This is a genomic window from Roseomonas elaeocarpi, from assembly GCF_042433915.1.
Taxonomy (GTDB): Bacteria; Pseudomonadota; Alphaproteobacteria; order Acetobacterales; family Acetobacteraceae; genus Roseomonas; species Roseomonas elaeocarpi.
The window spans coordinates 169083-284425 of sequence record NZ_JBHLUN010000002.1; the positions used below are offsets into that span (position 1 = coordinate 169083).

General features: G+C 68.9%; 98 protein-coding genes and 3 pseudogenes (2 of these 101 cut by a window edge). 47 read left to right on the forward strand and 54 right to left on the reverse strand.

Annotated features, from left to right (window positions below; all coding sequences use genetic code 11):
• Nucleotides 1-583 carry the 5' end (the start) of an ATP-binding protein gene (locus tag ACFFGY_RS02560; protein ID WP_377042806.1) on the reverse strand. Its footprint begins 2273 nt before the window's first position, so the window shows 583 of its 2856 coding nt (coding positions 1-583); its start codon is at nt 581-583; the stop codon falls past the left edge of the window.
• A 31-nt stretch (nt 584-614) separates the two neighbouring features.
• Entirely contained in the window at nt 615-1871 is a 1257-nt protein-coding gene (locus ACFFGY_RS02565) for an MFS transporter (RefSeq protein ID WP_377042807.1), read from the reverse strand.
• Between the two features lie 286 nt (nt 1872-2157).
• Here ACFFGY_RS02565 and ACFFGY_RS02570 point away from each other — a divergent pair, with 286 nt between their 5' ends.
• From ACFFGY_RS02570 to ACFFGY_RS02585, 4 genes are all read left to right on the forward strand, one after another.
• A complete protein-coding gene (locus ACFFGY_RS02570) occupies nt 2158-3060 on the forward strand; it encodes a GlxA family transcriptional regulator (RefSeq protein WP_377042808.1) in 903 nt (300 codons plus the stop codon).
• Between the two features lie 272 nt (nt 3061-3332).
• Nucleotides 3333-4064, forward strand: a complete 732-nt coding sequence (locus tag ACFFGY_RS02575; protein WP_377042809.1) for a cysteine hydrolase — start codon at nt 3333-3335, stop codon at nt 4062-4064.
• Between the two features lie 8 nt (nt 4065-4072).
• Nucleotides 4073-5077 (forward strand): dicarboxylate transporter/tellurite-resistance protein TehA, encoded by a 1005-nt coding sequence (tehA, locus tag ACFFGY_RS02580; RefSeq protein WP_377042810.1) that lies wholly within the window; start codon nt 4073-4075, stop codon nt 5075-5077.
• 362 nt (nt 5078-5439) lie between these two features.
• Nucleotides 5440-6273 (forward strand): alpha/beta fold hydrolase, encoded by an 834-nt coding sequence (locus ACFFGY_RS02585; RefSeq protein WP_377043199.1) that lies wholly within the window; start codon nt 5440-5442, stop codon nt 6271-6273.
• Between the two features lie 212 nt (nt 6274-6485).
• On the opposite strand, the pseudogene ACFFGY_RS02590 reads toward ACFFGY_RS02585, so the two are convergent.
• The 6 genes and pseudogenes from ACFFGY_RS02590 to ACFFGY_RS02615 all read right to left on the reverse strand — a co-directional run.
• Nucleotides 6486-6734 (reverse strand): annotated as a pseudogene (locus tag ACFFGY_RS02590) (cupin domain-containing protein); the annotation flags it as partial.
• A 12-nt stretch (nt 6735-6746) separates the two neighbouring features.
• Nucleotides 6747-6905 (reverse strand): hypothetical protein, encoded by a 159-nt coding sequence (locus ACFFGY_RS02595; RefSeq protein ID WP_377042811.1) that lies wholly within the window; start codon nt 6903-6905, stop codon nt 6747-6749.
• Nucleotides 6906-7115: 210 nt separating this feature from the next.
• Nucleotides 7116-7853, reverse strand: a complete 738-nt coding sequence (tetH, locus tag ACFFGY_RS02600) for a thiosulfate dehydrogenase (protein WP_377042812.1) — start codon at nt 7851-7853, stop codon at nt 7116-7118.
• A gap of 39 nt (nt 7854-7892) precedes the next feature.
• Nucleotides 7893-9512 (reverse strand): serine hydrolase, encoded by a 1620-nt coding sequence (locus ACFFGY_RS02605; protein WP_377042813.1) that lies wholly within the window; start codon nt 9510-9512, stop codon nt 7893-7895.
• 318 nt (nt 9513-9830) lie between these two features.
• Nucleotides 9831-11033: an MFS transporter gene (locus ACFFGY_RS02610; RefSeq protein WP_377042814.1), complete on the reverse strand. Its 1203-nt coding sequence runs from the start codon at nt 11031-11033 to the stop codon at nt 9831-9833.
• A gap of 61 nt (nt 11034-11094) precedes the next feature.
• Nucleotides 11095-11847: an SDR family oxidoreductase gene (locus ACFFGY_RS02615; RefSeq protein WP_377042815.1), complete on the reverse strand. Its 753-nt coding sequence runs from the start codon at nt 11845-11847 to the stop codon at nt 11095-11097.
• A gap of 370 nt (nt 11848-12217) precedes the next feature.
• On the opposite strand from ACFFGY_RS02615, the gene ACFFGY_RS02620 reads away from it, so the two are divergent.
• From ACFFGY_RS02620 to ACFFGY_RS02630, 3 genes and pseudogenes are all read left to right on the forward strand, one after another.
• Nucleotides 12218-13042, forward strand: a complete 825-nt coding sequence (locus ACFFGY_RS02620) for an alpha/beta fold hydrolase (protein ID WP_377042816.1) — start codon at nt 12218-12220, stop codon at nt 13040-13042.
• A 27-nt stretch (nt 13043-13069) separates the two neighbouring features.
• Nucleotides 13070-13789: a hypothetical protein gene (locus tag ACFFGY_RS02625; RefSeq protein ID WP_377042817.1), complete on the forward strand. Its 720-nt coding sequence runs from the start codon at nt 13070-13072 to the stop codon at nt 13787-13789.
• 64 nt (nt 13790-13853) lie between these two features.
• Nucleotides 13854-14195, forward strand: a pseudogene (locus tag ACFFGY_RS02630) (recombinase family protein); the annotation flags it as partial.
• 105 nt (nt 14196-14300) lie between these two features.
• On the opposite strand, the gene ACFFGY_RS02635 reads toward ACFFGY_RS02630, so the two are convergent.
• Nucleotides 14301-15032, reverse strand: coding sequence for an SDR family oxidoreductase (locus ACFFGY_RS02635; RefSeq protein ID WP_377042818.1), 732 nt, complete (start codon nt 15030-15032; stop codon nt 14301-14303).
• Between the two features lie 44 nt (nt 15033-15076).
• Between ACFFGY_RS02635 and ACFFGY_RS02640 the strand changes: the two genes are divergently transcribed.
• Nucleotides 15077-16024 (forward strand): AraC family transcriptional regulator, encoded by a 948-nt coding sequence (locus ACFFGY_RS02640; protein WP_377042819.1) that lies wholly within the window; start codon nt 15077-15079, stop codon nt 16022-16024.
• Nucleotides 16025-16238: 214 nt separating this feature from the next.
• Here ACFFGY_RS02640 and ACFFGY_RS02645 read toward each other — a convergent pair whose 3' ends face one another.
• On the reverse strand, nt 16239-16670 hold the full coding sequence (locus tag ACFFGY_RS02645) for a hypothetical protein (RefSeq protein ID WP_377042820.1): 432 nt from the start codon (nt 16668-16670) through the stop codon (nt 16239-16241).
• A gap of 475 nt (nt 16671-17145) precedes the next feature.
• On the opposite strand from ACFFGY_RS02645, the gene ACFFGY_RS02650 reads away from it, so the two are divergent.
• Nucleotides 17146-18162 (forward strand): amino acid ABC transporter substrate-binding protein, encoded by a 1017-nt coding sequence (locus tag ACFFGY_RS02650; RefSeq protein WP_377042821.1) that lies wholly within the window; start codon nt 17146-17148, stop codon nt 18160-18162.
• 54 nt (nt 18163-18216) lie between these two features.
• Complete coding sequence (locus ACFFGY_RS02655) at nt 18217-19401, forward strand: trans-sulfuration enzyme family protein (RefSeq protein WP_377042822.1); 1185 nt, start codon at nt 18217-18219, stop codon at nt 19399-19401.
• An 81-nt stretch (nt 19402-19482) separates the two neighbouring features.
• Here ACFFGY_RS02655 and ACFFGY_RS02660 read toward each other — a convergent pair whose 3' ends face one another.
• Both ACFFGY_RS02660 and ACFFGY_RS02665 read right to left on the reverse strand, forming a co-directional pair.
• Complete coding sequence (locus ACFFGY_RS02660) at nt 19483-20454, reverse strand: LysR substrate-binding domain-containing protein (protein ID WP_377042823.1); 972 nt, start codon at nt 20452-20454, stop codon at nt 19483-19485.
• A gap of 458 nt (nt 20455-20912) precedes the next feature.
• Nucleotides 20913-21809, reverse strand: coding sequence for a LysR family transcriptional regulator (locus ACFFGY_RS02665; protein ID WP_377042824.1), 897 nt, complete (start codon nt 21807-21809; stop codon nt 20913-20915).
• A 114-nt stretch (nt 21810-21923) separates the two neighbouring features.
• Here ACFFGY_RS02665 and ACFFGY_RS02670 point away from each other — a divergent pair, with 114 nt between their 5' ends.
• Together ACFFGY_RS02670 and ACFFGY_RS02675 are read left to right on the forward strand one after the other, a co-directional pair.
• On the forward strand, nt 21924-23246 hold the full coding sequence (locus ACFFGY_RS02670; RefSeq protein WP_377042825.1) for an MFS transporter: 1323 nt from the start codon (nt 21924-21926) through the stop codon (nt 23244-23246).
• On the forward strand, nt 23243-24388 hold the full coding sequence (locus ACFFGY_RS02675) for a mandelate racemase/muconate lactonizing enzyme family protein (protein WP_377042826.1): 1146 nt from the start codon (nt 23243-23245) through the stop codon (nt 24386-24388). The genes ACFFGY_RS02670 and ACFFGY_RS02675 overlap by 4 nt, the downstream gene beginning before the upstream one ends.
• Before the next feature lie 319 nt (nt 24389-24707).
• Here the strand turns inward: ACFFGY_RS02675 and ACFFGY_RS02680 are convergent, their stop codons facing one another.
• A complete protein-coding gene (locus tag ACFFGY_RS02680; RefSeq protein WP_377042827.1) occupies nt 24708-24851 on the reverse strand; it encodes a hypothetical protein in 144 nt (47 codons plus the stop codon).
• A gap of 368 nt (nt 24852-25219) precedes the next feature.
• Here ACFFGY_RS02680 and ACFFGY_RS02685 point away from each other — a divergent pair, with 368 nt between their 5' ends.
• The 7 genes from ACFFGY_RS02685 (at nt 25220) to ACFFGY_RS02715 (ending at nt 32253) form a co-directional block, all read left to right on the forward strand.
• Nucleotides 25220-26314 (forward strand): ABC transporter substrate-binding protein, encoded by a 1095-nt coding sequence (locus ACFFGY_RS02685; protein WP_377042828.1) that lies wholly within the window; start codon nt 25220-25222, stop codon nt 26312-26314.
• Nucleotides 26314-27096 carry an ABC transporter ATP-binding protein gene (locus tag ACFFGY_RS02690; RefSeq protein WP_377042829.1) on the forward strand — a complete coding sequence of 261 codons (783 nt, stop codon included), beginning with the start codon at nt 26314-26316 and terminating at the stop codon, nt 27094-27096. The genes ACFFGY_RS02685 and ACFFGY_RS02690 overlap by 1 nt, the downstream gene beginning before the upstream one ends.
• Entirely contained in the window at nt 27093-27881 is a 789-nt protein-coding gene (locus ACFFGY_RS02695) for an ABC transporter permease (RefSeq protein ID WP_377042830.1), read from the forward strand. The genes ACFFGY_RS02690 and ACFFGY_RS02695 overlap by 4 nt, the downstream gene beginning before the upstream one ends.
• Before the next feature lie 29 nt (nt 27882-27910).
• Nucleotides 27911-28903, forward strand: a complete 993-nt coding sequence (locus ACFFGY_RS02700) for an isopenicillin N synthase family dioxygenase (protein ID WP_377042831.1) — start codon at nt 27911-27913, stop codon at nt 28901-28903.
• Between the two features lie 40 nt (nt 28904-28943).
• Nucleotides 28944-29963, forward strand: coding sequence for a LacI family DNA-binding transcriptional regulator (locus ACFFGY_RS02705; RefSeq protein ID WP_377042833.1), 1020 nt, complete (start codon nt 28944-28946; stop codon nt 29961-29963).
• Nucleotides 29963-31003: an adenosine deaminase gene (locus ACFFGY_RS02710; RefSeq protein ID WP_377042834.1), complete on the forward strand. Its 1041-nt coding sequence runs from the start codon at nt 29963-29965 to the stop codon at nt 31001-31003. Before ACFFGY_RS02705 ends, ACFFGY_RS02710 begins: the two co-directional genes overlap by 1 nt.
• A gap of 458 nt (nt 31004-31461) precedes the next feature.
• Nucleotides 31462-32253 carry an AroM family protein gene (locus tag ACFFGY_RS02715; RefSeq protein ID WP_377042836.1) on the forward strand — a complete coding sequence of 264 codons (792 nt, stop codon included), beginning with the start codon at nt 31462-31464 and terminating at the stop codon, nt 32251-32253.
• On the opposite strand, the gene ACFFGY_RS02720 is transcribed toward ACFFGY_RS02715, so the two are convergent.
• Entirely contained in the window at nt 32157-32882 is a 726-nt protein-coding gene (locus tag ACFFGY_RS02720) for an amino acid ABC transporter permease (RefSeq protein ID WP_377042837.1), read from the reverse strand. The two genes, ACFFGY_RS02715 and ACFFGY_RS02720, sit on opposite strands and share 97 nt — an antisense overlap.
• A complete protein-coding gene (locus tag ACFFGY_RS02725) occupies nt 32879-33553 on the reverse strand; it encodes an amino acid ABC transporter permease (RefSeq protein ID WP_377042838.1) in 675 nt (224 codons plus the stop codon). Before ACFFGY_RS02725 ends, ACFFGY_RS02720 begins: the two co-directional genes overlap by 4 nt.
• 115 nt (nt 33554-33668) lie before the next feature.
• Here ACFFGY_RS02725 and ACFFGY_RS02730 point away from each other — a divergent pair, with 115 nt between their 5' ends.
• Nucleotides 33669-34955 (forward strand): NAD(P)/FAD-dependent oxidoreductase, encoded by a 1287-nt coding sequence (locus ACFFGY_RS02730; protein WP_377042839.1) that lies wholly within the window; start codon nt 33669-33671, stop codon nt 34953-34955.
• Here the strand turns inward: ACFFGY_RS02730 and ACFFGY_RS02735 are convergent.
• The gene (locus ACFFGY_RS02735) at nt 34943-36064 is read right to left on the reverse strand and encodes a mandelate racemase/muconate lactonizing enzyme family protein (protein ID WP_377042840.1); all 1122 of its coding nucleotides are present in this window, start codon (nt 36062-36064) and stop codon (nt 34943-34945) included. The genes ACFFGY_RS02730 and ACFFGY_RS02735 overlap by 13 nt on opposite strands.
• Before the next feature lie 176 nt (nt 36065-36240).
• On the opposite strand from ACFFGY_RS02735, the gene ACFFGY_RS02740 reads away from it, so the two are divergent.
• A complete protein-coding gene (locus tag ACFFGY_RS02740) occupies nt 36241-37044 on the forward strand; it encodes a substrate-binding periplasmic protein (protein WP_377042841.1) in 804 nt (267 codons plus the stop codon).
• 13 nt (nt 37045-37057) lie between these two features.
• The gene (locus ACFFGY_RS02745; protein ID WP_377042842.1) at nt 37058-38602 is read left to right on the forward strand and encodes a GMC family oxidoreductase; all 1545 of its coding nucleotides are present in this window, start codon (nt 37058-37060) and stop codon (nt 38600-38602) included.
• A gap of 159 nt (nt 38603-38761) precedes the next feature.
• Here ACFFGY_RS02745 and ACFFGY_RS02750 read toward each other — a convergent pair whose 3' ends face one another.
• The 11 genes from ACFFGY_RS02750 to ACFFGY_RS02800 form a co-directional block, all read right to left on the reverse strand.
• A complete protein-coding gene (locus ACFFGY_RS02750; RefSeq protein WP_377042843.1) occupies nt 38762-39505 on the reverse strand; it encodes a GntR family transcriptional regulator in 744 nt (247 codons plus the stop codon).
• Between the two features lie 660 nt (nt 39506-40165).
• Nucleotides 40166-41515 carry an LLM class flavin-dependent oxidoreductase gene (locus tag ACFFGY_RS02755; RefSeq protein WP_377042844.1) on the reverse strand — a complete coding sequence of 450 codons (1350 nt, stop codon included), beginning with the start codon at nt 41513-41515 and terminating at the stop codon, nt 40166-40168.
• 3 nt (nt 41516-41518) lie between these two features.
• A complete protein-coding gene (locus ACFFGY_RS02760; protein WP_377042845.1) occupies nt 41519-42934 on the reverse strand; it encodes a M20 family metallopeptidase in 1416 nt (471 codons plus the stop codon).
• Nucleotides 42931-44976, reverse strand: coding sequence for a hydantoinase/oxoprolinase family protein (locus ACFFGY_RS02765; RefSeq protein ID WP_377042846.1), 2046 nt, complete (start codon nt 44974-44976; stop codon nt 42931-42933). The genes ACFFGY_RS02760 and ACFFGY_RS02765 overlap by 4 nt, the downstream gene beginning before the upstream one ends.
• Nucleotides 44963-46744: a hydantoinase B/oxoprolinase family protein gene (locus ACFFGY_RS02770; protein WP_377042847.1), complete on the reverse strand. Its 1782-nt coding sequence runs from the start codon at nt 46742-46744 to the stop codon at nt 44963-44965. Before ACFFGY_RS02770 ends, ACFFGY_RS02765 begins: the two co-directional genes overlap by 14 nt.
• A 160-nt stretch (nt 46745-46904) precedes the next feature.
• A complete protein-coding gene (locus tag ACFFGY_RS02775) occupies nt 46905-47669 on the reverse strand; it encodes an IclR family transcriptional regulator (protein WP_377042848.1) in 765 nt (254 codons plus the stop codon).
• A gap of 42 nt (nt 47670-47711) precedes the next feature.
• Nucleotides 47712-48764: an ABC transporter ATP-binding protein gene (locus ACFFGY_RS02780; protein WP_377042849.1), complete on the reverse strand. Its 1053-nt coding sequence runs from the start codon at nt 48762-48764 to the stop codon at nt 47712-47714.
• The gene (locus ACFFGY_RS02785; protein WP_377042850.1) at nt 48761-49900 is read right to left on the reverse strand and encodes an ABC transporter ATP-binding protein; all 1140 of its coding nucleotides are present in this window, start codon (nt 49898-49900) and stop codon (nt 48761-48763) included. The genes ACFFGY_RS02780 and ACFFGY_RS02785 overlap by 4 nt, the downstream gene beginning before the upstream one ends.
• Nucleotides 49900-50856, reverse strand: a complete 957-nt coding sequence (locus ACFFGY_RS02790; RefSeq protein WP_377042851.1) for an ABC transporter permease — start codon at nt 50854-50856, stop codon at nt 49900-49902. Before ACFFGY_RS02790 ends, ACFFGY_RS02785 begins: the two co-directional genes overlap by 1 nt.
• Complete coding sequence (locus tag ACFFGY_RS02795) at nt 50843-51817, reverse strand: ABC transporter permease (protein ID WP_377042852.1); 975 nt, start codon at nt 51815-51817, stop codon at nt 50843-50845. Before ACFFGY_RS02795 ends, ACFFGY_RS02790 begins: the two co-directional genes overlap by 14 nt.
• A gap of 6 nt (nt 51818-51823) precedes the next feature.
• Entirely contained in the window at nt 51824-53509 is a 1686-nt protein-coding gene (locus tag ACFFGY_RS02800; RefSeq protein ID WP_377042853.1) for an ABC transporter substrate-binding protein, read from the reverse strand.
• 292 nt (nt 53510-53801) lie between these two features.
• On the opposite strand from ACFFGY_RS02800, the gene ACFFGY_RS02805 reads away from it, so the two are divergent.
• The 11 genes from ACFFGY_RS02805 (at nt 53802) to cysG (ending at nt 69129) form a co-directional block, all read left to right on the forward strand.
• Complete coding sequence (locus ACFFGY_RS02805) at nt 53802-55538, forward strand: M28 family peptidase (protein WP_377042854.1); 1737 nt, start codon at nt 53802-53804, stop codon at nt 55536-55538.
• Between the two features lie 328 nt (nt 55539-55866).
• Nucleotides 55867-56472 (forward strand): ANTAR domain-containing response regulator, encoded by a 606-nt coding sequence (locus tag ACFFGY_RS02810; RefSeq protein WP_377042856.1) that lies wholly within the window; start codon nt 55867-55869, stop codon nt 56470-56472.
• A gap of 190 nt (nt 56473-56662) precedes the next feature.
• Nucleotides 56663-57739, forward strand: a complete 1077-nt coding sequence (locus tag ACFFGY_RS02815) for an ABC transporter substrate-binding protein (protein ID WP_377042857.1) — start codon at nt 56663-56665, stop codon at nt 57737-57739.
• Between the two features lie 7 nt (nt 57740-57746).
• Nucleotides 57747-59012, forward strand: a complete 1266-nt coding sequence (locus tag ACFFGY_RS02820; protein WP_377042858.1) for a CmpA/NrtA family ABC transporter substrate-binding protein — start codon at nt 57747-57749, stop codon at nt 59010-59012.
• 5 nt (nt 59013-59017) lie between these two features.
• Nucleotides 59018-59878, forward strand: a complete 861-nt coding sequence (gene ntrB, locus ACFFGY_RS02825; RefSeq protein ID WP_377042859.1) for a nitrate ABC transporter permease — start codon at nt 59018-59020, stop codon at nt 59876-59878.
• Nucleotides 59879-59892: 14 nt separating this feature from the next.
• On the forward strand, nt 59893-60687 hold the full coding sequence (locus ACFFGY_RS02830; RefSeq protein WP_377042860.1) for an ABC transporter ATP-binding protein: 795 nt from the start codon (nt 59893-59895) through the stop codon (nt 60685-60687).
• Nucleotides 60684-61865: an NAD(P)/FAD-dependent oxidoreductase gene (locus tag ACFFGY_RS02835; RefSeq protein ID WP_377042861.1), complete on the forward strand. Its 1182-nt coding sequence runs from the start codon at nt 60684-60686 to the stop codon at nt 61863-61865. Before ACFFGY_RS02830 ends, ACFFGY_RS02835 begins: the two co-directional genes overlap by 4 nt.
• Complete coding sequence (locus ACFFGY_RS02840; RefSeq protein WP_377042862.1) at nt 61865-63601, forward strand: NirA family protein; 1737 nt, start codon at nt 61865-61867, stop codon at nt 63599-63601. Before ACFFGY_RS02835 ends, ACFFGY_RS02840 begins: the two co-directional genes overlap by 1 nt.
• Nucleotides 63598-65124 (forward strand): sulfite reductase subunit alpha, encoded by a 1527-nt coding sequence (locus ACFFGY_RS02845; RefSeq protein ID WP_377042863.1) that lies wholly within the window; start codon nt 63598-63600, stop codon nt 65122-65124. The genes ACFFGY_RS02840 and ACFFGY_RS02845 overlap by 4 nt, the downstream gene beginning before the upstream one ends.
• Before the next feature lies 1 nt (nt 65125).
• A complete protein-coding gene (locus ACFFGY_RS02850) occupies nt 65126-67753 on the forward strand; it encodes a molybdopterin oxidoreductase family protein (RefSeq protein ID WP_377042864.1) in 2628 nt (875 codons plus the stop codon).
• A 14-nt stretch (nt 67754-67767) separates the two neighbouring features.
• Nucleotides 67768-69129, forward strand: coding sequence for a siroheme synthase CysG (gene cysG, locus ACFFGY_RS02855; protein WP_377042865.1), 1362 nt, complete (start codon nt 67768-67770; stop codon nt 69127-69129).
• A 473-nt stretch (nt 69130-69602) separates the two neighbouring features.
• Here cysG and ACFFGY_RS02860 read toward each other — a convergent pair whose 3' ends face one another.
• A complete protein-coding gene (locus tag ACFFGY_RS02860; protein WP_377042866.1) occupies nt 69603-69836 on the reverse strand; it encodes a hypothetical protein in 234 nt (77 codons plus the stop codon).
• A 451-nt stretch (nt 69837-70287) separates the two neighbouring features.
• Nucleotides 70288-70965 (reverse strand): GntR family transcriptional regulator, encoded by a 678-nt coding sequence (locus ACFFGY_RS02865; RefSeq protein ID WP_377042867.1) that lies wholly within the window; start codon nt 70963-70965, stop codon nt 70288-70290.
• A gap of 159 nt (nt 70966-71124) precedes the next feature.
• Between ACFFGY_RS02865 and ACFFGY_RS02870 the strand changes: the two genes are divergently transcribed.
• From ACFFGY_RS02870 to ACFFGY_RS02890, 5 genes are all read left to right on the forward strand, one after another.
• Nucleotides 71125-72741: an ABC transporter substrate-binding protein gene (locus tag ACFFGY_RS02870; RefSeq protein ID WP_377042868.1), complete on the forward strand. Its 1617-nt coding sequence runs from the start codon at nt 71125-71127 to the stop codon at nt 72739-72741.
• A gap of 92 nt (nt 72742-72833) precedes the next feature.
• On the forward strand, nt 72834-73754 hold the full coding sequence (locus ACFFGY_RS02875; protein WP_377042869.1) for an alpha/beta hydrolase: 921 nt from the start codon (nt 72834-72836) through the stop codon (nt 73752-73754).
• A 14-nt stretch (nt 73755-73768) separates the two neighbouring features.
• Nucleotides 73769-75373, forward strand: a complete 1605-nt coding sequence (gene ggt, locus ACFFGY_RS02880) for a gamma-glutamyltransferase (RefSeq protein ID WP_377043200.1) — start codon at nt 73769-73771, stop codon at nt 75371-75373.
• Between the two features lie 31 nt (nt 75374-75404).
• Nucleotides 75405-75608, forward strand: coding sequence for a hypothetical protein (locus ACFFGY_RS02885; protein WP_377042870.1), 204 nt, complete (start codon nt 75405-75407; stop codon nt 75606-75608).
• Entirely contained in the window at nt 75596-76138 is a 543-nt protein-coding gene (locus ACFFGY_RS02890) for a GNAT family N-acetyltransferase (RefSeq protein WP_377042871.1), read from the forward strand. Before ACFFGY_RS02885 ends, ACFFGY_RS02890 begins: the two co-directional genes overlap by 13 nt.
• On the opposite strand, the gene ACFFGY_RS02895 is transcribed toward ACFFGY_RS02890, so the two are convergent.
• Nucleotides 76130-76288, reverse strand: coding sequence for a hypothetical protein (locus tag ACFFGY_RS02895; RefSeq protein ID WP_377042872.1), 159 nt, complete (start codon nt 76286-76288; stop codon nt 76130-76132). The two genes, ACFFGY_RS02890 and ACFFGY_RS02895, sit on opposite strands and share 9 nt — an antisense overlap.
• Between ACFFGY_RS02895 and ACFFGY_RS02900 the strand changes: the two genes are divergently transcribed.
• Nucleotides 76287-76811: a GNAT family N-acetyltransferase gene (locus ACFFGY_RS02900; protein ID WP_377042873.1), complete on the forward strand. Its 525-nt coding sequence runs from the start codon at nt 76287-76289 to the stop codon at nt 76809-76811. The two genes, ACFFGY_RS02895 and ACFFGY_RS02900, sit on opposite strands and share 2 nt — an antisense overlap.
• Nucleotides 76812-76978: 167 nt before the next feature.
• Here the strand turns inward: ACFFGY_RS02900 and tam are convergent, their stop codons facing one another.
• The 4 genes from tam to ACFFGY_RS02920 all read right to left on the reverse strand — a co-directional run bounded on the left by tam (nt 76979) and on the right by ACFFGY_RS02920 (nt 79767).
• Nucleotides 76979-77752 (reverse strand): trans-aconitate 2-methyltransferase, encoded by a 774-nt coding sequence (gene tam / locus ACFFGY_RS02905; RefSeq protein WP_377042874.1) that lies wholly within the window; start codon nt 77750-77752, stop codon nt 76979-76981.
• Nucleotides 77753-77930: 178 nt separating this feature from the next.
• The gene (locus tag ACFFGY_RS02910; protein WP_377042875.1) at nt 77931-78218 is read right to left on the reverse strand and encodes a barstar family protein; all 288 of its coding nucleotides are present in this window, start codon (nt 78216-78218) and stop codon (nt 77931-77933) included.
• A 97-nt stretch (nt 78219-78315) separates the two neighbouring features.
• Nucleotides 78316-78729 carry a GNAT family N-acetyltransferase gene (locus tag ACFFGY_RS02915; RefSeq protein WP_377042876.1) on the reverse strand — a complete coding sequence of 138 codons (414 nt, stop codon included), beginning with the start codon at nt 78727-78729 and terminating at the stop codon, nt 78316-78318.
• 144 nt (nt 78730-78873) lie between these two features.
• Nucleotides 78874-79767, reverse strand: a complete 894-nt coding sequence (locus ACFFGY_RS02920) for a LysR family transcriptional regulator (RefSeq protein WP_377042877.1) — start codon at nt 79765-79767, stop codon at nt 78874-78876.
• 132 nt (nt 79768-79899) lie between these two features.
• On the opposite strand from ACFFGY_RS02920, the gene ACFFGY_RS02925 reads away from it, so the two are divergent.
• Nucleotides 79900-80295, forward strand: coding sequence for a (R)-mandelonitrile lyase (locus ACFFGY_RS02925; RefSeq protein WP_377042878.1), 396 nt, complete (start codon nt 79900-79902; stop codon nt 80293-80295).
• A gap of 133 nt (nt 80296-80428) precedes the next feature.
• Here ACFFGY_RS02925 and ACFFGY_RS02930 read toward each other — a convergent pair whose 3' ends face one another.
• From ACFFGY_RS02930 to ACFFGY_RS02945, 4 genes are all read right to left on the reverse strand, one after another.
• On the reverse strand, nt 80429-80902 hold the full coding sequence (locus ACFFGY_RS02930) for a response regulator (protein ID WP_377042879.1): 474 nt from the start codon (nt 80900-80902) through the stop codon (nt 80429-80431).
• 7 nt (nt 80903-80909) lie between these two features.
• A complete protein-coding gene (locus ACFFGY_RS02935; protein ID WP_377042880.1) occupies nt 80910-83255 on the reverse strand; it encodes an ATP-binding protein in 2346 nt (781 codons plus the stop codon).
• Between the two features lie 71 nt (nt 83256-83326).
• Nucleotides 83327-85399 carry a hybrid sensor histidine kinase/response regulator gene (locus ACFFGY_RS02940; protein ID WP_377042881.1) on the reverse strand — a complete coding sequence of 691 codons (2073 nt, stop codon included), beginning with the start codon at nt 85397-85399 and terminating at the stop codon, nt 83327-83329.
• Nucleotides 85392-85586, reverse strand: coding sequence for a ribbon-helix-helix domain-containing protein (locus tag ACFFGY_RS02945; protein WP_377042882.1), 195 nt, complete (start codon nt 85584-85586; stop codon nt 85392-85394). The genes ACFFGY_RS02940 and ACFFGY_RS02945 overlap by 8 nt, the downstream gene beginning before the upstream one ends.
• A 142-nt stretch (nt 85587-85728) precedes the next feature.
• Between ACFFGY_RS02945 and ACFFGY_RS02950 the strand changes: the two genes are divergently transcribed.
• The 4 genes from ACFFGY_RS02950 to ACFFGY_RS02965 all read left to right on the forward strand — a co-directional run bounded on the left by ACFFGY_RS02950 (nt 85729) and on the right by ACFFGY_RS02965 (nt 92057).
• The gene (locus tag ACFFGY_RS02950; RefSeq protein ID WP_377042883.1) at nt 85729-87009 is read left to right on the forward strand and encodes a metallophosphoesterase family protein; all 1281 of its coding nucleotides are present in this window, start codon (nt 85729-85731) and stop codon (nt 87007-87009) included.
• A 9-nt stretch (nt 87010-87018) separates the two neighbouring features.
• On the forward strand, nt 87019-90522 hold the full coding sequence (locus tag ACFFGY_RS02955; RefSeq protein WP_377042884.1) for an AAA family ATPase: 3504 nt from the start codon (nt 87019-87021) through the stop codon (nt 90520-90522).
• A 233-nt stretch (nt 90523-90755) separates the two neighbouring features.
• A complete protein-coding gene (locus ACFFGY_RS02960; RefSeq protein ID WP_377042885.1) occupies nt 90756-91373 on the forward strand; it encodes a cysteine hydrolase in 618 nt (205 codons plus the stop codon).
• Between the two features lie 258 nt (nt 91374-91631).
• The gene (locus tag ACFFGY_RS02965) at nt 91632-92057 is read left to right on the forward strand and encodes a cupin domain-containing protein (RefSeq protein WP_377042886.1); all 426 of its coding nucleotides are present in this window, start codon (nt 91632-91634) and stop codon (nt 92055-92057) included.
• 43 nt (nt 92058-92100) lie between these two features.
• On the opposite strand, the gene ACFFGY_RS02970 is transcribed toward ACFFGY_RS02965, so the two are convergent.
• The 8 genes from ACFFGY_RS02970 to ACFFGY_RS03005 all read right to left on the reverse strand — a co-directional run bounded on the left by ACFFGY_RS02970 (nt 92101) and on the right by ACFFGY_RS03005 (nt 101557).
• Nucleotides 92101-93690, reverse strand: coding sequence for an ABC transporter substrate-binding protein (locus ACFFGY_RS02970; protein ID WP_377042887.1), 1590 nt, complete (start codon nt 93688-93690; stop codon nt 92101-92103).
• A gap of 154 nt (nt 93691-93844) precedes the next feature.
• Nucleotides 93845-94666 (reverse strand): IclR family transcriptional regulator, encoded by an 822-nt coding sequence (locus ACFFGY_RS02975; RefSeq protein WP_377042888.1) that lies wholly within the window; start codon nt 94664-94666, stop codon nt 93845-93847.
• 66 nt (nt 94667-94732) lie between these two features.
• Nucleotides 94733-96433 (reverse strand): M28 family peptidase, encoded by a 1701-nt coding sequence (locus ACFFGY_RS02980; protein ID WP_377042889.1) that lies wholly within the window; start codon nt 96431-96433, stop codon nt 94733-94735.
• A gap of 611 nt (nt 96434-97044) precedes the next feature.
• Nucleotides 97045-97932 carry an aspartate/glutamate racemase family protein gene (locus tag ACFFGY_RS02985; protein WP_377042890.1) on the reverse strand — a complete coding sequence of 296 codons (888 nt, stop codon included), beginning with the start codon at nt 97930-97932 and terminating at the stop codon, nt 97045-97047.
• Nucleotides 97929-98687, reverse strand: a complete 759-nt coding sequence (locus ACFFGY_RS02990; protein ID WP_377042891.1) for an SDR family NAD(P)-dependent oxidoreductase — start codon at nt 98685-98687, stop codon at nt 97929-97931. The genes ACFFGY_RS02985 and ACFFGY_RS02990 overlap by 4 nt, the downstream gene beginning before the upstream one ends.
• 20 nt (nt 98688-98707) lie before the next feature.
• Nucleotides 98708-99751, reverse strand: coding sequence for an ABC transporter substrate-binding protein (locus tag ACFFGY_RS02995; RefSeq protein ID WP_377042892.1), 1044 nt, complete (start codon nt 99749-99751; stop codon nt 98708-98710).
• 67 nt (nt 99752-99818) lie between these two features.
• Complete coding sequence (locus ACFFGY_RS03000; RefSeq protein ID WP_377042893.1) at nt 99819-100655, reverse strand: oxygen-binding di-iron domain-containing protein; 837 nt, start codon at nt 100653-100655, stop codon at nt 99819-99821.
• Nucleotides 100652-101557: an MBL fold metallo-hydrolase gene (locus tag ACFFGY_RS03005; RefSeq protein WP_377042894.1), complete on the reverse strand. Its 906-nt coding sequence runs from the start codon at nt 101555-101557 to the stop codon at nt 100652-100654. The genes ACFFGY_RS03000 and ACFFGY_RS03005 overlap by 4 nt, the downstream gene beginning before the upstream one ends.
• 263 nt (nt 101558-101820) lie before the next feature.
• On the opposite strand from ACFFGY_RS03005, the gene ACFFGY_RS03010 reads away from it, so the two are divergent.
• Entirely contained in the window at nt 101821-103068 is a 1248-nt protein-coding gene (locus ACFFGY_RS03010) for a LysR family transcriptional regulator (protein WP_377042895.1), read from the forward strand.
• 220 nt (nt 103069-103288) lie between these two features.
• Here the strand turns inward: ACFFGY_RS03010 and ACFFGY_RS03015 are convergent, their stop codons facing one another.
• From ACFFGY_RS03015 to ACFFGY_RS03040, 7 genes and pseudogenes are all read right to left on the reverse strand, one after another.
• Nucleotides 103289-104203: a hydroxymethylglutaryl-CoA lyase gene (locus ACFFGY_RS03015; RefSeq protein ID WP_377042897.1), complete on the reverse strand. Its 915-nt coding sequence runs from the start codon at nt 104201-104203 to the stop codon at nt 103289-103291.
• Between the two features lie 166 nt (nt 104204-104369).
• A pseudogene (locus ACFFGY_RS22755) lies at nt 104370-104597 on the reverse strand (2-oxoacid:acceptor oxidoreductase family protein); the annotation flags it as partial.
• A gap of 117 nt (nt 104598-104714) precedes the next feature.
• A complete protein-coding gene (locus tag ACFFGY_RS03020) occupies nt 104715-106823 on the reverse strand; it encodes an indolepyruvate ferredoxin oxidoreductase family protein (RefSeq protein WP_456316142.1) in 2109 nt (702 codons plus the stop codon).
• 450 nt (nt 106824-107273) lie between these two features.
• Nucleotides 107274-108122 (reverse strand): amidohydrolase family protein, encoded by an 849-nt coding sequence (locus ACFFGY_RS03025; protein WP_377042898.1) that lies wholly within the window; start codon nt 108120-108122, stop codon nt 107274-107276.
• Nucleotides 108122-109111: an NAD(P)-dependent oxidoreductase gene (locus ACFFGY_RS03030; protein WP_377042899.1), complete on the reverse strand. Its 990-nt coding sequence runs from the start codon at nt 109109-109111 to the stop codon at nt 108122-108124. Before ACFFGY_RS03030 ends, ACFFGY_RS03025 begins: the two co-directional genes overlap by 1 nt.
• Nucleotides 109112-109123: 12 nt before the next feature.
• Nucleotides 109124-110983, reverse strand: coding sequence for a TRAP transporter large permease (locus tag ACFFGY_RS03035; RefSeq protein WP_377042900.1), 1860 nt, complete (start codon nt 110981-110983; stop codon nt 109124-109126).
• 11 nt (nt 110984-110994) lie between these two features.
• On the reverse strand, nt 110995-112020 hold the full coding sequence (locus tag ACFFGY_RS03040; protein WP_377042901.1) for a TRAP transporter substrate-binding protein: 1026 nt from the start codon (nt 112018-112020) through the stop codon (nt 110995-110997).
• A gap of 117 nt (nt 112021-112137) precedes the next feature.
• Here ACFFGY_RS03040 and ACFFGY_RS03045 point away from each other — a divergent pair, with 117 nt between their 5' ends.
• Nucleotides 112138-112896: a FadR/GntR family transcriptional regulator gene (locus tag ACFFGY_RS03045; protein WP_377042902.1), complete on the forward strand. Its 759-nt coding sequence runs from the start codon at nt 112138-112140 to the stop codon at nt 112894-112896.
• Nucleotides 112897-112915: 19 nt separating this feature from the next.
• On the opposite strand, the gene ACFFGY_RS03050 is transcribed toward ACFFGY_RS03045, so the two are convergent.
• Nucleotides 112916-113995 carry a substrate-binding domain-containing protein gene (locus tag ACFFGY_RS03050; protein ID WP_377042903.1) on the reverse strand — a complete coding sequence of 360 codons (1080 nt, stop codon included), beginning with the start codon at nt 113993-113995 and terminating at the stop codon, nt 112916-112918.
• Between the two features lie 259 nt (nt 113996-114254).
• Between ACFFGY_RS03050 and ACFFGY_RS03055 the strand changes: the two genes are divergently transcribed.
• Nucleotides 114255-115343, forward strand: the 5' portion of a protein-coding gene (locus ACFFGY_RS03055) for an MFS transporter (RefSeq protein WP_377042904.1). The gene runs 231 nt beyond the window's last position; the window shows 1089 of its 1320 coding nt (coding positions 1-1089); its start codon is at nt 114255-114257; the stop codon falls past the right edge of the window.

Sequence of the window (115343 nt, forward strand, 5' to 3'; positions counted from 1 at the left end):
GATCGACGAAGGCGATGGCTCCGGGAAACTCCCGCTCCAGCACCGCCGCGACCGCGAGGGCCACGGTGGTCTTTCCCATGCCGCCCGGGCCGACAATGGAGATGAACCTGCGCAGCAGCAGGTTCTTCGCGAGGTCGGCCACCAGCGCGTCGCGGCCGACCACGCGCGTGCGCTGTCGCGGCGGCGCCCGCAATCCCCGAGATTTCGTGGCCTCAGCCGGGGCCGCCGGCGGTGGCACGACCTGCGGCGCCGCGGCGCCCACGAAGCTGTAGCCTCGCCCAGGAACGTTGACGATGAAGCGGCGTTCCCCCTGCCCGTCGCCCAGCGCTTTGCGCAGCGCCGTGACGTGCACGCGGAGGTTCGCTTCCTCGACGTGCAGGTCGCCCCAAACGCGTCGGAAGATCTCCTCCTTGGACACGACCTCGCCGGCGTGTTCCACGAGGAGGGCCAGGATGTCGAAGGCCCGGCTTCCCAGCTGCAGGGGCTGGCCGGCTTCCAGCGCCTGCCGCCCTTCCAGGTCGATCGTGACGGAGCCAGCTGCCAGCGAACGCTGGGACTGTGGAGGCAGCGTTGCCTCCCTCACCTGGGCTTCCTGCTGCACGGTGACCCGCGCCTCAGTCGGCTGTGCCGTGGGCTGGGACGATCCCGCCTATGGCCTCGGAGGTCAGCGGAACCTGCCCGAAGCGTGGCAGCCTGCCGAGCGCGACCGCTGCGGCCAGCAGCAGCAGGATGACGCCCCAGAGAACCGCCGCATACCCGCCGGTCGCGTCGAAGCTGACGCCGGCCAGTGCGGGACCTATGGCGCCCCCGAGGCTGAACAGCGCGTAGATGATCCCGTACAGGAAGGCGTAGCGGTTCATCCCGAAGTAGCGCGCGGTGAGGTAGGCCATCAGATCCACCTCGGCCCCCAGGGAAAGGCCGATCATCAGCGCTGCCACCGGCGCCATGGCGACGCCTCCCAGCGCGAGCAGCGCGCAGCCGCCGGCCGCGGCCGCGAACATCACTGCCGCCACGTACGGTGCGAAGAACCGGTCCACCACGTAGCCCGCGAGGATCCGCCCCACCAGGACGCCGATCCCGATCACGGAGGTCGTCCGTGCCGCCGCCATGGCATCCAGCCCGGCGTCGCGCAGGAGGGGCGTCATATGGACGATCAGGGCGGACACGGCGACGGCCACGGCGCAGAAGGCGAGGGCCATGACCCAGAACAACCCGCTGCGCAGCGCCTCCACACTGCTGCCCGCCGCCAAGGCCGCGTCCCGCCGTTCCCCTCTGGGCAGGGCCAGAAGCACGAAGGGCCAGGGCACCAGCGCCAGCACCGCCAGCAGGAGGTAACCCGCCCGCCAGCCGTGCCGCGCGTTCACCTCGGCCAGCAGCATCGGGAGCACGACGGCGGCCACGCCGATCCCCGCCAGCGAGATGCCCAGGGCGAGGCCGCGGGACTGCCGGAAGCAGGCATTCACCGCGCGGGTGTAGTTCACCGGCGTGGCGCCGCCTCCCACCAGGGCGGCCAGCGCAAAGATCAGGTGAAACGTCATCAGCGAACCGGAGAAGCGGCTCAGGAGAAAGAGCGATCCGGCGAAGAGCGGGATGGAGACCAGCGTCACGATCCGCACGCCCACCCGGTCCGCCAGGAGACCGAGCAGCGGCGCCATGATCGCCAGAACAAGGGTTGTGTAGAGGTAGGAGGAAGCAATATCCCCCCGTCCCCAGGCGAACTCGGCCTGGAGCGGGCCGATAAAGGTGCCGAGGGTATAGAAGGGCAGCGAGGTCAGCCCGGCTGCGGAGCCCAGGGTTGCCGCCAGCAGCACAGGCCAGCTCGCGCGGAACTCACCGCCGTCCGGCTTAGCCGGGACCTCACCCGACGTCATGGCCGCCCGCCGGCCTTCCCGGCCGTGAAATGCCGGTGGGGGCGCCTGGCGCACGACCTCGTGGAAACATGCCGCTCTCGTAAACGTTAGGCACCTGGCCTACCAGCTGAACCCGGAAATCCGAAAGGCCATATTTGCCTCCTTTTCGGCCATGAAGCCGAACGTCGGAGTGACACGCCCGCACACCCTTTCAGCCGTTCGAAACAGCGCGTTAACTGTGTCGGCGGCGGGTCATGAGGGACGTATGCGCAGGGTTGGGCTGGTGGTCTGTCCGGGATTCCAGATCATGGGCTTCGTTGCCCTTTCCGCCTTCGAGGTCGCCAACAAGGAGGCGGGGGAGATGCTCTACGACCTGCATGTCCTGTCGGAGGAAGGCGGCCCGGTCAGAAGCTCTTTCGGGATGGAGGTCGCCACGCGGCCGCTGGAGGAAAGCGGGTTCGACACGATCCTGATCGCTGTCGGGATGGAGGTGCCCACGACCTCGCCCGTGCTCGCTCGCTACCTGCAGCGCGTGGCGAAGTCGACGCGGCGCCTCGCCTCGATCTGCCTGGCTTCCTTCGTGCTCGGCGATGCCGGGCTCCTCGACGGTCGCCGCGCCACGACGCACTGGCTCTACGCCCGCTCCTTCCAGGAGCGTTACCCGAAGTGCCAGGTCGACATCGACAAGATCTTTATCGCGGACCGGTCGATCTGGACCTCGGCCGGCATGTCCGCCGCCTCGGACCTGGCGGTCGGCATGATCGAGGATGACCACGGCGCCGAGCTGGCCCGGACGGTGGCGCGGGGCATGGTCATGTACCACCGGCGCGCCGGCGGGCAGTCGCAGCACTCCGCCCTGCTGAACCTCGCCACCCGCTCGGACCGTATCCAGGATGCCCTGGCCTACGCGAAGGCGAATCTCGGCAAGCCCCTGGGCGCCGAGGAGCTTGCCCGCGCTGCCCGGCTCAGCCCACGGCAGTTCACCCGCCTGTTCCGCTCCGAAACCGGCACGTCACCGTCCAAGGCTATCGAGGCGCTGCGCCTGGAGGCCGCCAGGCTGCTGCTGGAACAAGGCCGGCTGCCGATCGAGGAGATCGCGCACGAGGCTGGCTTCGGAAACCGTGAGAGGATGCGACGCGCCTTCATGCGCACCTATGGCGAGGCGCCGCAGGCCATCCGGAGCAATGCGGGGCCGCTCGCGGTGATCTAGGGCCGCGGATATCGCCGGCGGCCTGCCCGCGCACAGTTCTGAACGAGCGCCTTCCCGCCTCGCCAGCCTCCCGCGCGCGCGTCGCGAAGGCGCGCCGTGCGCGAAGACTCCGGGCCGGGCACCGCAACCGTGGGCCGCATCCCACCGCGTGCTCACCACGTCCGACGCCGCATCACCCTCACCCGGGGGCAAAAATCCGACAATCCTTCAAGAGAAGGCAGACAGCCGGGACCACGCTGCGCAACATCGTCGCCGCACCGGAGGTTCCTTCCATGCCATCGCAGAACCCGGCCTATGCCGACCCGCCGCACCCCCTTCTGCCGAAGGTGGAAATGTCGCTGGACCTCGGCCGCACCGCCCTGCTCGTCATCGATCCGCAGATCGACTTCCTGAGCCCCCAGGGCGCCGCCTGGAGCGTCTTCGGCGAGAGCGTGACCGAGCACCGCACCGTGGAGAATCTCGGCCGGCTGTTCGAGGCGGCCAAGCGCGCCGCGATCCCCGTGGTGATCTCGCCGCACTACTACTATCCCTTCGACCACCGCTGGAACTTTGCCGCCACCGGCGAGACCCTAATGCACCGGCTGCACATGTTCGACCGCCGCGATCCCCTCTCACTCGAAGGTTTCGACGGTTCGGGTGCGGACTGGATGCCGGAGTTCAAGGCGTACATCCAAGACGGCGAAACGATCGTCTGCTCGCCCCACAAGATCGCCGGTCCGCAAACCAACGACGTGGTGTTCCAGCTTCGGAAGCAGCGGATCGATCAGGTGATCCTCGCTGGCATGGCCGCGAACTTCTGCGTCGAATCCCACCTGCGCGACCTCGTGGAGAAAGGCTTCGAGGTGGCGGTGGTGCGCGACGCCACCGCGGCGGGCAAGATCCCGGAAGGCGATGGCTACCTCGCCGCCCTGACCAACTTCCGCTGGTTCGCCAATGCCCTGTGGTTCACCGACGAGGCGGTGGAGCGGCTGTCGCGGAACCGTCGCTCTCCACTCGCGGCGTGAGAACGGTCATGAGCTCCCTCCCCCTCATCCCCGTTTCGTTCTTCGGCATGGTGCTCGGCCTCGTGGGCCTCGGCGGTGGCTGGCGCCTGGCGCACCGGGTCTGGGGCCTGCCCGCCGTGATCGGTGAGGTGCTGCTGGCACTCGGCGTGCTCGTCTGGGCCGTGCTGATTGTGCTCTACGCGGCGAAGTGGCTGCTGGCCCGCGACGCCGCGCGGGCGGAGATCGCCCATCCCGTACAGTGCTGCTTCGCAGGGCTGACGGGCGTTGCCACGATGCTCGTCGCCGCGGCCCTCCTGCCGCTCTCCCAGGCCCTGGCCACCGTGCTCTACGCGGCGGGTGCCGCCGTCACCCTCCTCTTCGCCCTCTGGCGCTCCGGCCAGCTCTGGCAGGGCGAGCGCGAGGCCGGCGCCACCACAGCGATCCTCTACCTGCCGGCGGTGGCGGGTTCCTTCGTCACCGGCACGGGTGCCGCGGCACTCGGCTTCACGGACTGGGGACAGCTCGCCTTCGGAGCGGGGCTCTTCTCCTGGCTGGCGATCGAGTCCGTGCTGCTCCACCGCCTGTACCACGGTCCCGTCATGCCGGCCGCCCTGCGGCCCACCCTGGGCATCCAGCTGGCGCCGCCGGTGGTAGGAGCGGTGTGCTACCTTTCCGTCACCGCGGGGCCACCTGACCTGGTGGCGCACGCGCTGCTCGGCTACGGGCTGCTGCAGGCGCTGCTGCTCCTGCGGCTGCTGCCTTGGATCCGGCAGCAACCCTTCGCGCCGTCTTACTGGGCCTTCAGCTTCGGCGTCACGGCCCTGGCGAACGCCGCCCTGATCATGGTGGGGCGTGGCGACGATGGGGCCGTTGCCACGCTGGCGCCGGTGCTTTTCCTCGGTGCCAACATCGCCATCGGGCTGCTGATGGCCGGCACGCTGCTGCTGCTGTTCCGCGGTGGGCTGAAGCTCGAGCAGCGGCCGCTGCACCCAGCCAGGCTGCCGGACGGACAGCCCCCTCCCGCCGCACCGTAACGCCGGTGCTTCGCGCCGCCGGACCATCGGCGCAGCGGTCCGCTGCCTGCCATCTGGTAGATGGGGCGGGCAGCGCATTGTTCGCGTCTGCCTGTGACGGGGGCCAATCCGTTCAAGATCACCGCGCGGGAACGGCATATGCCTGCCCTGCCGCTGGACGGCGCCGTCTCAGGAGGACCGACATGAGCGAGAAGGACATCACACCCGCCAGGACTACGCGGCGCGACGCGATCCTGGCCGGGGTTGGTGCCGTCGCGGCCCTGACCTTCCCGGTCACGGTTCCGGCGCAGACTAGCCCGCGAACGGTCCAACCCAGCCACGGCGCCAACCCGGGCGCCACCCACAGCGAAGGACGCATGAGCATGAGCAGCGACACCATCACCACGCAGGACGGCACCCGGATCTTCTACAAGGACTGGGGCACCGGCACGCCGATCGTCTTCCATCACGGCTGGCCGCTGAGCAGTGACGACTGGGACGCGCAGATGCTGTTCTTCCTGCAGCACGGCTTCCGGGTCATCGCCCATGACCGGCGCGGCCACGGCCGTTCCAGCCAGACCGACCGCGGCAACGAGATGGACACCTACGCCGCCGATGTCGCAGCGCTTGCCGCGCATCTCGACCTTAAGGGCGCGATCCATGTCGGCCACTCCACCGGCGGCGGCGAGGTAGCGCGCTACGTGGCGCGGCACGGCGGCAACGGGCGCGTGGCCAAGGCCGTGCTGATCGGCGCCGTGCCGCCCGTCATGGTGAAGTCCGAGAAGAACCCTGGCGGCCTGCCAATCGAGGTGTTCGACGGCTTCCGCAAGGCGCTGGCCGCCAACCGCGCCCAGTTCTACCGCGACGTGCCGGCCGGCCCCTTCTACGGCTTCAACCGCCCGGGCGTCGAAGCCATCCCCGGCGTGGTGGACAACTGGTGGCGGCAGGGCATGATCGGCAGCGCCAAGGCGCACTACGACTGCATCAAAGCTTTTTCCGAAACCGACTTTACCGAGGACCTGAAGCGCATCCAAGTGCCGACCCTCGTGATGCACGGCGAGGACGACCAGATCGTGCCGATCGCGGACTCGGCGCAGCTGTCGGTCAAGCTGCTGAAGCACGGCACGCTGAAGACCTACCCGGGCTTCCCGCACGGCATGGCCACCACCCATGCAGAGGTGATCAACGCCGACCTACTCGCCTTCATCAAAGGCTGAGTTTTCGCGCGAGGGCTGCTCCCGGTCAGGGAAGCGGCCCCTGCCACGGCTCCACGCGGCACGGCCAGTTGGGCCACCCCCGGAACGGGCCGCCCCGTTGCCGGACCATGCGGCGCCGGGGCACCGGCAGGGGTTTAGCCCTGCTGGTGCAAGGCGGCGATTCCGGCGCGGCTCCTCTGAAAGGAGCGCGACGCACCCCGCGCCGAAACGGCTCACGCAACCCGCTGGCTGATGAAGCTTTCCGGTGAACCATCGGCCGGGTCGACGAACACGATGTCCGCCGGGTCGCGCCGCGGCGTGTCGACGGACAGGAAGACAACCGGTCCCTCCAGGATGTCGGGCAGCGCATGCACGGTTCCCCGTCGGAAGAACAGCAGCTGGTTCGGCCAGAATTCGGCCTGGCTGTCCTTGCTTTCCATCCAGAAGGTGCCGCGCCCGGACAACACGTAGAGGTATTCGTCGCAGCCCGCGTGTTAATGCGGCGGCGTGCCGTGATACACGCGGGACACCCGCGCGCTCGCCGCGTCCTCGCGCGTGAGGTACTGGTCGACGAGCAGCGTGTCCGCCGTTTCGGGGAAGCTGCGCATAATCGCCCCGACGTCGAAACGCCCGTGAGATGTGGTGTCGGACACGGATCGTCCCTTCCTGGTCAGCGGATGTCGCACGGAAAGGATTGCGCAGGCGCGCGTTCGGCCATTTGAAGGATTGCTCCGTGAGCAGCTCGCCTCGTCATGCTCCGGCATGCGGTTGGCGCCAGGCCGGTCCTGCGGCAGCGGCGTGACGGCCCCGACGCTGCGCCCCGGGCCGGCTCACCGCGGCGCGTGCAGTGACGCCGCGGCGCGTCAGGCGGCCTTGGCGTAGGTGAATCCGGCGCGCTGCGCCTCCACCAGGTAGGCAACCACGCTGGGCACCAGCACCACCCCGGGGATGAGGTTGTTGGTCAGGTCGGCCGCGACGACATCCGCGCCGGGCCCCTCCGCGCCGGAAGCGGCCTGGATGCCGCGGGCAATGGCGTGGATCGAATCATGGCAAGCCACGAACACGACGCCGCGCCTCTGCAACGACACGATGTTGTTGTTGCCCGGGCCGTAGAAGCCGTCAGTCTTCTGCCGGTCATCCATTGCCGATACGCCGGGCCGCTCCAGGATGAGGTCGTTCCGGCTGAACTGGCCGCGCGTGCCGGCGGCGAGGCCGTACTTGTCCCACATCACCTGGCTGAACAAGGCAAGGTGGGCGGTGCCGTGCGTCGCCGAGATCTCCAGGAAGTCCGGATGACCGTGCGCGAAAACCTGCCCGTTGAGCGACTCCCGCATGAGGTTTGGCCAGGCCGCGCCAATGTCGCTGCACTCCCAGAGCTGCTTCGGTCCACCTCCGTAATTGAGCAGCAGGGCCGAGGCCTCGTGGTCCCACAGATCCGGCTGGTCGATCATGAAGGGAACGGCGGTGAAGCCGCGGCGGCGGGGCGCGGCGGCGAGCTCGCGCGAAAGCTTCTCCAGCGCTGGGCCGTTCTGACCGGCCGCGAAGGCCGGTCCCATCTCCGTTGCGGCAACGAGAGCTCCCGCGCCGCCGAGCCCCAGCAATGCTGAACGTCGGGACAGGTTGACCATTACTGCCTCCACTCAGTAGGCGTAAACATTGGCGGCACGGCCGACGATGCTGTCCATCGCCCTGCCCATCGCCGCGATGGTGGCAGGGTCCTTGATACCGTGGCGTTCGGCCAGGGCGCCGAGGTCGGAATGACCGATCCAGCTGCGCCCCATCGCATCCTCCCAGACCAGGACGCGCATTGGCAGGTCGAGGCCGATCGTCTGGTCTTCCTGCATCAGCCTGGTGCCCACCTTGGGGCTGCCGAAAGTGATCACCGTCGTGGCGCGCAGTGTCTCGCCGACGCCTCGCGCATTGGCCGCGTGGTCGACGGTGGCGAAGACCGGCACGTTGGCAGCGGTGAGCCCGGCCTTGATCCGCGACACCGTTTCCGTGACGCCAAACTTGCTTTCCTGCGCGACCATGTCCCGGTCGGCGGCAAGCGGTCCCAGGTCATCCTTGTAGGCGGCGGCGATGTCGCGGGCGAGCACCGTGAGATCCACGCCTTCCTTGTTGGTCAGCAGGGTCACGCAGACCAGCTCGGCCGATTCCGTGAAGCGGCTGAGATAGGCGCTGAAACCTGGCGCGCTGCCCTTCACCTCCATGAAGCCGGGATGGTGCGTGAATTCCCATCCCGCCATGGCAGGCACCACGGTGCCATTGGTGAGCCTGGCGGGCTTGTAAACCACGTCCCGGTCGGCCGGGTCCCTGATGAGGGTGGAGCCGGCGAGGGCAATGTCCCACTTGCTGATGTCCTCGGCCGAGGACCAGAGATCACCGAAGCCGAACAGGTTTGCCGACGTCTCCGGTGCGACGGCAGCCATGCGCCCGTCCACCGACCGATAGCCCGTCGCCGGCTCGACCGGGTTGATAAAGCGGGCATCGGACTTGAAGCGCGCGTGCTGGTTGTCGTGAACCGGCGTCGGAACCGGCCGGTCAACCGCGGCCTTGTCGGCGATGTCGTTCGCGAACATGGTCGCCGTCAGGCCTTCGGGCTCGATCTGATTTTTCCACACGAAGTCATGGTAGCTCATCCCGCTGACGCGCTCGACGACCATAGCCAGCAGCGTGGAGTCCGTGGCGCTGAGCCGCACCTCCGTCCCGCGCTCGAACAGCAGCGGCTTGCCGGCAACGAGGTCGATCAGTTCGCGGGGTGCGTAGCGACGATTCTGATCGAGCTGGTCACGATAGTCGGGAATGCCGGAGCTGTGCTGCATCAGCTGCAACAGCGTGACCCGGCGCCAGGCAGCCGGCAAATCCTCGATGATGCTGCCGATCTGGTCCTCGAGCCGCAACTTTCCGCGCTCCTTCAGCTGCATCACTGCGACCGCCGTGAAGGCCTGGGTGATCGGCCCGACATTCCACAGGGTGCGGGTGGAGGCGAGCTCGTCGTGGTCGAGGCTGGTCTTGCCGTAGCCGGCCGAACGCGGAATGTAGGGTGCCTGCACGATCGCCATCGTGAGACCTGGCAGCTGATGCGCCGCGATGAAGTCGGCAACCAGTTGGTCGATATATGCGCCACGATCTTGAAGCCTCGCCTCACCGCGGATGATGGGCAGACCGGATTCGGCTTGCGTCTGGGCAAGCACGGTGTTGACCGGCGACAGCGCCGTGGTGGCCATGGCAAGCGCGAGCATGGTGTGAGCGAGTTTCATGATGTAGCCTTTGCTGTTCGTTTCCCGGGCGCTCCCGAAGAAGCTCTCGTGCCCGCAGGTTGGACGGAACGAACGGCGGTGGCTTGGACAACAATGCCACCTCCTCGACTGTGCCACGAATGGAGCCGCAGGACCCGCGCGCGTCGCGACATCGGAGATGGCAGCAGGTGATCGGCGTCCGACCACCTGTGTAAAGGGCTTCCGGCCGCCGGTGGCTGATCACCGACTGGCCGGTCCTCGGAGTAGACCGGCACGCAGGGCCAGCCGGTGATCCAGGCCTTCTGCGTCCGAAATGGCCACGGTCGGCATCCGCGATCGTCAGATACGGTATTTGTTCAACACGAAGGCGAGGATTTCGGAAAGGCCCGCGAGGAGGCCAATGCCCCACATTGCGCCCGCGCCCAGGATACCGGCCCCTATCGCGCTGCCGATGGAGAAGCCGAGATACATGGTCGAGGTGTTGAGCGACAGGGCGACCGAGGCCTGCGACGACGGGCCGGCGGCGATCAGCCTCGCCATCTGCGCGGGAAAGAAGGACCAGACGCTGAAGCCCCATGTAGCCACCGCCACCAGGATCGGAACAAGGGCAAAGCCGGCGGGCAGGAGCGTGCTGGCCGCCATGGCCAGGAAAGCGGCCGCCAGCAGGAGCAGCGAGCCTGCCACCACGCGCGCCGAGCCGAAGCGGTCGTTGAGCGCACCACCCGTCATGACACCGATCGCGGCAAAGACGCCCCACAGGGAAACGGTGGCCCCGACGCCGCCGGCACCGAAGCCCAGCACCGAACTGAGATAGGGCGCGATGTAGGGATAGGCCGTGTAGGCGCCGATCGACCAGAATAGGGTGACGGCCAGCAGGCGCAGGATGGCGGATTGCCGGATGACGCCGATCCGCTCGCCGAAGCCGGAAACGGCCATTCCCGATCCGGCCGTCCGATGGACGCCGCCGATAACTCCGGCAATGGCCAGCAGCCCCATGACCGCGACCGCGAGAAAGGTGGAGCGCCAGCCGAAGGCGTGCCCGATCATGGAGCCGAGCGGCAGGCCGAGCGCGATGGCCACCGTCATGCCGCCGCTGACGATGGCCAGCGCGCGTCCGCGTTTCTCCGGCTCGACCAGGGCACCTGCCAGGGCACTAGCGCCCGGCGCGTAGAGGCCTGCCGCAACCGCCATCAGGATCCGTGCCAGGAGCAGCGTTCCGAAGCCCGGGGAAAACGCCGCGACGAGGTTGCCGGCGGTGAAGACTGCCATGGCGAGCACGAGCGTGTCACGCCGGTTGAGCCGGCCGGTCAGCACGGTGGTCACGGGGGAGCTGAGCGCCAGCACCAGCGTGAAAACGACGACCAGCATGGCGACCGCCGGCAGGCTCATGCCGAGGTCGGCCGCTATCGTGGGCAGCAGTGGCGCGATCATGAAACCTTCCATCCCGATTGCGAAGGTTCCGAGACCGAGGAAGGCAGCAGGCATCAGGGAATTGCTGCCGGGCCGCGGGGCGGCCAAGGTCAGCGCAGGCATGTTCGACATGGTGGGAAACTCGCTTTGCCCATCCCGGCCGCCGGACGGCGGCCGGAACGGTGGCCCTGGTTCAGGCCGGAATGGGATTGGCGATCATGGCGGCGTTGAAGTCGTTGATGAGCCTGTGCTCGCCGCGTCCCGGGTTGTCGCGGATGGCCATGATGGCATCCACCACGATCTCTTCGTCATTGCCCGCCAGCTTCTCTATCGTCTCGGCGATGAAGCTGCTGAGCGGCATGGCGCGCGGATCGTTGGTCTTGCCGACCAGGTCGGTGTTGACCCAGGGCGGGGCGATTTCCTGCACCCGCACCGAGGTGTCGCGCAGCATGAAGCGCTGCGACAGGGTGTAGCTGTGCAGGGCTGCCTTGCTGGCCGAGTAGACCGCTGTGGTCGCCAGCGGCAGGTAGGCAAGCACGGAGGTGTTGTTGATAATCGTGGCGCGGGGCTGACGCTTCAGATGCTCGATCAGGGCCGAGGTCATGCGGATCGGACCGAGCAGGTTGGTGGTCAGGATCTTCTGGCTCACCGAGTCGTCGATCACTCCCGATGCGTCGTCGAAGGGCATGATGCCGGCATTGTTGATGAGCACGTTCAGCCTGGGATAGTCGCGCATCAGCTTGTCCGCCACGAAAGCGATGCTGGTCGGGTCGGCGATGTCGAGTTCCAGCGCGGCCATGCCGGGGTTGGCGGCGGCCACCTCGTCGAGCAACGCGCGGCGCCGGCCGGCAATGATGACCTGGTTGCCAAGCTTGTGGAACGCTTCGGCCAAGCCGCGCCCGATGCCGGAGGTCGCGCCCGTGATGAAGATGGTGTTGCCGGTCATGTGCATGGTGCCTCTCCATGAAGAAGTCAGGTTCAGGCGCTCGGCATTGCAGCGCGAGCGCGCTCACATGGCTTGGAATGCATCAGACCAAGCGGTAGAGCTTGGCGCGCCGTCTCGCAAAATCCCGGTCTCAGCGTGCCTGCGGCGAGAGATGATCGCGATGATGTAAATCGGCGGCCATCGCCCACGGCGCTGATGGAAAGCAGCCCGCGTCCTGGTGATCTCGCGAAACGTGGCGCATTCGCCGGTCGCACCGGTCCCGACGCTGGGGGATACCAGAGAACAAGCAGAGGAACACCGAACGGCAGACATCGGTTCAAGCTCATGCGCCTCCCGTTGCCGAGGATGTCGGTGCGAGAGGAGTCCCCCTATGTCGCTTGAGACCGCGCCGACGCGCTTCGTCGAAACCAACGGCATCCGCTTCGCCTACCGCCGGTATGGCCGGAACGAAGGAACACCGTTGCTTTTCCTGCAGCACTTCACCGGCACCACGGACGACTGGGATCCGGCCGTGGTGAACGCGCTGGCGGAAAGCCGTACCGTGATCGTCTTCGACAATGCCGGCATCGGCCGCTCTTCCGGGCAGACGCCAGACAGTGTCGAGGCGATGGCAGCCCATGCCGTCGCCTTTCTGGGGGCCCTGGGCCTGCCGGTGGTCGATCTCCTGGGCTTCTCCCTCGGCGGTATGGTCGCGCAGGTTCTCGCCTCGGAGTATTCCCGCTTGGTCCGGAGGCTCATCATCGCCGGGGCGGCGCCGCGCGGTGGGGAGGAACACCTCCTAGCCGTGGTTGAGGATGCCTTTTCTCGCAACGCCGCCGATGTCCGTCTGCCCCTCTTCTTCACCCCGTCCGAGGGCAGCCAAGGGGCCGGGCTAGCCTTTATCCGCCGCGCAACGGCCCGGACGCAGGACCGCGATCCCGAAAGCAGCAAGGCAGTCGGCGAAGCCCAGGCCAGGGCCATCATCGGCTGGTGCGCCCGGCAGGACGAGGGCGAGCGCACGCTCCGCGCCATCCGGCAGCCCGCCCTGATCGTGCACGGCAGCGACGATACCATGTTCCCGAGCATCAACGCCTACCGGATGTTCAAGGCGATGAGCGCGGCCCAGCTCATCCTCTACCCGGATTCAGGTCACGGCGCGCTGTTCCAGGTCCCGGACCTGTTCGCGGGACATGCCCGCACTTTTCTCGACCTCTGAGCAGCGAAGCAGAACTGGAAACCCGATATGAACTCTCTCGCGGTGCGAACGATCGATGCTCACGGCGGGCTTGATCGCTACCGGAAATTCTCCTCGCTGACGGCGCGCCTCCACCACACCGGTCTGCTGTGGGCGCTGAAGGGCAAGGCGGAAGTGCTGACGAACGCCGAAGTCCGCCTGAACCTCCGGCAGGAGGAGGTATCGCACGGGCCGTTCCGCCCCACACAGAACCGCTCGCGCTTCACGCCGGAGGAAGTGACGATCGTGACACCGGACGGCACAGCCGTGGAAACCTTGCCGAACCCGCGGGGAAGCTTTGCCGGCTTCGCGATGGAAACGCCGTGGAGCAATGCCCAGCTCGCCTACTTTGCGGGCTACACCATGTGGACCTACCTGACGGCCCCCTTCATCCTGGCTCAGCCAGGCGTAGTCTCGGAAGAAGTCGCGCCCTGGAGCGAGGCCGGTCAGACCTGGCGCCGGCTCCGCGTCACCTTCCCACCCGACATAGCCACCCACAGCCGCGAACAGACTTTCTACATTGATGAGCACGGCCTCGTTCGCCGCCACGACTACGAGGTGGAAATCCAGGGCAACAACGCCGCCGCCCGCTACCTGCTGGAGCCGGTCGAGGTACAGGGTATCACGCTGTACTCGCGGTTCCGGATCTTTCCCAGGAACCTAGACAACACGGTGGCGGATGCGCCCCTCATCGTGGGGGTGGACCTGACGGACTACCACTTCAAGTAGCGAGCAGTCAGGCGCACCCTACGGCTCAGGCACGGCCGGCTGCAGCGGCTGCCACGAGGAGCACGCCGTCGGCGGCAACGGCGCCCGCCCCGTGTTGGTCAACCTGCTGCGCCAGCTCGGCCGCGGCAATACGCTGGTGGTGGTCAAGCTCGGCCGCCTCGCCCGCTCACTCGAGCGCCTGCTGGAGGTGGTGCGTACCCTGAAGGCTCACGGAGCGTTCATGCGAGTGCTGGAGGACTCGATCAGGGCTTCACCAGACATGGATGACCGGCCGGAATGTATCGATTTCGCTTCCCACATCCAGCCTGACATCCATCAGGCCGCCGAAAGCTTCCTGCCCCAACTCGTCGGCAGTCCAAGAGAGCCTCAGGAGGCTACTGGGACAAGGCACGCTCAGGCGACATGACCGGAGTTGGTCGCAAGCGAAACCGCTGCTTCCAGGCAAGCGGATGACCAGAGCAGACGTTCGTCATGTAACCCGATGCTGCTTTTGTCGCTTGCCTGCCGCTCCTCAGTCCTGTGCCGTAGGACGGATCACGATGCTGCCGACATCCACCTCCGGCGGCTGCTCGATCGCGAATGCAATGCCGCGCGCGATAGCATCTGGCGGGATCGCGATGGCGGAGACCCGCTGCCGGGCGGCAGCCTTCGCCGCCTCGTCGGTCATCGAGTCCGCGAAGTCGGTGGCAATCACGCCGGGCGACACCTCGGTCACCCGCAGATGAGCCCCGGCCTCCTGCCGCAAGGCCTCCGTGATGGTCCGGACCGCGTTCTTGGTGGCGGCATAGACCCCCATGGTCGGCACGATCCGTAACCCGGCCGTTGAAACGACATTGACGATGTGGCCACTTCCCTGCCGCTGGAAAACAGGCAGCGCGGCGGCGATGCCATAGAGGACGCCCTTGATGTTGACGTCGATCATCGCGTCCCATTCATCCACCTTCAGCGCGTCGAAGCGCGAGATGGGACCGATGCCCGCATTGTTGACCAGAACATCAAGGCGGCCGTAGCGGTCGCATGCCAGTTTGACCAGGGCGTCCAGATCCGCGCGCCGGGTGACGTCGGTCTGCCGGTAGGCGGCCGTGCCACCCGCACCTTCGATCTCGGCCGCCACGGCCGCGAGGGGAGCGTCGCGACGCCCACCGAGGACAAGTTTGCCTCCCCGCGCGGCGAGCAGTCTCGCGCTGGCGCGGCCGATGCCGCTGCCCGCGCCGGTGATGGCGACGACTTTCTCGAGGCTCATGGCTGCATCCTTCTGCCGACGAGAAGGTGTGGGCACGAAGCCGGATGATCTATACTCAAGTCGCCATGGTTTTGTCGCATTCGTCCAGGAACTCCGACGACCCCTTATCCGACGTGCTCGTCACGCTCGGCGCGCGAAGCGTCCGCCGCACGCGGCTGGAGGCTGCGGGGGACTGGGCGCTCACCTTTCCGGCCCAGGCGCGGCTGAAGTTCGTCGCCCTCCTCCGGGGAAGATGCTGGATCATGGTCCCAGGCCAGCCGCCGCGCGCGCTCTCGGCGGGCGACACCTTCCTGCTCGGCAACACCGCCTACACGGTGGCGAGCCATCCGGATGTTACGCCGGACGACGGCATGCCCCTGTTCGCCGGTCCTGGCCGCGATGTCGTCTGCCTGGGCGGAGCCGAGACCGTCTCGGTCGGCGGTGTCATTGCCTTCGCGAACGGGGAGGCCGACTTCCTGCTGGATGCGCTGCCGTGCTTCATGCACATCGCCAGGCAGGCGCCCTCGGCTACCGCGGTCGTGCGAACTCTGAGCCTGCTGGAAGCCGAGACCGAGCGGCCCGGGCTGGGCAGCACCCTCATTATGGCCCGGCTGGCCGAGATCCTGCTCGTGGAAGCGATCCGCACCTACGTGGCCGATCATGGGAAGGAGAGCCATGGCTGGATCGGGGCCCTGGCGGACCGCCGGACCGGCGAGGCCCTCCGCCTGATGCACGGCAACATCGCCCATCCCTGGACCGTCGAGGAACTGGCGGCACGGGTCGGCATGTCGCGCTCGGCCTTCGCCGCCCTGTTCGCCTGCCGGGTTGGCCGCCCGCCGCTCGACTACCTGACGCATTGGCGCATGACACTGGCACGCCGCCTGCTGGAGCAGGGAAGCGTGGACGTCGCAATCGTCGCCGCCCGCGTGGGCTATACATCGCAGAGCGCATTCGGCCACGCTTACAAGCGCACGATCGGCCATTCACCGCGGCGAAGGGCGCGCAAGGCCTGAGCCGCAAGCGCCTGTTGATCCAGCCTCGCGTCCGGCCGGATGAGGCGTCCCCTTCTGGGATGCTGAATGTGGTCAAAGCATGATCGAGATGGGCGCGAGGCCGACCTTGCCGGATCTGGCGAAACCATGCTTTTCAGGCCGCAAGCCAGTTTCTTTCTGTCCGTTAACAACACGACGGTGGTCAAGCATAGGTTGCACCGGGATGGTCATGACCTCAGGCGTGGCAGTGCTGGTGAGTTGGCAGCAAGGGTTGCACGCGCATTACCAAGCTCCGCATGGCCGTCTCCGGCGTCTTCATCCCCAACACAGCAGCTTCCGCCTCCTCCTTGAACAGGTCGCCCGCGTGCAGCCTCGTCGAAGGCAGGCATCGGCCGTCGATGCCGATCACCTGGGGCGCCGCAGCGGACAGGACGGCCCGGCGTCGGACCAGCCGAAGCAGCGTGTCGTGGCTGACCCGCAGCCTCAGGCGCCTAGCCAGGCTCGCAGCCGGACGCCCGCCCAGCGCCAGCCCGAGATGATGGACCAGACCCTCCATCCGGGTGGTGCGTCGCGCGCGGGGCGCCAGCACCCCGGCGCCGAAGCGCTCAGTGAAAATCTGCCGCCGACACGTCACCGTGTCGCAGCGAAAGCGCCGTGCCAGGAGCAACAGCCGAACCGCCCGTCCGGCGACAGGCAGGTCCCACAGCCGGCGCAGGTAGCGGCTGTGAACCCGGCGGCGGATAGGCCGCAGGCGGGGCAGACACTCTCCTGCGCCGACGCCCGAACGGTGACGGTGGCCTGATCACCATCCATGACACAGCTTTCAACGATCAGCCCGTCCGGGACCAGGGCCGCTGACCGGAAAACCCGCTGCATGCTGCCGCCTCCTTTCGAGGAGAGGCAGCCAGGAGATACCCAGGTTCACCAGAACTGCGTCAGAGCCGATTTTCCACGCCGATAGGGGTCAGATCTCGATGCTGTTTGACAGTCTGGTGACCTCGCTCTGGTCCACCTCCTGCTACGTCCGCCCGTCGACCTCCGCGTATAACATCTGGTTATCAAGTCTGTGCCTCCGCTCAGTTCCCAAACCAAGCTGACTTGCGACACGGTCCGCAGGCCGCACCTGCCGCAGGAACCTATCCATGCTCCGGACCATACTGTCGTGTCTGGCCGCCACGCTGCTCGCCTCAAGCGCCTGGGCTCAGAGCTCTGGCTCGCCGACCCTGGACGCCATCCGTGCGCGTGGGGCGGTGACCTGCGGCGTGTCTGGCACCAATCCAGGCTTTGCCTTCGCCGACAGCCGCGGCGAGCTGCGCGGCAGCGAGGCTGACTTCTGCCGGGCCGTCGCCGCCGCCGCGCTTGGCGATGCCTCCAAGGTGAAGTTTGTCTCGCTGACCTCCACAAATCGCTTCACCGCCCTGCAATCGAGCGAGATCGACCTGCTGGTGCGCACGGCGACCTGGTCCCTCGGGCGCGAGAGCAGCCTCGGCCTGCTCTTCGCAGGCATCACGTTCTACGATGGGACGGCTTTCATGGTGCACAATTCCTCGGGCGTCCACTCGGCCAAGGAACTGGACGGTGCCACCATCTGCATCCTGCCCGGAACCACGACCGAGCTCGCCGTGGCCGACTACTTCCGGCGGACCAACATGCACTTCACGCCCGTGCTGATCGACAACGTGGCTGAGTTGCGGGCAGCTTTCCGGAACGGTCGCTGCGACAGCTACTCGACGGATGCCTCCGCACTGGCTTCGTTCCGCTCAAGCGAGGGTGCCGCGGCAGAGAACTACGTCCTGCTGCCCGAGGTGATCAGCAAGGAACCCCTCGGCCCCCTCGTTCGCAAGGGCGATGACAAGTGGTTCGACATCGTCCGCTGGACCCACTTCGCCATGCTGACGGCGGAGGAATTGGAGTTGACCAGCGCCAATGTCGAAGGCTCCCTCGGCAGCGCCAACCCGGATGTACGCCGTTTGCTGGGCATCGATGGCGATCTCGGGAGGTCCATGGGCCTGGACAGTCGTTGGGCCTTCAACGTCATCCGCCAGGTCGGCAACTTCGCGGAAGTCTGGGATCGCACCATCGCGCCCCTGGGGGTTCCCCGCGGCCAGAACCAGCTTTGGACCAAGGGCGGGCTCCAATACGCCCCCCCTATCCGCTGACGTCCTGGCACCACCTGGCTATTCCTGTTTTCAGCCCCTGACCCGAGGAATCCCATGCACGACCTGACCCGCTGCGTTCAGCACCCGGAAGTGTCTCAGGAAGGCTTCCGCAGCCTTGCCGTGCCGACCTACCGTGCCTCCACCATCACCTACGAGGACGGGGAAAGCTTCGCGGCGCGCAGCCAGCGCGGCTTCGACGGCTATACCTACGGCCTTCACGGCACGCCGACCACGCGCACGCTCGAGGCGCAACTGACCGCCCTGCACAACGGCGTTCGCACCGTGCTGGTGCCCTCGGGTCAGATGGCCGTCACGTTGGTCTTCCTGACCTTCCTGATGCCCGGTGACCGCGTGCTGGTGCCCGACAGCGCTTATGGTCCCGTACGCGGCGTCTGCCGCGACTTTCTGGCGCCTCGCGGCATCGACTACACGATCTACGACCCGCTGATCGGTGCCGGGATCGCCGACCTGATCGACGAACGCACCAAGCTGGTCTGGGTGGAGTCCCCTGGTTCGGGCACCATGGAAGTGCAGGACATTCCGGCCATCGTGCAGGCCGCGAAGGCCAAGGGCGTGCTGGTTGGCTGCGACAACACTTGGTGCACCCCGCTGCTGTTCAAGCCGCTGGACCACGGCTGCGACTTCGCAGCGGAAGCACTCACCAAGTACGTGGGCGGGCACTCCGACCTCCTGCTCGGCTCCATCACGGTCAAGGATATCGACCTGCGGCAGCGTATGAAGGAGGTTCTGCGCAGCCTCGGCATCGGCGTCTCGCCCGACGAGGTGGCGCTGGCGCTGCGTGGCATCGAGACGATGGGGGTGCGCCTGGCGCATGTGGGCCGGGTGTCGGAGGCTTTCGCCCGCCGCTTGCAGGATCACCCGCTGGTGGACCGGGTGCTACACCCCTGCCTGCCCTCCTGTCCGGGGCACGCGTTCTGGGTGCGCGACATCAAAGGCTCGGGCGGCGTGTTCAGCATCGTGCTGAAGCCCGGTGCGGAGATCGGGCTCAACCCGGCTCTGACGGCGATGAAGGTTTTTGCCATCGGCGCCTCTTGGGGCGGCACGCGCAGCCTGATTGCGCCGATGTCGGTCAAGGGCGATCGTACGGTGAACCCCTGGACGCACGAGGGTACTGTTCTGCGCATCAGTGTCGGGCTGGAGCAGGAGGACGATCTCTGGGCCGACCTGGAGGCACTTCTGGCCGCGCTGGCTCAGAGCGGAGCCCGTGCCGCGGCATGAGCGACAGTGCGAGCCGCACGGCGTCGTTCCTCTAGGAGTTGCTGCGCTTATCGACGCACTCGATCAGGTGACAGGCTGTGTCTACCGCGTCCTCCTTGAGGTCGCGGGACGCTGCACCGATGCCTTCTCGCATGCGGAAGAGCGTGAACGCGAGGGGGCAGTCCTGATTGGTCCCTGGTCCCGCGCCGCCATCAGCGCTGCCACGAGGTGCTTCACCAGGATCGACTTCTGCGTGTCCGGTCGGAATAGCAGGTAAGTCTTGAAGTAAACCTCAGGCTCGAAGGGTCGCATCACGAGGCCACGTTCGAGGAATCCCTCCGCCGCCACGGCCTGGGTGAGCCCAACGCCGATCCCCTCCAGCGCCAGGGCACAGACCGTGGCGGCGAAGGGTGTTTCCACAACCACGTTCGGCCGAGCTCCAGCCGCGTCGAGCACCGTGTTGAACCGCGCCCTGGCGCGGTCCTCGGCAGAAAGAGCGATAAACGGGACACCATCCAAGTCGGCTGGCCGGATGACTGCCTTCGCCGCCAGAGGGTGCCCGGGAGGCATCACGCAGCTGGCACGGCCAGTGGAGAAAACCCGGTGCTCCACACCCGTCAGGTTCACCTCGTCGGCGGCGAGACCGATGCTGAAGTTGCCGTTCACCACCAGATCCCGCACCTGGGCTGACAAGGCAATCTGGAAGGTGATGGCGATGTCCGGGTGCTGGCCGCGGAACATCCTGATAGCGCGTGGCACGACAGTGTTGCCGTAGGCTGCCAGGCTGGCGATCCGGATGGTCCCGGAACCGAAGTCGCGAATGCGTGCCGCCGATGTCCTGAGCCGGTCGAGCCCGATGAAGCTGGAGCGGACGTCCGAGAAGAACATCTGCCCTTCCGGCGTGGGAACGAGACGGCCGCGGACGCGATCGAACAGGGAGAAGCCGATGGCCGCCTCCAGGTCGGCGATGGCACGGCTTACGGCAGGCTGGGTGACCTGTAGCAACTCCGCCGCCCTGGACGCCGATCCGCTGATCATGACGGCGTTGAACACCTCGAGTTGGCGATGGTTCACCGCATCGTCTCCCGCACGTTCCGAAGCTCTGCCACTTCCGACACACCGTCCCGCTACTGATCCTATTAACCCAGGCGTTGAAGTCCGTACGCAGCCTTTATGGGAAGGGAAGCGTCCTACAGCTCGGCAATCACCATGGTCCGGCGGACCAGGGAGGATGAAGTATCTTTCACACCTGGAACAACGGCGGCAGCATCGTCGATCCGCAAAGGCACTGTCCGGGGCCAGGGCGCGCGGCATGGCAGGCTGGTACGCGAGCCCGGCCAAGGAGGCGCTGGTGCAGTCCTGGGTCGACGCCACCGAGCCTGCTGAACGCACCAGGATCGCGGCAGAGGTTCAGTCGCCCGCCTCGCTGACGCACCCACGGTTCCCGTGGGGCAGTTCCACATCCACATAGCCTATCGACGTACTGCAGGTCCTGCCTGAGGTCGGGCAGGACGTGATCGGCATCCGAGAGTTCAGGTTTGTACGTAATCTATGGTTTGCATGACCCTGGTGATCGTCCGCGCCACGGCCAGGACCTTCGGATCGTCCACGCCGGTGCGATACACCGTGAAGAGCAGGCCGTTCTCCACCGGCGGCTCGGCCGCCAGGACCTGCATGGTTCCCTCCGCGACGTAGCGCGCCGCCATCGGCAACGGCAACAAACCGGCACCAATGCCGCCAGCGACCAGTTCCGCGATGATGGCGACGCTGGTGCAGACGCTCAGCCGCGTTGGCGCCAGCCCACTGGCACCGAACCAGCGCGTGATCTGCCGGTGCATCGCCGAAGGCGGCGGATTGCTGATCACCGGCAGGGACCAGAGGTCGCGTGGCGCCACCGGCCCCGCCATTCCCCAGGCGGCGGGGACCACCCAGCTCGTCGGCTGGGCGCCGAGCGGCCTCAGGTGCAGCCGCTCGTCACCGATCGGGTTCAGCAGCACGGCCAGATCCAGCGTGTCCCGCAGCAGCGCCTGCTCCAGCGTCGTGCTGGTGGAGACCACCCATTCAGGCTGCAGGGCGGGATGATCCTGCAACAGCCCGGCCAGCAGGGGCGGCAGGCAGGTGACGGCGAACCCTTCCGCGAGGCCGACGCGGACCGGACCGGCCACGTCGCGCGCCGGGTCGGCGCCACCGATGCCACGCAGCTCGGCCATGATGGCTGCGACGCGCGGCAGCAACGCCCGTCCCTCGGCGGTCAGGCGCATGCCGCGCCCGGTGCGCTCCAGCATGTCGTGCCCCAGCGCGCCGCGCAGATCTTTCAGCCGCAGGGATAGGGTGGGCTGCGCTAGGTTCAGGTGTTGCGCGGCCCGCTGCGCCGAGCCGAGCTCGGCTGTCCAGAAGAAGGCCTCCAACTGCGCCAGCGTCACCCGCATCTTCAGGGTTTCCAATATAGCGAGTTTGGAACATCCCATTTGATTGGCGGAGTCAATGCCTGGATAAATAGGCCTTCGGAACGCGGCGAAGCTCGCGAACAGGGGGAACAGCTGTTGAACAACAGGCCTGACATCATCGCCAAAGCAGCGCGGCGCATTCTGCCGATCCTGATGATCTGCTATTTCGCCGCCTTCTTGGACCGCGTGAACATCGGCTTCGCGGCGCTGACCATGAATCAGGACCTGGGCTTCTCTGCCTCGGTCTTCGGCTTTGGGGCCGGTATCTTCTTTCTCGGCTACATCCTGTGCGAACTGCCCAGCAATCTGCTGCTGTTGCGCTTCGGCGCCCGCATCTGGATCGCCCGCATCCTGATCACCTGGGGCATCCTGTCCGCCGCCACGGCCTTTGTCTGGAATCCGGCCAGCTTCTACATCGTGCGCGTGCTGCTGGGCGCGGCGGAAGCCGGGTTCTTTCCTGGCATGATCTTCTACATCACGCTGTGGTTCCCGCAGGAATACCGCGCCCGCATGTTCGCTACCTTCAACATCGCGGTGCCGCTGTCCTCCATGATCGGTGCGCCGGTTTCCGGCCTGGTCATCGAGTACATGAACGGGCTGCAGGGTCTGGCGGGCTGGCAGTGGATGTTCGTCATCGAAGCGGTGCCTGCGGTGATCATGGGCGTCGTCGTATTGCTGGGCCTGCCGGAAAGCCCGCTCACCGCCACCTTCCTGCGGGAGGACGAGCGCCACTGGCTGTCCGGCCGCTTGGAGGCCGAGCGCGCGACACAGGAGAAGCAGGAGCGCTTCACCATCGGCCGCGCCCTGACCGATCCGCGCGTGCTGCTGATGTGCCTGATCGCGGTCGGGTTGGTGATGGGCACCACGGGCATTGCGATCTGGATGCCGCAATTCGTCCGAGCCTTTGGCCTCAGCACCGTGCAGACCGGGTTCGTCACCGCCATCCCTTCCGCCTTCATGGCGCTGGCCATGATCCTGGTGGGCCGCCACGCTGACAGGACGGGCGAGCGCGTCTGGCACGCCGCCGGTCCCTTCCTGGTCAGCGCGGTGGGCTTCGTGCTGGCGGCACTCAGCACCGATCCGCTGATGGGGCTTGTCGGGTTGACCATCGGCGCGGCAGGGATCGGCGGCGCCTCGCCCAACATCTGGATCTTCCCCACCACCCTGCTGACCGGCGCGGCGGCGGCGGCCGGCATCGCCCTGATCAACTCGGCCGGCAGCACCGGCGGCTTCTTCGGCCCCAGCATCATCGGCTGGGTGAGGGATGCCACGGGCGGCTTCAGCGGCGCCCAGCTGGTGCTGGCGGGCGTCATGGCGGTGACCGCCACCGCCATCCTGATCCTGGGCCGCTCGATGCGTGAGATGATGCAACGGCCCGCCGCCCCCCTGTCTGCCACGCCTCGTGAGGTGCGTTCGTGACCATCGCCGCCATCCGGCTCCACCACCTGGTGGCGCCACTGCCCGAGACCATCGGCAATGCCCTGATCTTCTTCGACCGGCGAGAAACCCTGCTGGTCGAGGTGGTGGACTCCTCCGGCCTGTCCGGCTGGGGAGAGACCTGGGCCGCGCCGGCGGCGGCGGCCGCCATCATCGAGGCACATCTGGCGCGCGGCGTGCTGCGCCAGGATCCGGCGCATCTCGGCCGCCTGTGGCGCGGGATGTGCGATGCTGCGGGTTCGGATACCCAGGGTACGGCGATGACGGCAGTGGCCGCGCTGGACATGGCCATGCACGACCTGGCGGCACGGCTGCAGGGCGTGCCACTCTCGACCCTGCTGGGCGGCGCGCTGCGGGACCGCGTTCCCGCCTATGCCAGCGGCCCCTTCTTCAAACCCGATGGCCACCCGTACCGCGACTTCGAGCGGGAGGCCGAGGGCTACCTGCGGGCGGGCTTCCGCGCCATCAAGCTGCGCAGCGGCTTCCGCCCGGCGGACGACGCGGCGATGGCCATCGCCATCCGGCGGCTGATGGGTGCGGAGGGCACGCTGATGCTGGACTTCAATCAGTCCTACACCCCGCGCGCCGCCCTGGCGGCCGCCGAGGCGATGGGACCGGCCGGTCTGCTCTGGATTGAGGAACCCGCTTCGCCGCAGGATCTGGCAGGCTACCACATGCTATCCGGCCAGTTGCGGCCAGCGCTGGCGGGGGGCGAGACCTACGGCAGCGCGGCCGAGTTCAAGCCCTTCCTGGATGCTGCCTGTATGGACGTGCTGCAGCCCGACATCGCCATCTGCGGCGGCCTCAGCGGGGTGGGTCGCGTGGTGGCCCTGGCGGAGCTGTACGACCGGCCGGTGGTGCCACATGTCTGGGGCGGCACGGTGAACTTCCACGCGGCGCTGCACCTCGTCGCAACCCTTCCCGCCCACCGGGCTGGCGGCGCCGTGCCCTTTCCGTTTCTGGAATTCGACGCGGGGCCCAACCCGCTGCTGGACCTCGCGGGACGGCCGGTCGTGAACGGCGACGGTACGGTGTCGGTCCCGACCGGACCCGGGCTCGGCATCGAGATACGGCCGGAAGTCCTGCTGCCCCATACGGTGTCCCGACGCGAGATCACCGCATAGCTCGGGGCAGTTCGGGCACCCAGGCACGAGGCATTGCTGTGTGGGCTCGGCACCGAACTATGGACCGGGTCAGCGCTGCGGTAACCACCACGATCTCGACCGCCTTGCGCCCGTACGGGTCATGCTTCGACCATGTTCGGCATCCCAGAAGCGGACGCGTCGTTCGGTCGGATGCGAGGTTGTGATGACTAGGCCAACCCGCACGGCGTGGTACGGGCTGGGCCGCATCACGCGATGCCCACGCGAATGACGGGTGATGCTGCCATCGATTGCCGGACGGCTCCAGGCACTCGACGGTCCGCCCTTCATCGGAAACGGTTCAGAGCAGGCCGCCCGCCTCGGCCACTCCCGACAGGTTGCGCAGCAGCTTGCCGTCGATACCAGCGGCGCAGCCGTAGTTCAGGAGGACGGGCTCTGCTTCCTTCAGGATTATCGCGAGCTCTCCCCCGGACCAAGCCCGCACCCTGCGCGAGCGGACCAATCCTGCCGGTAGCGGGATGACCGTGTGATAGGTGCGCCGAGGGTTCCGCTTGCCCGGCTTTGGGCAGGACGACGACGGCACAAGCTTCAACCGGAAGTACGAGCCGGGTGGCTGAGCTCGCCGCGTTCAGGGGCCCAGTGGCCGCCCCCCGTTGCGCAAGGCAGCCACCCAGCTTGGTGCCCGATCAGGAGGCGACCTGCTCCTTCCCCTGGCTTTGCCGACGGCCGGCCCTGGCTCACTTGGGGCCCTTCCCCAGGCGGCCACTCGGGAAAACGGTTGGCATGGGGATTGCTGAAAGCGTTTTCAAACATCCCTGACTGCTCCCGCGAGCCATTTCGATCGGAGAACCTATGCATCGTCGGTCATTCGCCCAGCTTGGCCTGTCGCTTGCAGCCCTGCCGCTGGCGATGCCCCGCAGGGCTGCCGCCGCGGACAAGCCGCTGCGGAAGGTCCGCATCGCCGTCAGCACCACGGTGCTGAACGTCGGCTACCCCATGCTGACGCTGCCCCTCACCCTCGGCTACTGGCGGGAGGAGGGCTACGACGTCGAGCTGATGCCGGTCGGCGCCTCGCTGCAGTCCATCCAGCAGATGGTGGGCGGCAATGCCGAGTTCGGCGAGGTCAACGCCAGCGTTATCGTTCAGGCCAACTCGAAGAACGGCCTGCCGGTGCGCATCGCCATGGGCAACGGCGTGATCGACTGGTCGGTGGCGGTGGATGCGAACGGTCCCATCACCTCGGCCAAGGACCTGAAGGGCAAGACGATCGGCGTGTTCAGCCTGGCGACGGGCGGCATTGCCTATTTCAACAGCTTCCTACGCAACAACGGCCTGGATCCGGCCAAGGACGTGGAGCTGGTGCCGCTCGGCCTCGGCGCCCCGCCCATCGAGGCGCTCCGCTCCGGCAAGGTGCAGGGGCTGCTGTACTGGGCCGCCGCCATCGCCTCCTTCGAGAATGCCGGCCTCAAGCTGCGCAAGTTGGTCGGCGAGGACTGGCGGCAGTACCCGGACTACACGCTGGCGGTGATGCAGGCCACGGTGGACAAGGACCCGGAGATGGTGGTCGGCATCGCCCGCGGCATGGCCAAGGCCACGGTCTACGCCCTCGCCAATCCGGATTGCGCCCGCCAGCTGCACTGGGACCGCTACCCGTCCACCAAGCCCACCGGCGCCGATCCGGAAACGCTGGTGCGCTGGGACCTCAACACCCAGCAGGCGCAGCTCGACAGCCTGAAGGACGCCTTCACGCTGAACGGCGGCAAGCTGTGGGGCAACGCGGACCCGGCCGCCTATGACCGGCTCGTGAAGTTCATGCTGGACACCAAGCAGATCGACAAGCCGGTCGCGGCCTCGTCGATGATGGTGAAAATCCCCGACTATTTCGAGAAAGTCGGCCGCTTCGACGTCGCCGCCGTGCAGGCCGCCGCGGCCGCGTGCAAGCCTTGATGGCGGAGGGCGCCTTCCTGCGGATCCGCGGCGTAGCAAAGACCTACGCCGCCAAGGACGGCAGCAGCGTGCAGGCGCTGACTGCCATCGACCTCGACATCCGCGAAGGTGAGTTCGTGACGGTGGTCGGCCCCAGCGGCTGCGGCAAGAGCACGCTGCTCAAAATCCTGGCAGGCCTGCTGCCGCGCTCGGCGGGCGAGGTGACGATCGGGGGACGCCCCCTGGCCGGGCCGAACGCCGCGCTGGGCGTGGTGTTCCAGGCGCCGGTGCTGCTGCCGTGGCTGACGATCTTGGAGAACGTGCTGTTGCCCGCCAAGGTGCAGAAGCTCGACCTCGCCACCGCCCGTGCGCGGGCGCGGGATCTGCTGGCCATGGCGGAGCTGAACGGCTTCGAGAACCGCTACCCTTCCGAACTTTCCGGCGGGATGCAGCAGCGCGCCGGCATCTGCCGCGCGCTCGTGCACGACCCGTCCATCCTGCTCATGGACGAGCCATTCGGGGCGCTGGACGCGATGACGCGGGAAACCATGAACGAGGAGCTGCAGCGCATCTGGCGGGAACGGCGCAAGACGGTGCTGCTGGTGACCCACAGCATTCCGGAAGCCATCTACCTGGCCGACCGCATCGTCGTGATGGCGCCGCGGCCCGGCCATATCGTGGAGGTGGTCGAGGTCGACCTGCCGCGGCCGCGCACGCTGGAAATGCAGAACACGCTGGAGTTCGGCCGCTACGTCAGCCACCTGCGCGCGCATTTCCGCGCCGGCGGGATGCTCGCAGCATGAACCGCCGTTCCGTACTGACAGGGCCGCTGCTGCCCGTGCTGATGGCGGTGCTGGTGTTCGGCGGCTGGGAGGCGGCGGTGTGGCTGCTTGGCATCCCTAAGATCGTGCTGCCGCCGCCTTCCGCCATCGTGCTGGCGCTGTGGGATGCAGTGGGGTCGAGCGAGTTCCACTGGCACTTGCTGATCACCTTGTGGGAGATCGTCGCGGGCTTTGCGCTGGGCGCGATCGGCGGCCTGCTGCTCGGCTTTCTCGTCGCGCTGTCGCCCTTGGCCGAGCGCCTGGTGTATCCTTACATCGTCGCGTTCCAGACGCTGCCCAAGGTCGCCGTCGCGCCGATCATCGTGATCTGGTTCGGCTACGGCCTTTCCTCCAAGATCATCATCACCGCGACGATCGCCTTCTTTCCGCTGCTGGCCAACACCATCATGGGCCTGCGCTCGGCGCCCGCCGACCAGATCGAGATGCTGGTGTCCTGCACCGCCACGCGCTGGCAGGTGTTCCGCATGGTGCGGATGATGGCGGCCCTGCCTTACATCTTCGTGGGGCTGGACGTCGCCATCGTGCTGTCCGTCATCGGCGCCATCGTCGGCGAGTTCGTGGGCGCCAAGGCCGGGCTCGGCTTCCTGCTGATGCAGAAGAACTTCAACTTCGACATGGCCGGCACCTTCGCCATCCTGGTCGTGCTGTCGCTGATCGGCGTCGTGCTGCACGTCATCGTGCAGGCGGTGCAGCGGCGGGTCATCTTCTGGATGAACACCGCCGGCGACCGGCCCATCTCCGTTTGAAAACCCCAACCATGCTGGAGGAGTCCCCGATGTCCCAAGCCGCAATATCCAACGCGCCCCGCGCCGCCACGGCGGACGAGGTTCCCGTTCTCGACCTGACGGCGCTCAACGAGGGCGGTGACCTCGCCCCGCTCGCGGAGCGGCTGCGCCAGGCCTGCCTGACCACAGGCTTCTTCTACGTGAAGAACCACGGCATCCCGCAGGACGTGTTCGACGGCGTGTTCCAGGCCACCAAGCGCTACTTCGACCTGCCGGAGGAGCAGCGGATGGCGCACAAGATGGATGACCGCTTCCGCCGTGGCTTCATGCCCCAGGGCATCAATCAGCACCCCGGCTACGCACCCGACCTGAAGGAAAGCTACGAGATCGGCGTGGACCTGCCGCTCGACCATCCCGCCGTCGCCGCCGGGCTGCCGCTGCACGGGCCCAACCGTTGGCCCGCCGAATGCCCCTGGCTGCGGGAAGCGTCGGAGGCCTATTTCGAGGCGGCAAAGGCGCTGGGTCTGCGCCTGACGCGCGTCTTCGCCGTCAGCCTCGGCATGCCGCCCGACCACTTCCTGCAGTGGTGCACCAACCCGATGGTGCAGATGCGCCTGTTCCATTACCCGCCGCAGCCGCCCGTGGTGGACGAGAACGCCTTCGGCGTGGCGCCGCACACCGACTACGGCATGATCACCCTGCTCTCCCAGGACCCGATCGGCGGGCTTGAGCTGCAGAAGCGCGACGGCGAGTGGGTCAGCGCGCCCTACATCCCCGGCACTCTGGTGGTGAACCTCGGCGACCTGTTCCAGCGCTGGACCAACGACCTGTACCGCTCGAACCTGCACCGGGTGGTGAACCGCACGGGCAAGGAGCGCTTCTCCATCCCGATGTTCTTCAACCTCGATTACACCGCGCCGGTGGCCTGCCTGCCCAGCTGCCAGTCGCCTGAGAACCCGCCCAAGTACGAGCCGATCAACGCGGGCGACTACCTGCTCAGCCGCTTCCGCACGGTGCAGAAGTATCGCGACGCCGCGGCCTGATCGCGTGGCCGGGCCGGCGTCCTCGCCACCGAAGGTCACGGTGCGGGAGGTCGCCTCCGCGGCCGGGGTGTCCATCGCCACCGTGTCGCGCGTGCTGAACCAGCCGGAACTGGTTCAGCCGAACAAGCGCGACGCGGTGCAGCGGGCGGTGGCGGCGCTGGACTACATCCCGAACCGGCAGGCGCGGTCGCTCATCTCGCAGCGCTCGGCCACCATCGGGCTGCTGGTGCCGACCATCGCCAACCCGCTCTTCGCCCCGGTGATCGCGGCGATCGAGCGGGTGCTGGACGCGGCCGGCTACGCGCTGCTGATCCACTGCACCCAGCGCGATCCGGCCCGGCAGATCAAGCAGGTGCGCCATCTTCTCGGGCGTGGGGTCGACGGGCTGATCCTCACCGGCCACGGCGTCGACCCGGACCTTGCTGCCTTGCTGGCCCGTACGGGCACGCCTGTGGTGGTGCAGGATGCGCTGCTGCAGCCCGGCGACGCGCCGGCGGTGGCCTTCGACAATGCCGGCGCGATGGCGCTGGCGGTGCAGCACCTCCATGACCAGGGCCACCGTGCCATCGCCCTGCTGTCCGGCCCGCTGCACAACACCCCGTCCGTCGCGGAGCGCTTCCGCGGCGCGGAGCGGCGGATCCACGCCCTCGGCCTTGCGATGCCGGAGGCCTGGCGCATGCTGACGGCGGATTACGACAACGCCGCCGTGCGGGACGGTGCCGCCCGCCTGCTGGGCTGCCCCGAACGCCCCACCGCGGTCGCCTGCACCGGTGACATCCTCGCCCTCGGCCTGGTGGCCGAGTGCCAGCGCCGCGGCCTGGCCGTGCCGCGCGACCTGTCCATCATCGGCTGCGGCGACACCGACCTCGGCCGCTACGTGGAGCCCGCCCTCACCACCGTGCGCCTGCCCTGGGACCGGATGGGCGAGGCCTCGGTCGAGGGCCTGCTCGCCCTGCTCTCGGGGCGGGCGCCCGCCCCCCTCACCGTCCTGTCGCACGAGCTGGTCGAGCGGCATTCCGTCCATCCGCCCAGCCCCCGTCCCTCCCCGCGAGTACCCTGATGTTCGACGCCCCGATCTCGCCATTCATCGCCGCGCTGCCCAAGGCGGAGCTGCACATGCACCTGGAAGGCTCGCTGGAGCCCGAAACGATCATGCGCCTCGCGGGCCGCAACAACGTCCGCATCCCTTATGCCAGCGCCGAGGCGCTGCGGGCCGCCTACAGCTTCACCGACCTGCAGTCCTTTCTCGACCTGTTCTATCTCGGCCTCACGGTGCTGCAGACCGGTGAGGACTTCTACGAGATGACCCGCGCCTACCTCGACCGCGCGGCGCAGGACCGGGTGCGCCATGCCGAGGTCTTCATCAGCCCGCAGGGGCATCTGCGCCGCGGCATCGCGATGGGCACGGTGATCGACAACATCCTGCGCGCCTTCGACGACGCGAAGTGCGCCCACGGCATGACCGGCGGGCTGATCGTGGGCATCCAGCGGCAGTTCGACGAGGAGGACGCGCTGTCCATGCTCGACGGGCTTCGCCCCTGGCGGGACCGGATCATCGGCCTGGGCACCGGCGGCCCGGAAATGGGCAACCGTCCCGCCAAGTTCCGCCGGGCCTACGCGAAGGCGCGGCACGATCTCGGCTGGCGCACCACCATCCATGCGGGCGAGGAAGGCGGCGCCGACTTCGTCTGCGAAGCGCTGGACGCCTTGCAGGTCGACCGCATCGACCACGGCGTGCGCTGCGAGGCGGATCCGGACCTCATGCGCCGGATGGCCGAGACGGGCATCCCCCTCACGGTCTGCCCCTGCTCCAACATCATGCTGCGCGTGTTCCCGGACATGCAGGCCCACAACATCCGCCGCCTGCACGAGGCCGGGCTCTGCATCACCGTGAACTCGGACGACCCGTCCTACTTCGGCGGCTACGTCAACGAGAACTACGCCGCCATTCAGCAGGCGCTGAACTTCTCCGACGCGGAGCTGTGGCAGCTTGCCCGCAACAGCTTCACCAGCGCCTTCATGGCCGGGGCCGATCGCGACCGGCACCTAGAGGAGCTGGATCGCCATAAGCCCGGTGGCGCGACCTCGCCGGCGGCGTGATCCGCCCCGTCTCAGCCCATCGGCCATGCTCCGCCTTTTCGCGTCGGAGTGCGGCAGGTTTCGCGGCATCTCTGGTTGGTCGGAGACACGGTCCAGGCGGTGCCATCGACGATGGCCTGAGACGTCCGTTGGCCCGTTAAAAGTGGATTGCCCCTACCGGTCCGCAACGGAAGCGTCTGCTCCGCGCGCCGCCTGTTCCGGATGCGTCGGAGCGCGCTTGGGAACGGGGCTGTCCGCGACGGTTCGCGTGTCAGCCTGCCGGCCCTGGCGGGACGCAGACGCTGTTGGTGTTCTCCCCCTCAGTCGCAGGCCGCGCAGGTTCAGGGCGACGCTGCGCTCGGCCAGCCAGACGCAGTCCGGCCGGGGAGCGAAGAGACCGGCATTGACCGGCTTCCCGGAACATCTGATGTATCACTAGGCGTCTCACAGCGGCGCCAGGACCCTTGGGAAAGCAGCCGATGCGCCTTGGCATCATCACAACCGGCCAGGGGCCGCGTGACGAGTACGTCCACTATCATCGTGGCATCGCCTCGGCACTCGGTCTGACGATAGAGATCATCGACGAGCACATCCTCGAGGAACTGGACTGGCCCGCCGTACGGCCCCATCTCGGCGCGGAGCACGAGGCAAGGCTGGGCGCGCATGTGCGCGTGCCGGGCGCGACCGGCAACCGGCTCGGCGATGGCTGGGACCACGTCTACGTCCGCCTCGACTGGGCTATCCCCTTTTTCCAGGCAGCCATCGACAGGTTGGTCGCGCGCGGCGCGACGGCCGTGCTGTTCTGCTGCGCCACGCTGTTCGAGGCAGGCGCCTTCCGATGCCCGGTGCCGCTGATCCTGCCGTCCAGGCTGATGCTCGCCGCCGTCACCGATCGCATCGACGGCTTCGACCGTTCCGTTCGTTTCGGCGTGATGAGCTCCGCCGGGCACGGCCGTCAGGACGTGCAGCTCTGGCGCGACCAGCCCTTCGCCGATCGCCTCGACATCCGCTACGAACCCTTCGAGGGCGACATCCTGCCGGCAGCCCGTGCCCTGGCAGGGTTCCGGCCCGATGTCGTCGTGGTCTGGAGCTTCGGCCTGGGCCTGGCCCGGCGCGACCCCGGCAACCTGACGGCGACGTTGGAGGAGATGCTGGGCTGCCCGGTGATGATGCCTCACCGGCTCGCGGCGCTGACCGCCTTCGGCCTGGTGACGGCAGGCTTTGACGATCGCGCCTTCGTTGAGCGTGGCGCGGCATCGACGTCGAGGTAGCGCTCCACCAAGTGCTGCAGCGCGATCAGCACGCTGTTCAGCGCCAGGTAGATCACACCGGCCGCCAACAGGAACTCCACCGGCCGGTAGGTGTCGGAGATCAGACCCTGCACGGCGCCGCTGAGCTCGGGCACCGACACCAGGCTCGCCAGTGCGGTGCCCTTGAGGTTGAGCGTGAAGTTGGAGAACAGCGCGGGCACGGCGATGCGCAGCGCCTGCGGGAAGATCACCTTGCGGAAGGCCACGGAAGCCGGCAGGCCCAGTGCGGCGGCCGCCTCGTACTGCCCCTTCGGCACGGCTCGCAGACCGGCCCGGAAGAACTCGACGTTGTAGCCGGTGGCCGACAGGACCAGCGCCAACAGCGCCGAGGGCAGCGGGTCCAGGAAGATCCCGAAGAAGGGCAGGCCGTAGTAGCAGAAGAACAGGAGCACCAGCGTCGGCACGGCACGCGTGAACCAGCTGAAGACCGCGACCGGGATGGCGAGCGAGCGCACCCGGCTGTTTCGCAGCAGCGCCAGCGGGATGGCCAGCAGCGGCGACACGGTGCCGACCACGAGCATCAGTAGCACGGTGGTGAGCGCACCCCTGGCCAGCAGCAGCCAGTTGTCGAGGACGATGTCCAGCCTCATCGTGCGCGCAGGCCCCGCTGCAGCCGGGAGTCGAGGACGTGTTCCAGCACCATGAGCAGGCTGGACAAGGCGGCGTAGAGCACCAGCGCGATCAGCATCAGCTCGAAGGGTTTCTGGAAAGCCTCGTTGAAGCGCCGGGACAGGCCCATGATTTCCGGCACCGCCACCGCGGAGGCGACGGAGGTGCGCTTGAGCGAGCTGCAGGCGAAGGTGACGTAGGGCGTAACGGCGACGCGCAGCACCTGCGGCAGGATCACCCGGGCGTAGAGCGGCACGCGGCCGAGGCCGAGCGCCCGCGCCGCCTCGAACTGACCGCCCGGCACGGCATTCAGCGCGCCGCGAAAGATCTCGTACTCGTAGGCCATGCCGATCAGCGCCAGCCCGCACACGGCGGCCCAGAAGGACGGCAACGGCAGGCCCAGCTGCGGCAGTGCCAGGTAGGCGAAGAGCAGCACGATCAGCTCGGGCAGGCCGCGAAACAGCCAGGAGAAGGTGGCCAGTCCCCAGCGAAGCGTTCTCCCCGGCAGGGATCGCCCGATCAGGGCAAGCAGCACCGCACCCGAAGTCGATATCGCCAGGGCCGTGAGGAAGACCTGCAGGGTGGTCAGCAGCGCCACGCCGAAGCGGGGTGCCACGCGCAGGATGAAGTCCCAGTCGAAGGCGTAGGTCATGCCCGTTCCCGTACCGTGAGCCAAGCTAGTGATATATCACGCGGCATTGCAACAGCTGATCCGCGATGCTAGCCCCGGTGGATCAGCGTGGCAGCAGGCAAGGCGGGCTTCATCGATGGCGGAACCCCGCGAGGTGGTGGTGATCGGTGCCGGCCTTGTCGGCCTGGCCTGCGCCATGACGCTGCAGGCGAGCGGCCACACCGTCACCGTGCTCGACCCCGAGGGCCCCGGCGAGGGCGCCACCATGGGGAATCCCGGCGGCCTCAGCGTCAGCTCGATCTTCCCCACGGCCGTGCCGGGCATCCACCGCAAGGTGCCGGGCTGGCTGCTGGACCCGCTTGGCCCCCTTTCCATACGCTGGCGGCACCTGCCGGCCTTGGCGCCCTGGCTGTGGCATTTCCTTCGTGCGGCCACGCCTGCCCAGGTCGAGCGCGCGATGCGGGCGCTGCATGCCCTGACCGCCCCGGCGCTGGAAGCCTACGCGCCCCTCCTGGCGCGCGCGGGGGCAGAGGATCTGGTGCGGCATGACGGCCACCTGATGGTGTACCGCTCCGCGGAAGCGATGCGAGCCGAAGCGGGAGCCTGGCGTCGCCGCGCCGAGCTGGGCATCGCCGTCACCGAACTGTCCGGCGGCGCCGTGCAGGAGATGGAGCCAGCGCTGGACCCTGCCTACGGTTATGCGCGGCTGGTGCCGGGCAACGGCCACTGCACGGACCCCCGCGGTCTCGCCCGCCGCTTCGCCGAGGCGATCGCACGGGACGGCGGAACCCTGCGCCTCCTGCCAGCCACCGGCTTCGTGCTGGCGGATGGCCGGGTGCGCGCGGTGCGGACGCCGGAAGGTGACCTGCCCGCGGATGCCGTGGTGCTGGCCGCCGGTGCCGCCTCCGCCCCGCTGGCCGCGCTCCTGGGTGACCGCGTCCCGCTGGAAGCCGAGCGCGGCTACCACGCCGAGATCCCCGACAGCCCCGTGCAGCTGCGCCGCCCGGTCTTCGCCACGGGCGAGAAGATCTTCGCCGCCGCCATGCGCTCCGGCCTGCGCTTCGCGGGCACGGCGGAATTCGCCCGGCCCGGGACACCGCCGGACTGGCGCCGGGCCGAGGGGTTGCTGCGCCTAGGACGCGGCCTGTTCCCGGCGCTGCGGGAGCCATCGGGCAAGACGACGCGCTGGATGGGAATGCGGCCGAGCACCCCGGATTCGCTGCCGGCGATCGGGCAGGCGAGCGGTGCCGCCAATGCCTTCCACGCCTTCGGCCACGGCCATATCGGCGTCACGGGTGCCGCCATGACCGGACGCATCATCGACGCGCTGGTGGCGGGGCGGACCCCGCCGGTGCCGCTGGAGCCCTACCGCCCCTCGCGCTTCGCGGAACCAGGGTGCGCCGCGTCGTCTCAGGCCGCGTAGGCGGCCAGCTTCGCCTCGTCCACCGTGAAGCCGAGGCCGGGGCCGGTGGGAACCGGCACGCAACCTGCGTGGGCGGACACGACAGCGCGGGTCACGCGCGGCGTGGTGATGTCGTCCGTCAGGGCCTGCGACGCAGGGCCGGGCCCCTGATGGCAGCGGCCCTGGGCAGCGGTGGAACTGGCCGCCAGGTGCTGACTTGCGAACCGCGAGATGCCGAAGGTCAGCCCACCGCCGACCACCAGCGGCAGGCCGGCCGCCGCAGCGATGGCAGCGACGCGCTTGGCCTGCAGCAACCCGCCGGCCTTGGGCACCTTCACGTTCATCACGTCGCAGGCGCGGTGCTGCAGCAGCGCCAGGGCATCGGCCGGGGTGCTGAGACTTTCATCTGCCGCGATCGCGACGCCGCGCCCGCGGCAGAGCGCCATACCTTCCAGGTCAGCCGCGGCCACGGGCTGCTCGACGAACTCCACCGCCAGACCGTCGATCGCGGCAAGGAAGGCCAGGGCGTCGTCCCGACCGTAGCCGCCGTTGCAGTCCACCCGTAGGCTGCTGCCGGCCGGCAGCGCCGCCCGCACCGCCCGGACGCAGGCCACGTCGGCGGCGACATCGCGGCAGGCAACCTTGACCACCACCCCGCGGAAGCCCGCCGCCGTCACCGCGCGGGCGGTCGCCACCATGGCCTCGGGCGCATCGACGCTCATGGTATAGTCCACGGCGACGGCGGCGACGGCGGCGACGCCCGCGCCGCCCAGCAGCGCCGAGACGGGAGCCCCCAGCGACGATGCCGCGATGTCCCACAGCGCCAGATCTATCCCGGCCACGGCGGCGGTGCTGCCCGGCATCGTCAGCAGCGCGTCCACGATCGGCTCGATCTCGCGCGGATCGCGGCCGAGCAGAGCGGGTGCGTAGAGCGTCTCGATGATGCGCGCGTATTCCCGTGGGTCACCCAGCAGCGAGACCGGCACCGCCTCCCCGAAGCCGCTGAGGCCGGCATCCGTGTCAACGCGCACGACGACGTTGGTGAAGCGGTCGAGCGAGCCGCGCGAGATCACGTAGGGCGCGGCCAGCGGGATGCTGACCAGCCAGGCGCGAACGGCCGTGATGCGCAAGAAACAACCCTTCCGCAGTTCGTTGACATATCAGCTGATATATGTTGCGGTCGCTTCGCACAATGAGCCAGTCACAACCGGAAGCGCATCGGGGAACACGAGCGCACCGGGCGGTCCGTTTCCGTAGCTGCCGCGCCGTGGGGCCAGCCCGCACCGGCCGGACCAAGGGGTCTGCCATGTTGTTTCGCCGCCTGACGGCCGCCGTCGCGCTGCTCGGCCTGATGATCGGGACCGCGTACGCCGATGACTACAAGTCCGAACTGATCAAGCCCGGAACGCTGGTGGTGGGCACCACGGGCGCCTCGCCGCCGGCGACCATGTACAACGCCGAGGCCGAGCTCACGGGCTACGACATCGACCTGTCCAGGAAGCTGGCCGCCGATCTCGGCCTCAAAGTGGAATTCGTCACGCTGGAATGGTCGGCCATGCTGGCCGGCGTGCAGGCGGGCCGCTTCGACATGGTGGCCTCCTCCGTGGCGCGCACGCCCGACCGCGTCGCCTCGGCCAGCTTCACCATCTCGCAGCCCTACGTCGTCAACGGCGTTGCCGGCGCGCGCCGGGCGAATGACAGCAGCATCAAGCGCTGGGAAGACGCCTGCGGCAAGCGTGTCGGCATCGTGAAGGGCGCCAACGAGATCCGCACCGCGCGCGAAGCACTGCCGGCCGGCTGCCTGGACAATGTGCGCGAGTATCCGGGTTGGAGCGAGCTGCTGCTGGACCTTCAGAACGGCCGCGTCGACGTGCTGGTCGGCAATTACCTGACGCCGTCCTACATGATCAACAGCGGCAAGCGGCCGCTGGCCATGCTCGACCGCATGATCACCGTGTCCACCTCCGGCCTGGTGATCCGCAAGGAGGACTCGGACCTCACCGCGCGGATTAACGCGCTGATCGCGCAGTACAAGGCGGACGGCTCTCTCAAGGCGCTGACCGAGAAGTATGTCGGTCAGCAGCTGGACTGGTCCCTGGTGCGGGAGTGAGCGGAGTTCCGGCGTGACCGGCTTCGACTACGTCGTGGTCGGCGGCGGAGCGGCGGGGTGTCTCCTTGCCGCCCGGCTGTCGGACGACCCCGCCTGCCGCGTCGCGCTGATCGAGGCGGGACTGGGACACCTGTCCCCGCTGCACACCATCCCCGGCCTAGCCCCCTTCGCCGCGAAGGACGGGCGACACCTTTGGCGCGTCGTAACCGAGTCCGAGAACAATCTGGCAGGGCGACAGGTCACCCTGTTGCAGGGCCGCGTGCTGGGCGGTTCGGCGGCGGTCAACGGCATGGTTTATACCCGCGGCCACGCCGCGGACTACGATGCCTGGGACTGCCCGGGCTGGACGGCCGCGGATGTGCTGCCCTGGTTCCGCCCGCCGGTTGCCACGCGCCCGTCACGGCCACAATCCCCGCTGCCGCAACGCTTCCTGCTCGCTGCGGAGCAGTCGGGTTTTGCGCTCACCGATGACCTGAACGCCGACGTGGTGGACGCCTTCGGCCTGACGCACGTCACGGTCGCCAACGGGATGCGGGCGAACACGCGGCTGGCGCTGCTGCGCCCCGCGATGGCGCAGCCGAACCTCACGGTCATGACGAACACGCCGGTGCGGCGCCTCGCCTTCTCCGGCACGCGCGCTTGCGGCGTCGTGGTGGCGCGCGACGGGCGTGAGCAGGTGATCGCTGCCAGCCGCGAGGTGATCCTGACCGCCGGAGGCCTGCGCTCGCCGCACCTGCTGATGCTATCGGGCATCGGACCCGCGGCGATGCTGCGCGCCGCGGGGGTCACGGTGCTGCTGGATCTGCCGGGCGTCGGGCGCAACCTGCAGAACCATCCCTCCTTCCCGCTGCGCTACGTCACGACCGAACCCGTGTCCCTGGCGCGGCAAGCGCGGCCCTTGGCGGCGGTCGGCGCCGCGCTGTCCTGGTTGACGCGCCGGCAGGGCGTGCTGGCGGAGAACATCTTCAACGCGGCGGGCTTTGTCCGCACCGATCCTTCGCTGGCAGCGCCGGACGCGCAGATCGTCATGAGCCCTGTCCTGTTCCCGGCCGACGCGGCGCGCGGCCTGGCTCTGCTGCCGCGCCGCCACGGGGTGACGCTGGCGGTACAGCAGGGCAGCCCATTCAGCCGGGGGGAAGTCACCCTGGCCTCGGCCGATCCGCTGGCGCCGCCGCGGGTGCGCACCGGGGCATTCAGTGACCCGCGCGACGTCGCAGTGCTGGGCCGGGCCATCCGCATGGCGCGCGACATCATGGCGCAACCCGCCATGGCCGGGCTGCGACCGGAACTTCCGGAGGCGGAGTTCGACACGCCGGCGGCGCTGGAAAGCAGCATCCGTCGTTTGAGCGGCAGCGCCTATCACCAGAGCGGCACCTGCCGCATGGGCACGGATGCGGAGGCGGTGGTCGATCACGCCCTCCGCGTTCACGGCGTAGAAGGGCTGCGGGTGGCCGACGGCTCGATCATTCCGCGCCTGATGAACGCCGCCTTGCAGGCACCCACCATGATGATCGCCGAACGCGCCGCCGCGATGATCACGCGGCGGAACGCGGCCTGATTGGCAGGTGCCCTCTTCCTCGCTGAAGGTGGCGGCCCCCGCAGCAACGAGTGACGTGCCGCCGTCGACGAACTGGCAGGGACCGTTCGCCAGCAGCGACATCGCGCCACCCGGCGCAAAGCCGCTGTTCTCACGGCCCGCCGCTACGATCGCACCCGCTCAGAGAATAATTTGACCTGCCCCTTTCCCAGCGGCGAACTGCTGCACCAGCCCCTGACGCGTGACATCGTTGTGCCGCGTCATGATCGCACGCGCCGCTGCAGGGTCGCGGGCGCGCAGGGTGGCCACGATCTGATGGTGGTCGTCACGCGTTTCGCCGCTGACGTTTCGCATCCGTGCGCCGAGGTAGAAGAAGCGTTCCAGCTCGTCCACGATCCTTTCGAGCTGATGTAGAAGGCGGGTGTTGCCGGAGGCCTGTGCGATCGCCAGGTGGAAATCCCGGTTCGCCTTTATGAAGCGCTTCAGGCTGGGCTGCTCGGCACGGTCGTACACGACGTCTGCCAGGTCGTTGAGCTGATCCAGCTCGGCTTCCGAGATGCGTTCGCAGGCCAGTTCGGCGCCGCCCGCCTCAAGGATGGTGCGCAACTCGAAGAGCTGGTTCATGTCCTTGAAGGTGATCGGCACCACCTGGTAGCCGCGGCGTGGATAAGTGCGCACGAAGCCGTCGGAGCGTAGGGTGGCAAGGGCTTCGCGCACCGGGGTCTTGCTCACCCGGAAGCGGTCGGCCAGCTCGGCTTCGGATAATTCGCGGCCGGGCTCGAGTTCGCAGCTCAGGATCTCGGCACGCAGCAGGGCGTAGACCTTCTCCGTGAGCGAGGAGACCTTGGCGGGTCGGCGCGCCGTCCCACCGGTGCCGCTCCTTGCCCGCTTCTGTGCCGGCGCTTCGGAAATCCTCGCGCTCATGGGCCTGACCTTTCCATCCCTGCACGTGCTGGATCGCGCTTCGTACCATCGGCCATGCGATGAAGGAACGCGTGCACCATTTGCTCAGCGTGCCACAGATATTCCCACCGGTATATCAGGCACTTGTGGTTCGCCAGCCCGGGGCCGGTTGGGCGGTCCCCTGGGCTGGTCGCCCGCGCCGCCCCCTCCGTTGACGCGATGGGCAACTGCTGCTGCCCGAGGGACGCGTGCCGCTGGCCAGCGGACAGGCGCTGGAACGCGCCGTCGCCGGGAATGTGCCGGTGGAGCTGGCGTCAACGGCCCGATGACCAAGGTGGCGCTGGTGCTGGCACGCGCTCCTTCGCCGGTGCGCGGCATCCGGCGCATCGCGACGACGGGTGGCGCCTTCACGCAGGGTCGCAACCGTACATCTCGCGCTTCTGGGATTTCCTCCCGCACAGCGTCGCGCCCAGGTGACATCGCTCTGACCCACCAACGACAACGCTGTCGAGCTTAGCACGCCGCGTCATCCCTGCTGTCAGGCCGGGACACGTCAAAGCCGATACGTGTGGACGCGAAGGTTGACCAGTCACCGAAGCAACCCGTCGACCTCACCTACTCAAGATTACAGCGCCAGCCTCCTTCAGGCACGATGCCGGGCGCTTCTCTCCTGCCGACGCTTCAGCTTCCCTGGTTGCGGAAGAGGCTCGATGGCGGAGGGATCTGAAGGTTCTCGCGCAGCGTCCGGCCCTCGTAGGCGGTGCGGTACAGGCCGCGCCTCTGCAGTTCCGGCACCACCAGCCGTACGAAATCCTCCAATGGGCGGGGATAGAAGGGGAAGAGCAGCGTGAAGCCGTCGCAGGCCCCCGCGCGGAACCATTCCTCCATCAGGTCGGCGATCCGTGCCGCCGATCCCACCACCATGTTGTGGCCAAGCGACGTCGCCATGTGGCGCATCACCTCGCGGATCGACATGTTGCCGCGCCGGGCCATGGCGACGATCCGCGCCTGCCGCGCCCGCGCCGCGTTGCTCGGCGGTAGGTCCGGCAGCGGGCCATCCAGAGGGTACTGGCGGATGTCGAGGCCGCCGCAAAGGCGCTCCAGCAGCGGTAGTGCCACCGCCTCGTCCATGAGTGCCGCCAGCCCGTGGTAGCGGGCCTGCGCCTCATCGTCGGTTTCGCCCGGGATGACCATCAGCCCCGGCAGGATGCGCAGGTGGTCCGGGTCGCGCCCGTGCGCCGCGGCGCGCGCGTGGATGTCACGGCGGAAGGCTTGTGCCTCGGCAAGGTCGCTCTGCGCCGTGAAGACGAGGTCTGCCACGCGCGAGGCGAGTCGCATTCCCGGTTCCGACGATCCCGCCTGGGCGATCACCGGCCGCCCCTGCGGGCAGCGCGGCAGGTTCAGCGGGCCGCGGACGCGGAAGTGCTCGCCCCGATGATGGAGGATGTGCGCCCTGGCGGGGTCGAGGAACACGCCGCTTTGCTTGTCGCGCGGAAAGGCGTCCTCGTCGAAGCTGTCCCAGAGCCCGGCCGTGACGTCGAAGAATTCTTCCGCCCGGCGGTAGCGGTCGGCGTGGTCGGGATGGCGGTCGAAGCCGAAATTCCCGGCCTCGTCCTCGATCTGCGAGGTCACGAGGTTCCAGCCCGCCCGTCCGCCGCTGATGTGGTCCACCGTGCCGAAGCGCCGCGCCAGCGTATAGGGATCACCGTAGGTGGTGGTGGCCGTGGCCACCAGGCCGATGCGCTCCGTCATCGGTGCCAGCGCGGCGATCAGCGTTGCCGGTTCAGGAAACACCTGTCGCCCGTTGCCAGGTCGCCAGGGGGAGCCGCCGTTCAACGCCGCCGTTCCGTTGACGGCCGCGGTATCCTGGAAGAACACGCAGTCCAGCAGCCCGCGCTCGGCCGTCTGCGCCATGGACACGTAGTGGCGGAAGGACATGTCGGTGTCCGGCACGGCTTCCGGGTGGCGCCAGCCGGCGGCGTGGCTGCCGGGCGTGAAGAAGAAGGCGCCCAGCTTCATCATGCGCGACATCGGTCAGGCCGCCGCAGCCTGCCTGGATAGGGGCCAGGGTTGCTCGCCCAGGTCCCAGAACACCCCGGCCGCGATCTCCAGCCCCTCGCGCACCAGCGGGATCAGCGCGTGCTCGTCCGGCGCGTGCTGCTGGCAACCGCTGTAGGAGTGCGGGATGTAGACCGTGGGAAGCCCCAGCGTGACAGCGAAGCTGTCGTTGGGCAGGGACCCTCCGGCATTGGGCACGATCATCGGCGCCCGCCCGGTCGTGCGAAGGATCGAATCCGCCACGAGCCGTGGCCAGGCGCCGTCCGGGTCCATCCGGGTTGCCCGCCATTCCGCCCCGCTCTTCACTGGCTCCACCGCCACGTCGCGGAAGCCGGCGGCGTCGAGGTGCCGGCGGATCGCGGGCAGGAAGCTCTCGACCTCGCGGTCCACGGTGTAGCGGATCTGGCAGCGCGCCACCGCTTCGGGCGGCACCGCGTTGACCGGCGCGTCGGGGTTGCCGGTACGGAAGGCCAGCACCTCGAAGGTGTTCCAACCGAACACCTTCTCGGCCGCCGAAAGTCCGGGCTCGCCCCACCAGTCATTGATCTCCGGGCCGTCGGCGCCGCCGTCCACGCGGCAACCGGCCAACGCACGGCGCACGTTGTCGGGGATACGCTCCGGCACGAGATCGCGCAGCAGGACCTGCCCTTCCGGCCCCACCAGCGTGGCGATGGCGTGGGCGAGGCGGATGCCGGGATTGGCCAGGAGCCCGCCCCAGTTGCCGGAATGATGCCCGCCCTCGCGATAGCGCACGCGCAGGTCGAAGTTCACCGCGCCCCGCGTGCCCAGCGTCAGCGTCGGCACCTCCGGCACCAGCCGCGGCCCGTCCGAGGCGATCAGTACGTCGGCCGCCAGCAGTGCGCGCTGTTCCCGGCAGATCTCCTCGATGCCCGGGGATCCGACCTCCTCGCTGGTTTCCAGCAGCACCGAAACGTTGTAGCCGAGGCGCCCACCGCGCAACCGCCGCACCGCCTCCATCGCCATCAGGTTGGCGGTGTGCTGGCCCTTGTTGTCCACCACGCCGCGTCCGTAGAGCCGGTCGCCCCGCCGCGTCAGCACCCAGGGCGAGAGGCCCTCCGACCATCCGCCATCGAGGCCTAGCACCGTGTCGCCGTGGCCGTAGGTCAGCAGCGTGGGCAGCGCCGGGTCCTCGATGCGGCGGGCGATGAGGAAGGGGCCACCGGCACCGGTCGGGTTGGGAAAGATCTCGCCCGTGAAGCCCTGCCGCTCCAGGTCGGGCAGCATCTCGTCGGCCAGGTAGCTGTGCAGGGCGGGTCCGCTGCCGGGGTCCTGGCTGGCGGTGCGGATGGCCACGCGGCGCGCCATGGTGTCGAGGAAGGGGCCGTCGTCCAGCAGGGCGCGGGCGGCGGCCACGGCGGCGTCGCGGCTCATGGTGTTGCTCCTTCGCAGCGCAGGATCAGGGCGCCGGAACCATCCACCGCGCCCTGCCAGCCCGGCGGCACCAGCGTGGTAGCGTCGAGCTGCGTGACGATCGCGGGACCGCTGAAGCGGTCGCCCGCCCCCAGCGCCTCGCGGTCGTAGAGCGCGGCGTCCTGCGTGCCATTCTCGAAATGCACCGCGTGCCGGCCCACCGGCTCGGCGCCCGTCCCCGGCTTCAGCGGCGCGGTGATGCCGCCCGCCAGCCGCCCCGCGGCCTCGACGCGCAGCGTCACCAGCTCCACCGTGGCGCCCGGCAGGTCGAAGCCGTAGAGGGCACGGTGTTGAGCCGCGAAGTTCCCGGCTGCCCCTTCGCGCGTTCCGGGCCAGTCCACCGCCAGCTCGCCCCCCTGCCCGGCGTAGCGCATCAGCGCCACGCGCCGGGTGTCGCGTCGCGCCCCGGGCACCTCTTCCTCGGCGAACCAGGCATCCGCCTGCGCTTCCAGCATCCGGAAGACCTCTTCCACCGTCGCCGCGTCCTCTCCGCCGCGGAGGCTGCGGCTGAATTCAGCCTTCAGGTCGGCGGCCAGCAGCCCCTGCGCGCAGAGCACGCCGGGGGATGGCGGCACCAGCACGGTGCGGATGCCCAGCAGCATCGCCAGCGAGCATCCGTGCAGCGGCCCAGCGCCGCCGAAGGGAACCAGCGCGAAGTCGCGCGGGTCGTGGCCGCGCTCCACCGACACCACGCGCACCGCACCGACCATGTTGCTGTCGGCGATCGCTAGGATGCCGCGCGCCGCGGCGTGAAGCGACAGGCCCAGCGGCGCGGCCACGGTGTTGCGCACCGCCGCCTCGGCCGCCGCGACGTCGAGCTGCATGCGCCCGCCCAGCAGGCTCGGCGGCAGGTGGCCCAGCACGACGTGCGCGTCAGTCACGGTGGCCTCGGTACCGCCGCGCCCGTAGCAGGCCGGCCCCGGCTGTGCCCCGGCGCTTTCCGGCCCGACGGTCAGCGCGCCGTCCCGCACCCGCGCCAGCGAGCCGCCGCCGGCCCCGATCGTCACCATGTCCACCATCGGCAGCGGCAGCGGCCATTCACCGACCTTGCCGTTCTGGGTCAGCCCGACCGCGCCGCCCTTCATCAGGCAGATGTCGGCGCTGGTACCGCCGATATCGACCGTGATGATGTCTGGAAAGCCCGCCGCCGCCGACACCGCCTGGGCGCCCACCACGCCGGCCGCTGGGCCGGACAGGGCGGTCACCGCCGGCGCCCGGCGGATCGAGGCGGCGCCCGCCACGCCGCCGTTGCTCTTCATCAGCAGTAGGGGCGCGGCGATGCCCTGGTCTTCCAGCCGTTCTTCCAACCGCCGCACGTAGGTGGAGACCGCCGGCATCACCTGGGCATTCAGCACGGTGGCCAGCGAGCGCTCGTATTCCCGCACCACCGGCAACACGTCCGAGGAGGCGGTGACCGCCACGCCGGGCAGCGCGTCGCGCAGGAGGGCGGCCACGCGGCGCTCATGCTCCGGCGCGGTGAAGGCGTGCAGGAGACACACCGCCACGGCCGCGACGCCGCCGGCGCGGCACCGCTCCGCCACGTCGCGGACGCTTTCTTCCTCCAGCGGGTGCAGCACGGTGCCGTCGGGGGCCACGCGCTCGGCCACCTCGAACACCAGCGAGGGCGGCACGGGGCGCTGCGGCTTCACCCAGGCATGAAGGTTGACCGGGCGCGGAATGTCCTGCCGCCCGATCTCCAGCACGTGCCGGAAGCCCCGGGTGGTTACGAGGGCGGTGCGCGCGCCCTTGCCTTCCAGGATCAGGTTGGTGGCGACGGTGGTGCCGTGCAGCACCCGGCCCACGGCCCTGGCCTCGCCGCCCGCGGCCAGCAGCGCGAGGCGAACGCCTTCCAGGAAGGCTTCCGACGGGTCGTGCGGGGTCGAGGGCGTTTTGGCGGTCCAGGCTTGGCCGGTGGCGGCGTCCTGCACCGTGATGTCGGTGAAGGTGCCGCCGATATCCACCGCCACGGACAGCGGACGCGCGGCGGTGTCAGTCGAGGACATTGCTGTAGCTCCCGCGGTGGAAGGCCTGGGCTTCGGGGCGGTCGCCGCGCCGCACGGCGGTGGCGGCCTCGTCCACGGCGCCGTCGCGGATCACCACGCCGTAGTCGCGCAGGGCCGCGCCCTCGCTCACCATGCCACCTAGCACGTCGCGCAGCACGAGCTCCGCCGGCCGGTCGTAGGGGTGGCCACGTCCCCCACCGCCGCCGGTCTCGATGCGCAGGATCTCGCCCCGCACCACGCGGTTGCCGTCGGAAAGCGGGCGCAGCACGCGCTCCGCCGCCGTGCCGGGGTTGACCAGCACGCGCCCGGGACCGCCCGAGCGGCCGCCATCGGCGCCCCAGGGCGGGTTTTCCACACCGTCGATACGGATGGCCAGCACGGCCTGCTCGGCCATCACCTCGTACTCGCGCACGATGCCGCAGCCGCCGCGCCAGCGCCCGGGGCCACCGCTGTCGCGGTTCAGCGCGTATTCCCGCAGGCGGATCGGGTACTCGCTTTCGAGGAACTCGACCGGGTAGTTCTCCTGCGCCACGAAGTAGACCGCGTCGTTGCCGTCGGCGAAGGGCCGCGCGCCGTAGCCGACGCCGATCCCATCGCTCATCAGGAAGGTCTTTCCGTTGATGACGCCGCGCAGCAGCATCACCACGTAGGCCGCGTGCGCCGCCGGCGCCTCGCCGCCCGCCACGCTGATGAGGCCGTTCATCGCGGCCAGCATCCGCATCATGGTCAGGCCGCGCATCCCGAGCGGTGCGGGAAAGCGCGGCTGCAGCAGCGATCCGTCGCGCAGGAGAACCTCGTCCAGGGCGCGCGGCGCGCCTGCGTTCATCACCTGGTTGGGATCGCCGCCCAGGAAGAACAGGCCCAGCGCCATGCCCGGCACGTCGGGATTCATCAGGAAGTTCACCGGCCCCGGCGACTGGTCGTCAGTTTCGGTGGCGTCGAGGATGAAGCGGTCGTCCTCCGTCCGCGTCAGCGCGAAGCGCAGACGGAGCGTGCCCGACCCATGGCCGTCACCGTCGATGCGGTCGGTAAAGCGGTGCGTTCCGACCGCGAAGGTGTCGCGCAGCCTGGCGCGCACCAGTTCCCGCGTGCGGTCTAGCAGCTGCCGGAGCGCGTCGGCCAGGATCAGCGGGCCGAAACGCTCCGCGACCTCGCGCATCCGGGCGACGCCCAGCGTCACGGCGGCCATCATGGCGCGGGTGTCGCCGCGTGCGCTTCCGGGAAAGCGCGAATTGCGGAAGAAGATGTTCAGCGCCGCGGCGTTGACCTCGCCGGCCGCGACGAGCCGCGTCGGAGGCACGATGATGCCTTCCTGGAAGATGTCGGTGGCGTCGGGACTGATCGAGCCCGGCCGCATCCCGCCGATGTCGGCGAAGTGCGCCCAGCCCATGACAAAGGCGACGCGCCGTCCATGGAGGAACACCGGTGCCAGGAAAACCTGATCGTTGGAGTGGCTGACCGCCCCGCGCGATCCGTAGCAGTCGCTATACCAGTACAGGTCGCCGTCCCGCATCTCACCCGGCGGGAAGTCGCGGAACACCGGGCCGGTGATGTCGCCAAAGATCGGGTTGTTGGAACACACCGCCATGACGCCGTCGGCATCGAACAGGGCGGTATAGAAATCCTTCTTCTCGCGGATAAAGGCGGACATGGCGGTGCGCTCGATCAGCGCCTCCATCTCTGCCTGCGCCGCGCGAATGGCACCGCGTACGATTTCCAACGTCACCGGGTCACAGCTGGCAGGAGTGGAAATGGCGGCGTCGCTCATGTCGGGAACTCCGTCGTGGCGTGGGAGGCGGCGCGATGGCCATCTCGGGGGCGCGGGCCGCCTGCAGGCCCGTGCGCCGGGGCGAACAGGAACGGCGCCGTCGCATCAGGCAGCGGGGCGGCAGTCCGGGTTGCGCGGCGAGGCGGCCGAACCGGGCACCTCACGCCGCCACGTCCCGCCAGCCCAGCGTCGCCGAGACCGCGCCGGCGGCGTCGAGCAGCAGGCGAATGTAGAGACGCTCCAGATCCTCGGTCAGGCGCGACTGCGGCCCGGCCACCGAGAGCGAGGCGATCACCGCACCCGCGTGGTTGCGCACCGGCGCCGCCACAGAGAAGGCGCCCGCGTCCTGGTCGCCATGACTGACATTGTAGCCCTGCGCGCGGATGCGCCGGAGCCGCTCACGCAGGCGCTTCGGGTCGATGATGGTTTCGGGCGTGAAGCGCTCCAGCGGGGTTGAGGCGACCGCGGCCTGCACTTCCTCCGGCGCGAAGGCCAGCAGCAGCTTCGGCCCGCCGCCCACGTGCAGCGGGCCCTGGCGGCCGACCTCGGCATACAGGCGGATCGGCTGCGGCGACTGGCGGATCGCGACGCAAACGGATTGCAGTCCGTCGCGCAGGATCAGCGACACGTTCTCGCGCGTCCGCGCCACGAGATCGTCCATCACCGGGGCCGCCACCTGCAGCAGCGGCATCTGGTGTTGCATCCGCTCGCTCAGCAGCAGTGGCTTGTGGCCCAGGGTATAGCCGCGCGTTTGTGGGTCCTGATGGAGGTAGCCGCGCGCTTCCAGCGTCGTCGCCATGCGGAAGGCCAGGGTCTTGGTGTCGCCGCTCCGCCGCGCCAGCTCGCTCAGCCCGATGCCAGGGTTCTCGGCCACCAGCTCCAGCAAGGCCAGCGCGCGGTCCACGGCCGCGATCGTGTAGTCCATGACATTTCCTTCCCGTTCCACCTTGTAACGCGCTGCCCCCTCTCAGGTCGTATGCAGGTGGCAGGCGGCGCGGTGGCCCGGCGCGATTTCAACGAGAGGCGGTTCCTCCGTGGCGCAGCGCGCGAAGGCATGCGGGCAGCGGTTGCGGAGCCGGCAGCCGCCCTGCAGCCCGGCCGCGTCGCCCAGCGCCCCGTGCAGAGGCAGGGCGTCGCGCGGCTGCGCCACCTGCGGCCGCGGCACCGCGCGGATCAGCGCCGTGGTATAGGGATGCGCCGGCGCCGTGATCACCCGCGCCGTCGGCCCATCCTCCACCACCTTGCCGAGATACATCACCAGCGTCCTCTCGCAAACATAGCGCACCAGGGTGAGGTCGTGCGAGATGGCCAGGGTGGTCAGGTTCAGCCGCTCCCGCAGTTCGCGCAGGAGGTTCAGGACGCCGGCGCGCACCGACACGTCCAGCATCGACACCGGCTCATCCGCCACCAGGAAGCGCGGCTGCAACACCAGGGCACGCGCCAGCACCACACGCTGCAGCTGCCCGCCCGAAAGCTGGTGCGGCAGCCGCTGCAGCAGCCGCGCCGGGTCGCCCAGACGGACGGTGCGCAGGCTCTCGGCCACCCGCGCCTCGTGCTCGGCACGGGCGACGCCGGTGTTGAGCAGCGGCTCCGCCAAGCTGCGGCCGATGGTGAAGCGGGGGTTGAGCGCGTCGAAGGGATTCTGGAATACCAGTTGTGCCCGTTGCCGGAAGCGCAGCATGGCCGCCCGGTTCAGCTGGCGGAGATCCTGCCCCTCGAAGGCGAGCTGCCCGCCGGTGGGCTCCGTCAGCTTCAGCAGCAGCCGGCCGATCGTGGTCTTGCCGCTGCCGGATTCCCCCACCAGCCCGACGCTTTCACCGGAACGAAGGGTCAGGTCGACGCCATCCACGGCGCGCAGCACCGGACGCTCCCCCTGCAACGCTTGTCGCAGGCTGCGCCCGGCCGGGTAGTGCTTCTGTAATCCCCATGCCTCTACGATCGGGGCCGCCGCCGCGGGATGGCCGGCGCGTGGCGCGGCCGCGGGAGTCATGGTTCCGGGACTGGCCAGCACGGCGCTCATGCCGCAGCCCCCGCGGCGCCCTGGCCCGCAGTGCCCTGCCAGGTGCCGGGGCGGCGCGCCACGGGGCGCAGCGCCGCGGCCTCGGCGGCGCGGTGGCAGGCGGACCAGTGCGTGTCAGCCCGTCCGCGCGCGGCATCGGGCGCCGCCACGGCATTCCCGGGCGCGGCCGGACCGGTCGCGTCCGGCCCTGTTAGCCCCGCTTCCATCACCTCCGGCACGGCACCCACCACCACTTCGGGCGGGACCGCCGTGGTGCAGACCGGCAGGGCGAAGGGGCAGCGGGGCGCGAAGCGGCAACCCGGCGGCGGATCCGACAGCGGCGGCGGCGCCCCCTCGATCGAGGCCAGTACGGCTTCCTCGCTGTCCAAGTCCGGAAAGGCGTTCATCAGCCCCATGGTGTAGGGATGCGCCGGCGCTTCAAGCACAGCGGCCACCGGCCCGTGCTCCACCACGCGTCCCGCATACATCACCGCAACCTGTCCGCAGAGGTAGGCGACCACGCTGATGTCGTGCGTCACGATGATCGCCGACAGGCCGAGCTCGGTGCTTAGCGTGCGAAACGTGTCCAGCACCTGCCGCTGCACGATCACGTCCAGCGCCGTCACCGGCTCGTCCGCGATCACCAGCCTGGGGTGCAGCGCCAGTGCCAGCGCGATGGCGGCGCGCTGGCGCATGCCGCCGCTGAACTGGTGCGGATAGTCGGCCAAACGACGCGGGTGCAGGCCCACCGCCCGGAATAATTCTTCCGCCCGCGAATCCGCCTCGGCACGACGGAGGCCGCCCCGCTCGCACAGAACCTCACGCATCTGGTCGCGCAGGCGGTACACCGGGTCCAGCGCGCTCATCGCCGTTTGCGGCACGAAGGCGATCTCGCGCCACAGCCGCGCCCGTCGCTCCGCCAGCGACAGCTGTACGAGGTCGGTGCCATTGAGCAGGATCTCGCCCCGCACCACCTGGGCGCCGCCCGGCAGAACACCCATCAGCGCCCGTGCCAGCGTGGTTTTGCCGCAGCCGGACTCGCCCACCAGGCCCAGCATCTCACCCTGCCGCAGCCGCAGCCCGGCGCCATCCACTGCCCGCACCCTGCCGCTGGCGTAGGCGACCGCGAGGTCGCGCACTACGAGGAGATCGTCCATCACTCGTCCCTCAGCCGCGGGAACAGCAGCTCCTCGTAGCCACGGCTGACCAGGAAGCCGGCCAGTACCACCAGCACGATGCACAGGCCCGCCGGCAGGAACCAGGCGTACTGCCCGCGGTCCAGCGCCTGGCTGGCATAGGCATCCTGCAGCATGGTTCCCCACGAGATCACGTCGCCACCGCCGAAGCCCAGGAACGACACGCTGGCCTGTACCAGGATCGCCCAGCCGACCGCGAAGGCGCCGTAGAGCGCGGAGAAGGGCAACACCCCCGGCGCGATGTGGACGAACAGGATGCGCCACTCGCTGGCACCGGTGACGCGCGCGGCCTCGACGAACTGCCGCTGCGACAGTGTCAGCACCTGCGCACGGATCACCCGCGCGGCATTGGGCCACAGCAGCAGCGCCACGGCCGCCACGATGTTGCGCAGCTCCGGCCCGAGCAGCGCCGTGACCACGATCACGAAAGGCAGGAAGGGCAATCCCAGGATGATGTCGGTGAGGCGCATCAGCACCTGGTCGACCCAGCCACCGAAGTAGCCCGCCAGCAGCCCCACCAGCGTGCCGATAGTGGCCACCGCCACCGCCGCCGACAGCCCCACCACCAGCGAGGGCTGCGTACCCATCACCAGTTGCGAGAAGATGTCGCGGCCGAGATTGGTGGTGCCCAGCCAGTGCCCGGCACCCGGCGGCAGCGAGGCGGCGAGGTTGCCGTCCTCGGTGAACAGGATCTCCATCGGGTCGTAGGGCGCCAGCCAGCCCGCCCCCAGGCCCACCAGGATGAAGACGAGGTAGATACCCACCCCGACCAGTGCGTAGGGGTCGCGCCGCAACTGCTGGAGAAAGGCGTGCAGCGCCCCGCCCCGCGCCACCCCCACGCCCTTGGACTGGGCCGCTCCGGCCGGCAGGGCGCCGGAGCCAGCGCCCACACCGGCCACCACCTCACCCTCGGCCATGTGACACCCGAGGGTCGAGCAGCCCGTACAACAGGTCCGCCAGGAAGTTCATCAGCACCAGCACCAGCGCGATCAACAGGAAGGCGCATTGCGCCAGCGGGTAGTCGCTGGCGGCGATGGCATCGGCCAGCAGCCGCCCCAGCCCCGGCCAGGAAAACACGTTCTCTACCACCACATTGCCGCCCACCGACTGGCCGAAGCCCAGGGCAAAGGCGGTGACGATCGGCAGCAGGGCGTTGCGCGCGGCGTGGCGCAGCATGATCGAGCGTTCCGACAGCCCCTTCATGCGCGCCATGGTGACGAACTCCTCCCGCATCACCTCGAGCATGGAGGAGCGCATCAGCAGTGCCGGCAGTCCCTGGAGGTAGATCGCCAGCGTCAGCGCCGGCAGTGCCAGGTGCCGCAGGTAGTCGAACGACAGCACCCGGCCCCATTCCGAGCCGAAGCTCGCGCCGGCGCTGTTGGCACCCCCGGACGGAAACCAGCCCAGCCCGAAGGCGAACACCGCCAGCAGCACCATGCCGACCCAGAACTCCGGCGCCGCGCGGGTGGTGAGCACCAGCGGCACCGCCACCGCCTCGAACCGCCCGCCCCGTTTCCAGGCCAGCACCGCGCCCAGCAGCGTGCCGAACACGTAGGCGATCAGCAGCGCCGTCACCGTCAGCAGCAGCGTGTTCGGCAGCACCTGCAGCACCAGTTCGATGACCGGTTGCCGCTGTCGGAAGGACAGGCCAAACTCCCCGCGCAGGAGGTTGCCCAGGAAGATCAGGTATTGCTGCGGCAAGGGCAGGTCGAGGCCGAACTGCGCGCGGATCTCCCGCTGCTGGTCCTCGGTGAAGGTGGGGTCGATGAACGCCGTGGTCGGGTCGCCCGGCATCAGCCGGAACATCAGGAACACCACCGTCGCGATGGCCCACAGCACGAAGATCATGTGCAGCAGGCGCCGGAGCAGGTAGGGCACGGCGCGTCAGCCTTCCGTCGTGCTTTCCTTCACGCCTGCCGGGTAGTGCAGCTTGCCGCCCACCAGCACGTAGCCGGCCTCCTCCAGCAGCTTCTTCGACTCCGCCAGATTGGGCTTCAGGTCATCTATGCCGGGCTTGGCCCAGTATTGCAGCGCGGGCGAGACGAAGGAGTTGGCCGGCGCTGCGAAGCCGTTCCAGGCTGCCGCCACCATCAATTGCCGGTTGATTGCCAGCGACAGCGCGCGCCGGAAGCGAACGTCGTTGAACGGAGGTCGGCGCTGGTTCGGTGCCAGGAAGCGGAAGCCCATGTCGGTGGTCGCCACCACCTCAACGTTGGGGTTGTTCTTGGCCAGGTCAGCTAGCAGCTTCGGGTCACCGCGATAGTCGGTGAGAAAGTTGATCTCGCCGCGCGGCAGCATGCCCAGCGCGGCGCCCGTGTTGGTGATCACGCGCATGATCCACCGGTCCATGCGCGGCCTTTCCCAGTGCGCCGCATTGGCTTCCAGCACAATCTCCTCGTTCAGCTTGAAGCGCGACACCTTGAAGGGGCCGGAGCCGATCGGCCGCTCCTCCTGCACCGTTTCAGCGTTCTGGGGCTTGTTCGCCAGACCCTCCAGGATCGGCCCCCAGACGTGCTTGGGCGTCAGGTTGATCTTGGCCAGGGTGGAAGTCATGAAGGCCGCACTGGCGGTCTTGAGCACGAAGCGCACGTTGCGCTCCCCGGTTGCTGTCACCGAGGCAATGTTCTCCACGAAGGGCTTGTACATCGGCGACTTGTCGCCGGCCGACAGCGCTTCGAAGGAGAACACCACGTCCTCCACCGTGACCGGCTTGCCGTCGTGCCAGGTCTGGTTCGGGCGCAGCACCACGTCGATCGTCAGCGGGTCCACCTGCGTCACCGATTCCGCCGCCCAAGGCTGCGGCAGCCCGTCGGGCCCCACGCGCATGAGGCGGTCCCAGATCAGCTCCGTCACCCAGCTGTCGATGGCGCCGCTGATGTAGAGCGGGTTAAGCGCGATCAGCGACTCCGCGGCATTGCAGATCATGTCGCGCTGGGTGCCCGCGGGCTCGGCGCGAAGAAAGGTCCAGAAGCAGCGGATGCCGATGCCGCTCTGCTCCACAATGCTCGCCGGCTTCCACACATTCTTGTCGTAGGCCAGCACGTTCTTCGGATACACTAGGAACAGGTAGGGCTGGTCGCGGTCGATCATGTCCTGCGCCTGGTACAGCAGAGCGCGACGCTTTTCCTGGTCCGGCTCGGCCCGCTGCTCCTCGGCCAGCTTCTGGAATTCAGGGTTGTTGTAGCCGATGAAGTTGTAGCCGGTCGCGATCGTGGACGGATTGTAGAGGTTATAGGTGAACTCGTCCGGGTCGCTGCGCTCCGGCCGCCCGATCATGCGCCACATCGTGGCATCCCACTTGGTGCGGTTGTTCCAGACCACGTCCGAGAGCTGCGGCCGCGGCAGGCCTTTTACCTCGACGTCGAGGCCCAGCTGGCGCCAGGCCGCCGCGATCAGCTGCGCCGCCTGAAACTCCTGCGGGTCGCTCGCCTGCGCGGCGCAGAGAAGGCTGATCTTGCGGATACGGTCGCCGGGCGTCGCAGCAGACGCGTCGTGGCTGCTCAGCAGCGGCACGAGGAACAGTGAGGAACTTGCGAGCAGGGCGCGGCGTGAAAGCGTGGGTGCGGGCACGACGGCATTCTCCGGGCGTGTCGGACGCACCGTCGCGTCCCGGTGGGAACGCTAAACCGACGTTTCCAGGTTTCTCAAGAACCATCTCGTGCCACGTCAATCTTTTCCTGCAAGGGCCGGCGAAATGCCCGCTTCAAATATCGCTTGCTACCGATGAGTGCAGGACATGAGTAGGAAAAATGCAAATCATCGATTCGGCAGGTGGACGCGGAAAAATCGATTGACGCGATGCCGCACCGAGTAAAACATCGGTTCATTCACCGTACCATCCGCGATGAGAGGGTTCGCTCCGATGCCTATAAGTGACGCGGAACAGCGCTTCCTGGAACAGGTCAGCCTCGTCACGCCCTGGGCGCTGGTGGAACGCTTCTCCACCATGCCGCGCTGGCGGCCCGAGGACGTGAACGCCGCCGCCGATGTGATCGGCGCAACACTCACGGCGCTGGGCGTGCCATTCGAGATGCACCAGCCGGAGATCAGCCTCTCGGTACCACTCTCCGCTTCGGTGACCGCCGGCGGCCGCTCCTTCCGTGCCAAGCCACCCTCTTCCTCGCTGCCGGTTCCGGGCGGTCGAACAGCACCGCTGGTGCGGCTGCAGGCCAACCCGAAGGCGCTGCGCAGCTACAACCGCGACATCGCCACGCTGTTCGGCGGCAGCATCCGCTCGGTGGAGGAGGTGCGGGCGCTGGTCGCGGGGCGCATCGTGGTCATGCAAGGCTTCGGCAACCCGGCGTTGACTTCCCTGATCGAGGAATGGGGTGGTGCCGGGCTGATCGCGGTCAACCCGGGCGTCGACATCCATTGGGGGACCTGCACCACGATCTGGGGCAGTCCGGACCTCGCCGATCTGCCGCGAAAGCCGAAGATCCCGGTCGTGGCGGTGAACAACCCGGACGGCCAGGTGCTGATGCAGATGGCCGAGAATGGTGGCGAGGCAACCATCACCACCGAGATGCTGGAAGGTTGGTTTCCACAGAAGATCCCCGTCGTCACGATCCCAGGCACGGTGGAGCCCGACGATTTCGTCCTGGTGCACGGCCATTACGACAGCTGGGACGTCGGCGTGGGCGACAACGCCACCGGCGATGCCACGCTCATGGAACTGGCCCGTGTGCTGTGGCAGGGACGCGCGGGGCTGCGGCGCTCGGTGAAGATCGCCTGGTGGCCCGGGCACTCCACCGGCCGCTACGCCGGCTCCACCTGGTTCGCCGACCGCTTCGCGCAGGAGCTCGACGAACACTGCGTCGCACAGATCAACTGCGACAGTCCCGGCTGCCGCTGGGCTACCAGCTATCACGACACGCGCGCCTTTCCGGAAAGCGCCGCGATCGCCACGGCGGCGATCCGCGACATCGTTCCTGATGCCGAAATCAAGACGCTGCGGCCGCCGCAGGCCGGCGACTATTCCTTCAACAACATCGGCCTGCCCAGCTTCTTCATGCTGTCGTCCACCATGCCGGAGCACCTGCGGCAGGAGAAAGGCTACTACGACGTGTCCGGCTGCGGTGCGAATATCGCCTGGCACACCGAGAACGACACGATCGAGATTGCCGACCGCGACGTGCTGATGACGGACATGCGGATCTACCTCCTGTCCGTGCTGCGCGTCGCGGCCGTCGAACTTCTGCCCTTCGATTGGAAGGCAACGGCGGAGGAGTTCCTGGACACGATCGCACGCTACGAGGCTTCCTCGCAGGGCATGGCCGACCTCACCCCGGCACGGCAGGCCACGGAAGGCTTCCTGCGTGCGCTGGAGGGTCTTGCCAGCCGGGCGCCGACCGACCGCAACAGCGCCTCGCTGGCGATTGCCCGCCTGCTGATCCCCCTCAACGCGACGCGCGAACCGCGCTTTCGCCACGACCCGGCCTACACTGTTCCACCGCTGCCCACCCTAGCAGTCGCGGCGGAACTGCCGGAACTGCCGGAGAGTCTGCGCCGCAGCGGTCAGGTGGAACTTCTGCGCGGCCAAAACCGCTTCCTCGCAGCCCTGCGCGCCGCCACCGCGGTGGCACAGAAGGCTGCTGCCTGAGGCTGCCCGGTGGGGCGAGATCGCCAGGAAATCGTCCCCTTCCACCTTGGCGAGGTTGCGTGCCCGGAAGCATGAAGGAAGGTCACACTCGACCTTCGTGCTTCGCGATCTCACGTCGCGGCAGTGACCGCTGGCCTCAACGCCTCGATCCATGGCCCGCAGCCACGCCTCGCCGGCGCGCCCGGCAATCCGCTCGCGGGCCTCAGCTTCGCGTCCAGGACCTCTTCGACATGGCCGAGCTTTCTACCGGCGCGGGTAATCCGGGCTAGACCCGGACGCACCCGGCTGCCCAACCCTCCGGTGGCGAGGTCTTTGCATCTCGGCCCGTGTGCCCACCCGAGGAGCCTCTGCCCTGCGCGTCCTGCTGATCGACGCCGACGCTGCGCGAGGCCAGGCGGTTCGCGTCGGCCTCGAGGCGCAGGGGCTGCAGGTGGTGGCGCTGACCACTGACATCATCGGCCTTACCGAACGGGTTCGTCAGAGCGGCGCCGACGTCATCGTTTGCGGCATCGACGACCCCTCGCGCGACGCGCTGGACAGTATGCGCGCCCTGCAGCGGGACGAACCCCGCCCGGTCGTCCTTTTCACGGAAAGTGCTGCGCCGGAACAAATCGAAGCCGCCATCGACGCCGGCGTTGCCGCCTACGTGGCCGAGGGTCTGGCACCGGAGCGTGTGCGCCCGGTCATTGAGGTCGCTATTCGCCAGTTCCGTGCCTATCAGGCGCTCCGGGAACAGTTGCTGCGCACCCAAACACAGCTGGAAGAGCGCAAATTGATTGAGCGGGCCAAGGGCCTGCTGATGCAGGCGCGTGGCCTCTCCGAAGATGAGGCACACCAAGCGCTGCGCCGGGCGGCCATGGACGAAGGCATCCGGCTCGTCGAAGCTGCCCAGCGCCTTCTTGCACAAAATATAAACAAGAAGCGCATGTTTTAATCTCAGCCTCGACTGCGAGGTCAAAAATACAGCAGATCAGCCTCAGCTCCGGCTTCCGCCGACCAGCTGAACATGCAATTCCTTGCTCGTCCGGTGCAATGGCGTGCCGGGCGTGAACGCTTCCTCCTTCTGTTCTGGCGGACCAACGGCGGCCCGTCTCCACGCTGCGTATGCAGCCGGAGTCGCGTTCTTGCCGCAGATCGCCGCCACTGCTCCCCATCTCCGCATCGGCTTCCTGCCGCTCATCGACGCAGCGCCCATCGTGCTGGCGGAGCGACTGGGCTTCTTCGCCAAGCAGGGGCTGCGCGTCACGCTGGTGCCGACGGGCGCCTGGGCGGCACTGCGGGACCGGCTGCTCTTTGGTGCGCTGGACGCCTCCCACCTGCTCTATCCCATGCCGGTCGCAGCGGCGGTGGGCCTGGGGCAGCAGCCGCGCGGACTGGTGGCGGCCTGCGGCCTGGGTCGTAACGGCAATACCCTGACGCTGTCCCACGCCGCCGCCGAGGAACTCGGCCTCTCGCAGCCACCATTGTCCGCCGTGGCTTTCGCGGAACTGGCCCGGCGCCGTATTGCCGCCGAGCGCAAGCTGCGCCTGGCGATCGTGCATGCGTATTCCACCCATGGCTACCTGCTGCGCGACTGGCTGGCCGGCGCCGGCCTGGATCCAGACAGTGACGTGGCGCTGGAAGTGGTGCCGCCGCCACTGGTCGGGCACAAATTGGCGGCCGGGCACATCGACGGTTTCTGCGCCGGCGAGCCCTGGGGCAGCCAGGCCGTGCTGGCGGGCCACGGCCGCATCGCGCTGGGCACCGGCTCCATCTGGCCGGACCATTCGGAAAAGCTGCTGGCTTTCACCAGCGAGACGGTGACACGCGATCCCGGCCCCGCGGTCGCCGCCACCGCCGCGGTGATCGAAGCGGCGCAGTGGCTTGACGACCCGCAGAACCGGTCCGAGGCCACCAGCGCCATGGCCGAGGTCTTCCCCGACCTCGATCCGCGCGCGGTGGGTGCCGCCTTCGCAGGCCGCGTGCCGCTGCCTGGCGGCGGCTGGCACAGCCTGCCCCACCCGTTGCGCTTCGCCGCCGCGACGCGGCCGGACCCGGCGCAGGCCGAAGCCTGGCTCGAACGGATGCGGCGCTGGGGGCACCTGCCCGCGGAAGCCTCGGACGTCGCCGCCCTCAGCCCCTTCCGCAACGACATCTGGAACCGGGCCGCCGCGCGCCTCGGCACCCCGATCCCCCACGTCAACTCCCTGCCGGAGGCCTGAACGCTCCATGAATCACGCCATGACCCGCCGCCGGGCGATCGCCGCAACCGCCGCGCTGCTGACCGCCGCGCGGGCCGCCACGCCGTGCGGAGCCTTCGCGCAAGGCAGCACCACGCCGGAAGTGAAGAAGGCTACGCTGGGCTACATCGCGCTCACCGACGCCTCACCGCTGATCATCGCCAAGGAGAAGGGCTTCTTCGCCAAGCACGGCATGCCGGACGTGGAGGTTTCCAAGCAGGCCTCCTGGGGCGCCACGCGCGACAACCTGGTGCTGGGTGGGGCCGGCGGCGGCATCGACGGCGCGCATATCCTGACGCCGATGCCCTACATGATGCACACGGGGCGCATCACCCAGAACAACCAGCCTGTGCCGATGGCGATCCTGGCGCGGCTGAACACCAACGGGCAAGCGCTCTCGGTGGCCAGCAAGCATGCCGGCGCCAGGCTGGATGCCGGCCCGCTGAAAAAGGCCCTGAACGCCGAAAGCAAGGTCGCCATGACCTTTCGCGGCGGCACGCATGACCTGTGGATCCGCTACTGGCTGGCGGCCGCCGGCATCGACCCGGACAAGGACGTGCAGACCATCGTGGTGCCGCCGCCGCAGATGGTGGCCAACATGAAGGTCGGTACCATGGACGCCTTCTGCGTCGGCGAGCCCTGGAACGACCAGTTGGTGCGCCAGAAACTCGGCTACACCGCCGCCGTGACGGGTGAGCTGTGGAAGGACCACCCGGAAAAGTCCTTCGCCCTGCGCGCCGATTTCGTCGCCGCCAACCCGAAGGCGGCCGAGGCGCTGACGGCGGCGGTGATCGAGGCGCAGCGCTGGTGCGACGACGCCGGCAACAAGGCGGAGATGTGCGAGATCGTCGGCCGCCGCGCCTGGTTCAACGTGCCCGTGGTGGACATCCTCAGCCGGTCCCAGGGCAACATCGACTACGGCGATGGCCGCAAGGTCGAGAACTCCCCGCTGCTGATGAAGTTCTGGCGCGATCACGCCAGCTATCCTTTCCGCTCGCACGATCTGTGGTTCCTGACGGAGGATATCCGCTGGGGCGTGCTGCCGGAGGGCACGGACACGGCGAAGCTGATCGCCGAGGTGAACCGCGAAGGGGTCTGGCGCGCCGCCGCCGCCCGCGCCGGTGTGGCGAACAGTGAGATGCCCTCCGGCACCAGCCGCGGGCGCGAGACCTTCTTCGACGGCAAGGTCTTCGATCCCGAGAACCCCGCCGCCTATCTCGCCTCGCTCGACATCAAGAAGACCGTGCGGAGCTGAATGCCGTGAACGCCATCACCCGCAAGCCGGAGGCGGCGCCGCGCCTCGCCTCCGCCCCGCTGCCGGCGCTGAAGACGCCGTCCCGTTTTGCCCCGTTGCTGAGCCGGGTTCTGCCGCCCGCGCTGGTGGTGCTCGTGCTGGGCCTGGCCTGGCAGATCGCCGCGGGCAGCAGCGGAGCCACCCTGCCACCGCCATCCCAGGTCTGGAGCGACAGCCGCGAGCTGATCCTCGATCCGTTCTTCGACCGCGGCGGACTGGACAAGGGGCTGTTCTGGCACCTCGCCGCCAGCCTGACGCGCGTCTTCGAAGGCTTCGCCCTATCTGCCGTCGTCGGCATCGCGCTCGGCATGCTGGTGGGCACCTCCGCCTTCGCGATGCGCGGGCTGGACCCGATCTTCCAGGTGCTGCGCACCGTGCCGCCGCTCGCCTGGCTGCCGCTGAGCCTGGCCGCCTTCCGCGAGGCGCAGCCCTCGGCGATCTTCGTGATCTTCATCACCTCGATCTGGCCGATCATCATCAACACCGCCGTGGGCGTGCGCAACGTGCCGCAGGATTACCGCAACGTCGCCGCGGTGATCCGCATGAACGGGCTGTCCTGGTTCTGGCAGATCGTGCTGCCCTCCGCCGCACCCTACATCTTCACCGGGCTGCGCATCGGCGTGGGCCTGTCCTGGCTGGCGATCATCGCGGCGGAGATGCTGATCGGCGGCGTCGGCATCGGCTTCTTTATCTGGGATGCGTGGAACAGCTCCAACCTGTCCGACATCATCGTCGCGCTGTTCTACGTGGGCATCACCGGCTTCGTGCTGGATCGCTGCGTCGCCCTGCTCGGGCGCCTCGCCACCCGCGGCGTCGCCGCGAGCTGACGGAGAACGGGCCCATGACCGCTTTTCTCGACATTTCCAACCTGTCCATCCAGTTTCCGCGCTCGCCCGTGCCGGTGCTGCGGGACGTGACGCTGCGCATCAACCGAGGCGAGTACGTCTCGATCATCGGCCATTCCGGCTGCGGCAAGTCCACGCTGCTGAACATCGTGGCCGGTCTGCTGCCGGCTTCGGCCGGCGGCGTGGTGCTGGATGGACGCGAGATCGATGGCCCCGGCCCCGACCGCGCCGTGGTGTTCCAGAACCATTCCCTGCTGCCCTGGCTGACCTGCTACGAGAACGTCAAGCTGGCGGTGGACCGCACGGCGGGGCGCGGCATGAGCCGGGCCGAGCGGCACGACTGGATCGAGCATAACCTCGCCCTGGTGCGCATGACCCACGCGCGGGACAAGCGCCCGGGCGAGATCTCCGGCGGCATGAAGCAGCGCATCGGCATTGCCCGCGCGTTGTCCATGAAGCCCAAGGTGCTGCTGCTGGACGAGCCTTTCGGCGCGCTGGACGCCCTGACCCGCGCGCACCTGCAGGACCAGGTGATGGCGATCCATGCCGAGCTCGGCACCACCGTCATCATGATCACGCATGACGTGGACGAGGCGGTGCTGCTCTCCGACCGCATCGTCATGCTGACCAACGGCCCCAATGCCCAGGTGGGCGAGGTATTGGCGGTGGACCTGCCGCGCCCGCGCGACCGTATCGCGCTGGCCAGTGACCCGCGCTTCACCGGGCCGCGCGCGGCGGTGCTGGAGTTCCTTCATCACCGCCATTCCCTGCCGGCGGAGAAGGTGGCGTGAACATCCTGGTGGTCGGCGCCGGCCCGGCCGGCACGCGCTGCGCGACGCTGCTGGCGGAACGCCTGGCGGCCGCCGGTGTCACGTTGGTGGGCGAGGAAGCCGTCGCACCCTACGACCGCGTGGCCCTGGGAAAACTGCTGACCGGCACTGCCGACCTCGCGGCGCTGACCACCCATACGCCCGCCGCACTCGCGGCAGCAGGCGTGACGTTCCGCCCCGGCCAGCGCATCGCCCGCATCGACCGCGACATGCGGCAGGCCATCGCGACGGACGGCACCGCGCTGCCCTATGACGTGCTGGTGCTGGCCACCGGCTCCCGCGCTGTGCGGCTGCCGCTGCCGGGTGCGGAACGCGCCGTGCTGTACCGCGATATCGTCGACGTGGACGCCATGCGCGCGGCCGCGGCGGAAGGCGGCGCGGCGGCGGTGATCGGCGGCGGGCTGCTGGGGCTTGAGGCGGCGGCGGGTCTCCTCGCCCTGGGCATGACGGTGACCGTCATCCACCCCATGGGCTGGCCGATGGAACGGCAACTGGATGACGGCGCCGGCGCTCGGCTGGCGGCAACCTTGCAGGCGCAGGGCCTGCGCTTCGCCATGCCCGCCGCCACGGCGGCCATCGAGGCCGAGGGCGTGCGGCTGAAGGACGGCGCATTGGTGCCGGCGCGGCTGGTGGTGCTGGCCGTTGGCGTGCGCCCGGAAACGACGCTGGCGCGCGAGGCCGGGCTGCCCGCCGGGCGCGGCATCCTGGTGGACAACGCCATGCGCACGGCCGACCCGGCCATCTTCGCCATCGGCGAATGCGCCGAGCATGACGGGGAGGTCTGCGGGCTGGTGGCGCCCGCGCTGGCCCAGGCCGCCGTGGCCGCAGCCGCCATCGCGGGCGAAGCCGCCCGCTACGCCCCGCGCCCGGACGCGGCGGCGCTGAAGGTGTCGGGCATCCCGGTCTGGTCGGCGGGCGCCATCGCCGCGGCCGACGCGGAAGCCATCACCCTCGCCTGCGAGGAGAGCGGCGAATACCGCCGGCTCTGGCTGCGGGGCGACAAGCTGGTGGGCGCCGTGCTCTTCGGCCAGACCGACGACAGCGGCTTCTACCTCGATCTCATCTCCTCCGGCCGCGCCGTGCCGCCCCTGCGGGCGGCGCTGGCACTGGGGCCGGAATATTGCGGGGACGCCGCGTGATGCAGGACAGCTTCACCGAGGAACAGCAGCAATACGTCAAGGGCTTCTTCGCCGGCATCGACGCGCGCGGCGCGCTGCTGCCGAACGCGGAACCCGCCGATGCCGCCCCGCCGGACGCCTTGCGCGCCGCGCAGAAAGCGACCATGGCCGCCGGCGGCAAGCTGGTGCCGCAGGAGGAAGTGAAGGCCGAGAAGCACCCACTGGACCGCTGGGACGAGCTGGTGGGGCGCGCCGATGCCGGGCGCTTCCCCAAGGCGCTGGAGGATTTCGTCGGCCGCTACCACGGGCTGTTCTACGTGGCGCCAGCGCAGGATTCCTTCATGTGCCGGCTGCGGATTCCCGGCGGCATCCTGTCGCCCTGGCAGCTGCGCGGCATCGCCGACATCGCGGAAGAACTCGGCGGCGGCCATGCCGACGTCACCACCCGCGCCAACCTGCAGATCCGCGAGATCGGGGCCGCGCATGGGCCGGAGGTGGTAATGCGCCTGGGCGACCTGGGCCTGCTGCCGCGCGGCACGGGTGCGGACAACATCCGCAACATCACCGCCAGCCCCACCGCCGGCATCGACGCGGCGGAGCTGGTGGATACCCGCGCGGTGGTGCGCAAGCTGCACCACCACATCATGAACACGCGCGACCTGTTTGCCCTGCCGCGAAAGTTCAACATCGCCTTCAATGGCGGCGGCGCGGTGGAGGTGCTGGAGGAAACAAACGACATCTCCTTCCATGCCGTGCGCGTGCTGGACGGATTCGGCGTTCCGGCCGGGCTGTACTACCGGCTCAACCTCGGCGGCATCACCGGCCACCAGGATTTCGCGCGCGAAACCGGCGTGGTGGTGCCGTTGGAAGATGCGGTCCGCGTGGCCGATGCGGTGTTGCGCGTCTTTATCGCGCATGGCGACCGCACGGACCGCAAGAAGGCACGGCTGAAATACCTGCTGGACCGCTGGGGCTTGCCGAAATTCATCACCGAGACCGAGGCCTTGCTGGGCGCGGCACTGCCCAAGGTGCCCGCGGAAGCGCTTGCCCAGGGCGTGCATCCTGCCAAGCACGGCCATGTCGGCGTGCATGCGCAGAAGCAGGCCGGGCTGTTCTACGTCGGTGTGGTCACGCCGCTGGGGCGGCTGAGCGCGGCGCAGTGGCGCGGCGTGGCCGATATCGCGGGACGCATCAGCGGTGAGATCCGCCTAACGGTTTGGCAGAATTTCCTGCTTTCCGGCGTGCCTGAAGCACGCGTGCCGGAGGTCGTGGCCGCGCTGGCGGAACTCGGCCTGTCTACGAAAGCCTCGCACATCCGTGGCGGGCTGGTGGCTTGCACCGGCAATGCCGGCTGCAAGTTCGCCGCCTCCAACACCAAGAAGCACGCGGCGGAGCTGGCGGATTACCTCGACGCGCGCCTTGTCATGCCGCACCCCATCAACATCCACCTGACGGGCTGTCACAATTCCTGCGCGCAGCACTACGTCGGCGACATCGGCCTGCTCGGCGCCAAGGTGGAGCGCGGCGAGGAGCTGGTGGAAGGCTACGACCTGCATGTCGGCGGCGGTGCCGGCGTGGAGCAGAAGATCGGTCGCCTGATCCGCCCCAAGGTCGCGCACGACGAGCTGGGACCTCTGGTGGCAGGCCTGCTCGGCACCTTCCTGGTGCAGCGCCGGGAGGGGGAAAGCTTCCACCAGTTCTGCGCGCGGCACGACGAGGCCGCACTGGACGCGATGCTCGGGGAGAGCGTGGCGTGAACGCCCTGACGCCGGTCGCCCCGGCCACGCCCACCGTGCCGGTCATCCCGGAAAACGCGCCGTTCACCCCGGCGCAGCGCGCCTGGCTGAACGGCTTCCTGGCCGGTCTCTACGGGGCTGCCGCGGCAGCGCCCGCCCCCGCGGCGGCGAGCCCCGCCGCGCCGGTCGAGGATTTCCCCTGGCACGATCCGGCGATCGAGCTGGAGGAGCGCCTCGCGCTGGCGGAGGGCCGACCGATGCGGCGGCGCCTGATGGCCGCCATGGCGCAGCTCGACTGCGGCCAGTGCGGCTATCTCTGCCAGACCTATGCCGAGGCGCTGGCGGAAGGGCGCGAGACCTCCGCCTCCCTTTGCGTGCCCGGCGGCAAGCAGACGATGAAGACGCTGAAGGCCTTGCTGGCCGAGGCGCCTGCCGCCGCCCCGGCCCCCGTGCCCGCCGGCCCCAGCGGACCGAAAGGCGAGAAGGTTCGCTTCGCCAGCGCCGCGCGCCTGACCGGCGAAGCCTCCGCCAAGGACGTGCGGCACGTCGTGCTGGACCTCGCCGGATCGGGGCTGCGTTACGAGCCCGGCGATTCGGTCGGCGTGCTGGCGCCCAACGATCCAGCGCTGGTGGAGGCCGTGGTGGCGCGCCTCGGCGCCACGCCGGAACAGGCCGCGCGGCTGGCGGAAGCCCTGGACATCGCCCGCCCGCTGGACCGTACGCTGGACCTGCTGGCCGGCGCTGCCAGGGATCCCGCCGAGGCCGCCGCGCTGCGCCGCTTGGCCGATGCGGAGGATGGCGCCGAACCCGCGGATGCCGACCTGCTGGACCTGCTCGACGCTTTTCCTTCCGCCCGCCCGCCGGTGGCCGACCTGCTGGCCTCGCTGCCGGCGCTGAAGCCAAGGCTGTATTCCATCGCCTCCTCGCCGCTGGCCTGCCCCACCAGCGTCGAGCTCTGTGTCAGCGTGGTGCGCGCCACCCGGCGCGGGCGGGTGCGGGACGGCATCGCCTCCTGCCACCTCGGTCATCGCGCCTGCGCCGAGGTGCCGTTGCTGGCGCATGTGCAGAGCAGCCATTTCCGCCTGCCGGCCGATCCCGCCACGCCGGTGATCATGGTCGGCCCCGGCACCGGCATCGCGCCGTTCCGCGCCTTCCTGCAGCACCGCCACGCCATGGGCGCCAAGGGACCGTCCTGGCTGTTCTTCGGCGACCAGCACGAGGCCACCGACTTCCTGTTCCGCGCCGAGGTCGAGGCCTGGCAGCAGACCGGCACCTTGTCGCGCCTCTCCCTGGCCTGGAGCCGCGATCAGGCGAGAAAGGTCTACGTGCAGGACCGCATGCGGGAGAACGCCGCCGACCTTTGGCGCTGGCTGCAGGACGGCGCGCATTTCTACGTCTGCGGCGACGCGCTGCGCATGGCCAAGGACGTGGACGCAGCGTTGCGCGGGATCGCCCGCGACGAGGGCAGACTGGACGAGGCGCAGGCGCGCGACTGGATCGTCGCCCTGGCCCGCCAGGGCCGCTACCAGCGCGACGTTTACTGAGATGGCACTTCCCCACGCCGACCATTCGGCCGCCATTCGCACAACCTGCCCGTATTGCGGCGTCGGCTGCGGCGTGCTGGCCGCGCCGGACGGCACCGTGGCGGGAGACCCCGCGCACCCCGCCAATGCCGGCAGGCTCTGCTCCAAGGGCGCAGCGCTGGGTGAAACGCTGGCCCTGCCCGACAGGCTGCTGTTTCCCGAGGTCGGTGGCCGCCGCGCGTCCTGGGACGCCGCGCTGGACGCGGTGGCCGAGGGTTTCTCCCGCGCATTGGAGCAGGGTGGGCCGGAGAATGTCGGGCTCTACGTGTCCGGCCAGCTGCTGACCGAGGACTACTACGCCGCCAACAAGCTGGCGAAGGGCTTTCTCGGCACCGGCAACATCGACAGCAATTCCCGCCTTTGCATGGCCAGCGCCGTCGCCGCGCACAAGCGCGCCTTCGGCGAGGACCTGGTGCCCGGCCTCTACGCCGACTTGGAGCAGGCGGATCTGGTGGTGCTGGTGGGCAGCAACCTGGCCTGGTGCCATCCGGTGCTGCACCAGCGCCTGATCGCCGCCCGCGCCGCGCGGCCGGGGATGCGGTTGGTCGTGGTCGACCCCCGCCGTACCGCCAGCGTCGAGGGCGCCAGCCTGCACCTGCCGCTCCGCCCGGGTAGCGACGTCGCGCTCTTCGCCGCGCTGCTGGCGCATTTGGAAAAGAGCGGCGCGCTGGACCGCGGCTTCATTGCCAGCCGCACTGCCGGGCTGGACGCCGCGCTGGAGGCCGCCCGCGCCATCGCGCCGGAGGCGGCGGCGCTGACCGGGCTGGACCCGGCCGGCCTCGCCACCTTTTTCCGCTGGTTCGCCGCCACGCCGCGCACGGTCACGCTCTGGAGCCAGGGGGTGAACCAGTCCACCGCCGGCACGGACAAGGCCAACGCCATCATCAACGTGCACTTGGCGACGGGGCGGATCGGCCGGCCGGGCATGGGGCCCTTCTCGGTCACCGGCCAGCCCAACGCCATGGGCGGGCGCGAGGTCGGCGCCCTGGCCACGACGCTCGCCGCGCACCTGGACTGGGACCGGCCCGGCGATGCGGGGGCCCTGGCGCAGTTCTGGCGGGCGCCCGCCCTGGCGCGCGGCCCCGGCTTGCGCGCGGTGGACATGTTCCGCGCCCTCGGCGAGGGCCGGCTCGGCGCGCTCTGGGTGATGGCCACCAACCCCGCCGTGTCCCTGCCCGACAGCGACGCCGTGCGCGCCGCCCTCGCCCGCGCGCCCTTCCTGGTGGTGTCCGACTGTTCACGGGCCTCGGACACGCTGGCCTATGCTCATGTACGGCTGCCGGCGCTGGGCTGGGGCGAGAAGGACGGCACCGTCACCAACAGCGAGCGCGTCATCAGCCGCCAACGCGCCTTTCTCCCTGCCCCCGGCGAAGCGCGCGCCGACTGGTGGATGATCGCCGAAGTGGCGAAGCGCCTGGGCTTTGCGGAGGCCTTCGCCTGGCAGTCGCCCGCCGACATCTTCCGCGAGCACGCGGCGCTTTCCGCCCTGGCCGCGCGGCGCGGCCGGGTCTTCGACATCGGCGGCCTGGCTGGGCTGGACGAGGCCGGCTACGCCGTGCTGGAACCCACCCGCTGGCCGGTGCCGGAGGCCGGGATGCGCGGCGGCCGGCTGCTGGACACGGGCGCGCTGCGCTTCGTGCCGACGCCCTGGCGTGCGCCCGCGCACCAAGCCTCGGCGGAACGCCCGCTGACACTGCTGACCGGGCGGCTACGCGACCAGTGGCACACCATGACCCGCACCGGCTTCGTGCCCCGCCTGATGACGGGGCAGCCGGAGCCGCTGGTCACCCTGCACCCGGCGGATGCCCCGGCCGCCTCCGGCACGCTGGTGGAGGTCACCGGCGCCGGGACGCCCGCCATCCTGCGCCTGGCCACCGACCCCGGCCTGCCGCGCGGTGTCGCCTTTCTGCCGATGCACTGGGGCGCGCGGCTTTCCGCCACCGGGCGCTCCAACCCGCTGCTGCCCGCGGCGGTGGACCCGGTCAGCGCGCAGCCGGAGCTGAAGCACGCCCCCGTTTCCGTCCGCCCCTGGGCCGCGCGCTGGCACGGCTTCGTCCTGGCCGCCGCCGAGCTGCCGGCGGGCGGCACCACGCCCCTGACCCGCGTGCCGCTCCCCGGCGGCTTCTGGCGGCATGAGCTGGCGGGGCAGGACGCGCCCGAGAACGCCTTCGTCCGCCTGCGCGACAGCCTCTCCGAGCCCGGCGCCGCCTGGCGCGTGCTGCAGGACCCCGCGGCCGGGCAGCACCGCGCCGTGCTGCTGGCCGGCGGGTGCCTGCGCGCCGCCCTGTTCCTGGCGCCAGACCCCGCCCTGCTGCCGGCACGCGACTGGCTCGCCACCCTGCTGGGCCAGCCCGCCGTGGCGACCCGGCGCGCCCTGCTGGGCGGCGGCCCCGCGGATGGCCCGCCGCCCTCGCGCACCGTTTGCGCCTGCCACGGCGTCACAGAGGCCACGATCCGCGCCGCGATCGCCGCCGGGGCCGCCACCGTGGCCGCGGTCGGCACCGCCTGCGCCGCCGGCACCGGCTGCGGTGCCTGCCGTCCCGAACTTGCCGCCCTGCTGCCGGCGGCTGCCGCCCCCGTGGCGGCCTGAGGAGAACCGCCGCGATGCGCTACTTCCCGCTCTTCCTGGACCTGCAGGACCGCGACGTGCTGCTGCTCGGCGGGGGCGAGGCGCTGGAAGGCAAGGCCGCGCTGCTGCGCCGTGCCGGCGCCCGCCTCCGGCACGTGGACCATTTCGCGCCGGAGATGCTGGAAGGCGTGGCCCTGGCCGTTGCCGCCGGCGCGCCGGAGCACGAGATGGTGGCGCTGTCGCAGACCTGCCGTGCCTCCGGCATCCCCTGCAACGTGGTGGATCGCACGGAACTCTGCGGCTTCATCATGCCCGCGATCATCGAGCGTGACCCCGTGCTGGTGGCGGTCTCCACCGCCGGCACCTCGCCGGTGCTGGCGCGCATGATCCGGCAGAAGATCGAGGCGGTGCTGGCCCCCGGCATCGGCCGGCTGGCGGCGCTCTGCGGGCGCTTTCAGCGCGCCACCCGCGCCCGCCTGCCGGATCTGGCGGCCCGCCGCCGCTTCCTGGACGGCGTGCTGACCGGCCCCGCCGCCGAGTTGGCCCTGGCGGGGCGGGACGAGGAGGCCACCGCTGCCTTCGCCGAGGCGCTGGAGCGCGCCGAGGAACGGCCCGCCGGGATGGTGCACCTGGTCGGCGCCGGACCCGGCGCGGCCGACCTGCTGACCCTGCGCGCCCAGCGCCTGCTGGGCGAGGCCGACGTGGTGGTGCACGACCGGCTGGTCTCGGCCGAGGTGCTGGACTGCGCACGGCGCGACGCGGAGTTCATCTTCGTCGGCAAGGCACGCGCCAACCACTGTGTGCCGCAGGCGGAGATCAACGCCCTGCTCGTGCAACTGGCGCGCGAGGGCCGGCGCGTGGTGCGGCTGAAGGGCGGCGATCCCTTCATCTTCGGCCGCGGCGGCGAGGAGGCGGAAGCCCTGGCCAAGGTGGGCATCGCCCACGAGGTCGTGCCCGGCATCACCGCGGCGCTCGCCTGCGCCGCCCAGGCAGGGATCCCGCTGACGCACCGGGATTGCGCCCGCAGTGTCACCTTCGTCACCGGCCACACGCGGGACGGCAGGCTGGACGTGGACTTCGCCTCCCTCGCCCGTCCGGGGCAGACGCTCGCGGTCTACATGGGCGCCACCACGCTGCCACAGCTTTCCGCCGGGCTGCGCGATGCCGGCTACGACCTGTCCACCCCGGCTGCCCTTATCGAGCGCGGTGGCAGCCCTGCGCAGCGCACCCTGCGCGGCACCTTCGCCGAGGTGGTGGCAAACGCGCCCGACTGGCTGCAGGAGGGGCCGGCCATGCTGCTGCTGGGCGAAGCCTGCGCCCGCGGCGGAAATGCCCAGGCATTCTGCCGGGCCGTGGCAGCCCGCACCGAGACGCTGGCGCTGATCGGGGTGAAATAAGGACCTGCGGCGGCTGCCCAGGTTGCGAGCGCCGGGTCCATAGCTCACCGCGGCCGGGTGGCAGACCCACAGCAGTGATAGGCATCGTCGGCGGTGATGGGCGATGGGTTGCATCCACTACGCACCCAGGAGGGTCACACAAGGACAGATCCTGCCCGGTGAACGCTGGCGGGAACCTCGTCGTGGTTCCGTCAGGCAACTCGCGAAGCTGACCGACAGATTGCGCGCCAGGTTCGGAAACAGCGAACATGCCTTTCAGTGACAAGCGAGAAGCTCCTGGCTGCTTCTGAGCCTGATCCAGTTCCAAGGTCGTGACACGGTGATCAGCTTGGTCGAACTCGCTTCGCCTACAGGGCTACGCGAGGGCGAGTTGCTGCGCGCGTTTCCTGCCGCCGGGCAAAGCGGCGAAAGGTACGTCCGGCTGACTTCGAGTGGCGCCGCCGGAGCTGGCCGAAACCGGGTCTCGCGTGACCTCAGACGGACAGATGCCGTGCGAGAGCGGCGCGAGACTTATCGCTCCGCAACATGCCCCATTCCTGTCGCCACAAGCCTTCATCGTCGAGGACCGCGATGGCATCTCGATCGATGGTGCGCTTGAGTGCCTGCAGGATCGCTTCCGGCATTATCCTGATCGCGTCCTCACAGCCTTCCGGTCCGATGATCTCGGCCAGGACGCGGCCCTGCTCGCTGAACAGGATGAGGGTCACACCATCCTTCATGATGTCGCATGTGGTCCGGAGTTCTAGCTGAGGCTCACTCATGCGCTTCTACCGGCTAGGGAAACCGCAGGTTGTTCTGGTCAGAATGTTTCGTCAAGGAAAGTCAGGGCGAATAACTATGATATCCTCGTAAGTCCCGCCGCAGCAAAGGATCAACACCGGTGCTCCTGCCGACGTGCTGGTTTCCCGGAAAGTCGCACCCGGTGACTGAAAGCGACGTGAGGGCTGCCAATGCATCGTCCAAGCCTGAGTAAAGGGGGCGCGCGATGAGCTATCCGGAGAGGGGAGCACCGCCCTTAAGTACAATCCTCCTCTTTAAAGCATGAGCCGGTGGCTCACAGTTGCGACTCCATCGTGGTTCATCCTCCATCGGCCGGATATTGAACGCCTGGTAATTTCCGGTTCTCCTCGTGGCGGAAAATAGCTGCGCTGCATGCTCTCACGAGCCAAGACCCTGGAAACGCTGCCCGACGCGCAAATGGGCCACCATCGCGTCTCGCAAGGCGTCCTTGTCGCGGGCCCGTAAGGCCTCGATGATCGTGATGTGGTCGCGGATCGATTGCTGCACCCAGCCGCGCGTGGACCATTGATAAATAAGTGCGGACGGCATCCTGTTGCGCGTCTCGGTGATCAGGCGGCGTAGTTCCGGATTCGGGCAAAGCTCCACGAGGAGCTGGTGGAAGAGCAGGTTGCTGTTGTGCTGCTCCAGGGGCGTTCCTTTCTCCACATCCGTCTCGAAACGCTGTTGCGCTGCCTCCAGTGCCGCCAGCGCGGCGGGCGTCGCACGATCGTGGATCACCTCGCCCAGCGCACCTTCCAGGATGGCGCGCACCTGCACGAGGTTGGCAATATCGCTCCCGGCCAGCTCGAAGACGTGGTGGCCGCGGTTGGGAACGTGCCGCACGAGGCGCCGTGCGACCAGTTCATCCAGTGCCCGTCGCACGTCGCCGCGGCTGAAGCCGTAGCGCTGCTCCAAGTCGATCTGCTTGAGCCAGGTTCCGGGCGCCAGGCGGCCGCCCTGCACGTCGGCCGCTATTCGGTCCACCAGCTCGTGCCAGCCCGTCACCCGGCGACGGGAAGGTGGCCTGGCAGACGGCTTCTCAGCGATCCCGCTCATGCTTTTCCAGAAGATCGAGGTTGATTGGTACCAATTTTGACTCCAACGTGCCGAGGGCGTGTCGCAGCGGCGTTTTCAGAGCCTGCTGATGGCGATGTCACGGCATCCCTGCCTTTCCGCTGAGCCGGCGGCAACAAGCAAGCCTGGAGCGTTTGTAACATGTCGCAGTTCCGCCCAACCCGACGCTGGCTCACCCGTGGCGCGCTGGGGCTCGCCCCCGCGCTTGCCATGTCCCCAGGCTGGCTCGGCGCCGCCCTGGCGCAGGGCGCGGGCAGCAACGGGCGGTTGCGGGTTGGTATGGCCGCGCCCAACACCACGCTCGATCCTCATTTTCAAAGCAACGCGCCCAACAACGCGGTGGCCAGCCACATCTTCGACGCGCTGGTGACCAATGACGAGACCTCGGACTCCAAGCCGGGGCTCGCACAGTCATGGCATGCCCTGGACGACACGCACTGGGAGCTGACGCTTCGGCCGGGCGTGCATTTCACCGATGGCACGCTCTTCACCGCTGCCGACGCCATCGCCTCGCTGGAGCGACCGACGGCGCTGACCACCTCACCCGCCTCGTTCCGCACCTATACCCGCACGATCAAGGCCCTGTCGGCACCCGATCCGCAGCGCCTGCTGATCGAGACCAGCGTGCCCGATCCGCTTCTGCCGAACTCGCTCAGCCGCGTGCGGGTGATCAGCGCGAAGTTCAAGGATGCCGACACGGCGGACTTCAACGCCGGGCGCGCGGCGATCGGCACCGGGGCCTTTATCCTGAAGGAATACACCCCCGGCACACGCGTGGTGCTGGCCCGCAACGACAGCTGGTGGGGCGGCAAGCTGCCTTGGGAGGAGGTGGTGCTGAGCTTCGCCACCGATGACGGCGGGCGGCTGGCGTCGCTGCTCTCGGGCGACCTGGACATCATCGAAGCCATGCCGTCTCAGAGTGCCGCGCGGGTGCGGGAAAACAACCGCTTTCACCTGATCCGCGGCACCTCGTCGCGCGTGGTCTATCTCGGCATGGACCATCAGCGCGACACCACCCCTTTCATCACCGGCAAGGACGGCAAGCCGCTGCCCAGGAACCCGCTGAAGGACCTCCGCGTCCGGCAGGCGCTGGACATGGCGATCAATCGCCAGGCGCTGGTGGAGCGCGTGATGGAGGGCGACGGGGTGATCGCCGGGCAGTTCCTGCCCGAAGGCGCGCCCGGAACCTCGCCCACGGTGAAGCCGACGCGCTACGATCCCGCGCGCGCCAAGGCGCTGCTGGCGGAGGCAGGCTACCCCGACGGCTTCCGAATGACCGTGCACGGCCCCAACGACCGCTACATCAACGACGCCAAGCTGGTGCAGGCCGTCGCGCAGATGTTCACGCGGGTCGGCATCGACACCCAGGCCGAGGTGATGCCCTGGTCGGTGTTCTCCACGCGCAATCCCAAGGGGGATTTCAGCTTCTACCTGTCGGCCTGGGGCGTGAACACGGGCGAAACCTCGAACCCGCTCAAGGCCATCGTCGCGACCTACGATCCCAAGGCTGGGATGGGCGCCAGCAACTCCGGGCGCTACAGCAACCCGGAGGTTGACGCCAAGCTCGCCCAGGCGCTGGGCACCATGGACGACGCGGCGCGCAACCGGCTGCTGGGCGAGATCTGCACGGCCGTGTTCGAGGACAAGGCGATCCTGCCGCTGCATCAGGAAGTCTCGGTCTGGGCGGCCCGGCGCGACGTGACCTACGTCACGCGGGCCGACCAGTACACGCTGGCCATGGGCATCGGCCGCGCCTGATCCTTTCGGGCCGGGCCGCGGAAGCCTGGCCACTTCGACCGGGGGCACGTTTGCGCACTTCAGTGCCCTGCCGAATACAGGAGCATCCCACAATGGATCGTACCTCTGCCGACGATGCCCTGGCCGCTGCCGGCGGCAGGCCCGCCGCCGCCGACGCCTCCCCGGCTCAACCCGCCAGCGATCCCGGCAGCCGCGCCCGGGCGATCTACGACCTGGGTCCCACCGCGATCTTCGCGAGCAAGGTCGACCCGCGCTTCCACTACTGTCTCTACGTGCCGCCCGCGGTCGGGCGCGGCGCGAAGGTGGACCTGCTGGTGGCCGTCCATGGCACCAGCCGCACCTCCTTCCTCGACTTCCGCGACGGCTTCGCGGAGTTCGGCCGGTGGAACGACGTCGCCGTGCTCTGCCCGATCTTTCCGATTGGGGTGCTGGGGGACGGGGCGCGGTCAGGCTACAAGTACCTGGCCGAGGGCGACATCCGCTACGACCGCGTCGTGCTCGGCATGGTGGATGAGGTGGCGGCGAAGTACGGCCAGAACTGGGATCGCTTCGCGATGTTCGGTTTCTCGGGCGGCGGACACTTCACGCACCGCTTCGCGATCCTGCACCCCGGGAAGCTCTGGGCCGCCAGCATCGGCGCATCCGGCTCGGTGACGCTGCTCGATCCTGATCGCGACTGGTGGGTGGGCATCCGCGACCTGCCCCAGCGCTTCGGCATCACCTTTGACCGAGAAGCGCTGGCCCGCGTGCCGGTGCAGATGGTGGTGGGCGACGCCGATCTCGAAACCTGGGAGATCACCCACAAGCCTGGCAGCGCCACCTGGATGGAGGGTGCCAATGACGCCGGCCGCACGCGGCCCGAGCGCCTGCGCACCCTGGCGAAATCCTTCGAGGATGCCGGCGTCTCGGTGCGCTTCGACCTGCTGCCGGGCGTGTCGCACGACCGCATCAAGGCCCTGCCGGCGGTGAAGGACTTCCTGGCCGACGTGCTCGCCGCCCGGCGGAAGGGCTGAGACCCGTGGGAGGCATGATCGTCGCGCCGCAGCCCGAGGCCGCCGAGGCCGGGGCCGCGGTACTGCGGCGTGGTGGCAACGCGGTGGACGCCGCGGTGGCCGCCGCCTTCGTGCAGGGCGTGGCCGACCCGCTGATGTGCGGCATCGGCGGCTTCGGCTCCATGCAGGTCTTCATGCCCGGGCGCGGCCTGCACGAGGTGCTGGAGTTCTACGCCCGCGCCTCGCTCCACGCCACGCCGGACATGTGGGTGAGCAAGCTGCGCGGGCAGTCGCGTGACGGCTTCGCCTTTCTGCTGGAGGGCGGCGTCAGCGAGGCGGGCTACGGCGCCGTCTGCACGCCGGGCAACGTCAAGGGCTACGCGGAAGCGCTGCGGCGCTACGGCACGCTGGACTGGGCGGATGCCATGGCGCCGGCGATCGCGCTGGCGCGGCGCGGCGTCACCGTCCGGCCGCACATGCACTGGTTCTGGTCGCAGGATCAGAGCGGCAGCGGTCAGGTCAACACCGTCGACAAGCTGCGGCTGAGTCGCACCGGCCGCGAGGTGTTCTTCCGCCCCGACGGCAGCCCGAAGCGGCCGGGCGACGTGCTGCACAATCCTGACCTCGCGCGCACGCTGGAACGCCTGGCCGCCGGGGGGCCGGAGCTGTTCTACCATGGCGAGCTGGCCGAGGAGATCGCGGCGGACTTCGCCCGTAACGGCGGCCTGATCTCGCGGGAGGATCTGGCGCGCTACGAGCTCTCGGTCGTGGCACCGATCTGGGGCAGCTACCGCGGGCACCGCATTTCCACCACGCCGCCGCCGGCCAGCGGCATGCTGATGCTGGAGTTGCTGCACATCCTGGAAAACTTCGATCTCGGCGCACTGGAACACAACGGCGCGGAGCACGTCCGTCTGCTGGCCGAGGCCATGAAGCGGATGACGATCGACAAGGATCGTTTCATGGGCGACCCGGCCTACGTCGAAGTGCCGGTGGAACGGCTGCTTTCCCGGGATTACGCCGCGACGCAGGCCGAGGCGATCCGGCGCGGCGAACGCGCCGTGGTGAAGCGCCTCGACGCTTCGCAGCGCGACACCACGCATATCTCGGTGGTGGACGATGCCGGCAACGCCGTGGCGCTGACGCATACGTTGGGCAGCCCGTCGGGTGCCATCACCGACGGGCTGGGCTTCATCTACAACGGGACCATGAGCCGCTTCGACCCGCGTCCCGGCCGTGCCGGTTCGATCGCACCGGGTAAGCGCCGATCGAGCTCGGCGGCACCGACGATCGTGTTTCGTGAGGACAGGCCGTACATCGTCATCGGAGCGCCCGGCGGCAGCTACATCGCGCCGGCCGTGGCACAGGGCATCATGAACGTGATCGACTTCCAAATGTCCATGCTCGAAGCGGTGACAGCGCCACGCGTCGTGGCCGTGTCGGACAGCATCGATGTCTCGAACCGCGTGCTGATGTCGGTGACCGACGAACTCGCCGCCCAGGGCTACGACGTTAAACGCTCCGCACAGAGCTACCCCTTCGCGGCGCTGCACGGCATTCTGATCGAGAATGGCCGCTTCTTCGGCGGGGCCGATCCGCAGCGGGATGGCATGGCGGTCGCGGTGAAGAATCCGATCTGACAATCGCCATTGTTGCTGACGGAGCTCGGAAGTGGCATCGGCACTGCGCTCCTGCGCGGAGCGCAGTGCCGATGAGTTCATCGACTACACCAAGACCAGTTCGGAAGACGTCGCTCGCGACCTCGTGCTCGATACTCTGGACGGTCCCGCTGTCAGCTTCCCTGCATACGACAATGCCGGCTACATCACCGGCCGAGACCTCCGGGTTGATGGTGGGCTGACATGGGCGATCTGAGCGGCATGAGCATCAGGGCGGGGAACAGCACGACAGCGGTGCGGGACATCCCACGATCCTGGGAGGACGGCCTGCTCGCGCTCAACAACGCGCACGCGGTGGAACTCTCGCTTCTCGACGGCGCCGGGCTACGCACGCTGCTTGACGGCGCCTTTTCCGCGCGTTGCATCGGGGCGCTCGACGCGGTGCTCATCGCTCTCGATGAGCGCCACGCCACCTATGCCAGTCCGAACTACCTCTGGTTTCGCGCGCGCTACGGCCGCTTCGTTTACGTGGATCGGGTTGTCGTCGCTGAGGCGATGCGTGGAAAGGGGCTGGCGCGGCGGCTCTACGCCGACCTGATCGAGCGTGCCCTGGCTGCTGGCCACGACCTCCTGGTGTGCGAGGTGAATTCCGATCCGCCGAATCCGGCCTCGGATACCTTTCACGCAGCACTCGGCTTCAAGGAGGTTGGCGCGGCAGCCATTCATGGCGGAGTGAAGACGGTCCGTTACCTGGCGCTCAGGCTCGGCAACGTGACATCAGGTTGACTCAGCGTCCTGATTCCCCACCCGGCCGTCCTTCGCCGGGATCGTCGCAGCGAACTGGCAGAGGACCATCAGCAGGCCGGTGGCCGGAAGCCCCAGTGACAGCACCAAGCTCTGGGCTTTGCCGACACCACCTGCCAGCATGTGGCCCATGTTCCCAGATGCCTTCCAGACACCGCGCCTGCTGCTGCGGCCGCTGGCGCCCGACGACGCGCAGCCGATCTTCGACGGCTACGCTCAGGATCCGGAGGTCAGCCGCTACCTGACCTGGCGTCCTCATACCGCCATCGAGCAGACGCGCGCCTACATCGAAGCCTGCATGGCCTCGAGTGCGATCCGGACCTATGCCCTGCTGCGTCGGGACAACGGCCAACTCGTCGGCGCCTTCGACCTGCGACAGCAATCCCCGACCGGCCTGAGCTACGGCTACGTGCTGGCACGGCAGGCCTGGGGCAGCGGGCTAATGACGGAAGTTCTCCGCCATGCCGTGGACTGGGCGCTGGCGCAGCCCTCCATCTGGCGCATCGGCAGCGTATGCGACGTCGAGAACGGCGCCTCCGCCCGCGTGATGGAGAAGGCCGGGCTCGTGCGTGAAGGTGTCCTGCGTCGATGGCTGGTCTGTCCGAACCTCGGGGATGAGCCACGGGACTGCGTCAGCTACGCGCGGGTTCGTTGAGCCTGGCCGAGCCAACCCCGGTCCAAACGCCGGAGGGGGGGTGCAGAGACGAACCCAACCCGGTCCGACGTCGGGATGAGGGCCAAACATGGACGGCGGTCTGACTACCCCCTCGCGCCCCTGGCAGTCCTGTAGCTCCAGGAGCTAACGTTTCCGAGGCGGCCGGTTCATACGCGCGTCGCCACGAAGAACAGCCTCGGAAAGGGCAGCAGCACGGTGCCGTCGGTCAGCGCCGGGTAGGCCTGGGCCAGTTCCGCCTCGTAGCGGCGCAGGAACTCCGCGCGTTCCGCTTCGTCCAACGGCTGCAGGAAGGGACGCAACCCGCTGCCCTTGAACCACTCGACCACGGCGGCCGCGCCTCCGGCCAGAGGGTGGTGATAGGTGGTGATCCAGACATCCGCCCGCGTACCGAGCTGACGCAGTGCCTCGAAGTACCAGCCCGCCCCACGGCGTGGCGCCCGCGCCGCCCCGGCGGCGGCCAGTTTCGCGGTCCATGGCCCTTCGGCCGCGACCTGCCGCATCAGCCGGTGCGCCGGTTCCTCGAGGTTGTCCGGCATCTGCACGGCGAGTTGCCCGCCCGGCGCCAGCCGCTGCATCAGGGTCGGCAGGAGCGTGGCATGGTCGGGCACCCATTGCAGCGAGGCGTTGGCCAGGATCACGTCGTATCGCTCGGGGCCGTGCCACGCCGCGATGTCGCCGAGCACGAACGCCGCGTCGGGCAGGCGCTTTCGCGCCGCCGTCAGCATGTCCTCCGAACTGTCGAGGCCGGACACCGCCGCACCGGGAAAGCGCGCCCGCAGCAACTCGGTGCTGTTGCCGGGTCCGCAACCGAGGTCCATCGCGGCGGCCACCGGCCGTTCGGGAAGCTGGGCCAGCAGATCCCGCACCGGGCGCGTGCGCTCATCCTCGAAGCGGGTGTACTGGGCTGCGGACCAACTCATCCTGTTTCTCCATCATCCACGCGACGGCATTTCAACGCCGGGGCAGACCGTTTGACGGGCGCCCGTCCCGCCCGCCTGATATCGGCGCCGGCCCGGACGGGAGATCCGCACTTGCCGGGGACCGGAAGCAGCACGCTGCCCAGGCGGAGCTGGCGCCGGGTGGTGAGCGGAGGCTGCGTCAGGCCAGCTCGATCTGCGCGTGCGACAGCTTGCCGGCCATCTCACGCAGATGATCCAGGAACGAAGTTCCGCTCCTCGAGTGAAGCAGGGACAGCTGGCTCGAGTGGTTGAATACGATCCTTGCCTCGCCCGGGTATCCTGGTCTGCCCCCTTCGAGCGCATCCCAGAAAGCACCGAAGTTACGGCCGAACAGCTCCGCTCCCTCGGGCTTCGCCGCATCGAGGTAGCGCTGCCAGAAGTCGCCCGCGGACTGCACGCCCGCACATTCGACGCAGATCACCCGCATGCGGTGTCCATCGCTCGTTGCCTCAACCTCCGCAACGGCTCGCGGGCAGCACCACGACGCTGCCAGTAACTGGCGCGTGGCGGCCGGGGAGTTGTCCCTAACGGCCGATCCACTGCGCCATGCCAATCGACGCCGGCGCGGTCGGCCTGAAGCCGAACTGCTCATAAAGTCTATAGGCCTGCCCATCGGCCATCAGACTTACGTGAGCCTCGGCGGGAGCCTGACGCTTCAGGGCGTCCATCAACCCGCCGACAATGGCTTTGCCCAGGCCTCGCCCCTGATGGTCCGGTTCAACGGCGATGTCGACGAGCTGATAGAACAAGCCGTCGCCCAGGACCCGCCCCATTCCCACGGCGGCACCGCCATGCCTGACCACCACGCCCACGATGGTGTTGGGAAGCGCCGCCCTCGCGGCGGTGTCGCTTCGGGGGGTGAGGCCCGCCGCGATCCTCAGGCGGCAGTAATCCTCGACCGTGGGAGTCCCGGGAATAAGGCTGTAGGTGCTATCCATGTTCGCTCCGGACAGGGTGGCACGATAGCCGCCAGGCACGTCACCGCAACCCGCACGGCTGGTTCCGGCAGCGGTGCCGGGAGCACAGAACGCGGCACGCTGCTGAGGGCCGCCCTCCCGGATGCTCCACTCAGGGGCGGCCGGTCAGCCCCGGTAGCGCAGCGCGTCCACCACCAGCGCGAAAGCAGGGGTCGGCTGGCGGCGGCTGGGATAATAAAGGTGGTAGCCGGAGAACGGCTCGCACCAATCCGCCAGCACCCGGATCAGCCTGCCGTCGGCGAGGTAGGGCTGTACTTGCTGCTCGGCGAGGTAGACCAGCCCAAGCCCGTCCAGGGCGGCCTGCAGCATCAGGGTCGCGGTGTTGAACACGCACTGCCCTTCGACCCTGACCCTGACCTCCTGCTTCGCCTTCTCGAATTCCCAGGCGTAGAGCCCGCCACGGGTCGGCAGGCGCAGGTTGATGCAGTTGTGCGCGGTCAGGTCCTGCGGCCTGCGCGGATGCGGCCGCGTTTCGAAATAGGCCGGGGAGCCCACCACCGCCATGCGCATGGGTGGGCTGATGGGCACCGCGATCATGCCCTTGGCAACGGTCTCGCCGGGCCGCACGCCGGCGTCGAACTGCTCGGCGGCGATGTCGGTCAGGCCGTAGTCGACAACGATCTCCACCTTGATGTCCGGGTAGTCCGGCAGGAGGCGCCGCAGGACCGGCATCAGGACCGACATGGCCGCGTTCTCGGTCGCCGAGATGCGGATGGTGCCGGACGGCTTCTCGCTGAGCTCGCTCAGCGCGGTGAGCTCGGCGTCAATCTCGTCCAGCCGCGGCCCGATGTTGCGCAGGAGGCGCTCACCCGCCTCGGTGGGAGAAACGCTTCGGGTGGTGCGGGTGAGCAGCCGCAGCTTGAGCCTGGCCTCCAGTCCGCGCACCGTCTGGCTCAGCGCCGAGGGCGACACGCCGAGCTTCGCGGCGGCCCTGGTGAAGCTCCGCTCCCGGGCGACGGCGAGCAGGGCATTCAGATCGTTCAGGTTCGGCCGCGCCATCCTGAAGCAGTCCTTCAAAGTCTATGCTGGCACCACGCTCTAATCTCCGTTCAATCCATCGACTACCTCCTGGCCGGACAAGGTGGTCACCCGGCCGGGTGCTCCGCTTCGAGACGTGATGGAGGTCAGGCGATGGAGATCAAGCGCGCAGGCACGCAGCCCTCGGGCAAGGGGCCTTCGGACTGGTTCACCGGCACGGTGCGCATCGACCCGCTGTTCAGCCCGCCCGACCCGGCGCGCGTCGCCGGCGCGCTGGTGACCTTCGAGCCCGGCGCCCGCACCGCCTGGCACACGCACCCGCTGGGCCAGACGCTGATCGTCACCGCCGGCTGCGGCCGCGTGCAGCGCGAGGGTGGGCCGATCGAGGAGATCCGCCCCGGCGACGTGGTCTGGTTCGCGCCTGGCGAGAAGCACTGGCACGGCGCCGCCCCCACCACCGCCATGAGCCACATCGCCATCCAAGAAAAGCTCAACGGCTCGCCCGTGGACTGGATGGAACACGTCACCGACGCGCAGTACGGGCGCTGAGGCCGGCAGGTTGCCCGGTGTCGCCCCGGGCGGCGGCGTCACCGAGCGACGAGGCTGCGGTGCCGGTCAGCGTCGAGGAATGAATCCGGAAGGGGCACTCGCTGTGAATGATCTTCCGGCGCCGGGTGCGCCGTCAGCGCGGCTCATCCCGCCCTGCCGCTTCGGGCGCCGTTAGCCAGGGCGCGGCGGAACGGCGGATGGCTTCGACCATGTCGTCGAAACTCGTCGGCTTGGTGAAGTAGGCGCTGGCGCCGCTGGCGTAGACGCGTGCGATGTCCTCCTCGTTGGCCAGGGTGGACATGACGACCACAGGGATACTCGTCCATCGCGGCTCCGAGCGCAGTTCCCGCAGGGCGGCCCAGCCGTCCACCACCGGCATGTTCAAGTCGAGAAAGATCACGGCGGGCAAGGTGCCACTGCCGGGTTCCGGTGGCCCGGCATCGACCCGCAGGTAGCGCAGCAACTCCTCCCCGTGCTCGACGAAGCGCACGGACACGCCCAACCGGGCCGCCTTGAAGGCACGCCGAAGGATGATCTGGTCGAAGCGGTCATCCTCGGCGATGAGCACCGCCGGCTGGTCCGTCGCGACAAGGGCTTCCGCTGACATCGCCGCCTCAGGAGTTCGAGGGATAGGAGTCGCGCACCGGAAGGCTGAAGCAGAAGGTGGAGCCCTGGTCCTCCCGCCCGCTCGCGCTGATGGTGCCGCCGTGCCGCTCGATCACCTTGCGGCAGATCGCCAGCCCGACGCCCGTGCCTTCGTAGCGGCCGGACCCGTGCAGGCGCCGGAACGGCTCGAAGATGGTGTCGGACTGCGCCTGGTCGAAGCCGATGCCGTTGTCCTCGATGCAGACCGTTACCATCCGCTCGCCGGCTTGGTCCGGACCCCGGGGTGCCTCCGGTGCTGGCAGCCCCGCTTGGCCACGCCCTTCGAACACCCGGATCACCGGCGGGCGGGCGGGCGAGCGGTACTTCAGGGCGTTTGAGAGCAGGTTCAGGAACACGTGCCGGATCTGCCGACGGTCGCAGACCACCATCGGCAGGCTTTCCGGCACGATCCGAGCCCCCACCTCGGCGATGGGCCGGGCCAGCATCTCGCGCGCTTCCCGCAGCACCTCGTCGAGGTCGACCGGCTCGAAGGGCTGGGCCTGACGCCCCACCTGGGAATAGTCGGCCAGGTCGCCGATGAGCTGGCGAAGGCGCCCGGACACGCCGCGGATGCCGTCCACGACCTCGGCCATGTCGTCCTCCGCAGCGAGATCGGCCGGGATCATGTCCTGCAGGATATCGGTCAGCGTTTCGACCTGGCGGGCGGGCTCCAGCAGGTCGTGGGACGCCACGTGCACGAAGGTTTCCAGCTGGTCGGCCATGCGCCGGATGGCGGCGTTGCTGCGCTCCAGCTCGGCGGAGCGGCGCACGATGGCGTCCACCGCCACGTCGCGGAACTCCATGGCCGCGGCGATCTCGTAGGCTTCCCAGGGGCGGGAACGGCCACGCACCTGCTCCGCCCAGGCCTCGAACGACTTGCGTGGGTGGATGCGCCCGTCCGCGCCCTGCGGCGTGGCGGCCTTGTTCGGGTCGCCGCCCCACTGGACGGTGCGCGGCAGTTCCGGCCGGAACCACACCATCATGTCGTTGCCCGAGCGCGAAAGCGGCACCGCCAGCAGGCCGCTCGCTTCCCCGACCATGGCCGCGCCGCCCGCGTAGGCGGCGGACAGGTGGTCCGTGTGGAAGATCTCGCCACGCATCGTGCTCCCGACCCAGGTCAGGAGGTCGGACAGATGCTCCGGCGAAGGCAGGCGGCCCACCGGGGTCATGGCTCCCGCCGCGCAGAACACGGCGCCCGAGGCGTCGACGGCCTCCAGCAGCGCCGGGCTGTGCTCACGCAGCGCCTCGTGCGCGTCGGCGGCGGAGCCCATGTCGAGGGCCAGCGTGGTCTGGAGCGTCTTCAGGCGCAGCCGGTAGTTCGCCGCGTCCACCTCCGCCAGCACCCCGATCTGCCAGGCCAGGGCATGCGCCATCAGTTCGCAGGCCTGCCGCACCTCGTAGCTGGCGTAGCGCGGCTCCCGGTCCATGCAGGAGATCAGGCCCCAGAGCTTGCCGTCGCGGATGATGGACGCGGACATGGAGGCCCGCATGCCCATGTTGGCCAGGTACTCGACGTGGATCGGCGACACGCTGCGCAGCGTGGCTTGGCTCAGGTCGATCGGCCTGCCGGTGCGGGGGTCGGCCGCGGGCACCAGCGGCGCCGGGGTGTAGGCCCCGTCGGGGATGTTGCGGATGGGGTTGCGCAGGTAGAGCGCCCGCGCCTGGGCCGGGATGTCGCTCGCCGGGAAGTGCAGCCCGATATAGGAGGGCATGTTCTCGGCCCGGTCCTCGGCGATCACCTGCCCCGAGGAGTCGGCCAGGAAGCGGTATACCATGACGAAGCCGTGGCCGGTCATGCGCCGGACCTCCGCCACCGTGGCGGCGCAGGCATCGGTCAGCGACCTGCTGGCCTGCAGCCGCTGGGTCAGCGCGCGGACATGGTCGAAGCAGGCCCGGTAGGACAGCGCCCCCTCGCCCCGCGGCTCCATCTCCAGCAGGGCCAGGCCGTCGTGCCGGTGCAGGATGCCGTTCCACCCGGCCTCGGCGTCCCGGCCGCGGAGCCTGAGCGTGTAGGGGTTCCCACCGGCGGCATCGGGGTGGCGCAGCGCTTCCCGGATCACCGAGGCGCCTTCCTTCGTGAGAAGCAGGTCGAGCGGCTGGCCGCCGAACGCCGCTGCCGGCCGGCCCGTCCATTCGGCCACGTTGGCGCTGACGGACAGGATGGACAGCTCCGGCTCCGACAGGGCGCAGATCAGCCCGTGCGGCTGGATGCTGCCTGGGATGTGGATCGGCTCGCGGTCGCAGTTCGTCAGGTCCACGCCGGGCGGCTCATGGGCCGGGGGCGGCGTCTTGGGAAGGTCCTTCGCGACGGTCATCGGGCAGTCTCACGCGCGTGGTCGGCCAAGGGAGCCGAAAGGGAGGGGGCCGGAAAGGAGGAACCCTGCACCTAGGCCTGCCCGTCAAGGATGGACTGGATGGCCAGGGCAAGGTCGACGGGCTGGTACGGTTTTCGGAGGAAGCTGGCCCCGATGGCCCTGATCCCGTCCAGGTCCACGCCCTTCGGAAGGTGTCCCGAGGTCACCAGCAGGCGCGTGCCGGGGCTCAGCCGGCGCGCCCGCCGGGCGAGCTCGACCCCGTCGAGGCATCCCGGCATGGCCACGTCGGTGAAGATCAGGTCCACCTCCAGCCCCTCCTCAAGCATCCGCAGGGCCTCGTCGCCGGTCGCGGCCTCGTGGATAGGATAGCCGAGCTGTTCCAGCGCGCCGACCGCGACGGCGCGCACGGCTGCGTCATCCTCCACCACCAGGATCCTTTCGCCCTCGGCGGCGCGGACGTGCCCGCCCTCTCCCGGGTGTCCTCCGGCCCGGGCCTCGGGCCTGCCCGGCGGCAGGCACAGGCGGACGCGCGTCCCCTCCCCGGGCGTGCTGTCGATGTCGATCTCGCCGCCGGACTGGCGCACGAAGCCGTACACCATGCTGAGGCCGAGCCCGGTTCCGACCCCGCTGGGCTTGGTGGTGTAGAAGGGCTCGAAGACGCGCTCCAGGACGTCGGGGGTCATGCCCTGGCCGTGGTCGACGACCGAGAGCCAGGTGCCGCATCCCGTTCCGTCCACCGCGCCGCGCCGCGCCTCGATCAGGATGCGCCCCCCGGTCGCGGAAGCGTCGCGGGCATTCACCACGAGGTTGAGCAGCGCCATTTCAAGCTCGTTGCGGTCCACATGAACCAGCAGCGCCTCGTCGGGCAACGAGATCTCCAGCCCCGCCGCGCCGTTGAGCGTCTGCTGCAGCAGCTCGCTGATGCCCCGGACCACGTCCCCGACATCGACGGTGGCGGCTTCCAGCGGCTGCCGGCGGGAAAAGGACAGCAGCTGCGCGTTGACCCGCGCGCCGCGCCTGGCCGCCTCCTGGGCAGCGCTCATGAACCGTGTGAGGACAGGGTCGTGCGGGATCCGCCGCCGGAGCATCTCCAGGCTGCCGAGGATCACCGTCAGCAGGTTGTTGAAGTCGTGCGCAACCCCGCCGGTCAGTTGCCCCACCGCTTCCATCTTCTGGGACTGCCGCAGGGCTTCCTGCGTGGCGGCCAGCTTCGCCTCACGGCGCAGACGTTCCGAAATGTCCTTGGCGTGGTGGAAAGCCCCGACGATGCGCCCGTGCTCGTCGCGCAGGGGCGTGTAGGACACTTCCCAGCAGGGCTTCGCCAAGCTGGGATCACCGAATTCCTGCGTGACGGTAAAGTTTTCCCCCGCCAGCGCGCGGACCATGAAGCCACGGATGACGGACGCCTGGTCGGGGGGGAACAGGTCAGGAAACACCTCGCCGATCTGCACCCGGTGGGCGAAGATCCGGTGGAACTCTTCGCTCTGGGCTCGGTTGAAGGCGGTCAGGCGGAACTGTGTGTCGAAGGCGCAGATCGGTTCGCCATGGGCCTGGATGATGTCGCGGTACAGGCGCAGCGAGGCCGCCCCTTCGGCGACCTGCTGTTCCAAGGTGACGTTGGTGGCCTGCAAGGCGCTCTCGGCGACGTCCCGGCGCCGCGCGGTCACCACCCCGGTGGTGGTTTCCAGCACGTGGCAGAAGAGGCCCCGGACGGTGCCGTCATCGTCGCGCAGCGGGGCGTAGGAGAAGGTGAAATAGGCCTCCTCCGGGCCGTGGCCCCGCTCCACCCGCAGTGCCAGGTCGTGGACGATGACCGGCTCACCCCGCAAGGCGCTGCCGACAAGCGGCGCCACTTCCGGCCAGATCTCGGCCCAGACCTCGGCGAGCGGCCGCCCGAGCGCGGACGGGTGCTTGCCGCCCAGGAGGCCGCGATAGGCGTCGTTGTAAAGGAAGGTCAGCTCCGGCCCCCAGGCAAGCCAGGCCGGGCCGATGCTGTCGAGCATGAGGCTGACGCCGACGCGCAGCGCGGCAGGCCAGGCCGCCGCATCCCCCAGGGGTGACCGGGCCCAGTCGATGCCATGGATCAGGGCGCGGGCACCGGCGCCTGCCGGCGCAGCGAGACGGTTCTCCGAAGGCTCAGACATCGGTCGGCGTGGTATCCGGATGCCTGGAAACGCGACCCTGGGCTGCGGCCTCTTCCCGCTCGAACAGGCGCAGGGCCGCGCGCACCACCTCGCTGACGCTGGCGAAACGGCCCGACTTCATGCAGGCCCGCAGCAGGTCGTCCTGCAGCGGCGTGATCGAGACGGTGATGGTACGCCGCGGGGTCATGGGGGCCATCTGGGTGTAAGCGGCTGTCTTACAACCCACGGGCAAACCATAGGCAATCTACGAACGACCTAGGAGGCGGCCGGATGACCCACGGGGCCGGTCGCTTGCTGCGTGGCGCAGCGCCCCGCAGAATAGGCGCACCTTGAACAGCTTCCGCTTCCTGCACGCCGCCGACCTGCACCTGGACAGCCCCTTGCGCGGCCTGGGCACGGATGCCCCGGCCACCCGCATCCGACAGGCCACGCGCGACGCGCTCGCCAACCTCGTCGTTCTCGCGATCCGCGAGGAGGTCGCCTTCGTCGTGATCGCCGGGGACCTGTACGACGGCGACTGGCCGGACTTCCGCACCGGGCAGGCCCTGGTGGCGGCGCTGGCGCGCCTCACCCGCGCCGGCATCCGCGTGGTGGCGATCCGCGGCAACCACGACGCCGAGAGCGTGCTGACCCGCTCGCTCCGCCTGCCGGACGGGGCGGTGCTGATGCGCGCTGACCGGCCGGAAACGATCGACTGGCCGGAGCTCGGCGTCACGCTGCACGGGCAAAGCTTCATCACCCGCGACGTGCAGCAGAACCTGGCGCGGGACTACCCGGCCCCGGCCGCGCACCGCTTCAACCTCGGCCTGCTGCACACCGCCGCCACCGGCCGCCCCGACCACGCCTCCTACGCTCCCTGCACGGTGGAGCAGCTGGCCTCGCACGGCTACGACTACTGGGCGCTCGGGCACGTGCACACGCGCGAGGAGCTGCTGCGCGACCCTTGGATCGTGTTTCCCGGCAACCTTCAGGGCCGTCACGTCAACGAGCCCGGCGCCAAGGGCGCCAGCCTCGTCACCGTGCAGCATGGCCGCGTCACGGCCGTCGAGCACCGCGCCCTGGACGCCGTGCGCTGGGCCCGGGTGACCGTGGACTGCACGGGGGCGGCCAACGAGGACGCCGTACTCGCCCTGTGCCGCCGCGCCCTGGGCGAGTCGGCGGATGCCGCCGGGGGACGCCTGCTGGCGGCGCGGCTGCGGCTGGAGGGCGCCTGCCCGGCCCACCTCGCGCTGACCCATGATCCCGCCGCCCTGCGGCAGAAGCTGATCGCTGCGGCGCTGGAAGTGGCGGAAGCGGACGCGATCTGGATCCAGGAGCTGCGCGTCGCCACCCGGCCGACGCAGGACCTCGGCACCCTGCGTGCGCGCGAGGACGCGGTGGGGCGGCTGGCGCGGGCGATCGATGCGCTGGCCGAGGCGCTGGACGCGCCGGGGGGCCCCGCGGCCGCGACGCGGGATTACGCCAACGCGCTGCTGAACCGGGGCGCGGGCGCGCTGCTCCAGGCGCTGGGGCCCGAGCACGCGGCCGCCCAGGCCGCCCAGGGGAACCTGTCGCTGGAGCTGCTGCGCCGGGCACGCGACCTGCTGCTCGCGCGCCTCGCGCAGGGCTGAGGGTCGACGGTGCGCCTGACCAGCCTGAGCCTGCGCCGCTACGGCCCCTTCGAGGACGCCACGCTGCGCTTCGATCCGGCGCCGGGGCGGATCAACCTCGTGCTGGCGCCCAATGGCACCGGCAAGTCGGTGCTGCGGCAGGCCTTCGCGGACCTGCTGTTCGGCATCGGCGCACAGACGCCGATGGGCTTTCGCCACGGCTACGCGGGAATGCAGCTCTCGGCGACCGGGATCGGGGCCGACGGAACGGGTTTCGCCTTTACGCGGCGCAAGGGCAACAAGAACACCCTCGCCGGCGAGGGCGACGCGCCGCTCGATCAGGCCTGGCTCGACCGGCTGCTCGGCCGCGCCGACGCGAAGCTGCTGGCGCAGCTCTTCGCGCTCGACACCGAGCGGCTGCGCCAGGGCGGCCGCGACCTGCTGTCCTCCGGCGGCGTGCTGGCCGACGCGCTGCTCGCCGCGGCCGGGGGCCTGCGCGAGGCCTCTGCCCTGCGTCGCACCCTGGAAGCGGAGCGCGACGCGCTGGCGCCGCTGCGCCGGACGGCCACACGCCCCTTCTACGTCGCGCTCGACCGCTGGAACGAGAGCCGCCGCCAGCTGCGCGAAAGCCTGGTGCGGCCACGGGAATGGGCCGAGCGCGAAAAGATTCTGCGCGATGCCGAAGCCGCGCGCGACGAGAGCAACCGCGCCGCGGCCGAAGCCGGCGTGCAGCTCCGCCGCCTGGAGCGCATCCGCCGCACCCGACCCCTGCTGGCGGCCCAGGCCATGGCCACGGCCTGGCTCCGGGAGAACCCGGACGCGCCGCACCTCCCGCCGGAATTGGCCGGGCGGCTGCCCGCGGCGCGCGGGGCCGTGGCGCAGGCAGGGCACAACCTGGGGGCGGCACGCGCCTCGCTCGCGCAATTGGAGGAGGACATCGCGGCGCTGGTGGCGGACGACGCCCTGCTGCAGGCGGCCGGGGAGATCGGGCGTCTGACCGGAATGGCGGCGCTCGTCGAGCAGGCGGTGGCCGGGCTGCCCGGCACCGAAGCGGAGCTCGCCGCGATGCGGGACCGCGTCGCGGCGCAGGCCGGGGCGCTGTGCCACCCGGATCACGACGCCGCCGCCCTGATCCCGGCGCCGGCGCTGGTGGCACAGCTGCGCCGCCTGGCCGCGGAGCACGCGGCGCGGGAAGCAACCCTGGCGGCGCTGCCACGCCGTGCCCGCGAGCAGCGGGCGCGCCTCGAGGAGGCCGAGCGCGCCCTGGCGGCGCTGCCACCGGCGGAGGACATGCACCGGCTGGAAAACCTCCTGGCCGATATCCGCCGGGAGGGCGATCCGGCACGCCTCCTGGCCGCGGCGGGGCGCGGCGTGGCGGAGGCCGAGGCGCAGCATGCAATGCTTCTCGCCCGCCTTCCGGTGCCGCTGCGCGCCCCGGAGGCGCTGGTCACGCTAGACCCGCCGGCGATGGCGATGCTCGATCGGCTCGCCGAGGCACGGGAAGCGGCGCAACGCGCGCTGGAGCGCCAGGACGAGGTGGTGCAGCGGCACCGTGAATCGCTGGCCGCGACGGGGGCCGAGCGAGCGGCGCTGGAGGCCGGGGGCGCGCCGCCCACACCGGAAGCGTTGGCCGGGGCGCGCGCCCATCGCGAGGCGGGCTGGAACCTCGTGTTCCGCCAGCTGTCCGGCGAAGGGCCCGATCCCGAAGGCGAACAGCGTTACGGCGGAACGCGTCCCCTCGCCCTGGCCTACGCGGAGGCGGTGGCGGCCGCTGACCGGATCGCGGATGCTCGCTGGGCCGATGCGGAGCGGGCCACCCGGGCCGAACGGCTCCTGCATCAGCAGGCGCGGCAGGAGGCCGAGTTCGCCGCCGCCACGCAGGCCCGCGCCATCGCGAAAGAGACCTGCGGGGCCGCCGAGGCGGCTTGGGGCGCGGCGATCCGGCCACTGGGCCTCGATGCCGGCTCCGGTCCCGCCGAGGCAGAGCGGGTGCTGACGGCGCGGGACGCGGGGCTGAGCGCGGGTCAGGCCCTCCTCGTGTCACGCGCCGCACTGACCGAGTTGCGGGCGCGCCAGGAGGATGCGGCCGCGAGGCTGCGCCGGCTGCTGGGGAGCGGCGGTTCCGATACGGGCGCCCCGGCGCTGTCGGCCCTGATGGACGAGGCGGACGGGGTGGTGCGCCAGCGCCAGGCCACGGGGGAGCGACGTCGGGCGCACGAGGCGGCCGCGACGGCCGCGCGCGACGCCCTGCGCGAGATCGAGGGGGAGCGCGAGGTGGCGGCGCAGGCGCTGCGGCGCTGGCAGAATGAGTGGAGCGCCGCACTGACCGCGCTGGGCCAGGCGCCGGACCTGCCGCCCGGGGCGCTGGACGAGGTGTTGGACGCCTACGACAGCCTCGGCGAGAGCCTGCACGAGGCCGCCGCACTGGCGGAACGCGCCGGGGCCTGGCGGGAGGGCGTGGAGCGGTTCCGGAGCGGTTACGCGGCGCTCTGTGAGCGTCTCGGCACAGCCCGTGATCCCGACGCCCTGTCCGGCCTCGGCGAGCTGGACCGCCGCCAGCGCGCCGAAGCGGCCCTGGCGGAACGGCGCGCCGCGCTGCTGGATCAGCGCGAAAAGGCCTTGGCGGCGCTGCGCCAGCACGAGCAGGCCCTGGCCGCGGCGGAAGCAGCGCTGCGGGCGGCGATCGCCGAGGCGGGTGCCACCACGGCCGAGGCCGCGGAAGCACGTATTGCCCTGGCCGCCGAGCGTGCCCGCCAGGAAGGGCTCCTGCGCGCCGCCGAGGTCGACCTCCTCGCCGCGGGCGGCGGGATCGGGCTGGAGGCGCTGCGGGCCGAGGCGGCCGCGCAGCCGGCGGATGCGCTGGAAGACGCCCTGCAGGAGGCGGAGAGCGCCCAGCAGCACCACGTCGCCGCCGCGCAGGCCCAGGTGGCCACCGTCACGGCGCTGGAGCTCGAACTACGGCAGCTCGCGGGTGACGAGGCCGCCGTGCGGGCGGCGGCCGGCGAGGCGGCCGCGGCAGGTCAGCTCGGCCAGACGCTGGACGACGCGCTGCTGATGCAGGTTGCCGTGGGCCTGCTGGATGCCGCACTCGGGGCGGTGCAGGAGGGTGGCAACGACGTGCTGCTGGGGCGCATCGGCGCCGGCTTCGCGGAACTGACCGAGGGCACCTACACCGGCGTGTCCTCGCGCGAGGATGAGCGCGGCGTAGCGCGCCTGGTGTTGCGGACCCGCGACTTTCCCGACGAGGAGGTGGAGGTCGAGCAACTGTCCGAAGGCACGCGCGACCAGCTCTTCCTGGCGCTGCGGCTGGTGGCGATCGCCGATCAGGCGGTCAGCGGCACGGTGCTGCCCTTCGTGGGCGACGACATCCTGCAGAGCTTCGACGACCGGCGCGCCGCGGCGGCCTTCCAGAGCCTGCTGCGGCTGAGCGAAACCACGCAGGTCATCCTGCTGAGCCACCACGAGCATCTGCTGGGCGTGCTGGAGCGGGCAGTTGCCCCGTTGGACCTCCACCTGCAGCGCGTCGGGGGCTGAAGACCGGAAGGTCTGCAGCGATGGCGCCGGTTCCTGAGCGGGTGAACGCGCAACAGCGGCGGTGCCGCCTGAGCGTTCCTCAAGGTCCTGTCAAACAAGTTTAGCCGCCCGCGTTAAGCCACGGGTGATACCGTGAGCGTTCTTCCGGGTTGCGAGAGGGGCCACCCCTCCGGCGCACCGGGGGTGCGAGTGGTTGGACACCAGGGGCCGTCACGGCCAGGAAAGGAACGCTCATGGACCCGCGCAAGACCGCCCTGCTGCTCATCGAGTTCCAGAACGACTTCACGGCGGAAGGGGGCGCCCAGCACGCCGCCGTGCAGGCCGTCATGCGGCAGACCGACATGCTGGCCCACAGCCAGGCCGTCGCCGCGGAAGCACGCCGGCGCGGCGTGACGATCCTGCACGCACCGATTTCCTTCGCCGAGAACTACCCTGAGATCCCGGCGGAACCCTACGGCATCCTGGCCGGGATCGTGCAGTCGCGGGCGTTCCGCAAAGGCAGCTGGGGCGCCGGGATCTGCGTGGAAATGTCGCCGCAGGAGGGCGACATCGTGGTCGAGGGCAAGCGCGGCCTGGACTGCTTCGCCAGCACCAACCTGGATTTCATCCTGCGGCAGCGGGGGATCGCCAACCTCGCCATCGCGGGCTTCCTGACCAACTGCTGCGTCGAATCCACGATGCGCTCGGCCTACGAGCGGGGCTACCGCGTCGTGACGCTCACGGATTGCGTGGCGACGCTGAGCCCCGAGGAGCAGCGGGCGTCGATCGAGAAGAACTTCCCGATGTTCTCGCTGCCCCTCGCCCATGGCGCCTTCCTGGCCGGGCTGGAGCCGGCGCGGGCTGCGGCCTGAGGACGGGGGAAGCCTGGAGGTCCTTCAGGAAAGCGAGGCGGCGGGAGGCTGCTCGACCTCGGGCGGGAATGCACAGATCCCTGCCGGGCCGCGCAGCTGCCCCAGATGAAGCCATCACGGCTCTGGCTGTAGGAGGCTGATCTCCGGCGTAACCAATTGACCTCAAGGGCGGGAAGACATGCCAGCCGGTCGTCGGGCCGTCCTATGTTCATACCGTTGCGCAACCGCTACGATCCCGTCTCCTGACGGGATGCTCCAATGCCTGAGATCATCGACTTCGGATCGTTCCAGCTCCGCTTCCTGCGCGACAAGCACGGTACGGCGGGAAGCCTCGACATGTTCGAGCTGATCCTTCAGCCCGAAGGCCGCATGCCCGTGCCACACCACCACGAAGCCTGGGAGGAAACGATCTACGGCCTGACCGGCACGGTGAGCTACACGGTGGAGGGTGAGGCGCACGAGGTGGGCCCGGGGGAAAGCCTGTTCATCGCCCGCGGCAAGGTCCACGGCTTCAGCAACCGAACTGGCGCGGTCGCCAGTTGCCTCTGCATCCTGACGCCGGGCGTTCTCGGGCCCGAGTATTTCCGAGAACTCGCGGCACTCCTGCGGTCCGGCAAGCCGGACCCGGCGGCAGCGCGGGAGATCATGCTGCGCCACGGCCTCGTGCCGGCACCACCGGGGTAGCGGGAGCCACCGGGCCGAACGCCCGGTTGCGGGGTCGCCTCGGTCAGTTCGCCGGGCGGATGCTGGTGGCCAGCGTGTACTGATCGCCACGTGGCTCCATGGCCAAGCCCTGCCGCAGGCCCCAGGCGCCCTTCAGGTAGAAGACCGGAATGGTCGCCAGGTCCTGCTCGAACACGATGCGGGTGGCGCGCTCCAGCACCGCCTGCCGTTCGGCCGGGTCGAAGGTGGCGGCGGCCTTGTCGATCAGCGCGTCCAGCTCCGGATTGCTGTAGCGGCCGAGGTTGGAGGTGCCGCGCCCGCGCGCCGGGTCATAGCTCTGGACCAGCGAGGTGAAGGCATTGTCCGGCAGGCCGGCGGCACTGCCGAAGATGCTCATGGAGGCCGAGAATTCCGGCTGTCCGTTGGCGCCCGTCAGTGCCCTGCGGAAGAAGATGGCCGAAGGCATGGCATCCACCGTGGTGCGGATGCCGATGGCGGTGAACATCTGGCCCATGGCCTGGCAGGTCTTGCTGTCACCGTAGAAGCGGTCGTTCAGGCAGTGCAGCGTCAGGCCGAAGCCCTGCGGGTAGCCAGCCTGCGACAGGAGGCGGCGGGACAGCGCCGGATCGTAGCTGGCCGGCTGCACGCCGGGCACATGACCCAGGAAGCCCGGTGGCATGTACTGCCCGGCCGGCACCGCGCCGCCTTCCATGGCACGCTCGGCGATGGCGGTGCGGTTGATGGCGTGGCTCAGCGCCTGCCGCACCTCGCGCTTCGCCAGCGGGTTCTCCGCCAGCGGCTTGCCGTCGGCACCGGTGACGAAGTTGGTCTGCGCTCGGGTGTCCAGCGTCAGGTTCAGCGCGAACAGCGATGTCGCGGTTTCCAGCTTCGTCTTGCCATCGTTGTTCCGGACGCGATCGTACAGCCCGGCGGGTACGGCATCGACGACGTCCACGTCACCCGACAGCAGCGCCGCCACGCGCGCGCTGTCATTGCCCAGGAAGCGGAAGGTGACGCGCGACCAGGGCTGCTTGCCAGCGCGGTAATCGTCGTTGCGCTCCAGCGTCACGTCCTGCCCCGGCGTCCAGTGCCCCCAGCGATAGGGACCGGTGCCGATAGCGGCGCGGCCGCCGTTGAAATCCTCCGCCGTCGCGCCCTGCGCCGCGCGGGCGGAAACGATGCCGAAGGTGGAAAGATTGTTCGGCAGCAGCGGCGAAGGAGCGCTGGTGTGGATCAGCACCTTGTGCGGCCCGGCGGCCTCCACCGAGGCGATGTCGCGGATATAGGCACGGTAGGTTCGCACGCCCTCAATGGTCTGGGCGCGGCGGATGGAGAAGACCACGTCCTCCGCCGTCAGGGGCGAGCCATCGTGAAACCGCGCATCCTCACGCAGCGTGAATTCCCAGGTGGTGTCGTCCAGGGGTCGCCAGGAAAGGGCAAGGCCGGGCGTCGGCTTCACCTGGGCATCCTGCACCACCAGCGGTTCCCAAACGTGCAGCTGGACGTCGCGGCTGGGGGTGAACAACAGGTGCGGGTCGGCACTGTCGATCGCCGCCTTCATGCCAATCCGCAGTTCCTGCGCCGAGGCCAGCGCGGGAAGCGAGAGCGTCACCGCGATGCCTGCGGCGCACAGGCGTCGGAAAGAACTGAGCATTGGGAGATGCCTCCAGGCAGACGCGGATCAGTGGCGCCCGGTGCGCGTTCCTCGTTATTGAACCGATGGTTCAATTTTCTTACCGGAGTCCTATCAGGCGTGGCCCGGGCCAGCAATCCGCTTTTCGGCGCGCCTGCCGGGAATCCTCCGGTCATCAGTCCGGCCGGTGGCCGAGCGCCTGGGACAGCATCCGGCCCCCTTCCTCTGCCAGAGCGAGCAGCTCCTTTGCCCTTGCCCCCATCGCCCGCACAAGTGGCGCCGCGATCAGCAGGGCGGCCACCACCTGCCCCGCCGCGTCCGTGACCGGCACACCGACGGAAAAGGCTTCCGGTGACACTTCGCCCCGGCTGATGCAGTGGCCGTTGCGGCGGATGAGCGCCAGTTCCCGGCGCAGCACACTGGCCTCGGTGGGCGTATCTTCCGTGAAGGACTGGCGCGGGCTGTCCAGCACGGTCTGCTGCACGGCTTCCGGCGCGAAGGCCAGCAGTACTTTGCTGGCGCCGGCATAGAGTGGCGAGGTCTGCCCCACCGTGGCGTGGTAGCGGATGATGCGGGTGGTTTCCCACTTGCCGAGGCAGAGGCTTTCCAGCTCATGCCGCACGCGGATCTGCACCGTTTCCTCGCAGCGCGGGCCGATGGCGTCCAGCACGGGCTGGCTCAGCCGCACCAGGTCGATCTGCTGCTCCGCCCGGGCCGCCAGTCGCAAGGCCTGGTAGCTGAGCCAGTAGGTCGCCTCGCTTCCCTTGCGCAGCACGAAGCCGTTGGCTTCCAGTGTTTGCAGCAGGCGGAAGGTGCGGGCCTTGCTGTTGCCGGACAGGCGCGCCAGTTCCGAAAGCCCGAGCCCCGGCGTGTCGCCCACCAGGGTCAGCAGGCGCAGCGCCCGGTCAGCCGCGGCGACCAGGTAGCTGGAGGAAGCGTCCTCGTCCTCCTCCGCTGCCTCGGTGGGCGCCGATCGCTGCTTCGGTGTCGTGGCCATCCCTGCCCCTGAACATTGCCTCACCCTTGCGGTAGCAGAAGCCTGCACGGGGGTCAGCCACCCGGGTCAGCCCGCCGCCGCCAGCGCCTCGGTCGCCTGCCGGAGTGCGTGGGCGGCGCAGTTGCGGGCCTGACGCGCCGCAACGAGCAGGAACGGCGCCTCTGCGGTGCCTGCGGCCTTTAACAACTGGCGCAGGGGCTGCAGGCTGGGCCAGGCATGCTGCTCCAGGGCCGGGTCGTGGCGGAAACGGTCACCCTGCGTATAGTCGAGCGGCACCAGCGCACGGGACGCCCGCATCAGGGCGCCATCCAGTGCCGGCAGAGCCTCCTCCGGCATGGCCGCCGCGCGCGTGGCGAAAGCGCTGGCCGCGTCCTCCAGCGCCGCGGCGCGGCTTGCCAGGAGCGACAGGTCCAGCACGCCGCTCAGCCCGTCCCGCAGCGGCTCGAGTTCCGCGCGCAGGGAACGGGCGTGCTCGGCGTAGTTCAGCGGCAGCAGGGGCGTGGAAAGCAGTCGCCAGACAACATGCACGAAGACGCGCGTGTCCCGCACCAGCCGTTCGGGATCGATCTTGTCCAGGGTGTCGTGCGGCGTGTGCCACCACCAGCCGAGCGGCATATGCGCCTGCGCCGCGACATGGTCCGGTCGCGCGTGCCGGCTGAGGCTGTTGAAGATGGCGGGGATACCGACCCCCCAGAAGCTCTGGTCGCCGTTTCGGCCGGAACGGACACGGGCGTAGCTCTGCCCCGCCTGCGCACCGACGGCATCGGCCGCCAGGCCCCACAGCTCCGCCGCCGCGCCGGAATGGGCCAGGTCATCGGCGCCGCGGCCGCCCGTTGAGTCGGTGTTCACGTGGGCGACGCAGCGGCGGTCCAGCTCGTCCCAGTATTCGTCGGCATACCAGGCGGAGCCGGAATAGCGGCCCTGCGAATGGCCCGACCAGAAGCAGAAGCGCAGGCCCCGCCGCCAGTCCTGTTGCCGGCCGGCGCAGAGCCGCGCCACCTCCATCATGGTGGCGTTGGCGGCACCGTTGTCCATGACGCCGAAGTGCCAGGTGTCGTGATGGCCAGAGAACATCACGAAGGGTGCGTCCACGCCTGCCCCTGGCGCATCCAGTTCCGCCACTAGGATTGGCGTGTTCCGCCAGCCCGTGTCCACGTCGGCGAACAGGGTGACCGACAGCGCCTCGCCTGTACGGAGCCGTTCGCGCAGCGCCAGCCCAGCCTGCCGCTCCACGGTGATGGCCACCGTGCGGGGGAGCTGACCGCGCGTCGCGTCGGACGGGCTGCCCCAGACCGGGGAGATGCACATCTCGTGCAACTGGTCGTCGGGAGAGATGTGCAGTTGGCCAAGGGCACCGACGTCGCGCGCGCGGGCGGCGCTGGCCGGGTTCGCCATGCCCTCGATCAGCGCGATGCGGCCACGCAGGTCCTTGTTCTGGAAATCCGCCGCGCTGCCCTGGCCGAGATCCACCAGCGCCGCCGTCACTCCCTCTGGCCCCGTTGGCAGGGAGAAGGAGTGGGTGATGCAGGGCAGTTCCTGCTGGCCGACCGAGAGGCGTGCAGCGCCGGGCAGGCTGATGAAGGCCGGATGCTGCAGAATGGTGGTGCGATAGCCGTAGTCCTGCATCCGTGCCTCGATGACACGCAGGCTTTCCAGCTCCTCCGGCGTGCCGGCCAGCTTCACGCGGCTGGCCAGGGCTTCCAGGTTCCGCATCATCGTTTCGGCGGAAACCGCGGCCGTCAGGGACTGCAGGGTTGTGTCGCTCATGGAACCTCAGGTCCGGATGCCTGAAATCCTGAGCGGATCAGCAGCCCCCGTCAAGCTTTTGAACCGATGGTTCGATTTTCAACTCCGAGCTACACCTCGCCTTGGATGCCGGACGCGCTATGGGGTGACGAAGACCATTAATTCGCGCGGCACCATCTGGCGGAGACTTAGATCATCCAAGAAGGATGCACCGCCGCGTCGCCGTATAACACTCCGGCCGCGTCTACGCACCAATGCTCCCACAGTCGTTCGCCAAAGGTCTGTTATGGTCCCGGCGAGTTTGCTGATGCAGACGCCGCACACCTGCTGGTTGCGCAGCAGCCGCGCCGTGAAGCGCTAGGTAAGGGGTGTGCTCTCCTTCGAAACCGCCAGCGCACCGCCGTGGCGGATATAGTCGAGCTCAGCCCGGTTCGTGACGCGGCTCTCGGCCGAAGCACGGTAGAACGGGAACCACACCACCGACCGCGCCATGCCCAGCCTGCCTCGTGGAGTTGCTGATGCGGCACCGGGCAGCGCTGGATGCCACCTGGGCACCGCGGCCATCAATGATGCGGCGATCGCGGCAGCTTTGCGGCTGCGGTTGAAGATGGTTTTGTGGACGATGGCCCGTATCAGAAAACCTTCTTCTTGCGCCAGCGCCTCGGCCTCACGTCCGGGAAGGTCAGCCCGCTGGCGGTGAGGCCCATGTCAACCAGGGATTTCGCCAGGGTGATGGCGCAACGGTAGCCTTCCAGCACGGGCACCTCCCAGCCAAGCTCGTTCAGCCGCCGCTGCAGGATGGGCTGCAGCCAGAACGTGCCCGAGCAGCCAAGGGTGATGACTTCCGCGCCATCTTCCTCGATCGCCGCGACCGCCGCTTCGACCGCCTCCTCGACCGCGACGGAAAACTCTCCACGGCGTGCCTTGTCTCGTTCGACGTGAAACTGCCGCTCGACCTCGTGGCCGGGACGCTCGTGCGGGAAGTTGATCATGCGGATGGAGGCGCAGCGATCCGCCATCCGGTGCTGGATCACCAGATTGTAGTAGTACATGTTGTGGTTCTCGGCGAGGTCGATGACGCTGAACTTGTTGCCGAGCATGGTCGCGTAGTGCATCTGGGAGAAGGCGCAGGACGTCACCGGGATGCCGAAGGGTCGGGCGATCTCGCAGGATTCCAGGAAACCTGGCTCGCCGCCGCCCAACAGCACGATGGCGTTGTACTTGCCGGACTCGCAGGCCTCGCGCACCAGCGGCAAGCGGGCTGCGGCGGAGAAGGCGAATTCGGCCCTGGTCTCGACTGCCCAGTCGCCATAGGTGGTGAGCGCGCCCGCATGGACCTCCCAGTCCACGTCCTGCAGCAGCGGCCCGACGAAGTCGAAGTTCATCAGTGCTTGCTCCCTCGCCGCGCCGATCCTGCGGTGACGATAGGGTGAATCCTCCGGCAGCCGAAAGGCCTGGATCAGGAGGAAACGGTATCGGGCGGTTGCGGCCATGTCTTCAGCCTCGTTCGTGACACTCACGCGGCGGTCAACCCGCCATCGACGGCCAGGACCTGGCCGGTAATGAAGGAGGCCCTCGGACCGGCAAGGAAGGCGATGGCGTCCGCCATGTCCTGCGGCGCACCGAGCCTGCCCAGGGGAATGCGTGCGGCGAAGGCCTCCCGCTTGTCGGGATCGTTCAGGTTCTTGCGTGTGGGCGTCACGGTCGAAGCCGGGGCGATGGCGTTGACGCGGATGCCGAAGGGCGCCCACTCGATCGCCAGCATGCGCGTCATGTGGCTGATGCCGGCTTTGGCGATACCGTAGGTCGAGCTGGTCGGCACGCCCATCAGCCCGTGCGTCGACGCGACGCTGACGATGGCGCCGGGCCGCTTCGCCTGGATCAGATGGAGGCCCACGGCCTGGCTCATGAAGAAGGTGCCCTCAAGGTTGACGCCGATCGTCCGCCCCCAATCCTCGCGCGTGACGTCCACCGCATCCTTGCGTAGAGGCACGCCCGCGTTGTTGACCAGCACGTCGAGTTGCCCGAGCTGATCAACGGCCTGCGCCACCACCCGCGTCACGCTGTCCTGCCGCGTGACGTCCAGCGCCACGCCGACATGGCCGTCGGACCTGGTGGCGAGTGCCGCCAGGGTTTCCGACAGCATGCCTTCGTTGAGATCGGCGACCACGAGGCGGTAGCCGGCATCCGCCAGGGCCAAGGCCGTGGCCGCGCCGATGCCGTAGGAGGCACCGGTGACGAAGGCCACCGGGCGCGCCTGCGCCGTATGGTTCATCGATCCGGTCTCCGCCCGCGTCAAACCGGTCCACCCATCAGCTTGACGGCGTCGGCGGCCAGGGATGGATCCACGACGTCCGTGTAGGGCAGCATCTTCCTCTGGATACCGGCCTCGATATTGATTTTCTGCGCGGCCTCAACCTGGGTCGGGCTCAGCGCGAGGTTGACGGCGTAGGGCTGGTACTTCTGGATAAAATCCCAGAGTGCCACACCATCGGGCACGCTGGATTTCGGCCCGAGAGCCGTCAGCCGCGCCTTCAGGTAGGCATCCTTTGAATCCGGGGACGATACGAAGCGATAGAGCTGACCATAGGCGGCCAGCAGCCTGACGATGGTGTCCCGCTTCATCCGGATCGTTCGATCAACCGTGTAGGACCCCTGGTCAGCGTAGTCCGGCAACTGCTCCCAGAATGCGCCGTCCGGGAGTGGATGGACGTTCATCTTCTTGGCGGAGTCCGTGAATTCGACCTGTGCCGGTCCGGCGTCGACCACTCCGGCCGCCACCGCCTTGAAGACGTCCGTGCCGCTGCCGACGTTGACGAAGTTCACCGTCCTGGGATCAACGCCGTGCCGGCGCAGAACCTCCGAGACCAGCCAGTAAAGGTTGGAACCCACGGAGCCGACGCCGATCGTCTTGCCCGTCAGGTCCCTCACCGACTGGATGCCAGGGCGTGAGCTGTAAATCACCGAGTTCGACTTCAGCAACGCGCCGGCGATGATCTTGAGCGGAGCGCCCTTGGCGATCGCCGGGATGACCTGGGAGAAGCCGGCCAGCATGCAGGCCTCGACATCGCCGCTGATCAACGCCGCCGCCACCTTGTTGCCGTCCGACAGGTTGGTGGTCTCGACGTCGAGGCCGAACTGCTCGAAGAATCCCTGCTGCCGCACGAGCTCCTGCATGGTGAGCACCGTGTTCGAGCCGGAATTAACGATGCGCAGCTTGATCCGGGTCTGCCCGACTGCTGAGACGATCGCCGGCGTGAATGGCGCCACCACGGCGGAGGCCCCAATCGTCAGCACTCTGCGGCGTGTTGTACCCGTCCTTACCCCCTCGAACGCCATGATAAACCTCCCTCGTCGCCGGTCAGCCGGCGATCTTTGTTTCTTGGAATCCGGTGGAAGCTTCAGGTCAGACGACGCGGTGAGCGGCCAGCGCCTCCTGATCCAGGCTGCTCTGTGCGAGTTCGCCCTGCGGCAGCATTTCCTCTCTGCTGCCGAAGCGCAGCCCCTCCATGACCAGCGGCATCGTTCTGGCGACGTCACCGACCGGCAATCCGTGCGTGGGCGCGATCATCCGCACATCGAGATCGGCGACCAACCGCTCGAACCTGTCGATGTATGGTTTCATATCGACGAACTTTGTCCAGAACAGCGCGCGTTCGGCAAACACGGCCGAGCCATCTTGGAGGTCGAGGTTGGTCGCCTCCTCCGCCAGTAGGCCGCAATGGCCCTCAGTGTGGAAGTGGCTGTAGGCGAAGCCGTCGGCCGGAAACAGGACGTGGTCGCGCGTGTCGAACGCCCAGAGCGTTGAGCGCAGATCGCGGATGACCGGATCCACCGTCACCAAGCTGCGTCCGCCGAGATCGAGTTCATGGCCGGCCTCCATCCAGTGAAAGCGATGGGCATGCTCGGGCACCACCAGATGGTAGTCGCTCAGATCACCGTGCAGCGTCACCTCGGGAAACAGATCCATGAGGCGCGACAGGCCGCCGGCATGCGGCGTTTCCTGGTGGCTGAGGAAGATGTGCCGCAAGGGTGGCCGGCTACTGTCCAGAACGCTGTCGATCTGACGCTTCAGGAGGGGGAAATCCTTCGGCGCGCCGGTTTCAAGCAGGCAGGAGGCTTGCCCGCCGATCAGTAGGTAGGCCGCATTGTAGCCGTGGTAGACCTTACCTCGGACGCGCTGCACCTGACAGTCGCCAAGCCAGAACAGCCCTGGGGAGATTTCACGCGGCAGTGCACTCATGCGTAGTGCTCCTCGTTACGCGCAACGTAGCGCGGCGGCGTACAACGGCGGTCGAGCTTACGCAGCACCTCGTCAAGCATGCGGTGGTGGCGGGCGACCACGTTGCCGCCTCGCAGGATCTTGCCATAGCTCGGCGCGATGGCCTGGACGTCGAACTGCTCGAAGATCCGGTCGATGCCCTGGCGTAGATCGTCGGTTTTGGCACCTTCGAGCCACCAGTAGCGCGTGCTCAGGAGGAAGCGCCTCACGTCCTCCTCGGTGGTGGCATCGTTGCCGGCATCGATGAACCAAGTCTCATCGGGCTGCTGACCCCAGCTATGGGCGAACATGTCCGAGGTGAACAGGATGCGGCTTTCTGGATCGTACATCCAACGCGTGTTGATGAGCCGCATCGGTGACTGGTTCAGCTTCACTTTCCGTCGGCCGCTATGACCGACCTCGATCCACTCGTTGCCGGTGATGAGCTTCAGCGGAAGCAGAGCCACGTTCTCGGCCGCCTCCTCGACGGTATGCGAGGAGAAGTCAAGGCTGCGGGCAGCATTCTGGGTCATGCCGTAGCACTGCTCGATTCTGAAGTGCCGCGCGATGACCAGGCTATTGCCGACCGACATGAAGTCGTTGATGCGCATCATGGTGAGCGAGAGCGGTATGGTCTGCCCGACCAGCGATTCCAGTTGGCTGATCATCATGGCGCCGTGGGCGGCGAAGCCGGTATCGACCAGCAGCGCGCCATCATCCTCTCGCAGGAGGTAGCAGTGACACGGCGCGAACCCGCGGGCGCTGACCGGATAATGGGCCACCCGCCCGTCCAGTTCGATGATGTTCTGAAGCGCGAAGACCTTGCCGGGGTGCAATTCCGCGATGCCGTTCATTGGTGCGGTCACCGCCTTGTCCCGGAACATGAGGCCTCTCCGATCTGCGACAAAGGATCAATTTCCTCACCAACTTCTTGATCCCACAGGTCCAGTGCCGGGAATGCTGTGCCGCAGCATAGGCCGCCAGACCTAAGTGGTAAGCGTTCAGCGAGGATTGAGATCCTGGGCCGTACCTGACAGTTCTTGTTGCGGATCTGTGTAGCAACGGGGCAAATGAAGCAGTACTAGGAAGCATGCGTCAGGCCATAGGTTTTTCGATCCCCGCGTGGTGACTGCCGGAGGAGGAGGATTTGGATTACCGCAGCAAGCTGCCCAATCTCAGCCATCTGGCGATGCTGCAGCGCGTTGTGGAAGCCGGCAGCGTGTCCAAAGCCTCGCGCATTGTCCGCCGCTCGCAGCCGACGATGACACTTGCACTGCGCAAGCTCGAAGCCTTCGCCGGTGCCCCCTTACTTGAGCGGGGACATAGTGGTTCTCAGCCGACCGAGGCAGGTTGGCTCCTTCTGGCACGCGTTGATCGGCTCTTCGGGCAACTGGACGACGCACTTCTGAACCCTCTCGTTGGGGGGCCGATCGCACAGCAGGAGCGGCTGGCAGCGCTGCGTGCAAAGCTGTCGGCAACGGCGATGCGGGGCCTGATCGCCATCGCCGAACAGCGCGGCGTGCCGGCCGCGGCGCTCGCCACCGGTCTTTCAAAGCCGACGCTCTACCGCATGGCGCGCGATCTCGAGAGGGTGCTCGGGCGCAGCGTCTTCGATCCGTCGAGCGACGGGATGGTGCCGAACAAGATCGGATTCGAGCTCGCGCGCCGGTTCAATCTGGCGCTGAAGGAAATCGGCCACGCTTTGGAAGAGATCGCTTCACTGCAGGGCGACAGCGTGTCCCGCATTCACATCGGCATCCGCAGGACGTCAGCGACGCAGCCTTTAAGCGAAGCGATGGAAGCGTTCCTGAACATCCATCCGAAGGCGCGCATCAGGATCGAGGACGGCGCCTTCGAACAGATGATCCAAGATCTTCGATACGGCAGGATAGACCTGATCTACGGACCGCTAGAGCAGCCTCACCTTGCGGCGGACGTCGTCCAAGAAGCCCTGTTTCATCTTCCATACTCAATCGTTGTGCGAGCCGGCCACCCGCTGACGCGTAAGTCACGAGTGACGACGAAGGACCTGGTCAGCTTCGACTGGATCATCTCGAGGCCGGGCTCGCCACGTCGGAAGGCTTGTGACGCTCTCCTGGCAAAGTCTCTCAGTTCACCCAGCTATTCGATTGAGACAAGTTCGACGGAATTGATGCTGACGGTCGCAGCCAACAGCAACCGTATCGCCCTGCTGACGACACGAGAAGCACGCCAACATATCGAGGCTGGTTTGCTGACGACACTCGATCATGCCGAGGTCGACGGGCGTACCGATGACGGGATCATCACGCGAAGGGATTGGCGTCCCACCCCTGTTCAGGCTAGGTTTGTCGAGCTTCTCCGGAAGCCTGGAAGCGTTGGCAGGAGCTTGCCGCGTCGCCGGCGTGACGCTTGATCTTGCGCATCCGACGCGGGGTGTGAGGAGGTCAGCGCGGCAGGCGCCTACAGGGGCGTTGCTTCTGTCTTGCCGGCCCGTGCAGCCGCCCCGCCGCGACCGAAGGCGCGTCGGCACGGACCCGGTCGGCGGGTCTGAACTCCATTTAGCCAGGAAGGTCAGGGGCGGAGCACAACCCTGCCGCCATCGTTGCCGGACGGATCCGGGGTACTGAACGGCGTCAGCCCGTCCTAGCCACCGACAGGCGGGCCCGCGCCACGCGAGAGTTTGTTTCCTGCCCCAGGGCCGTGGAAATCATCGCCCCGGCTTCGCAGAGCCGCGCGAGGTCCAGCCCGGTTTCGATGCCCATGCCCTGCAGCATGTAGACGACATCCTCGGTCGCCACGTTTCCAGTCGCACCTCGTGCAAAGGGGCAGCCGCCCAGCCCCGCGACCGCGCTGTCGATCACCGAAACGCCGAGATCGAGGCAGGCCAGGATGTTGGCCAGGGCCTGTCCGTAGGTGTCGTGAAAGTGCAGCGCCAGCCGGTCGACAGGCAGCGCGCCGGCCACCGCCTCGACCATGCGGCGTGCCTTCAGCGGCGTTCCGACGCCAATGGTGTCGCCGAGCGAGACCTCGTAGCAGCCCATGCCGGCCAGGGCCGCCGCGACACGCACCACCGCCGTGACCGCCACCTCGCCCTCGTAAGGGCAGCCCAGCACGCAGGACACGTAGCCGCGCACCCGCAGCCCGTGCTCCAGCGCCTTTGCCATCACAGGCCCGAAGCGTTCCAGGCTTTCGTCGACCGAGCAGTTGATGTTCCGACGGGAGAAAGCCTCGGAGGCCGAGCCGAAGACCACGATCTCACCGACCTTCCCGGTGGCGAGGGCTTGTTCCAGCCCTTTGAGGTTCGGCACCAGCACCGGGTAGCTCACCCCCGCCATCGCCGGCAGCATCGCGAGGAGGTCCGCCGTGTCGGCCATCTGCGGCACCCATTTCGGCGAAACGAAGCTCCCGACCTCGATGGTCTTTGCCCCCGCCGCAGCCAGCATCCCGACCAGCGCCGCCCTGGTGCAGACCGGAACGGCCGCGCTCTCGTTCTGCAGCCCGTCGCGCGGGCCGACCTCGACCACGCGCAGCTTTGCCGGATAGGTCACGACGCGGCCTCCACCGCTTCGACGGTTTCGAAGGTGACGAGCTCGGTTCCTTCCTCGACCAGCTCCTCCGCCTGGCAGTGCACGCCTGCCACGCGCCCTGCCATGGGGGTGCGCAGAGCTTCGCGAGGGAGTCCCGGGCCACCGCCACCACGATGTCGCAGCCCAGCAGCAGCCCGGCCTCGCCCGTCGCGATCCGCGCGGCGTGCAGCGCGTCCTGCCGCGCGGCGATCCGGACGTGCGAGAAGACGGGGCCGCCCTTCTGCGCCAGCCCGGCCATGTCGAGCGCGGAAACGCTCAGCCCCTCCAGCGTGGCGGCGGTCCCGAGCAGCGCGCCGACCGTCACGACGCCGGTGCCGCCGACGCAGGCGACGAGGATGCCATAGGGCTGATCCAACGCGACGAGCTCCGGCTCCGGCAGGTCGTCGCTCGGCTCCGCCGGGCCAGCCTGCGGCCGCTGGCGCCGCCCCGCCGTTTCCTGCTCATGCCCGTCGCTCTCGCCGCCGACGGAAACCTAGCCGCCCGCGGCGCCCAGGCCACCGGCCGGTACCGCGGCGCGCCCTTTCCGCAGCGTGCCGCCCTCAACCGTCACGAAGCTCGGGCAGAACCCTTCCACGCAGGAGAAGTCCTTGTTGCAGGAGGACTGGTCGATCTGGCGCTTGCGTCCGCACTCGGTTTCGACCGGCACCACTGACATGCAGTTCGACTTGCTGCTGCAATCCCCGCAGCCCTCGCAGACACGATCGTTGATCACCATCCGGCGTGCCGGGTCGGGCATCAGGCCACGCTTGCGCCGGCGCCGCTTCTCGGCCGCGCAGGTCTGGTCGTAGACGAGGACGGAAACGCCGGCGTAATCGTGCAGCTCGCGCTGAACGGCGTCGAGTTCCCGGCGATGGTGCAGCGGCACGCCCGCGGGCAGCGCGATCTCCTCGTAGCGGGTCGGGTCGTCGGCCACGACGACGATCCGCTCCACGCCCGCGGCCGCCACCTGCCGCATCACCTGCGGCACGGTGAGGCTGCCCTCCACGGGCTGGCCGCCGATCATGGCCACGGCATCGTTGAACAGGATCTTGTAGGTGATCGGTACCCTGGCCACGACCGCCTGGCGGATCGCCAGCAGGCCGGAATGCGCGTAGGTGCCGTCGCCGAGATTGGCGAAGACGTGCCTGGTTTCCGTGAAGGGCGCCTGCCCCACCCAGGACACCCCCTCGCCGCCCATCTGGCTGAAGGTCCTGGTCTGGTCCGGGTTCAGCCACAGCGCTATGTAGTGGCACCCGATGCCTGCTAGCGCACGGCTCCCCTCGGGCACCCTGGTGGAGGTGTTGTGCGGGCAGCCCGAGCAGTAGTGGGGCAGGCGCTGGAGCGCGTCCGCTCCAGGTATCGCCAGCTCCGCTTCCCTCGCCTCTAGGAAGGCGATGTGCCCGCGGACGAGGTCGTTGCTGTGGAAGTGCCCGATCCGCCGGGCGATGACCCGCGCGATGATTGACGGCGTCAGCTCTCCGGCCGCGGGCAGCTGCCACTCGCTGCCGGAAATCTCCCACTCGCCGGCCTCGGCGTACTTGCCCGTGATCTTCGGGCGCACGTCCTCGCGCCAGTTGTAGAGCTGTTCCTTCAACTGGCACTCTATGACCTGGCGCTTCTCCTCGACCACGAGGATCTCGTCGAGCCCTTCGGCGAAATGGCGCACGCCCTCCGCATCGAGCGGCCAGGTCATGCCGACCTTGAAGAGCCGCAGACCGATCTCCGACACGCATTCCCCGTCGATGCCCAGGCCTTCGAGGGCCTGCCGCACATCGAGGTAGGACTTGCCCGTCGTGATGATGCCGAAGCGGGGCTTCAGACTGTCGAAGACGAGCCGGTTGATGCCGTTGGTCCGGGCATAGGCCATGGCCGCGTAGACCTTGTAGCGCTGCAGCCGCCATTCCTGGTCAAGCGGAGGGTCCGGCCAGCGGATCGACAGCCCGCCCGGTGGTCCCGCGAAGTCGGCCGGCACCAGGGTCTCGATTCTGAAGGGGGCGAGGACGACGGAGGCGGAGGTTTCCACCGTGTCGGCGATGGCGCGCATCCCCACCCAGCAGCCGGAAAAGCGCAACATGGCCCAGCCGTGCAGACCGAAGTCGAGGAATTCCTGCACGCCCGCCGGGTTGAGCACCGGTATCATCGCCGCGGTGAAAATGTGATCGCTCTGGTGCGGCAGCGAGGAGGACTTGGCACCATGGTCGTCGCCGACGACCACGAGCACGCCGCCCTGCGGTGCGTTGCCGGCCGCGTTGCCGTGCTTCAGCACGTCTACGCTGCGGTCCGCCCCGGGTCCCTTGCCGTACCACATGGCGAAGACGCCGTCGTACCTGGCACCAGGAAAGAGGTTGACCTGCTGCGTACCCCAGACGGCGGTTGCCGCCAGCTCCTCGTTCACGCCGGGTTCGAAGTGAATACGGTGCTGGACCAGCTGGTGCTTGGCGCGCCAGAGCGACTGGTCGAGGTTTCCCAGGGGCCACCCGCGGTAGCCGGACACGAAGCCGGCGGTGTTCAGCCCGGCTCTCTCGTCGCGCATCCGCTGCAACATGGGCAGGTGCACGAGGGCCTGAACGCCCGAAAGGTAGGATCGCGGGGACTCCACCATGGAAGCATTACCGGGCATTTCGCCGCGCCACATGAACTGAATTCGGCGAGGAGTCCGGCGGCGTCGCGGATCAGGGTGCTCCTTGGCGCCGAGCCCCCAGCGCCGCCTGCGGCCCGATCCCATGCACCTGCACGAAGCCGCCCCCGCGCCTTGCCGGATCACACGGGAACTGAGTTCGGGTGAGATACATGCCCAGGTGAAGCCGCCCTGTGCCAGGAGCGGCGTGCGGCGCAGTGCTGCCGAGGAAGCGACGGCGCGGCGCGCTGCCGTGGCGGCTACTCCGCCTCGTGGCGTCTCTCTTCTTCTTGGGGCTTGTGCAGAAGAAATGATCTTACATACGCGAGATTACCGCAGTCGGCATTGAAGGGCAGCCTGCTGCAATTCGCTGCCAAGTCTGGTATCCGCCAAGATTCCACAGCCCCACACAGAAGGCCCGGTGCTCATCTCACTTCAGTCTGCGAGGACTCCGAAGCCATAAAGACGGGCCGGATTGTCCACCAGGATACGCCGACGCACGTGTTCTTCCGGTGCCCAGTCCAGCAAGAGGTCAAGGAGCGCCGCCTCATCCGGCCGGTCCATTATCCCGACATGCGGCCAGTTGCTTGCCCAGATCATCCGCTCGGGGCTGTGGTGGATGGCCGCCTTCGCCAGCATGCCGACATCCGTGTAGAGCGGGGGGCCGGCGCGCGACACCTCGTAGGGCGCCGCGAGCTTCAGGTAGGTCCGTCCGCTGTCGAGCAGCCGTAGCAGGACGCGGAAGCCAGGGTGGTTCGGCGCCACGGGTTCAAGGAACTTACCGATGTGGTCGATCACCAGCGTGCCCGGCAGGCGGCGCAGCAGCGCCTCCCGCTCGTGCAACTGCCGGCCGTCCATCTGGAGCTGGAGGTGCCAGCCTGCCTCCGCGATTTCTGCGGCGAGCGGCTCCACCTCGTCCCAGGAGAGGATGCCTCCGGGGAGCATATGCACGCGCGCGCCGCGGATGCCACCGGCCGTCAGGCGGTCCAGCGCCGCCCGGCCAAGCCCGGGTCGCACCACCGCCACGCCGCGGGTGGAGGCGAGCCCGAGCGCGGCGATGGCAGCCAGCGTCACGCCGTTGTCGATGCCGTAGGCGTTTGGCTGCACCACCACGGCCCGCTGGAGTCCCAGTTGAGCCTGGACCCTGCGGTACCCCACCACGTCAGCACCTGCGGGACCGGGCGTGGCGCTCAGGACCGTGGGATGAACCGCGGGATCATAGACGTGGATGTGACAATCGCAGGCCCCTGGTGGCGGCTTCAGTACGGGCGTGACGCCCGGCATCACGCCTCTCCTGCCGGCCGGCGGGTCCAGCTTTCCGCGTTGACCGCACCGTCAGGGACTTCGCCCGCCAGGATGGAACGAACCTGCCGAACCGTGTCGAAGGCCTGCGCCTCGATGGCCGGTGGCGTGAGGCCACCGATATGCGGCGTCGCGACCACATTCGGCAGTTGCGCCAGTTCAGGGGACGGCATCTGGTCGGTTTCGCGCCCTACATCCATGGCGGCACCAGCGATCCGCCCCTCGCGCAGCGCCGCGGCGAGCGCAGTCTCGTCCGCGAGGTTGCCACGCGAGAGATTGATAAAGAAGGCTTCCGGCCGCATCAGTGCCAGGGCCGCCGCGTCGATGAGGTTTTCCGTCTCCTCGGTCGCGACCGCGAGGCAGACAACGTAGTCCGCTTCCGCGAGCAAGGTTTCGAAGCCGACCTGCCGGAACCGAGGCTCCTCCACCTTGGCATGAGGGTCGGTGACCAGCACCTCCATGCCAAGGGCAGCGGCGGCGGCGGCGAGGCTGCGCCCGATCCCGCCGTAGCCGATGATGCCGAGGCGACTGCCCTGGAGTTGCCTCCCCATCCGCACCTCCGGCCGGCGGCCCGCCCGGTAGTCGCCGGTCGCCCGCGAGATGCCGCGCGAAAGGTCGACCAGGAAGCCAATCCCGAGTTCCGTCACGGAAGCGATGAAGCCGGGTGCTGCATGGGTAACGAGGACCCCAGCCTGGCTGGCCGCCACCGTGTCGATGTTGCGGATGTCAACGGCGCATCGCACGAAGGCACGGAGCCGCGGCAGGCGGGGAAAGATTTCCGCAGGTCCCGCCGTCAAACGATCCGCAACGATCAGGTCAGCTTCCGCCGCCGTGGCGACCAGGTCTGCAGGCGTTAGCGCTGCCTCCCCTTCGTGCAGCATCACCTCCGCGAGTTCCCTCAGGGCGGCGAGGGCTTTCGGGCCATAGTACTGGGCCCGGCTTGCCGGCGTATGGGTCAGAAGAACCTTCATCACCGTCCCCTCTCAGTAGCCGAGCAGTCGCGGCAGCCCCGTGCTGAGTGCCGGGATAAAGGTAATCAGCAGCAGGCAGACGAAGATGAGCCCGAGGTATCCCATGATCGGCCTCACGGTCCGTTCGATCGGTACGTGTCCGATCAGGCAGGCACCGTAGAGGCCGAGACCGAGCGGCGGGGCGAAGAGCCCGATCCCCATCGAGATCACCAGCACCACACCGAAATGCAGCGGATCGATGCCGAGTTGCGATGCCACCGGCACCAGCAGGGGTCCGAAGATGATCAGCGCGGCCGCACCTTCCAGCACCGATCCCATGATGATCAGGATGGCGATGGACAGCAGCATGAACAGCCAGGTTCCGCTGGAGCGCGACATCTCCACCATGAGGTCGCCCAAGGCGTGGGGCACCTGCTGCAGCGTCAGCACCCAGGCCAACGCCTGCGCCGCCGCGACGATAAACAGCACGAGGCCCGAACGCGTGGCCGCGTGGACGAAGCTCCGCGCCAGGGCGCGCCAGCTCAACTCCCCGAACACCGCCGCGCCGACCACGATGGCGTAGAGCGCCGCGAAGGCCGAGATCTCGGTGGCTGTCGCGAAGCCGCTCTTGAAGCCGATAAAGATCATGGCGATCAGCCCGAACGACACGATGGCGCCCACCCACATGCGGCGAAGCGATCCGTCAGGGATGATGTCGGCCGCGATCGCCGCCTTGGTGCCAAACAGGATGGAAACGCCGACCAGCGCCACCGCCATCAGCGCGGACGGGATGAGCCCCGCCATGAACAGGCCACCGATCGACAGGTTGGCGACGAAGCCCAGGATGATCAGGTTGATGCAGGGCGGGATGGTTTCAGCCATGACGGCAGAGGCCGCGAGCAGCGCCACCGCCTGCCCTGGCTCCTGCTTCGAGCGCCGAGCTGCGGGGATCAGCACCGAGCCGACCGCCGCCACATCCGCCATCTTGGAACCGGAGATGCCGGAAAACAGCACCATCGAGAGCACCATCACGACGTTCAACCCGCCGCGCATGCGCCCCACCAGTCGTTGCAGCAGTTCGATCAGGCGAACGGACATGCCGTTCGCCTCCATCAGGTAACCAACCAAGATAAAGAAAGGGATGGCAAGCAGCACGAAGTTATCGATGCCGCGCGCCATCTGCTGCGCGAAGATCACGCCAGGCAGGTACTCGTCGAGCCAGATGTACACGAGGGCGGCCAGGGCGATGGAAAAGCCGATCGGCAGGCCGCCGAGCAGCGCGACCACGAAGCCCAGCGCCATGAGCAACCCCACCTGCGGCAGCGTGTCCGGCGCGAAGATCGACCAGACCATGAAGGTTCCCCACACCAGGGCGAGGACGGCGACAGCCTCCAGCAGTTCCCGCGACGGTCGCCGGAGAGCGATCTCCGCGGCGAAAACGGTCATGAACAGCGCCCCGCCCGCCATCGGCAGGAAGGTCCATTCCAGCGGTAGGCCGGAGCCGGTGGTCTGCCCGGTCGTGATCCAGCCGAGCTTAAAGGCGTTGAAGGATACGTAGGCCGCGATCACCACGACGAGCACTGCGGCGGCCGCGTCGAACCGTCGCCGCAGGCTGGCAGGAAGCATGGCCGCGAAGAACTCCACGCCCGGGTTCTCGCTTCGCGCCACCGCACTCGCCGCCCCGAAGAAGCTCGACCCCACCATCAGCCCCCGCGCAACGTCGTCCGACCACTCGACCGGCGCGTCGAACCAGGATCGGGCCAGGACGGAGCCGATGACGACGATGAGATCGAGCGCGAGCAGAACGGCCGCGATCGCGTCCGACAAGGACAGCAGGAGCCCCGTTACCGGTCGGCCGAGGTTGAGGGCAGGCGCGACGGCGGCGGTCTTCATCGCAACTGTCCTCAGACCGTGGTGCCCTGGATTTGCTCGATCACGGGCTTGGACTCCGGCCGGTTGCGCAGGAAGGCCTGGATCTGCGGCTCCACGCGCTTGCGGAAAGCATCGCGATCGCATTCCACCACCGTCACGCCGCGCTCCCGCAGGATCCCCAGCGCCTCCTTCTCCACCTGAAGCCCGTGGGTGCGCGTGTCCGTTGCCGCGTTCCGTGCAGCCTCCAGGAAGCGGTCACGTGATGCAGCGGGAATGCGATTGTAGGCGGCATCGCTGAGATAGATCGCGAGTGGCGAGAAGTTGTGCTGGGTGAGTGAGTAGAACTTCGCCGTCTCGAAGAACTTGCTTGCCACGATCGTCGGCGGATCATGCTCCAGCCCGTCGATGACGCCAGCCTGCAATCCCGTGTAGATCTCGCCGAAGGCCAGCGGGGTAGCGGCGGCGCCCATCAGCCGCAGGCACTCGGTGATAACCGGGTTCGGCAAGGTACGGATTTTCTGCCCCACCAGTTCCTCCGGTCCATGGACCGCCCTCTTCGAGAGCACGCTGCGGGCACCGAAGTTATAGGCCCAGGCGATGATCCGGATGTTCGCGCCGCGCTGCAGCGCCGTCTCGATGGGCCGCGCCGCTCCGGCATCGAAGGCTTTGGTCTGTTGCTCGAAGCTGGAGAAGAGGTAGCCGAGGTCGAAGGTGCCCACCAGCGGGACGAGGTTGGCCGCGATGGAGGAACCCGACACCATCATGTCGATCACGCCAAGCTTGACCGAGTTGATGACGTCGATCTCCTGGCCGAGCTGATTGTCGGGGAAGAAGGAGATTTCGATCTGCTCCGCCAAGCCGTTCGCGCGAAGCTGGGCGAGGAGCCGGTCGTAGTAGACGCGGCCATTGCCGAACTTCGGATCATTCGCCTGCGAGGACGAGAGGCGCAGGCGCAGGGGCGCGGCCTGCGCACGCCCGATCAACGACGGCGCGGCGAGAGCAACAGCTCCGACACCCAGCGATGCACGGATGAGATGACGACGATTGACAAGGTCCATAGGCCCCCTCCCCCTCCTGGCCGTCCATCGTGTGGCAGCCTTATTTGCAATATTGTATGACCAGATTTGTCGGCCTCGCAAGCAGCTTGTGGGAAGCCCGGATCGGTGACAGGGGTTATGGCCATGCTGGAAGGCGCGCAAACGCTACGAACGATTCAGGGGCAGGTGGCCGAGCGGATCGGCGTCAGCATCGTGCGCGGCGATGTCGCACCAGGTGAGGCGATCCCGTCCGAAATGCGGATCTGCGAGGTCATGGGCGTCAGCCGCACGGTAGTGCGGGAAGCGATCCGTATGCTGAGTGGCAAAGGTCTTATCGAAGCGCGGCCGCGCAGCGGTACGCGGGTCCGTCCGCCCGAGGAGTGGAATCAGTTCGATCCCGACGTTCTGCGCTGGCAGTTCGAAACGGCAGACCTGGCGACCTACCTCGTCAAGCTGTTTCGGCTTCGCAGTGCCGTGGAGCCGATGGCTTCGGCCTACGCAGCAACGTCTGGCACCACGGAGGACATCGCCCAGATCCGCGCTGCCGCCGACGCCATGGCAGCCGCGGAAAGCAACGACGCCTGGGTGGTCGCCGACATCGCCTTCCACCGCGCCATCCACATCGCGACCCGCAACGAGCTCTTCTGGCCCATTGCGCAGATGTTCGAGGTGGTGATCCGCCGCAGCTTCGACTTGCTGGCGCCGGGGGATCACCGCCCTCGTTCCATCGCCGAGCACCGCGCGGTGATGGAGGCTATTGCCTCACGAAGGCCAGACGCGGCGCGGCAGGCGATGGAAAAACTGATCGACCATGCTGCCGGGGACATGAAGCGGATGCACGGCATCGATCCACGCCATGACCACTTCACGCCGCGTCATCCGGCACTGGATGATTGAATAGTCGGGTCTAAGGGCCTCAACCAGCCGCATCCCTTCTGAGGTGAGGAACGGATGCCTCAACGTCGAAGCGCATGTCGCTTCCACCAGGGCGGAGGGTCATCGGCCAGAGTTCCTGGACGGGCGGCCGAGAGGGGTCGGCCGCCTTGATGCGGCCGACCATGATCTCTCCGAGACGTGCGCCGTACTCGCGGAGTGAAAAGCGGAAGCAGGTCAGTGCCGGATCGAGGTGCGCGACGACCTGGTTTTCCCGGAAGCCGATGACGGCAAGGTCCCGCCCCGGGCGCAACCCAGCTTGGCCGAGGCGCTCGTAGAGCCCGATGGCCATGGTCTCCTGGATCAGGATGACGGCTGTCGCCGGCTTCGGCATGGCCAGGAGCATATCGGCCAGGTCACGGCTCCCCTCCAGCGTGTCCGCCACGCGCAGCACGAGCGCCGGGTCGTCCGGGAGGCCGTGGTGCCGCAAGGCCGCCTGGTATGCCTCGAGGAAGACGTGGCCGTGGTTGACGTCGCGCAGCGTGGTGCCCAGCGCGATGCGCCGGTGGCCAAGCATCGCGAGGTGCTCAACGGCCTGCGTCGCCACCCCGGCAAAATCGAGATCGAGCCAGGCGTGGGCGCCGCCGGACAAGCTGCGGCCGAGCGCGACGAACGGCACGCCACGCTCGATCAGGAAGTCGATGCGTGAATCGTGCCGCTGCGTGTCGGAGATGATGAAGCCGTCCGCGAGGCGACGTTCCACGGCGCGGCGGAGGGACCGTTCCTGCTCCTCAACGGAGCCGCAGGGAAGGATGACGAGGTCGAGGTCGTGCGCCGCCAGCACGGGCTGCAGCCCCCCGCAGAGAGCGAGAAAGAAGGTCTCGCCCGCCGCGGTGCGGCTGATGTCGGTGCGCATGGTCAGGGCGATCGTGTTGGTCGTGCCCTGGCGCAGACTGCGGCCGGATTGATCGGGCACGTAGCCCAGCGTCAGCGCCGCGTCCCGCACGAGCTTGCGGGTCGCGGCGCTGACGTCGCCACGGTCATTCATCGCGCGGGACACCGTGCTGACGGCGAGACCGAGGTGGCGCGCCAAGTCACGAATGCCGATGCCCTGGCGTCCCATCCCCTGAGGAGCCGTGCCCTGGGGCCCTGTCCCGTGCCGCGATCCCTGCCCGCCCATGCGTACCCCTCTCCGTGAACGGGGCAATTGACAGGATCGGCCTCGCGGCGGAAGGTCCGGAAACGTTTCCGGGAGTGACTCTGGTCAGGGAGCGGGTGCTGGGCATCAGCACCGCCTGCCGTTGGTGTCCAACCCGGAACGGGTCTGCCGAAGTTGCAGCAAGCACGCCGGGACAACCACCGGCTCGCCTGGGAGGGCATCCATGAACGACCCTGACGACGAGATCGTCCGCAAGCTGACATGGCGGCTCGTGCCGCTGCTGACCTTTTGCTACTTCGTCGCCATCCTCGATCGGGCCAACGTCGGCGTGGCGGCGCTGACGATGAACGACGACCTGGGCCTGAGCGCGAGCGCCTTCGGGGTCGCCGCCGGCATCTTCTTCGTGCCCTACGTGCTGCTGGAATTGCCTTCCAACCTTGCCCTCGCGCGCTTCGGGGCCCGGCTGTGGATCGCGCGCATCATGTTCACCTGGGGCCTGCTTTCCAGCGCCCACGCCTTTGTCTGGGACGCGCCGAGCCTTTACGTCGCGCGCGCCCTGCTCGGCGCGGCGGAGGCCGGCTTCGTGCCGGGCGTGATCTTCTACCTCACGCTCTGGTTCCCTGCGGCCTACCGGGGCCGCATCATCGCTGCGTTCTTCACCGGCATCCCGATCGCGCTGGTGTTCGGCACGCCCGTGTCCGGCCTGTTGCTGGGTCTCGACGGCCTTGCTGGCCTACGCGGCTGGCAGTGGATGTACCTGCTGGAGGGCCTGCCCGCGCTGCTGCTCGCCGTAGTGCTACCCTTTATTCTGCCGGCCGACCCGGCGCAGGCGCGCTTCCTCACGCCGGAGGAGCGGGTTCGTCTGGAAACGCGCCTGGCGGCGGAGCGCCGGGAGCGGGAGGGCCTGTTCAGCGGCAACCACAACCTGCTCGCCGCCCTGCTGAGCCCGCGCGTGCTGCTGCTCTGCCTCGGCTACTACGGGCTGACCAACCTCAACGGCGCAGTCAGCACCTTCCTGCCGCAGATCCTGAAGGGCTTCGGCGTCAGCAACCTGCAGGCCAGCTTCCTCGCCGCGATCCCCTACATCTTCGGCGCGGCCGGAATGCTGCTGCTGGGGCGGCTCGCCGACCGGCCGGGCCGCCGCGGTCTCGCGAACTACGTCGCGCTGACGGTCTCGGCGCTCGGCCTCGCCGCCTCCGCCGCGACCGATGATCCCATGCTGAAGATGGTGGCGCTGTGCGTGACCGCCTTCGGGGTGTTCGGCGCCATGCCTGTGTTCTGGGGCCTGCCGACCGCGATCCTGACCGGCACC

Bases quoted from the DNA above. Each gene is read 5' to 3' on its own strand.
- ACFFGY_RS02975 (WP_377042888.1), bottom strand. From the start codon at position 94,666: ATGGCCACGACACCGAAGCAGCGATCGGCGCCCACCGAGGCAGCGGAG.
- ACFFGY_RS02895 (WP_377042872.1), bottom strand. From the start codon at position 76,288: ATGGGCCACATGCTGGCAGGTGGTGTCGGCAAAGCCCAGAGCTTGGTG.
- ACFFGY_RS03050 (WP_377042903.1), bottom strand. From the start codon at position 113,995: ATGGGACGCCAGGGCATCGGCATTCGTGACTTGGCGCGCCACCTCGGT.
- ACFFGY_RS02805 (WP_377042854.1), top strand. From the start codon at position 53,802: ATGCCTATAAGTGACGCGGAACAGCGCTTCCTGGAACAGGTCAGCCTC.
- ACFFGY_RS02775 (WP_377042848.1), bottom strand. From the start codon at position 47,669: ATGGACTACACGATCGCGGCCGTGGACCGCGCGCTGGCCTTGCTGGAG.
- ACFFGY_RS02875 (WP_377042869.1), top strand. From the start codon at position 72,834: ATGGATCGTACCTCTGCCGACGATGCCCTGGCCGCTGCCGGCGGCAGG.
- ACFFGY_RS02605 (WP_377042813.1), bottom strand. From the start codon at position 9,512: ATGAAACTCGCTCACACCATGCTCGCGCTTGCCATGGCCACCACGGCG.
- ggt (WP_377043200.1), top strand. From the start codon at position 73,769: ATGATCGTCGCGCCGCAGCCCGAGGCCGCCGAGGCCGGGGCCGCGGTA.
- ACFFGY_RS02980 (WP_377042889.1), bottom strand. From the start codon at position 96,433: ATGAGCGACACAACCCTGCAGTCCCTGACGGCCGCGGTTTCCGCCGAA.
- ACFFGY_RS02925 (WP_377042878.1), top strand. From the start codon at position 79,900: ATGGAGATCAAGCGCGCAGGCACGCAGCCCTCGGGCAAGGGGCCTTCG.
- ACFFGY_RS02765 (WP_377042846.1), bottom strand. From the start codon at position 44,976: ATGTCCTCGACTGACACCGCCGCGCGTCCGCTGTCCGTGGCGGTGGAT.
- ACFFGY_RS02570 (WP_377042808.1), top strand. From the start codon at position 2,158: ATGGGCTTCGTTGCCCTTTCCGCCTTCGAGGTCGCCAACAAGGAGGCG.
- ACFFGY_RS02990 (WP_377042891.1), bottom strand. From the start codon at position 98,687: ATGAACCATACGGCGCAGGCGCGCCCGGTGGCCTTCGTCACCGGTGCC.
- tehA (WP_377042810.1), top strand. From the start codon at position 4,073: ATGAGCTCCCTCCCCCTCATCCCCGTTTCGTTCTTCGGCATGGTGCTC.
- ACFFGY_RS02915 (WP_377042876.1), bottom strand. From the start codon at position 78,729: ATGGATAGCACCTACAGCCTTATTCCCGGGACTCCCACGGTCGAGGAT.
- ACFFGY_RS02910 (WP_377042875.1), bottom strand. From the start codon at position 78,218: ATGCGGGTGATCTGCGTCGAATGTGCGGGCGTGCAGTCCGCGGGCGAC.
- ACFFGY_RS02715 (WP_377042836.1), top strand. From the start codon at position 31,462: ATGCGCCTTGGCATCATCACAACCGGCCAGGGGCCGCGTGACGAGTAC.
- ACFFGY_RS02750 (WP_377042843.1), bottom strand. From the start codon at position 39,505: ATGAGCGCGAGGATTTCCGAAGCGCCGGCACAGAAGCGGGCAAGGAGC.
- ACFFGY_RS02690 (WP_377042829.1), top strand. From the start codon at position 26,314: ATGGCGGAGGGCGCCTTCCTGCGGATCCGCGGCGTAGCAAAGACCTAC.
- ACFFGY_RS02770 (WP_377042847.1), bottom strand. From the start codon at position 46,744: ATGAGCGACGCCGCCATTTCCACTCCTGCCAGCTGTGACCCGGTGACG.
- ACFFGY_RS02935 (WP_377042880.1), bottom strand. From the start codon at position 83,255: ATGACCGTCGCGAAGGACCTTCCCAAGACGCCGCCCCCGGCCCATGAG.
- ACFFGY_RS02940 (WP_377042881.1), bottom strand. From the start codon at position 85,399: ATGTCTGAGCCTTCGGAGAACCGTCTCGCTGCGCCGGCAGGCGCCGGT.
- ACFFGY_RS02575 (WP_377042809.1), top strand. From the start codon at position 3,333: ATGCCATCGCAGAACCCGGCCTATGCCGACCCGCCGCACCCCCTTCTG.
- ACFFGY_RS03020 (WP_456316142.1), bottom strand. From the start codon at position 106,823: ATGGTGGAGTCCCCGCGATCCTACCTTTCGGGCGTTCAGGCCCTCGTG.
- ACFFGY_RS02730 (WP_377042839.1), top strand. From the start codon at position 33,669: ATGGCGGAACCCCGCGAGGTGGTGGTGATCGGTGCCGGCCTTGTCGGC.
- ACFFGY_RS02965 (WP_377042886.1), top strand. From the start codon at position 91,632: ATGCCTGAGATCATCGACTTCGGATCGTTCCAGCTCCGCTTCCTGCGC.
- ACFFGY_RS02635 (WP_377042818.1), bottom strand. From the start codon at position 15,032: ATGAGCCTCGAGAAAGTCGTCGCCATCACCGGCGCGGGCAGCGGCATC.
- ACFFGY_RS02620 (WP_377042816.1), top strand. From the start codon at position 12,218: ATGTCGCTTGAGACCGCGCCGACGCGCTTCGTCGAAACCAACGGCATC.
- ACFFGY_RS02585 (WP_377043199.1), top strand. From the start codon at position 5,440: ATGAGCAGCGACACCATCACCACGCAGGACGGCACCCGGATCTTCTAC.
- ACFFGY_RS02685 (WP_377042828.1), top strand. From the start codon at position 25,220: ATGCATCGTCGGTCATTCGCCCAGCTTGGCCTGTCGCTTGCAGCCCTG.
- ACFFGY_RS02625 (WP_377042817.1), top strand. From the start codon at position 13,070: ATGAACTCTCTCGCGGTGCGAACGATCGATGCTCACGGCGGGCTTGAT.
- ACFFGY_RS02865 (WP_377042867.1), bottom strand. From the start codon at position 70,965: ATGAGCGGGATCGCTGAGAAGCCGTCTGCCAGGCCACCTTCCCGTCGC.
- ACFFGY_RS02655 (WP_377042822.1), top strand. From the start codon at position 18,217: ATGCACGACCTGACCCGCTGCGTTCAGCACCCGGAAGTGTCTCAGGAA.
- ACFFGY_RS02695 (WP_377042830.1), top strand. From the start codon at position 27,093: ATGAACCGCCGTTCCGTACTGACAGGGCCGCTGCTGCCCGTGCTGATG.
- ACFFGY_RS03030 (WP_377042899.1), bottom strand. From the start codon at position 109,111: ATGAAGGTTCTTCTGACCCATACGCCGGCAAGCCGGGCCCAGTACTAT.
- tam (WP_377042874.1), bottom strand. From the start codon at position 77,752: ATGAGTTGGTCCGCAGCCCAGTACACCCGCTTCGAGGATGAGCGCACG.
- ACFFGY_RS02945 (WP_377042882.1), bottom strand. From the start codon at position 85,586: ATGACCCCGCGGCGTACCATCACCGTCTCGATCACGCCGCTGCAGGAC.
- ACFFGY_RS02665 (WP_377042824.1), bottom strand. From the start codon at position 21,809: ATGCGGGTGACGCTGGCGCAGTTGGAGGCCTTCTTCTGGACAGCCGAG.
- ACFFGY_RS02780 (WP_377042849.1), bottom strand. From the start codon at position 48,764: ATGAGCGCCGTGCTGGCCAGTCCCGGAACCATGACTCCCGCGGCCGCG.
- ACFFGY_RS02740 (WP_377042841.1), top strand. From the start codon at position 36,241: ATGTTGTTTCGCCGCCTGACGGCCGCCGTCGCGCTGCTCGGCCTGATG.
- ACFFGY_RS02830 (WP_377042860.1), top strand. From the start codon at position 59,893: ATGACCGCTTTTCTCGACATTTCCAACCTGTCCATCCAGTTTCCGCGC.
- ACFFGY_RS03000 (WP_377042893.1), bottom strand. From the start codon at position 100,655: ATGAGTGCACTGCCGCGTGAAATCTCCCCAGGGCTGTTCTGGCTTGGC.
- ACFFGY_RS02725 (WP_377042838.1), bottom strand. From the start codon at position 33,553: ATGACCTACGCCTTCGACTGGGACTTCATCCTGCGCGTGGCACCCCGC.
- ACFFGY_RS02920 (WP_377042877.1), bottom strand. From the start codon at position 79,767: ATGGCGCGGCCGAACCTGAACGATCTGAATGCCCTGCTCGCCGTCGCC.
- ACFFGY_RS02760 (WP_377042845.1), bottom strand. From the start codon at position 42,934: ATGAGCCGCGACGCCGCCGTGGCCGCCGCCCGCGCCCTGCTGGACGAC.
- ACFFGY_RS03045 (WP_377042902.1), top strand. From the start codon at position 112,138: ATGGCCATGCTGGAAGGCGCGCAAACGCTACGAACGATTCAGGGGCAG.
- ACFFGY_RS02615 (WP_377042815.1), bottom strand. From the start codon at position 11,847: ATGACCGGCAACACCATCTTCATCACGGGCGCGACCTCCGGCATCGGG.
- ACFFGY_RS02785 (WP_377042850.1), bottom strand. From the start codon at position 49,900: ATGGACGATCTCCTCGTAGTGCGCGACCTCGCGGTCGCCTACGCCAGC.
- ACFFGY_RS02960 (WP_377042885.1), top strand. From the start codon at position 90,756: ATGGACCCGCGCAAGACCGCCCTGCTGCTCATCGAGTTCCAGAACGAC.
- ACFFGY_RS02970 (WP_377042887.1), bottom strand. From the start codon at position 93,690: ATGCTCAGTTCTTTCCGACGCCTGTGCGCCGCAGGCATCGCGGTGACG.
- cysG (WP_377042865.1), top strand. From the start codon at position 67,768: ATGCGCTACTTCCCGCTCTTCCTGGACCTGCAGGACCGCGACGTGCTG.
- ACFFGY_RS03040 (WP_377042901.1), bottom strand. From the start codon at position 112,020: ATGGACCTTGTCAATCGTCGTCATCTCATCCGTGCATCGCTGGGTGTC.
- ACFFGY_RS02930 (WP_377042879.1), bottom strand. From the start codon at position 80,902: ATGTCAGCGGAAGCCCTTGTCGCGACGGACCAGCCGGCGGTGCTCATC.
- ACFFGY_RS02710 (WP_377042834.1), top strand. From the start codon at position 29,963: ATGTTCGACGCCCCGATCTCGCCATTCATCGCCGCGCTGCCCAAGGCG.
- ACFFGY_RS02995 (WP_377042892.1), bottom strand. From the start codon at position 99,751: ATGGCGTTCGAGGGGGTAAGGACGGGTACAACACGCCGCAGAGTGCTG.
- ACFFGY_RS02840 (WP_377042862.1), top strand. From the start codon at position 61,865: ATGCAGGACAGCTTCACCGAGGAACAGCAGCAATACGTCAAGGGCTTC.
- ACFFGY_RS02870 (WP_377042868.1), top strand. From the start codon at position 71,125: ATGTCGCAGTTCCGCCCAACCCGACGCTGGCTCACCCGTGGCGCGCTG.
- ACFFGY_RS02755 (WP_377042844.1), bottom strand. From the start codon at position 41,515: ATGTCGCGCATGATGAAGCTGGGCGCCTTCTTCTTCACGCCCGGCAGC.
- ACFFGY_RS02900 (WP_377042873.1), top strand. From the start codon at position 76,287: ATGTTCCCAGATGCCTTCCAGACACCGCGCCTGCTGCTGCGGCCGCTG.
- ACFFGY_RS02650 (WP_377042821.1), top strand. From the start codon at position 17,146: ATGCTCCGGACCATACTGTCGTGTCTGGCCGCCACGCTGCTCGCCTCA.
- ACFFGY_RS02720 (WP_377042837.1), bottom strand. From the start codon at position 32,882: ATGAGGCTGGACATCGTCCTCGACAACTGGCTGCTGCTGGCCAGGGGT.
- ACFFGY_RS02790 (WP_377042851.1), bottom strand. From the start codon at position 50,856: ATGGCCGAGGGTGAGGTGGTGGCCGGTGTGGGCGCTGGCTCCGGCGCC.
- ACFFGY_RS03025 (WP_377042898.1), bottom strand. From the start codon at position 108,122: ATGCCGGGCGTCACGCCCGTACTGAAGCCGCCACCAGGGGCCTGCGAT.
- ACFFGY_RS02610 (WP_377042814.1), bottom strand. From the start codon at position 11,033: ATGTCGAACATGCCTGCGCTGACCTTGGCCGCCCCGCGGCCCGGCAGC.
- ACFFGY_RS03005 (WP_377042894.1), bottom strand. From the start codon at position 101,557: ATGTTCCGGGACAAGGCGGTGACCGCACCAATGAACGGCATCGCGGAA.
- ACFFGY_RS02890 (WP_377042871.1), top strand. From the start codon at position 75,596: ATGGGCGATCTGAGCGGCATGAGCATCAGGGCGGGGAACAGCACGACA.
- ACFFGY_RS02850 (WP_377042864.1), top strand. From the start codon at position 65,126: ATGGCACTTCCCCACGCCGACCATTCGGCCGCCATTCGCACAACCTGC.
- ACFFGY_RS03035 (WP_377042900.1), bottom strand. From the start codon at position 110,983: ATGAAGACCGCCGCCGTCGCGCCTGCCCTCAACCTCGGCCGACCGGTA.
- ACFFGY_RS02565 (WP_377042807.1), bottom strand. From the start codon at position 1,871: ATGACGTCGGGTGAGGTCCCGGCTAAGCCGGACGGCGGTGAGTTCCGC.
- ACFFGY_RS02640 (WP_377042819.1), top strand. From the start codon at position 15,077: ATGATCTATACTCAAGTCGCCATGGTTTTGTCGCATTCGTCCAGGAAC.
- ACFFGY_RS02700 (WP_377042831.1), top strand. From the start codon at position 27,911: ATGTCCCAAGCCGCAATATCCAACGCGCCCCGCGCCGCCACGGCGGAC.
- ACFFGY_RS02820 (WP_377042858.1), top strand. From the start codon at position 57,747: ATGAATCACGCCATGACCCGCCGCCGGGCGATCGCCGCAACCGCCGCG.